At 73.2% G+C, this 93,550-nt stretch carries 83 protein-coding genes (1 of these 83 only partly in view); 51 read left to right on the plus strand and 32 right to left on the minus strand.

All coding sequences use genetic code 11. The annotated features are described in order from the left end of the window. The 6 genes from Tsedi_RS05515 to Tsedi_RS05540 form a co-directional block, all read left to right on the plus strand. Positions 1-561, plus strand: partial view of a lysophospholipid acyltransferase family protein gene (locus Tsedi_RS05515; RefSeq protein ID WP_143894449.1) — the 3' portion only. 330 nt of this gene lie to the left of the window's left edge; 561 of the gene's 891 nt are visible here — the last part of the coding sequence; the start codon falls outside the window, past its left edge; its stop codon occupies positions 559-561. A gap of 24 nt (positions 562-585) precedes the next feature. Next, positions 586-1,275 (plus strand): Crp/Fnr family transcriptional regulator, encoded by a 690-nt coding sequence (locus Tsedi_RS05520; protein WP_143894451.1) that lies wholly within the window; start codon positions 586-588, stop codon positions 1,273-1,275. Positions 1,276-1,474: 199 nt separating this feature from the next. Next, on the plus strand, positions 1,475-3,136 hold the full coding sequence (locus Tsedi_RS05525) for a methyl-accepting chemotaxis protein (RefSeq protein ID WP_143894453.1): 1,662 nt from the start codon (positions 1,475-1,477) through the stop codon (positions 3,134-3,136). A 27-nt stretch (positions 3,137-3,163) separates the two neighbouring features. Next, complete coding sequence (locus tag Tsedi_RS05530) at positions 3,164-4,972, plus strand: putative bifunctional diguanylate cyclase/phosphodiesterase (protein WP_143894455.1); 1,809 nt, start codon at positions 3,164-3,166, stop codon at positions 4,970-4,972. Continuing rightward, on the plus strand, positions 4,969-8,490 hold the full coding sequence (locus tag Tsedi_RS05535) for a PAS domain-containing protein (protein ID WP_143894457.1): 3,522 nt from the start codon (positions 4,969-4,971) through the stop codon (positions 8,488-8,490). Before Tsedi_RS05530 ends, Tsedi_RS05535 begins: the two co-directional genes overlap by 4 nt. Further along, on the plus strand, positions 8,487-9,554 hold the full coding sequence (locus tag Tsedi_RS05540; protein WP_143894458.1) for an HD-GYP domain-containing protein: 1,068 nt from the start codon (positions 8,487-8,489) through the stop codon (positions 9,552-9,554). Before Tsedi_RS05535 ends, Tsedi_RS05540 begins: the two co-directional genes overlap by 4 nt. 21 nt (positions 9,555-9,575) lie before the next feature. On the opposite strand, the gene Tsedi_RS05545 is transcribed toward Tsedi_RS05540, so the two are convergent. Next, complete coding sequence (locus Tsedi_RS05545; protein WP_143894460.1) at positions 9,576-11,567, minus strand: sensor domain-containing diguanylate cyclase; 1,992 nt, start codon at positions 11,565-11,567, stop codon at positions 9,576-9,578. Between the two features lie 64 nt (positions 11,568-11,631). After that, positions 11,632-11,835 carry a YgaP family membrane protein gene (locus tag Tsedi_RS05550; protein WP_143894462.1) on the minus strand — a complete coding sequence of 68 codons (204 nt, stop codon included), beginning with the start codon at positions 11,833-11,835 and terminating at the stop codon, positions 11,632-11,634. A 185-nt stretch (positions 11,836-12,020) separates the two neighbouring features. Between Tsedi_RS05550 and Tsedi_RS05555 the strand changes: the two genes are divergently transcribed. The 6 genes from Tsedi_RS05555 (at position 12,021) to Tsedi_RS05580 (ending at position 18,085) form a co-directional block, all read left to right on the plus strand. Next, positions 12,021-12,644 carry a DUF3782 domain-containing protein gene (locus Tsedi_RS05555; protein WP_143894480.1) on the plus strand — a complete coding sequence of 208 codons (624 nt, stop codon included), beginning with the start codon at positions 12,021-12,023 and terminating at the stop codon, positions 12,642-12,644. A 119-nt stretch (positions 12,645-12,763) separates the two neighbouring features. Continuing rightward, the gene (mnmG, locus tag Tsedi_RS05560; RefSeq protein ID WP_143894482.1) at positions 12,764-14,761 is read left to right on the plus strand and encodes a tRNA uridine-5-carboxymethylaminomethyl(34) synthesis enzyme MnmG; all 1,998 of its coding nucleotides are present in this window, start codon (positions 12,764-12,766) and stop codon (positions 14,759-14,761) included. Next, entirely contained in the window at positions 14,758-15,438 is a 681-nt protein-coding gene (gene rsmG, locus Tsedi_RS05565; RefSeq protein WP_143894484.1) for a 16S rRNA (guanine(527)-N(7))-methyltransferase RsmG, read from the plus strand. Before mnmG ends, rsmG begins: the two co-directional genes overlap by 4 nt. Positions 15,439-15,473: 35 nt before the next feature. Beyond that, on the plus strand, positions 15,474-16,244 hold the full coding sequence (locus Tsedi_RS05570) for a ParA family protein (protein ID WP_143894485.1): 771 nt from the start codon (positions 15,474-15,476) through the stop codon (positions 16,242-16,244). A 5-nt stretch (positions 16,245-16,249) separates the two neighbouring features. Next, a complete protein-coding gene (locus Tsedi_RS05575) occupies positions 16,250-17,230 on the plus strand; it encodes a ParB/RepB/Spo0J family partition protein (protein ID WP_143894488.1) in 981 nt (326 codons plus the stop codon). Positions 17,231-17,239: 9 nt separating this feature from the next. Continuing rightward, complete coding sequence (locus Tsedi_RS05580) at positions 17,240-18,085, plus strand: class I SAM-dependent methyltransferase (protein ID WP_185970590.1); 846 nt, start codon at positions 17,240-17,242, stop codon at positions 18,083-18,085. On the opposite strand, the gene Tsedi_RS05585 is transcribed toward Tsedi_RS05580, so the two are convergent. The 4 genes from Tsedi_RS05585 to Tsedi_RS05600 form a co-directional block, all read right to left on the minus strand. Continuing rightward, on the minus strand, positions 17,992-21,255 hold the full coding sequence (locus Tsedi_RS05585; protein WP_143894490.1) for an EAL domain-containing protein: 3,264 nt from the start codon (positions 21,253-21,255) through the stop codon (positions 17,992-17,994). The two genes, Tsedi_RS05580 and Tsedi_RS05585, sit on opposite strands and share 94 nt — an antisense overlap. Before the next feature lie 19 nt (positions 21,256-21,274). Further along, positions 21,275-22,699, minus strand: a complete 1,425-nt coding sequence (locus Tsedi_RS05590; RefSeq protein ID WP_143894492.1) for an FAD-binding oxidoreductase — start codon at positions 22,697-22,699, stop codon at positions 21,275-21,277. 66 nt (positions 22,700-22,765) lie between these two features. Continuing rightward, positions 22,766-23,188, minus strand: coding sequence for a PIN domain-containing protein (locus Tsedi_RS05595; RefSeq protein ID WP_143894494.1), 423 nt, complete (start codon positions 23,186-23,188; stop codon positions 22,766-22,768). Continuing rightward, a complete protein-coding gene (locus tag Tsedi_RS05600; protein WP_185970089.1) occupies positions 23,185-23,436 on the minus strand; it encodes a FitA-like ribbon-helix-helix domain-containing protein in 252 nt (83 codons plus the stop codon). The genes Tsedi_RS05595 and Tsedi_RS05600 overlap by 4 nt, the downstream gene beginning before the upstream one ends. A 116-nt stretch (positions 23,437-23,552) precedes the next feature. Between Tsedi_RS05600 and Tsedi_RS05605 the strand changes: the two genes are divergently transcribed. The 17 genes from Tsedi_RS05605 to pcaF all read left to right on the plus strand — a co-directional run bounded on the left by Tsedi_RS05605 (position 23,553) and on the right by pcaF (position 40,747). Next, entirely contained in the window at positions 23,553-24,119 is a 567-nt protein-coding gene (locus Tsedi_RS05605) for a cob(I)yrinic acid a,c-diamide adenosyltransferase (RefSeq protein ID WP_143894496.1), read from the plus strand. A gap of 365 nt (positions 24,120-24,484) precedes the next feature. Beyond that, on the plus strand, positions 24,485-24,844 hold the full coding sequence (gene flhD / locus Tsedi_RS05610) for a flagellar transcriptional regulator FlhD (RefSeq protein ID WP_143894498.1): 360 nt from the start codon (positions 24,485-24,487) through the stop codon (positions 24,842-24,844). Positions 24,845-24,892: 48 nt separating this feature from the next. Then, entirely contained in the window at positions 24,893-25,465 is a 573-nt protein-coding gene (gene flhC, locus Tsedi_RS05615; protein ID WP_143894500.1) for a flagellar transcriptional regulator FlhC, read from the plus strand. A 37-nt stretch (positions 25,466-25,502) separates the two neighbouring features. Then, positions 25,503-26,495, plus strand: a complete 993-nt coding sequence (paaX, locus tag Tsedi_RS05620) for a phenylacetic acid degradation operon negative regulatory protein PaaX (protein WP_185970591.1) — start codon at positions 25,503-25,505, stop codon at positions 26,493-26,495. A 176-nt stretch (positions 26,496-26,671) separates the two neighbouring features. After that, entirely contained in the window at positions 26,672-27,154 is a 483-nt protein-coding gene (gene paaI / locus Tsedi_RS05625) for a hydroxyphenylacetyl-CoA thioesterase PaaI (protein WP_143894502.1), read from the plus strand. A 50-nt stretch (positions 27,155-27,204) separates the two neighbouring features. Beyond that, positions 27,205-28,530 (plus strand): phenylacetate--CoA ligase PaaK, encoded by a 1,326-nt coding sequence (gene paaK / locus Tsedi_RS05630; RefSeq protein ID WP_143894504.1) that lies wholly within the window; start codon positions 27,205-27,207, stop codon positions 28,528-28,530. Between the two features lie 19 nt (positions 28,531-28,549). Beyond that, the gene (paaA, locus tag Tsedi_RS05635) at positions 28,550-29,560 is read left to right on the plus strand and encodes a 1,2-phenylacetyl-CoA epoxidase subunit PaaA (protein WP_143894506.1); all 1,011 of its coding nucleotides are present in this window, start codon (positions 28,550-28,552) and stop codon (positions 29,558-29,560) included. A gap of 32 nt (positions 29,561-29,592) precedes the next feature. Next, positions 29,593-29,913: a 1,2-phenylacetyl-CoA epoxidase subunit PaaB gene (gene paaB, locus Tsedi_RS05640; RefSeq protein WP_143894508.1), complete on the plus strand. Its 321-nt coding sequence runs from the start codon at positions 29,593-29,595 to the stop codon at positions 29,911-29,913. Next, positions 29,913-30,716 carry a 1,2-phenylacetyl-CoA epoxidase subunit PaaC gene (paaC, locus tag Tsedi_RS12270; protein ID WP_143894510.1) on the plus strand — a complete coding sequence of 268 codons (804 nt, stop codon included), beginning with the start codon at positions 29,913-29,915 and terminating at the stop codon, positions 30,714-30,716. Before paaB ends, paaC begins: the two co-directional genes overlap by 1 nt. 23 nt (positions 30,717-30,739) lie before the next feature. Further along, positions 30,740-31,285, plus strand: coding sequence for a 1,2-phenylacetyl-CoA epoxidase subunit PaaD (paaD, locus tag Tsedi_RS12275; RefSeq protein WP_143894512.1), 546 nt, complete (start codon positions 30,740-30,742; stop codon positions 31,283-31,285). Between the two features lie 30 nt (positions 31,286-31,315). Next, positions 31,316-32,413 (plus strand): 1,2-phenylacetyl-CoA epoxidase subunit PaaE, encoded by a 1,098-nt coding sequence (gene paaE, locus Tsedi_RS05655; protein WP_143894515.1) that lies wholly within the window; start codon positions 31,316-31,318, stop codon positions 32,411-32,413. Positions 32,414-32,512: 99 nt separating this feature from the next. After that, positions 32,513-33,658, plus strand: coding sequence for an ABC transporter substrate-binding protein (locus tag Tsedi_RS05660; RefSeq protein WP_143894517.1), 1,146 nt, complete (start codon positions 32,513-32,515; stop codon positions 33,656-33,658). Between the two features lie 5 nt (positions 33,659-33,663). Then, a complete protein-coding gene (locus Tsedi_RS05665; protein ID WP_143894519.1) occupies positions 33,664-34,692 on the plus strand; it encodes a branched-chain amino acid ABC transporter permease in 1,029 nt (342 codons plus the stop codon). Continuing rightward, positions 34,689-36,566, plus strand: coding sequence for a branched-chain amino acid ABC transporter ATP-binding protein/permease (locus Tsedi_RS05670; protein WP_143894521.1), 1,878 nt, complete (start codon positions 34,689-34,691; stop codon positions 36,564-36,566). The genes Tsedi_RS05665 and Tsedi_RS05670 overlap by 4 nt, the downstream gene beginning before the upstream one ends. Next, complete coding sequence (locus Tsedi_RS05675) at positions 36,563-37,342, plus strand: ABC transporter ATP-binding protein (RefSeq protein WP_143894523.1); 780 nt, start codon at positions 36,563-36,565, stop codon at positions 37,340-37,342. The genes Tsedi_RS05670 and Tsedi_RS05675 overlap by 4 nt, the downstream gene beginning before the upstream one ends. Positions 37,343-37,416: 74 nt before the next feature. Further along, positions 37,417-39,465, plus strand: a complete 2,049-nt coding sequence (gene paaZ / locus Tsedi_RS05680; protein WP_143894525.1) for a phenylacetic acid degradation bifunctional protein PaaZ — start codon at positions 37,417-37,419, stop codon at positions 39,463-39,465. 79 nt (positions 39,466-39,544) lie between these two features. Then, positions 39,545-40,747 (plus strand): 3-oxoadipyl-CoA thiolase, encoded by a 1,203-nt coding sequence (gene pcaF / locus Tsedi_RS05685; protein ID WP_143894527.1) that lies wholly within the window; start codon positions 39,545-39,547, stop codon positions 40,745-40,747. 200 nt (positions 40,748-40,947) lie between these two features. Here pcaF and Tsedi_RS05690 read toward each other — a convergent pair whose 3' ends face one another. The 10 genes from Tsedi_RS05690 to argP form a co-directional block, all read right to left on the minus strand. Further along, positions 40,948-42,168, minus strand: a complete 1,221-nt coding sequence (locus Tsedi_RS05690; protein WP_143894529.1) for a THUMP domain-containing class I SAM-dependent RNA methyltransferase — start codon at positions 42,166-42,168, stop codon at positions 40,948-40,950. Between the two features lie 18 nt (positions 42,169-42,186). Beyond that, positions 42,187-43,758: an RNA polymerase factor sigma-54 gene (gene rpoN, locus Tsedi_RS05695; RefSeq protein WP_143894617.1), complete on the minus strand. Its 1,572-nt coding sequence runs from the start codon at positions 43,756-43,758 to the stop codon at positions 42,187-42,189. Positions 43,759-43,767: 9 nt separating this feature from the next. After that, positions 43,768-44,544, minus strand: coding sequence for an LPS export ABC transporter ATP-binding protein (gene lptB, locus Tsedi_RS05700; protein ID WP_143894531.1), 777 nt, complete (start codon positions 44,542-44,544; stop codon positions 43,768-43,770). Next, entirely contained in the window at positions 44,541-45,158 is a 618-nt protein-coding gene (gene lptA, locus Tsedi_RS05705; protein ID WP_246099188.1) for a lipopolysaccharide transport periplasmic protein LptA, read from the minus strand. Before lptA ends, lptB begins: the two co-directional genes overlap by 4 nt. Before the next feature lie 76 nt (positions 45,159-45,234). Continuing rightward, positions 45,235-45,864, minus strand: a complete 630-nt coding sequence (locus Tsedi_RS05710; protein ID WP_143894533.1) for a thiol:disulfide interchange protein DsbA/DsbL — start codon at positions 45,862-45,864, stop codon at positions 45,235-45,237. A 79-nt stretch (positions 45,865-45,943) separates the two neighbouring features. Then, positions 45,944-46,627 carry an SPOR domain-containing protein gene (locus Tsedi_RS05715; protein WP_246099189.1) on the minus strand — a complete coding sequence of 228 codons (684 nt, stop codon included), beginning with the start codon at positions 46,625-46,627 and terminating at the stop codon, positions 45,944-45,946. A 3-nt stretch (positions 46,628-46,630) separates the two neighbouring features. Beyond that, positions 46,631-48,304, minus strand: a complete 1,674-nt coding sequence (argS, locus tag Tsedi_RS05720) for an arginine--tRNA ligase (protein WP_143894535.1) — start codon at positions 48,302-48,304, stop codon at positions 46,631-46,633. Positions 48,305-48,356: 52 nt separating this feature from the next. Then, positions 48,357-49,343 (minus strand): agmatinase, encoded by a 987-nt coding sequence (gene speB, locus Tsedi_RS05725; protein ID WP_143894537.1) that lies wholly within the window; start codon positions 49,341-49,343, stop codon positions 48,357-48,359. 45 nt (positions 49,344-49,388) lie between these two features. After that, positions 49,389-49,775, minus strand: coding sequence for a DUF2237 family protein (locus tag Tsedi_RS05730; protein ID WP_143894539.1), 387 nt, complete (start codon positions 49,773-49,775; stop codon positions 49,389-49,391). A 163-nt stretch (positions 49,776-49,938) separates the two neighbouring features. After that, positions 49,939-50,844 carry an HTH-type transcriptional regulator ArgP gene (argP, locus tag Tsedi_RS05735; protein WP_143894541.1) on the minus strand — a complete coding sequence of 302 codons (906 nt, stop codon included), beginning with the start codon at positions 50,842-50,844 and terminating at the stop codon, positions 49,939-49,941. A gap of 154 nt (positions 50,845-50,998) precedes the next feature. Here argP and Tsedi_RS05740 point away from each other — a divergent pair, with 154 nt between their 5' ends. The 3 genes from Tsedi_RS05740 to Tsedi_RS05750 all read left to right on the plus strand — a co-directional run bounded on the left by Tsedi_RS05740 (position 50,999) and on the right by Tsedi_RS05750 (position 54,166). Beyond that, positions 50,999-51,673 carry a LysE/ArgO family amino acid transporter gene (locus tag Tsedi_RS05740; protein WP_143894543.1) on the plus strand — a complete coding sequence of 225 codons (675 nt, stop codon included), beginning with the start codon at positions 50,999-51,001 and terminating at the stop codon, positions 51,671-51,673. A 65-nt stretch (positions 51,674-51,738) separates the two neighbouring features. After that, positions 51,739-53,424: a flavin monoamine oxidase family protein gene (locus tag Tsedi_RS05745; protein ID WP_143894545.1), complete on the plus strand. Its 1,686-nt coding sequence runs from the start codon at positions 51,739-51,741 to the stop codon at positions 53,422-53,424. Between the two features lie 10 nt (positions 53,425-53,434). Next, the gene (locus tag Tsedi_RS05750; RefSeq protein ID WP_185970593.1) at positions 53,435-54,166 is read left to right on the plus strand and encodes a nitrilase-related carbon-nitrogen hydrolase; all 732 of its coding nucleotides are present in this window, start codon (positions 53,435-53,437) and stop codon (positions 54,164-54,166) included. Between the two features lie 22 nt (positions 54,167-54,188). Here the strand turns inward: Tsedi_RS05750 and Tsedi_RS05755 are convergent, their stop codons facing one another. Beyond that, positions 54,189-55,103 carry a LysR family transcriptional regulator gene (locus Tsedi_RS05755; protein ID WP_143894549.1) on the minus strand — a complete coding sequence of 305 codons (915 nt, stop codon included), beginning with the start codon at positions 55,101-55,103 and terminating at the stop codon, positions 54,189-54,191. Positions 55,104-55,267: 164 nt separating this feature from the next. Between Tsedi_RS05755 and Tsedi_RS05760 the strand changes: the two genes are divergently transcribed. The 6 genes from Tsedi_RS05760 to recQ all read left to right on the plus strand — a co-directional run bounded on the left by Tsedi_RS05760 (position 55,268) and on the right by recQ (position 62,613). After that, the gene (locus tag Tsedi_RS05760) at positions 55,268-57,499 is read left to right on the plus strand and encodes a malate synthase G (protein WP_143894550.1); all 2,232 of its coding nucleotides are present in this window, start codon (positions 55,268-55,270) and stop codon (positions 57,497-57,499) included. 69 nt (positions 57,500-57,568) lie between these two features. Then, positions 57,569-57,799, plus strand: coding sequence for a cysteine-rich CWC family protein (locus Tsedi_RS05765; protein WP_143894552.1), 231 nt, complete (start codon positions 57,569-57,571; stop codon positions 57,797-57,799). A gap of 30 nt (positions 57,800-57,829) precedes the next feature. Then, positions 57,830-59,200 (plus strand): diguanylate cyclase, encoded by a 1,371-nt coding sequence (locus tag Tsedi_RS05770; RefSeq protein WP_143894554.1) that lies wholly within the window; start codon positions 57,830-57,832, stop codon positions 59,198-59,200. 40 nt (positions 59,201-59,240) lie between these two features. Next, positions 59,241-60,269, plus strand: a complete 1,029-nt coding sequence (gene hemB, locus Tsedi_RS05775; RefSeq protein ID WP_143894556.1) for a porphobilinogen synthase — start codon at positions 59,241-59,243, stop codon at positions 60,267-60,269. A 14-nt stretch (positions 60,270-60,283) separates the two neighbouring features. Next, positions 60,284-60,694, plus strand: coding sequence for a rhodanese-like domain-containing protein (locus Tsedi_RS05780; RefSeq protein WP_143894558.1), 411 nt, complete (start codon positions 60,284-60,286; stop codon positions 60,692-60,694). After that, complete coding sequence (recQ, locus tag Tsedi_RS05785; protein WP_246099190.1) at positions 60,691-62,613, plus strand: DNA helicase RecQ; 1,923 nt, start codon at positions 60,691-60,693, stop codon at positions 62,611-62,613. The genes Tsedi_RS05780 and recQ overlap by 4 nt, the downstream gene beginning before the upstream one ends. Positions 62,614-62,629: 16 nt before the next feature. On the opposite strand, the gene Tsedi_RS05790 is transcribed toward recQ, so the two are convergent. Continuing rightward, a complete protein-coding gene (locus tag Tsedi_RS05790) occupies positions 62,630-63,529 on the minus strand; it encodes a ChaN family lipoprotein (RefSeq protein ID WP_143894560.1) in 900 nt (299 codons plus the stop codon). A gap of 81 nt (positions 63,530-63,610) precedes the next feature. On the opposite strand from Tsedi_RS05790, the gene Tsedi_RS05795 reads away from it, so the two are divergent. Both Tsedi_RS05795 and Tsedi_RS05800 read left to right on the plus strand, forming a co-directional pair. Further along, positions 63,611-64,126, plus strand: coding sequence for a Dps family protein (locus tag Tsedi_RS05795; RefSeq protein ID WP_143894562.1), 516 nt, complete (start codon positions 63,611-63,613; stop codon positions 64,124-64,126). Between the two features lie 175 nt (positions 64,127-64,301). Further along, positions 64,302-65,315, plus strand: a complete 1,014-nt coding sequence (locus Tsedi_RS05800; RefSeq protein ID WP_143894564.1) for a cytochrome-c peroxidase — start codon at positions 64,302-64,304, stop codon at positions 65,313-65,315. Between the two features lie 52 nt (positions 65,316-65,367). Here Tsedi_RS05800 and Tsedi_RS05805 read toward each other — a convergent pair whose 3' ends face one another. From Tsedi_RS05805 to Tsedi_RS05815, 3 genes are all read right to left on the minus strand, one after another. Next, on the minus strand, positions 65,368-65,658 hold the full coding sequence (locus Tsedi_RS05805) for a BTH_I0359 family protein (RefSeq protein ID WP_143894566.1): 291 nt from the start codon (positions 65,656-65,658) through the stop codon (positions 65,368-65,370). A 105-nt stretch (positions 65,659-65,763) separates the two neighbouring features. Then, the gene (locus tag Tsedi_RS05810; protein ID WP_143894567.1) at positions 65,764-66,888 is read right to left on the minus strand and encodes a DUF3108 domain-containing protein; all 1,125 of its coding nucleotides are present in this window, start codon (positions 66,886-66,888) and stop codon (positions 65,764-65,766) included. Next, positions 66,837-67,217 (minus strand): TraR/DksA family transcriptional regulator, encoded by a 381-nt coding sequence (locus Tsedi_RS05815; RefSeq protein WP_143894569.1) that lies wholly within the window; start codon positions 67,215-67,217, stop codon positions 66,837-66,839. Before Tsedi_RS05815 ends, Tsedi_RS05810 begins: the two co-directional genes overlap by 52 nt. 177 nt (positions 67,218-67,394) lie before the next feature. Between Tsedi_RS05815 and Tsedi_RS05820 the strand changes: the two genes are divergently transcribed. From Tsedi_RS05820 to ftsH, 5 genes are all read left to right on the plus strand, one after another. Continuing rightward, the gene (locus Tsedi_RS05820) at positions 67,395-67,994 is read left to right on the plus strand and encodes a PhaM family polyhydroxyalkanoate granule multifunctional regulatory protein (protein WP_143894571.1); all 600 of its coding nucleotides are present in this window, start codon (positions 67,395-67,397) and stop codon (positions 67,992-67,994) included. Beyond that, complete coding sequence (locus Tsedi_RS05825) at positions 67,991-69,256, plus strand: FIST signal transduction protein (RefSeq protein ID WP_143894573.1); 1,266 nt, start codon at positions 67,991-67,993, stop codon at positions 69,254-69,256. Before Tsedi_RS05820 ends, Tsedi_RS05825 begins: the two co-directional genes overlap by 4 nt. Positions 69,257-69,314: 58 nt before the next feature. Continuing rightward, positions 69,315-70,280 (plus strand): DnaJ C-terminal domain-containing protein, encoded by a 966-nt coding sequence (locus tag Tsedi_RS05830; protein ID WP_143894575.1) that lies wholly within the window; start codon positions 69,315-69,317, stop codon positions 70,278-70,280. Then, on the plus strand, positions 70,280-70,582 hold the full coding sequence (locus tag Tsedi_RS05835; RefSeq protein WP_143894577.1) for a MerR family transcriptional regulator: 303 nt from the start codon (positions 70,280-70,282) through the stop codon (positions 70,580-70,582). The genes Tsedi_RS05830 and Tsedi_RS05835 overlap by 1 nt, the downstream gene beginning before the upstream one ends. 97 nt (positions 70,583-70,679) lie before the next feature. Beyond that, positions 70,680-72,533: an ATP-dependent zinc metalloprotease FtsH gene (ftsH, locus tag Tsedi_RS05840; RefSeq protein WP_143894579.1), complete on the plus strand. Its 1,854-nt coding sequence runs from the start codon at positions 70,680-70,682 to the stop codon at positions 72,531-72,533. 13 nt (positions 72,534-72,546) lie between these two features. Here ftsH and tgt read toward each other — a convergent pair whose 3' ends face one another. Further along, the gene (tgt, locus tag Tsedi_RS05845; RefSeq protein WP_143894581.1) at positions 72,547-73,731 is read right to left on the minus strand and encodes a tRNA guanosine(34) transglycosylase Tgt; all 1,185 of its coding nucleotides are present in this window, start codon (positions 73,729-73,731) and stop codon (positions 72,547-72,549) included. Positions 73,732-73,803: 72 nt separating this feature from the next. Here tgt and Tsedi_RS05850 point away from each other — a divergent pair, with 72 nt between their 5' ends. Together Tsedi_RS05850 and Tsedi_RS05855 are read left to right on the plus strand one after the other, a co-directional pair. Then, a complete protein-coding gene (locus Tsedi_RS05850; protein ID WP_143894583.1) occupies positions 73,804-74,034 on the plus strand; it encodes an AbrB/MazE/SpoVT family DNA-binding domain-containing protein in 231 nt (76 codons plus the stop codon). Continuing rightward, complete coding sequence (locus Tsedi_RS05855) at positions 74,035-74,424, plus strand: type II toxin-antitoxin system VapC family toxin (protein WP_143894585.1); 390 nt, start codon at positions 74,035-74,037, stop codon at positions 74,422-74,424. A gap of 7 nt (positions 74,425-74,431) precedes the next feature. Here the strand turns inward: Tsedi_RS05855 and queA are convergent, their stop codons facing one another. Beyond that, positions 74,432-75,529 carry a tRNA preQ1(34) S-adenosylmethionine ribosyltransferase-isomerase QueA gene (gene queA, locus Tsedi_RS05860; RefSeq protein ID WP_143894587.1) on the minus strand — a complete coding sequence of 366 codons (1,098 nt, stop codon included), beginning with the start codon at positions 75,527-75,529 and terminating at the stop codon, positions 74,432-74,434. Positions 75,530-75,716: 187 nt separating this feature from the next. On the opposite strand from queA, the gene Tsedi_RS05865 reads away from it, so the two are divergent. From Tsedi_RS05865 to ubiA, 4 genes are read left to right on the plus strand one after another with little or no spacing between them, the layout of a single operon-like run. Further along, on the plus strand, positions 75,717-76,787 hold the full coding sequence (locus tag Tsedi_RS05865; RefSeq protein ID WP_143894589.1) for a GGDEF domain-containing protein: 1,071 nt from the start codon (positions 75,717-75,719) through the stop codon (positions 76,785-76,787). Between the two features lie 47 nt (positions 76,788-76,834). Next, positions 76,835-78,982, plus strand: coding sequence for an ATP-dependent DNA helicase RecG (gene recG, locus Tsedi_RS05870; protein WP_143894591.1), 2,148 nt, complete (start codon positions 76,835-76,837; stop codon positions 78,980-78,982). A 34-nt stretch (positions 78,983-79,016) separates the two neighbouring features. Then, positions 79,017-79,982, plus strand: a complete 966-nt coding sequence (locus Tsedi_RS05875; protein WP_143894593.1) for a hydrogen peroxide-inducible genes activator — start codon at positions 79,017-79,019, stop codon at positions 79,980-79,982. Positions 79,983-80,002: 20 nt separating this feature from the next. Beyond that, entirely contained in the window at positions 80,003-80,893 is an 891-nt protein-coding gene (gene ubiA, locus Tsedi_RS05880) for a 4-hydroxybenzoate octaprenyltransferase (protein WP_143894595.1), read from the plus strand. A 32-nt stretch (positions 80,894-80,925) separates the two neighbouring features. Here ubiA and proC read toward each other — a convergent pair whose 3' ends face one another. From proC to Tsedi_RS05925, 9 genes are all read right to left on the minus strand, one after another. After that, the gene (gene proC, locus Tsedi_RS05885; RefSeq protein ID WP_143894596.1) at positions 80,926-81,768 is read right to left on the minus strand and encodes a pyrroline-5-carboxylate reductase; all 843 of its coding nucleotides are present in this window, start codon (positions 81,766-81,768) and stop codon (positions 80,926-80,928) included. After that, positions 81,761-82,609 (minus strand): MurR/RpiR family transcriptional regulator, encoded by an 849-nt coding sequence (locus Tsedi_RS05890; RefSeq protein WP_143894598.1) that lies wholly within the window; start codon positions 82,607-82,609, stop codon positions 81,761-81,763. Before Tsedi_RS05890 ends, proC begins: the two co-directional genes overlap by 8 nt. Next, a complete protein-coding gene (locus Tsedi_RS05895; RefSeq protein ID WP_143894599.1) occupies positions 82,602-84,251 on the minus strand; it encodes an ATP-binding protein in 1,650 nt (549 codons plus the stop codon). Before Tsedi_RS05895 ends, Tsedi_RS05890 begins: the two co-directional genes overlap by 8 nt. A gap of 5 nt (positions 84,252-84,256) precedes the next feature. Then, positions 84,257-87,088, minus strand: a complete 2,832-nt coding sequence (gene ppc / locus Tsedi_RS05900; protein WP_143894601.1) for a phosphoenolpyruvate carboxylase — start codon at positions 87,086-87,088, stop codon at positions 84,257-84,259. A gap of 30 nt (positions 87,089-87,118) precedes the next feature. Continuing rightward, positions 87,119-88,747, minus strand: a complete 1,629-nt coding sequence (pgi, locus tag Tsedi_RS05905) for a glucose-6-phosphate isomerase (protein WP_185970595.1) — start codon at positions 88,745-88,747, stop codon at positions 87,119-87,121. A 42-nt stretch (positions 88,748-88,789) separates the two neighbouring features. Beyond that, positions 88,790-89,989, minus strand: coding sequence for a CaiB/BaiF CoA transferase family protein (locus Tsedi_RS05910; RefSeq protein ID WP_143894605.1), 1,200 nt, complete (start codon positions 89,987-89,989; stop codon positions 88,790-88,792). Then, on the minus strand, positions 89,986-90,498 hold the full coding sequence (locus Tsedi_RS05915; RefSeq protein ID WP_143894607.1) for a low molecular weight protein-tyrosine-phosphatase: 513 nt from the start codon (positions 90,496-90,498) through the stop codon (positions 89,986-89,988). Before Tsedi_RS05915 ends, Tsedi_RS05910 begins: the two co-directional genes overlap by 4 nt. 59 nt (positions 90,499-90,557) lie before the next feature. Beyond that, positions 90,558-91,184: a MarC family protein gene (locus Tsedi_RS05920; RefSeq protein WP_143894626.1), complete on the minus strand. Its 627-nt coding sequence runs from the start codon at positions 91,182-91,184 to the stop codon at positions 90,558-90,560. A gap of 8 nt (positions 91,185-91,192) precedes the next feature. Then, on the minus strand, positions 91,193-93,550 hold a 2,358-nt coding region (locus Tsedi_RS05925; protein WP_143894609.1), incomplete at its 5' end, for a putative bifunctional diguanylate cyclase/phosphodiesterase.

Genomic DNA, 93,550 nt, shown 5'->3' on the forward strand with positions numbered 1-93,550 from the left:
CCCGGCCCGGTGCTGGTGTTCGCCCCGCACTTCATGGGGCTGGATGCGGCGTGGACGCGGCTGACGCAGGCCATCGAGCGCCCCTGGGCCGGCATGTACGCGCCGCAGGTCAACGCGCGGCTGGACGCCTGGGTGCGCACCGGGCGCGAGCGCTTCGGCCGGCCGCTGACGGTGTCGCGCCGCGACGGCACGCGCGGGCTGGCGCGCGCGCTGCGCGCCGGGTACGCCGTCTACCTGTTGCCGGACATGGACTTGGGGCGCGAGGCGGCGGTGTTCGCGCCGTTCTTCGGCGTGCCGGCGGCCACGGTGACGTCGCTGGGCCGGCTGGCGGCGCTGGGCGGCGCGCCGGTGGTGCCGGTGATCGGCCGGCTGGACGCGCGCGGCTACACGGTGCAGGTGCTTCCGCCGCTGGCGGGTTTTCCGACCGGGGACGACGCGGCCGACGCCGCGCGCATGAACGCCGAGCTGCAACGCTGGATCGAGGCCGACCCGGGGCAGTACCATTGGCTGCACCGGCGCTTCAAGACCCGCCCGCCGGGAGAGGCGGACGTCTACCGCTAGCGCCGCCTGCCGAGGAGCCCGACGATGCCGCCCGCCTCGCCCTGCAACCGCTGCGCCACCCAGTCGGTCTGCGCGCTGCGGCCGCTGCTGCGCCAGCCGGGGCTGGACGAGGCCTACGTGCGCGAGCGCCGCCTGGCGCCCGACGAGACGCTGCTGGCGCAGGGCGTGCCGTCGCGCCACCTGCACGCGATCAAGGTGGGCGCGCTGCTGCTGCGGCGCAACCCGGGCGTTGGCGGCCCGCGCGCGGTGGCGGTGCTGGGCGCAGGCCACGCGCTGAGCCTGCGCGCGCTGGTGGCCGAAGGGCCGGGCGCGGACGCCGTGGCGGTGCTGCCGACGCGCGTGTGCGAGCTGCCGCTGGCGATGGTGCGCCCGGGCGTGCGCCAGTCGCCGGAAGTGGCCGGTTGGCTGGTGCGGCACCAGCTGCGCGTGACCGAGACGCTGGCGGACTGGGCCGCGGTGGCGCGCCTGCCCGATGCGCTGTCGCGCGTGGCGGCCACCGTGCAGCTGCTGGGGCGCGAGCAGGGCACGCGCGAGATCGGGTTGCCGCCGCGCGACGATCTGGCCGAGCTGTGCGGCTGCGCGCCGGAGACCACCTCGCGCATGCTGGCGCGGTTGGAGCGCGACGGGCTGGTGCTTCGCCTGGGTCGCCGGCGGCTGCAATGGTTCGGGCCCGGCCCGGACCTTGGGAAAACCGGGGGGGGGGGGATGGGCTGATCGCCCATCAAGATTCATGGTGACCTCACGTACACCGCGAAGCTTCCGTTTTGGTGGCTTGAGACGCCGCGAACCGCATCGGGAGTGACTTTCGTCACTTTGGAGTCAGTATTGGTTTGACTTTTAGCACATTGTTGCACATTGGCCGACGAAGGAAGGCCATACTGGGCGGTCCCGGCGCAGTTTTCAGGAGGGGGCCATGCGCATCAACCAGCCCGTCACCCAGCGTGAGTTCCCGTTCGACGGTCGCCAGACGCTGCTGTCGACCACCGACCCCAAGGGCCGCATCACCTACGCCAACTCGGCCTTCATCGCCGTCAGCGGCTTCGACGTCGCCGAGCTGACCGGCCAGCCGCACAACATCGTGCGCCATCCGGACATGCCGCCGGAGGCCTTCGCCGACATGTGGGCCACGATCAAGGGCGGCGAGTCGTGGACGGCGCTGGTGAAGAACCGGCGCAAGGACGGCGACCACTACTGGGTGCGCGCCAACGCCACGCCGATGGTGCGCGACGGTCAGCTGGCCGGCTACCTGTCGGTGCGCACCGCGCCGACGCGCGCCGAGATCGAGGCCGCCGAGGCGCTGTACCGGCGCTTTCGCGAGGGGCGCGCGCAGGGGCTGGCGTTCCACAAGGGCCTGATCGTGCGCACCGGCTGGCAGGCCTGGCGCAGCCTGCCGCAGCGGCTGTCCACCGCGGCGCGCATCCGCCTGGCGGTGTGGGGCACGGCGCTGCTGCCGGTGCTGGTGGGCGCGGTGATGGCGATGCTCGGCGGCTCGTGGGCGGCCGAGGGCGTGGTGGCCGCCGCCGCCGTGCTGGCCGCGCTGCTCGCGGACGTGTTCCTGATGCGCCAGATCGTCGTGCCGCTGCGCGCCATCCGCCGCCAGGCGCAGGCCGTGGCCAGCGGCTCGCCGGGCGAGAACCTCAACCTCAACCGGGTGGACGACATCGGCATGGTGCTGCGCGCGATCAACCAGTCGGGGCTGAACCTGCGCGCGCTGGTGGACGACGTGGCGCAGCAGGTCGGGGGCCTGGGCACCGTGGCCGAGCAGATCGCGCAGGGCAACGAGGACCTGTCGGCGCGCACCGAGAGCAACGCCGCGAGCCTGGAGCAGACCGCCGCCTCGATGGAGCAGCTCACCGCCACCGTCAGGCACAACGCCGACAGCGCGCAGCAGGCCAGTCAGCTCGCCACCAGCGCCAGCAGCGTGGCCGCCGCCGGCGGCGAGGTGGTGCAGGACGTGGTGCGCACGATGGAGCGCATCACCGCCAGCTCCCAGCGCATCGAGCAGATCGTCGCCGTCATCGACAGCATCGCCTTCCAGACCAACATCCTGGCGCTCAACGCCGCGGTGGAGGCGGCGCGTGCGGGCGAAGCCGGCCGCGGCTTTGCGGTGGTGGCCGGCGAGGTGCGGCAGCTGGCGCAGCGCAGCGCCGACGCCGCCAAGGAGATCAAGGCGCTGATCCAGGGCAGCGTGGCCGAGGTGCGCGGCGGCGCCGAGCTGGTGGCGCAGGCCGGCGCGCGCATGGGCGAGATCGTCGAGCAGGTGCGCCAGGTCACGCAGCTGGTCAACGAGATCTCCGCCGCCAGCGCCGAGCAGTCCAGCGGCGTGGCGCAGGTCGGCGAGGCGGTGGCGCAGCTGGACCAGAACACCCAGAGCAACGCCGCGCTGGTGGAGGAGATGGCCGCCGCGGCGCGCAGCCTGCACCAGCAGGCCGAGCGGTTGGGCGAGGCGGTGGCGGTGTGGCGCGGCGGCGCGGCGGCCGTCCGTGCCGCCGCCGTGCCGGCCAGGTGGGACGATACCGCCGTCAACCGGCCGCTGCCGCGCGAGGCCCATGCCGCCGCGCGCAAGGCGGCCTGAGCCCGGCGCCGCTGGGGAGGGCTGGCGATGGGCTCGCTGCACGGGGAGCGGGACGCCGCGGCGGTGGTGGTGCACGAGCGGCTGCGCGAGGCGCTGGCCAGCGCCGAGTTCGGCGAGGGCTGCGCCGAGCTGGGCGAGGCGATCGTGGCCGCCGCGCCCGATGCCGTGCTGCTGGTGGACGCGCAGGGCACGATCGTGCTGGCCAACGCGGCGGTGCAGGGGCTGACCGGCCACCCGCCGCAGGCGCTGGTGGGCTGCCCGCTGGACGAACTGCTGCCGTTCGGGCTGGCCGGGCGCCACCGCCAGTGGGTGCAGCAGTTTTTTCGCCATCCGCACAGCCGGCCGATGGGGCGGGTGCCGAACCTGCGGCTGCGCCACCGCGACGGCCACGAGGTGCCGGTGGACATCGCGCTCGGGGTGTGCGAGGTGGCCGGCGCGCGCTGCGCGGTGGTCTTCATGCGCGACGTCACCGAGGCGCGCCGCATGGCCGAGGCGCTGCGCCACCAGGCCACGCACGATGCGCTGACCGGCCTGGTCAACCGCGCCCAGCTGCACGAGCTGCTGCGGTTGTCGGTGCTGCAGACGCAGCGCGGCGGCCGCCGCGGCGCGGTGCTGCTGGTGGACCTGGACGACTTCAAGGGCATCAACGACGGTTACGGACACGTGGCCGGCGACCGCGTGCTCATCGAGGTGGCGCGCCGGCTGCGCGCCAGCGTGCGCGGCGCCGACGTGGTGGCGCGCCTGGGCGGCGACGAGTTCGTCGTGCTGCTGTCGGAGGTGACCGACGGCGCGGCGGCCGAGCGCGTGGCGGCCAAGCTGCTGCAGGCGCTGGCGCAGCCGTTCGCGCTCGACCATGCCGAGGTGGGCCTGGGCGCCTCGGTCGGCGTGGCGCTGTTTCCGGACGACGCCGCCGATGCCGAGGCGCTGCTGCGCTGCGCCGACCTGGCGATGTACGCCGCCAAGGAGGCCGGCCGCCGCGGCGTGGCGCGCTACGCGCCGGCGATGGCCGCCGCGCTGGACGAGCGCGTGCGCGTGCACGAGCGGCTGCAGCACGCGCTGCGCCACGGCGGCCTGCAGCTGCACTACCAGCCGCAGCTGGACCTGTCCGACGGCCGCGTGCGCACGGTGGAGGCGCTGCTGCGCTGGCACGACCCCGTGCTGGGGGCCGTGCCGCCGGCGCGCTGCATCGCGGTGGCGGAGAGCAGCGGCCTGATCGTGCCGCTGGGCGACTGGGTGCTGGAGCAGGCGTGCCGGCAGGCGCGCGGCTGGCGCGCGCAGGGCGCGGAGGTGCGCGTCGCGGTCAACCTCTCGCCGCAGCAGTTCCGGCTGGGCGATCTGCCGCAGCGCGTGCAGGGCGCGCTGCAGCGCCATGGCCTGCCGGGCGCGGCGCTGGAGCTGGAGATCACCGAATCGCAGGCCATGGCCGATCCGGTGCAGGCGCGCGCCACGCTGCAGCAGCTCATGGCGCAGGGGGTGCAGCTGGCGCTGGACGATTTCGGCACCGGGCACTCGTCGCTGGCGCAGCTCAAGCGCCTGCCGCTGCACCGCATCAAGATCGACCGCGAGTTCGTGCGTGGCATTCCGCATGACGCCACCGACGGTGCGGTGGTGCGCGGCGTGGCGCGGCTGGCGCGGCTGCTGCGCCTGCAGACCGTGGCCGAGGGGGTCGAGACGCAGGCCCAGCGTTGGCACCTGCGGCGCCACGGGGTCGACGCCATCCAAGGCTGGCTGCTGGCCCCAGCGCTGCCGGCGCACGAGGTGGCGCGCTGGTTCGGTCCGGCACTGCCTTGGTATGAGGCCGGCCCGCAGGCGGTTCCGGCAACAATCGCCGCATGATCGCGCGGCAGTGGCGTCTGAACGACACCGTCGGCCTGCAGGCCGGCACGGTGCAGTGGTGCGTGCCCGACGGGGCGGCGGCGCGGCAGGCGCGCGAGGCGCTGCAGGCCGACGGCTGGACCGTGGCGGAAGTGACCGCACCGCAGCCGCTGCCGGCCGCGGCCGGGGTGCTGAACGCGCGCGTGGTGGCGTGGGACGCGCTGGCCGATGCGGGCGAACTGGCGCGCTGGTGCGCCGATCCGGGCGTGCCGTGCGTGGTGCTGGCGGCCCGGCACGACCTGCCGGCCTACGTGGCGGCGGTGCGCGCCGGCGCGGCGTGCTGCGTGGATTTCGAGCGTGCGGCCAGCGAGCTGCCCGATGCGCTGGCGACGTTGCTGCCGTGCCTGGGGCGCAGCGACTGGCGCGTGCTGGTGGTCGACGATGACGAGGCCAGCCGGATCCTCCATGCCGAGCTGCTGCGCCGGGCCGGCATGCAGGTGCGCACGCTGAGCGCGCCGGCGCGCCTGTTCGAGGCGCTGGAGGCGTTCGACCCCGACGTGCTGCTGCTGGATCTGCACATGCCGGACTTCGACGGCGTCGAGCTGGCCGCGGCGCTGCGTCAGCGGCCGGACGCGGCCCGGTTGCCGGTGCTGTTCCTGTCGGCGGAGCAGGACCCTGAGCGCCAGCGCGCGGCGCTGGCGGCCGGCGCGGACGACTTCCTGGTCAAGCTGGTGGATGGAGCCCAGCTCGTGGCCACCGTGCAGGCGCGCGCGCTGCGCTGCTGCCGCGAGCGCCAGCGCGCGCGGCGGCTGGAGGCGCTGCAGCGCCAGCGCCAGCACATCCTGCAGGCGCTGGATGCCCACGCCATCGTCAGCATCACCGACGCGGCCGGCCGCATCACCTACGTCAACGAGCGCTTCTGCGCCGTCAGCGGCTACGCGCGCGAGGAGCTGCTCGGCGCCAACCACCGCATCGTCAAGTCAGGCGCGCATCCGCCGGCGTTCTACGCCGACCTGTGGGCGACGATCCGCGCCGGGCGCATCTGGCAGGGCGAGATCTGCAACCGGCGCAAGGACGGCCGCCCGTACTGGGTCGTCAGCACCATCGCGCCGGTGCCGGGTGTCGACGGCACGCCGGTGCAGTACGTCTCGATCCGCACCGACGTGACGCCGCTGAAGGAGGCGCTGGGGGCGCTGGAGGTGCACAAGGAGCGGCTGCGGCGCGGGCAGATCTACGCCAACATCGGCACCTGGGACTGGAACATCCAGACCGGCGAGCTGTACTGGAGCGAGCGCATCGCGTCGCTGTTCGGCTACCCCGAGGGCGAGCTGGAGACGAGCTACGAGAATTTTCTCAAGGCCGTGCACCCGGACGACCGCCAGGCCGTCATCGACGCCGTCAACGCCTGCGTCGAGCGCGACGTGCCGTATGAGATCGAGCATCGCGTGGTGTGGCCCGACGGCACGGTGCGCTGGCTGCTGGAGCGCGGCGCGGTGCAGCGCGACGCGCAGGGCCGTCCGCTGCACATGCTGGGCGTGGTGCAGGACATCCACGCGCGCAAGATGGCCGAGCTGGCGCTGGCCGAGCGCACGCGCGAGCTGCTGCAGGCGCAGGAGCTGGCGCGCCTGGGCAACTGGTCGGCCGACCTGCGCACCGGCGAGCTGGTGTGGTCCGCCGAGATCTACCGCATCTTCGGCTACGAGCCGGGATCCATCACCCCCAGCATCGAGCTGTTCCGCGCCGCGGTGCACCCGGAGGACCGCGCGCTGGTGCTGGCGCGCGAGGACGAGGCGCGCACGACCGGGCGCTACGATGTGGTGCACCGCATCGTGCGGCCGGACGGCACGGTGCGCCACGTCCACGAGCTGGGGCAGCCGGAACTGGACGAGCAGGGACGGCTGGTGCGGCTGGTCGGCACGGTGCAGGACGTCACCGACCGCGTCGAGGCCGAGCGGCGCATCCACGAGACCGAGCAGCGCTTCGCCATCGCGGTGGAAGGCGCCGGCGACGGCGTGTGGGATTGGGACATCTCGAGCGGCCGCATGGAGATGTCGGGCCACTACGAGGCGATGCTCGGCTACGCGCGCGGCGAACTGGAGCCCACCATCGCGCAGTGGCGCGGCTCGGTGCACCCCGACGACCTGCCGCGCGTGGCACGGGTGCTGGAGGATTACCTGGCCGGCCGGCGCGAGCAGTATGCGGTCGAATTGCGCCTGCGCTGCAAGGACGGCGGCTACAAGTGGATCCTGTGCCGCGGCAGCGTGGTCGAGCGCGACGCCGCCGGCCAGCCGCGGCGCATGATCGGCATCCACGTCGACATCAGCGCCCGCAAGGCGGTGGAGGAGGAGCTGGTGCGCGCGCGCGAGGAGGCCGAGCGCGCCAACCAGGCCAAGTCGGAGTTCCTCTCCAGCATGAGCCACGAGCTGCGCACGCCGATGAACGCGATCCTCGGCTTCGCGCAGCTGCTGCGGGCCGACCCGGCGCTGCCGCCGGAAGCGCGCGCCGACGTCGACGAGATCCTCAAGGCCGGCCAGCACCTGCTGGAGCTGATCAACGAGGTGCTGGACCTGTCGCGCATCGAGGCCGGGCGGGTGGACCTGTCGCTGGAGCCGGTGGAGCTGCGCGCGCTCACCGCCGAGGCGGTGACGCTGGTGCTGCCGCTGGCGCAGGCACGCAGTATTACGCTGGAGGCGGTGCCGGCGGTCGAGGAGGTGGTGGTGCGTGCCGACCGCACGCGCCTGAAGCAGGTCATCCTGAACCTGCTGTCCAACGCGATCAAGTACAACCGCCCGCAGGGGCGCGTGCAGTTGATGCTGGAGCCGGGCCGGGAGCGCGTGCGGCTGCTGGTCAGCGACACCGGCCCCGGCATCGCGCCCGAGCGGCTCGGCGAGCTGTTCCAGCCGTTCAACCGGCTGGGGGCGGAGACCACCGAGATCGAGGGCACCGGTATCGGCCTGGTGATCTCGCGCCGGCTGGTGGAGATGATGGGTGGCGCCATCGGCGTCGAAAGCGTCGTCGGCGAAGGCAGCACGTTCTGGATCGAGCTGCCGCGCGCCGACGCGGCGGCGGCCGCGGCCTCGTGGGCCGAACGCGGGATGCCGGCGGCGCCGGCGGCGCCGGCCGATGCGGCCGCACCGCGCCACACCGTGCTCTACATCGAGGACAATCCCGCCAACCTGCGCCTGATGGCGCAGGTTCTGGCGCGCCGCCCGGGCATCGCGCTGTTGACCGCGCACACGGCCTCGCTCGGCCTGGAGCTGGCGCGTACGCACCGCCCCGACCTGATCCTGCTGGACATCTCGATGCCGGGGCTCAACGGCTACCAGGTGCTGGCCATCCTGCGCGAGGATGCGGCCACGCGCGCCATCCCGGTGGTGGCGCTGACCGCCAACGCCCTGCCCGGCGACGTGCAGCGCGGCCGCGCCGCCGGCTTCGACGACTATCTGACCAAACCGTTCGACGTGCCGCGGCTGTTGCAGCGCATCGACGAGCTGCTGCAGCAGCGGCGCCCGCCGCAGGGCGGAGGATCGACCGCATGAGCCTGATGATGCAACACGCCCGCCTGATGCTGGTGGATGACGAGCCGGCCAACCTGCGCCTGCTGCAGCGCATGCTGGCCAGCCACGGCTACACCAACGTCGAGGCGATCCAGGACCCGCGCGAGGTGCTGCCGCGCTACCGCGCGCAGCGCCCGGATCTGATCCTGCTCGACCTCAACATGCCGCACCTGAGCGGCTTCGAGGTGATGGCGCAGCTGCGCGCGCTGGCCGACCCGCTGCTGCCGCCGATCGTCGTGCTGACCGCGCAGCCCGGGCGGGACTTCCTGCTGCGGGCGCTCGACGCCGGTGCGCGCGACTACCTGACCAAGCCGTTCGACCTCAACGAGCTGGCGATGCGCGTGCGCAACCTGCTGCAGGCGCACCTGGCGCACCGGCTGCTGCATGACCAGGCGGCGACGCTGGAGGCGCTGGTGCGGGAGCGCACCGAGGAGGTGCGGCGCACGCGGCTGCAGGTGGTGCAACGGCTCGGCCGTGCAGCCGAATACCGCGACGAGGAGACCGGCCACCACATCCTGCGCATGAGCCACATGGCCGCGCACCTGGCGCGCACGGTCGGCTGGGACGACGCGGCCGTGGAGCTGATGCTGCACGCCGCGCCGATGCACGACATCGGCAAGATCGGCATCCCCGACGCGGTGCTGCTCAAGCCGGGGCGCTTCGAGCCGCACGAGTGGGAGATCATGAAGACCCACGCCACCATCGGCGCGCAACTGCTCGACGGCGACGATTCGGACCTGCTGCGCATGGCGCGCGACATCGCCTGGACGCACCATGAGAAGTGGGACGGCAGCGGTTACCCGCGCGGCCTGGCCGGCGAGGACATTCCGGAGGCCGGGCGCATCGTCGCGCTGGCGGACGTGTTCGATGCGCTGACCTCGGCGCGGCCGTACAAGCGCGCCTGGCCGGTGGAGGAGGCGGTGGCGCTGCTGCGCGAGCAGCGCGGGCGGCACTTCGAGCCGCGCCTGGTGGATGCCTTTCTCGATGAGCTGCCGGCGATGCTGGCGATCCGCGCGCGCTGGGCCGAGCCGGCGCCGGCGGCCTGAACGGTCCAGCCGCTGCGGGCCTCACGACGGGGGAGGGGTGTCGGGCGCGCCGTGCACGTGCACGCGGTTGCGTCCGGTCTGCTTGGCCTGGTACATCGCCTGGTCGGCTTGGCGCAGCAGCTGGTCCGGATCGTGCGCGCCGCTGGTGGGCAGGAACGCCACGCCGATGCTGGCCGTGACCTGCAGGCGCTGGCCGCCGTACTCCACCGGCTCAGCCAGCGCCGCCAGGAGACGTCGCAGCAGCGGTTCGGCCTGCCGTGGATCCTGCAGGTCGGCGATCAGCACGACGAATTCGTCACCGCCCAGGCGCGCCACCGTGTCGACACTGCGCACCAGGCTGCGCATGCGCTCGGCCATCACGCGCAGCAGCTGGTCGCCGACGGCATGGCCATGCGTGTCATTGATGGCCTTGAAGCCGTCCAGATCGAGGTAAGCCAGCGCCAGCGTGCCGCCGTGGCGCTGGGCGCGTGCGATGGCCTGCTGCAGGCGGTCGCGCAGCAGCAGGCGGTTGCCCAGCCCCGTCAGCGCGTCGTGAAACGCTTCGTGCTCCAGCCGCTGTTCGCGCAGCTTCTGGTCCGTGATGTCGAAAAACAGCCCGACGTAGTGCCGCACTTCGCCGGTACCGTCGCGCACGGCGCTGATGGCCATCAGCTCCACCAGGTCCCGGCCATCCTTGCGCCGGTTCCAGATTTCGCCGATCCAGAACCCGTGGCGCTGCAGTTCGTCCCACATGGCGCGGTAGAAGGCCTCGTCGTGGCGGCCGGAGCGCAGCAGCGCCGGGGTCTGGCCGAGCACCTCCTCGCGCGTGTAGCCGGTCAGGCTGCAGAAGGCGTCGTTGACGCGCACGATGCGGGTGCGTTCGTCGGTGATCAGGATGCCTTCCTGCGCATGCGTGAACACGCTTGCGGCCAGCGCCAGCTCGTCCTCGGCCCGCTTGCGCTCGGTGATGTCGAAGGACACGCCGGCCATGCGCCGCACTCGGCCGACCTCGTCGCGCTCGACCACCTTGCCGCGCTCCAGGATCCACACCCAATGACCGTCGCGGTGGCGCAGCCGCAGCTCGGCTTCGTACAGCGGCGCATCCCCCTCCTGGTGACGTTGCAGCGCTGCCTCGTGGCGTTGCAGGTCGGCCGGATGCAGCAGATCGCGCCAGGTCGCGCGGGTCAGCGGCTCCAGCTGTGCACGGCGGTAGCCCAGCATGGCGGCCCAGCGCTCGTTGACCTGCAGCGCGTCGCTGGTCAGATCCCATTCCCACGTCGCCAGGTCGGTGCCCCAGATCAGGTTCTCGAGCCGCTGGCGCGCGGCCAGCTCCTCACGCAGCCTGGCTTCGCCGGCGCGCAGCGCCGCAGCCGTGTGCGCCTCCGCATCGCGTGCCGCCTCGGCCTCGCGCTGCAGCTGCCGGCTGCGCCACAGCCATGCCGCCAGGCCGGCGATCAGCAGCAGCTGCAGCACGCCGGCGGCAGCGCCCAGCAGCAGGCGCTGCCGGTGCAGCCGCTCGATGTCCTGCACGCTCCGGCGCACGGCCTCTTCGAGCTGGACCTGGTAGCGCCAGCGCTCGTGGTCGCTGACGCGCTGTGCCGACAGGTCGTGCACCATCGACAGCAACAGCCGCTGCCCCTGCACCTCGAACGGCACCGAGTAGACCTCGACCGGGCGCACCTCACCGCTGGCCAGGCGGTGCGGAAAGAGGAAGTAGTTGCGCTCCTCACGCGCGGCCAGCGCGCGCTCGGCGGCCACCTGCTCGGCGGTGAGCTGGTTGATGTCCTGGATGCGCATCGTGCGCAGGGTCGCCTGCGCGTACCCGTAGAAGGCCGCCGCGGCGGCGTTGGCATCCAGGATGCGTCCGCTGGCCGGCTCGATCAGCAGCATCGGCACCGTGTGCCGGGCGAATACCTCGCCAAACGAAAGTGCCGCGGCCTCGGCCGCCACGCCGGCCGCGGCCGCCCTTGGCGGAGACGCGGCCATCAGCAGGGCGGCCAGCACGAGCGCAAGGCGCGGCCGGCTCAGCGGCATGGTCGCGGTCGACAGCCCCCGGACAGGCCGGTGGTCCCCCGGTCGGCTGCCCTCATGGCGCCGGTCAGTCCTGCTTGCCGGCGTCGGTCTTGCAGGTGTTGATGCCGAAGATCGCGTAGGGCGGGCACCAGCCGATCAGGCCGGTGGCCAGCGGGACGATGCCGATCCAGCCCCAGACGCCGATGGTGCCGCTGACGGCGCCGAGGATCAGGGCGATGCCGATGACGATGCGCAGGATGCGGTCGATGCCGCCGACGTTGCGGGTCATGTGCGGGTCTCCGATGAAGGGTGACGGAAGCGCCAACGATACCCTGCACTGTACGACGTCCGATTGACGCAAGGCAAGCCCTCGCGGGGCGCGGGAGCCATCGGCTCGGAGCGGTCGAGCCGGTTTCACGTGAAACGCGCCGCGCCGGCGTCGTCGGCTCGACGGTGCTAGACTGCAACGACGTCGTGACCGCCACCCCGACCGTGCCGATGACCGCCGCCACCGAACTGTCCTGGGATGACCTCAAGGCGATGATCGCGGCCCTGGCCGAGCAGGGACGCCAGACCGCGCTGCGTCTGCAGGAGACCGACCATCTGATCCGCGAGCTGCGCGAGGAAGGGCGCGAGACCGACCGTCAGCTGCGCGAACTCAAGCGCCAGATCGGCGGGCTGGGCGACAAGTTCGGCTATTTTGCCGAGGGCATGGCGCTGCCGACGATGGAGCGGCTGCTGCGGCGGCGCTTTCACATGGAAATCGTCAATCCGCGCAGCCGCATCCGCAAGGATGGCCGCGAGCGCGAATACGACGTGCTGGCCTGGGCCAACGGCAAGGTCAACACGGTGGTGGTGGTGGAGGTCAAGAGCCGCGTCAAGCGCGAGGCGATCGGGCGGCTGATCGAGCGGCTGGAGACGCTGTTCGACTGCCTGCCGGAACTCAAGGGCAAGGCGCGCGTGGGGATCCTGGCCGGCATCGACTGGGACGCCGGGGTGGAGGAAGAGGCGCAGGCCGCGGGTCTCTACACCGCGCGCATCCGCGACGACATGTTCGAGCTCACGACGCCCAAGGGCTTCCGGCCGCGGCGCTGGTGAGCCACCGGTGGTCGACCCGGGTGCGGGGTCGGGCCGATCGTGGGACAATGCGTCCCCTGTCATGCAAGGGGCCGGGCCCGTCGGGGGCTGCGGCCCGTCGTCGCTGGAGCGCTCGGTCGATGCTGTATCCCGAAGAGTTCGACGTCATCGTCGTCGGTGGCGGCCACGCCGGCACCGAGGCGGCGCTGGCCGCGGCCCGCATGGGCTGCCGCACGTTGCTGCTGACGCACAACCTCGAGACGCTGGGTCAGATGAGCTGCAATCCGTCGATTGGCGGCATCGGCAAGGGTCATCTGGTCAAGGAGATCGACGCGCTGGGCGGTGCGATGGCGCTGGCCACCGACGAGGCCGGCATCCAGTTCCGCATCCTCAACGCCAGCAAGGGGCCGGCGGTGCGCGCCACGCGCGCGCAGGCCGACCGCAAGCTCTACAAGGCCGCGATCCGGCGCCGGCTGGAGAACCAGCCCAACCTGTGGCTGTTTCAGCAGGCGGTGGACGATCTGGTCGTCGAGGGCGACCGGGTGGCGGGCGTGGTGACGCAGATCGGCGTGCGCTTCCGTGCGCGCGCGGTGGTGCTGACCACCGGCACCTTCCTCGACGGCAAAATCCACGTCGGCCTGCAGCATTACAGCGGCGGGCGCGCCGGCGATCCGCCGGCGGTGGCGCTGTCGGCGCGGCTCAAGGAGCTGAGGCTGCCGCAGGGGCGGCTCAAGACCGGCACGCCCCCGCGCCTGGACGGCCGCACGATCGACTGGAGCCGCTGCACCGAGCAGCCGGGCGACGGCATGCCGGGCTCGGAAACCGAGGGTCGCCCGGTGCCGGTGTTCAGCTTCATGGGGCGCCCGGAGATGCACCCGCGCCAGCTGCCGTGCTGGATCACGCACACCAATCCGCGCACGCACGAGATCATCCGCTCCGGCTTCGATCGCAGCCCGATGTTCACCGGCAAGATCGAGGGCGTCGGGCCGCGCTACTGCCCCAGCGTCGAGGACAAGGTCAACCGCTTCGCCGACAAGGACAGTCACCAGGTGTTCCTGGAGCCGGAGGGGCTGGACACGCACGAGGTGTACCCCAACGGCATCTCCACCAGCCTGCCGTTCGACGTGCAGCTGGCGCTGGTGCGCTCGATCGCCGGGCTGGAGCAGGCCCACATCCTGCGCCCCGGCTACGCGATCGAGTACGACTATTTCGACCCGCGCGCGCTGCGCGCCACGTTCGAGACGAAGGCGATCCGCGGCCTGTTCTTCGCCGGCCAGATCAATGGCACCACCGGCTACGAGGAGGCGGCGGCGCAGGGCCTGCACGCCGGCCTCAACGCCGCGCTGCAGGTGCTGGGGCGCGAGCCCTGGGTGCCGACGCGCGACCAGGCCTATCTCGGCGTGCTGATCGACGACCTGATCACCAAGGGCGTCACCGAGCCGTACCGCATGTTCACCAGCCGCGCCGAGTACCGGCTGCAGCTGCGCGAGGACAACGCCGACCTGCGCCTGACCGAGATCGGGCGCCGCCTGGGCCTGGTGGACGACGCGCGCTGGGCGTCGTTCTGCCGCAAGCGCGATGCCATCGAGCGCGAGACGGCGCGCCTGAAGGCGACGTGGGCGCACCCGCGCAACGTCTCGGCGGCGGAAGCCGAGCGGGTGCTCGGCCAGGCGCTGACGCACGAGCACAGTCTGTTCGACCTGCTGCGGCGCCCCGGGGTCTCGTACGAAGGGCTGATGTCGCTGGAGGGCGGCCGCTTCGCGCCGCCCGCGGACGGTGTTTCACGTGAAACGCTGGGCGAGCTGTACGAGCCGGTGACGGAGCAGGTCGAGATCGGCGCCAAGTACGCTGGCTACATCGAGCGCCAGCGCGACGAGGTGCAGCGTGCCGCCGCCTACGAGCACCTGCGCCTGCCGGAAGACCTGGACTACATGCAGGTCAAGGCGCTCAGCATCGAGGTGCGGCAGAAGCTGCAGCAGCACCGCCCCGAGACGCTCGGCCAGGCGGCGCGCATCTCCGGCGTGACGCCGGCGGCGATCTCGCTGCTGCTGATCCACCTGAAGCGGGGGCGCTTCAAGGGCTTCGCCGAGGCGGCCGCGGCCGAAGCGGAAGGCGCGGCGGCGCCTCAGGCGGCATGAGCGTGCCGGCGACGGACCTGCCGGCGGCGCTGGCCGCCGGGCTGCGCGCGCTCGGGCTGACGCTGGACGAGGCGGCGCAGCGGCGCCTGCTGGACTATCTGGCGCTGCTGCAGCGCTGGAACGCGGCGATCAACCTGACTGCGCTGCGCGACCCGGCGCAGATGCTGACGCACCACCTGCTCGACAGTCTGGCGGTGCTGGCGCCGCTGCGGCGCGAGCTGGTGGCGCGCGGGCGCGACGGCGCAGCGCGCATCCTGGACGTCGGCTCCGGCGCCGGACTGCCGGGGGTGGTGCTGGCGATCGCCGAGCCGCGCTGGCAGGTCACCTGCGTCGACGCGGTGGCGAAGAAGGCCGCGTTCGTCACGCAGGTGGCGGCCACGCTGGCGCTGCCGAACCTGCGCGCCGTGCACGCGCGCGTGCAGGGCGTGGACGGGCCGTTCGACGTCGTCACCGCGCGGGCGTTCGCGGCGCTGGCGGACTTCGTCACCTGGTCGCGCCGCGCGCTGGCGCCCGGCGGCGTCTGGATGGCGATGAAAGGCCGCGTGCCGCACGACGAGATCGCCGCGCTGCCGCCCTGGGCGGAGGTGTTTCACGTGGAACCACTGACCGTGCCGGGGCTGGACGCCGAGCGCTGCCTGGTCTGGCTGCGTCGCCGGGACGGCGACAAAACCCCGTAAACTCGGCGCCCACATGTCAGCCGCAGGGTGAGCGCATGGCGCGCGTGTTTTGCATCGCCAACCAGAAAGGCGGGGTCGGCAAGACGACCACCGCGGTGAACCTGGCCGCCGGGCTGGCGCAGGTGGGGCAGCGCGTGCTGCTCGTGGACCTCGACCCGCAGGGCAACGCGACGATGGGCTCCGGGGTGGACAAGCGCACGCTGGCGCCCACCGTGTACGAGGTGCTGCTGGGCGCGGCCGGGGTGGCCGAGGCGGCGCGGCGGCCCGAGCGCATCGGTTACGCCGTGCTCGGCGCCAACCGCGAGCTGGCCGGCGCCGAGGTGGAGCTGGTCGGGCTGGAGCGGCGCGAGCACCGCCTGCGCACGGCGCTGCAGCCGGTGCAGGGCGAGTACGACTTCGTGCTGATCGACTGTCCGCCCAGCCTGAGCCTGCTCACGCTCAACGGCCTGTGCGCGGCGCACGGCGTCATCGTGCCGATGCAGTGCGAATACTTCGCGCTGGAGGGGCTGGCCGACCTCGTCAACAGCATCAAGCAGGTGCACGCCAACCTCAACCGCGACCTGCGCCTGATCGGTCTGCTGCGCGTGATGTTCGACGCCCGCATCACGCTGCAGCAGCAGGTCAGCGACCAGCTCAAGGCGCACTTCGGCGACAAGGTGTTCGACACCGTCATCCCGCGCAACGTGCGGCTGGCCGAGGCCCCGAGCTACGGCCTGCCGGGGGTGGTGTTCGACCCGTCGGCGCGCGGTTCGAAGGCGTTCGTGGAGTTCGCGCGCGAGATGGTGGCGCGCATCGAACGGATGTGATACCGATGACCCTGAACAAGAAGCCCAAGGGCCTGGGCCGTGGTCTGGACGCGCTGCTCGGGCCCAGCGTCGACGCCGCCGGGCCCGAGGCGCCGCGCGAGCTGCCGCTGTCGGACCTGGTGCCCGGCCAGTACCAGCCGCGCACCCGCATGGACGAAGGGGCGCTGTACGAGCTGGCCGAAAGCATCCGCGCGCAGGGCGTGATGCAGCCGGTGCTGGTGCGGCGCCTGCCGGAGGAGGTGGGCGAGGAGCGCCTGCGCGCCTGGCACGCCAGCGTGGCCGGCCAGCCGTTCGCGCCGGCGGCGCCGCGTGGCGCGCGTCCGGTGTACGAGATCATCGCTGGCGAGCGGCGCTTCCGCGCCGCCCGGCTGGCGGGTTTGGAGGTGGTGCCGGTGCTGGTGCGCGACGTCTCCGACGAAGCCGCCGCCGCCATGGCGCTGATCGAGAACATCCAGCGCGAGGACCTCAATCCGCTGGAGCAGGCGCAGGGCCTGCAGCGCCTGATCCGCGACTTCGGGCTGACGCATGAGCAGGCGGCGCAGGCCATCGGCCGTTCGCGCAGCGCCGCCACCAATCTGCTGCGCCTGCTGCAGCTGGCCGAGCCGGTGCAGACCATGCTGCTGGCCGGCGACCTCGACATGGGGCACGCGCGCGCGCTGCTGACCCTGGACAAGGCCACGCAGATCACCGCGGCGCAGACCATCGCCGCCAAGGGCCTGTCGGTGCGCGAGGCCGAGGCGCTGGCGCGCCGTCTGGGCGAGACGTTTGCGCTCAAGCCCCCGCGCCCCAAGCGCGAGAAGTCGCGCGACGTGCGCCGGCTGGAGGAGGAATTGTCGGACCTGCTGGCGGCGCAGGTGGAAGTGCGGGTAAAGAAGCGCGTCAAGCGTGGCGCCCGCGTCGACGAGCAGGGGGAGCTGGCGATTGCGTTTGCCTCGCTGGACGAGCTCGACGGGCTGCTGGAGCGCCTGCGCGCGCTGGCTGGCTGAGCGGGCGACGTGAAGCCGCCGCGCCCCGACCCCCGCGCGGGCCGCGCCGACCGCTGGCCGCTGCCGGCGCTGCTGCTGTGGCTGGCGGCGTGGGCCGGCTACGTGGCGCTGCGCGTCGGGCTGCGGCGGCCGGTGCCGGAGGCGTTCGGGATCGTCGCGCTGCTGGCCTGCCTGTGGGCCGTGCGGCGCGGCGGCACGCCGGCGCGGCGTGTCATCATGGCGCTGGGGTTTCCGCTGTCGTGGGTGCTGGCCGCGGGGTTGCTGCCGATGCCGCCGGCGTGGGCCTGGGCGCTGCTGGCGCTGGCGGCCTTGGCCCTCTACCCGTGGCGGGCGTGGCGCGACGCGCCGCTGTACCCGACCCCGCCCGGCGCGCTCGACGGCCTGCGCGAGGCGGTGTGGCTGCCGCCGCGCGCGCGCGTGCTGGATGCCGGCTGCGGTGCCGGCGACGGCCTGCGCGCGCTGGAGCGCGCCTATCCCGACGCCGAGCTGCACGGCGTGGAGCGCGCCTGGCCGCTGGTGCTGCTGGCGCGGTGGCGTGCGCCGGCCGGCGCGCACGTGCGCCGCGGCGACTTCTGGACCGAGGACTGGTCGCGCTACGACCTCGTGTACCTGTTCCAGCGTCCCGAGACGATGCCGCGCGCGGCGGCCAAGGCCGCCGCCGAGATGCGCCCCGGCACGTGGCTGGTCAGTCTGGAGTTCGCGCTGCCGCAGACCGAGCCGACCTTCGTCTGGCACTGTCCGGACGGCCGTCCGGTGTGGGCCTACCGCGTGGCGCCGCCCGGCGCGCCGGCGCCGTCGTCCCACGGCCAGGCGGCCAGCACCTCGTCGGCCGGCGCCGGGCGGCCCCAGCGGTAGCCCTGCTGCAGCACGTGCGGCCAGCGCGCAAAGAACGCCGCCTGCGCGTCGGTCTCCACCCCCTCGGCCACCACCCGCAGGCCGAGCCGTTCGGCCACCGCGATGATGGCCTCCACCAGCGCGGCGTCGCTCGGGTCGTCGGGCGCGTCGCGCACGAAGGCGCGGTCGATCTTCAGCTCATGGATCGGCAGCCGCTTCAGGTAGGCCAGCGACGAGTAGCCGGTGCCGAAGTCGTCCAGTGAAAAGCGCACGCCCAGCGCGGTCAGCGCCTGCATGCGCTGCACCACCGCCTCCACGCCCTGTACGACGACGCCCTCGGTGACCTCCAGCACCAGGTCGGTGCCGGCGGCGCCGTGATCCTGCAGCGCCGCGCGCACCGCGTCGACGAAGCCGGGATGGTGGAACTGGCGCGGGCTGACGTTGACCGCCAGCGTGACACGGCGGCCCTGCCGCGCCAGCCGGCCGAGCACGGCGCAGGCGGCGCGCAGCACCCACTCCCCCATGGGCTCGATCAGCTCGCAGCCCTCGGCCACCGGCACGAACTCCGCCGGCGGCACCAGCCCGCGCTGCGGGTGCTGCCAGCGCACCAGCGCCTCGGCGGCACGCCAGCGGCCCTGCGCGTCGGCCTGCGGCTGCAGGAACAGGCGCAGCTCGTCGTGCGCCAGCGCGCGGCGCAGCTCCTGCTCGATCGTGAAGCGCTGCGCGATCGAGGCCCCCAGCGCCGCGTCGAAGAAGTCGCAGCGGTGGCCGCCGGCCTCCTTGGCGCGGCGCAACGCGGTGTCGGCGCGGCGCAGCACCTCCAGTGCGGTGTCGTCCTCGCCGTGCGGCAGCAGGGCGATGCCGATGCTGAGGGTGACGTGCACTGGGCGGCCATCCAACTCGAAGCCGGTCTCCACCGCCTGCTGCAGCGCGTGCGCCAGCGACTGCGCGCGGTGCGAGGCGCCCAGCACCGCGGCGGTGCCGCAGCGCAGCAGCAGTGCGAACTCGTCGCCGCCCAGGCGCGCCGGCAGCGTGTCCTCGCCCAGCGCCTGCAGGCGCTGCGCCAGCTGGCGCAGCAGGGCGTCGCCGGCGGCGTGGCCGAGCGCCTCGTTGAGCGTCTTGAAGCGGTCGACGTTGAGCAGCAGCAGCGCGTGCAGCTGGCCGTGACGGCGCGCGTGCGCCAACGCATCGTCCAGCGCGCGCAGCAGCCGCGCACGGTTCGGCAGCCCGGTCAGCGGGTCGAACCACGCCAGCCGGTCGGCGCGCTGCTCGGCGTCGCGCTGCGCCGAGATGTCCAGCTGCACCGAGACGAAGTGCGTGATGCGGCCGCGCTCGTCGTGCACCGGCGCCAGCGTGACCGCCTGCAGGTAGGTGCTGCCGTCCGGGCGGCGGTTGACGATCTCGCCCGTCCAGGGCTGGCCGGCGCGCAACGCGCGCCAGACCTCGCGCCAGGTTTCCGGGGGCACCTGGCCGGCGCCGAGCATGCGCGGGTTGCGGCCGAGCACCTCCTCGGCACGGTAGCCGCTGATGCGCTCGAAGGCCGGGTTGACGTACTCGATGCGGCCGTCGGCATCGGTGATCAGCACCGCCGCGGGGCTCTGCTCGACGACGCGTGACAGCCGGCGAACGTGCGCCTCGGCCTCGCGCCGGGCGGTGACGTCGCGCGTGATGCCCTGCAGCTGCAGCGGCCGGCCGTGGCCGTCGACGATCACCGTGGAGACGGTCTCGGTCAGCACCAGGCGGCCGTCGGCGTGGAGCAGCGCCAGCTCGGTGGTCTCGATGCGGGCTTCGGCGCGCCCGGTGGCCAGCTCCGCCAGCCGCTGCGGCAGGCGGGTGCGCACGTGCTGCCGCGCCTGGTCCGTCAGCACGTCGTCCAGCGGGCGGCCCAGCAGCTCGTGCGGCTCGCGGCCGATCAGCCGCTGCACCGCCGGGCTGACGTACAGGAAGCGCTCCTGCACCAGGTCGTACAGCCAGACGACGTCGGCCGACTGCTCGGCCAGCAGGCGGTAGCGCGCCTCGCTGTCGGCCAGGCGGTCGCGCATCGCCTGCAGCTCGGCCGCGTGCGCCTCGCTGCGCAGCAGGCGCGCGCGCTGGTCGAACAGCCGCACGCCGACCACGGTGGCAAACAGCGCCAGCAACGCCGCGATCAACAGCGGCTGGCCGTCGTGCAGGGTCTGCTGGCGGATCCAGCTGGCGTCGAGCTGCACCACCAGCCGCAGCGGCGCGTCCGGCAGCGGTGCCACGGTCTCGGTCAGCACGGCGTCGGCCGCCGCCTGGCGCGGCGGGCCGCCGGGGCCCCACCAGACCGAAGCGGTGGCGGCCGACGGCAGCATCAGCGCCAGCCGCCACGGCAGGGCCGGGTTGCCGATCGCGGCGTCGCGCAGCAGTTCGCGCGGCTCGTCGGCCAGCAGCACCAGCACGCCCGGGCGCTCGACGCCACCTTCCAGCGGCGCCGCCCAGGCCCAGCGCAGCGTTCCATCGGCCTCGGCCCACACCTCGCGGACCAGCGCGCCGGCGGCGGCGCGCGGCGCCAGGGCCGCCAGCGCGGTGGTGGCGTCCTGCGGCGCGGCGCCAGCCCACACGCCCCGGCCGTCGGCGTCCAGCAGCGCGGCGGCGCGGTGGCGGCCGTCGCGCAGCAGCCGCGCCAGCCTGGCCTCCAGGGCCTGGCGGGCGGCGCCGGGGTTGGCGGCGTCGCCCAACGCCGCCCAGTCCTGCGCCAGCGAGCGCCAGCCGGCGATCTGCGCCGCGTCCGCGCGGCGCTCGGCGTCCCAGTGCGCCAGCAGCGTCGCGTAACCCCGCAGCGTCAGCTGCAGCTGCTGGCGAGCCTGCGCCAGGTTGCGTTGGTGGCGCTCCAGCAGCAGCACCACCGTCACCCCGACGATGGTGAGGGCCAGCACGCCCACCGCCCAGCGCGGCACCACGCGCGGCGTACCGGTGGCGTCGGCCGTGGCGGTGGCCGCCGGGGCGGACCAGCGGTACAGCAGCACGTACAGCAGCACCGAGGTGACGGCGACGAACGCCCAGCCCTTGACCATGCCCAGGCGTGCCAGCGTCGGGGCGTCGTCCACCCACCAGCCCAGCACCGTGTCCGACAGCAGGATCCACAGTGCCGCGAAGCTGGCGTACAGCGTCACGATGCCCAGCGCCAGGCGGGCGCGCGGCGGCGGGGGCGGAGCGCTGGAGGTCGGCACGGCGTGCGGGGGACGGGGATCAGCCCGCCACGATCTTGCCCGGATTGAGGATGTCGTGCGGGTCCAGCGCCCGCTTGATCGCGCGCATCAGCGCCAGCGCCTCCTCGCCGGCCTCGGCGCGCAGGAAGCCCATCTTGTGCAGGCCGACGCCGTGCTCGCCGGTGCAGGTGCCGCCGCCGGCGATCGCCCGCTGCACCAGCGCGGCGTTGAGCGCCTCGGCGCGCGCGCGCTCACCGGCGTCGTCCGGGTCGATCAGGTAGCCCATGTGGAAGTTGCCGTCGCCGACGTGGCCGACGAGGAAGTAGGGCAGTCCGGCGGCGTCGGCTTCGGCCACCGCGGCGGTGACGTGGTCGGCCAGCTGGCTGATCGGCACGCACACGTCGGTGGTGATGCAGCGGCAGCCCGGGCGGCTCTGCACCGCGGCGAAGTAGGCGTGGTGGCGCGCCGTCCACAGCCGCGTGCGCTCCTCCGGCGTGCTGGCCCACTCGAACGCCTGGCCGCCGTGCTCGGCGGCCAGCGCCTGCACGGTCTCGGCCTGCTCGCGCACGCCGCCGGGCGAGCCGTGGAACTCCATCAGCAGCATCGGCTCCTCGCGCAGCGCCAGGCCGCTGTGGCGGTTGACCGCGCGCACCGTGCGCGCATCCAGCAGCTCGCAGCGCGCGATCGGCACGCCCATCTGGATGATGGCCATGGTCGTGCGCACGGCGGCCTCCACGCTCGGAAACGAGCACACCGCCGCCGAGACCGCCTCCGGCAGCGGGTACAGCCGCAGCGTGATCTCGGTGAAGATGCCCAGCGTGCCTTCGCTGCCGACGAACAGGCGCGTCAGGTCGTAGCCGGCGCTGCTCTTGCGCGCGCGCGTGCCGGTGCGCACCACCGCCCCGCTGGCGGTGACGACCTCCAGCGCCAGCACGTTGTCGCGCATCGTGCCGTAGCGCACCGCGTTGGTGCCGCTGGCGCGCGTGGCGGTCATGCCGCCCAGCGTCGCATCCGCCCCCGGGTCGATCGGGAAGAACAGCCCCAGGTGCCGCAGCGCCTCGTTGAGCTGCTGGCGCGTCACGCCCGGCTGCACGGTGGCGGTCAGGTCCTCCGCGTGCACCGCCAGCACCCGGTTCATGCGGCTGAGGTCCAGACTGATGCCGCCCTGCACCGCCAGCAGGTGCCCCTCCAGCGACGAGCCGATCCCGTACGGGATGACGGGCACGCGCCACTGCGCCGCCAGGCGCACGGCGTCGGCCACGTCCTGCGTCGATTCGGCAAACACCACCGCCGCCGGTGGCGGCACGTGCGTGAAGGCGGACTCGTCGCGGCCGTGCTGCTCGCGCACGGCCTGGGCGGCGGAGAACTGCGCGCCGAAGCGCGCCTGCAGCGCGGCCAGCGCCTCGGGCGGCACGGGGCGCGGCTGCACGTCGGGCAGGAGGGGGGCGGTCAGGGGGGCGTTCATCGAGAGGCCTTCCGGTGGACTGTGCGGGCTTGGACGCCGGGGTGGGGCTTGCGGTATCGGGATGGGTCAGTCGGCCGCCCAAGGGTCGACCACGTCGACCTCCAAGTCGGCGAAATGGCGCCGGTTGCGGGTGACGATGGTGGCACGGTGCGCCAGTGCGATGCCGGCGATCAGCGTGTCGCGCAGATCGACCGGGCGACCCTGGCGCCGCCGGCGGGCCGCCAGTTCGGCCGCCAGTGTCGCCGCCCGCGCGTCCAGCGGCAGCACGCGCCAGCGCAGGTCATCCTCCAGCAGCGCCTCCAGCGCCGCCAGCAACGCCTGCCGGCGCCGGCCCTCGCTCAGCAGGGCCAGCCCGCAACGCGCCTCGAACACCGTGATCGTGGTCGTCCATACCGTCTCAGGCTCCTGAGCGTCGAGCCACGCCACCACGCGCGCGTCCGGTTCGCGCCGCATCAGGGCCGACAGCACGTTGGTGTCCAGCAGCTTCACTGCGGCGGCTCCATCGGCTGCGCCTCGTGCCCGTGCCACGTCGGCCATTCGTCGTCGAGGCCCAGTCCGGCGAAGCGCGCCGCGATGCGCGAACCCAGCCCCGGCGCCGCCGCCGCGGGCTCCTCCTGCACCGCGCGGCGCAGGATGCGGCGCACCTCCTCTTCCATGCTGCAGCCGTGGCGCGCCGCGCGCGCCTTCAGTGCCTGCTTGACGCCTTCCTCCAGACGTCGCACCACCACCTGCGCCATCGGTCGTCTCCACGCGTGCCAACCATTCGATCGGACGGATGCTATCACGCTAGCAGCACCGTGGCCGTCACCACGCTGGATAATGTCGCGGTCGCATCGCCGAGGAACCTCGTACCATGGGCCACCGCCTGACCCAGATCGCCACCCGCACCGGCGACGCCGGCACCACGGGCCTGGGCAACAACCAGCGCGTCAGCAAGAACAGCCTGCGCATCCATGCGCTGGGCGACGTCGACGAGCTCAACTCCTTCATCGGGCTGCTGCTGACCGAGCCGCTGCCCGACGACGTGCGCGCGCTGCTGGTGGCGATCCAGCACGAGCTGTTCAACCTCGGCGGCGAACTGAGCATGCCCGGCCACCAGCTGCTCCAGCCCGAGGCGGTGCTGACGCTGGACCAGGCGCTGCAGGACTACAACGAGCGCCTGCCGCGCCTGCAGGAGTTCATCCTGCCGGGCGGCACGCGCGCGGCGGCGCTGGCGCACGTCTGCCGCACGGTGGCGCGCCGCGCCGAGCGCCACGTCGTCGCACTGGGGCAGGAGGAGGCCATCCATGACGCCCCGCGTCAGTACCTCAACCGCCTGAGCGACCTGCTGTTCGTGCTGGCGCGCGTGCTCAACCGCCACGGCGGTGGTGACGACGTCTACTGGAACAGCGAGCGGCTGCGCCGCGGCGGCGCGGCGTGACGGTCCGTGCTCAGGCCAGCACCACGATCTGGTTGAGCACGCGCGGCACCTGCCCGAACAGGGCGTCGTCGCGCCGCCCCAGAGGGTGCGGGCGGGCGGCGCGCACCCGCCAGTCGAACGCTTGGGCTGGTCCAATCCTTGCGGCAGGTTGCCATCGGGCGTCAAGCGCCGCGTGACGGGCGGCCGACGTCGGCTGTCAGATTTTTTCCGACACGCGGTCGGCCGCCGGCCGACGTCGCGAACAGACACCTTCGGATTCAAGTGAAGCAGGGCGGTTTTCACAATCCTTTTCAACGCAACACCGCTTGCCGCCCCGTGCTAGCAACCCCGGCCGGACGGCAAGGCAGCCGAGAAGGAGCACCGCCATGACCGCCACCCTGCCGCACGACGACGAGCGCGACCAGCTGCTGGCCGAGATCCGCGAGGCCAACCTGACCTACCTGATGCTGGCGCAGCGCCTGATCCGCGCCGACAAGGCCGAGGCGACGTTCCGTCTCGGCCTGACCGAGGAGGCCGCCGACCTGATCGCCGCGTTGTCGCCGGCGCAGGTGCTCAAGCTGGCCAGCACCAACACGCTGCTGTGCCGCTTCCAGGCCGACGACGAGATGGTGTTTGCGCTGCTGGCCAGCCGCCATGCGCCGCAGCGCTCGGTCGGCGAAGCCGCCCAGCGCCTGCACGGCAGCATCCTGATGGCCAGCCGCCTGGCGCAGGCTGCCGCCGCCTGACCCGTCCTCCCCTCGCACCGCCATCCGACCGATCCGAGGAGCCCCGCCATGACCACCGCCACCGCCGCCACCCCGCGCAAGACCGCCGGCCGCAGCCTGCTGGCCGAAAGCCGCGACGTCGAACGCGCCGTGCAGCTGATCCAGCTCGGCGCGCGGCTGCAGGTGCTGGAAAGCGAGACCAGCCTGTCGTACGAGCGGCTGCTCAAGCTCTACAAGGAGGTCACCGGGCGCTCGCCGAGCAAGGGGCAGCTGCCGTTTTCCACCGACTACTTCCTGCAGTGGCAGCCCAACATCCATGCCTCGCTGTTCGAGAACATCCGCCAGTCGCTGCTGAAGGCGGTGGCGATCGACGACATCGACGCCGTGATGAAGGCCTACCGCCTGTACGAGGAGCAGATGCGCGCCTGCGGGCTGGAGCCGCTGCTGTCGTTCACGCGCGCCTGGCGGCTGAGCCGCTTCATGGACGCCGGCATGCTGACGCGCGCGCGCTGCACGCAGTGCGGCGGCCACTTCGTCGCCGATCCCTACGTCAACCATCGCCACTACGTCTGCGGCCTGTGCAAGCCGCCGGCGCGCGCCGGCAAGGGACGCGCCCAGGGCGCGCTGCGCGCCGACGACTGACCGGCGCGCCGGCCCGCGGCGGCGCTACCATCACGGCATGGTCTCCGCCGCCGCGGATGGCGCCAGCGCCGCGCTGGCGCTGCTCAACGAACGCATCGCCGCCCACGCGCGCCAGGAGCGCGTGCAGGCCGGCTCGCTGATCGTGACGGTGTTCGGCGACGCGGTGCTGCCGCGCGGCGCGCGCCTGTGGCTCGGCAGCCTGATCGAGCTGCTGGCGCCGTTGGGGGTCAACGAGCGGCTGGTGCGCACCGCGGTCTACCGCCTGGTGCAGGATGGCTGGCTGACCACCCGGGCGCACGGCCGGCGCACCGACTACCTGCTGACCGAGGCGGGGCTGGCGCGCGTCGACGAGGCCGCGCGCCAGATCTACGCCGCGCGTGCGCCGAGCTGGGACCTGCACTGGCGGTTGCTGGTCGTCACCGAGGCGCTGCCGGCGCGCGTGCGCGAGCGCCTGCGCCGCTCGCTGTTCTGGCAGGGCTGGGGCGAGCTGCCCGGCGGACTCTACGTGCACCCCAGCGCCGAACCCGGCGCGACGCTGGAGGCGCTGGGCGCCGACGGGCTGGGCGCCTGGGTCGGCGCGCTGCTGCCGCTGCGCGCGCAACGCCTGCCGCTGCGCGGCGTGGCGCCCAATCGCACGCTGGTGCAGCAGGCGTGGAACCTGACCGCGCTGGCGCAGCACTACGCGGCGTTCGTCGCGTGTTACGCGCCCATCGAGGCGGCGCTGCGCGGCCATGCGGTGCCGCCGGCCACGGCTTTCCTCGGCCGCACGCTGCTGATCCACGATTGGCGCCGGCTGCTGCTGCGCGACCCGCAGCTGCCCGCCGAGCTGCTGCCGCGCGAGTGGCCGGGCGAGCGCGCGCGCCAGGTGTGCCGCCGCCTTTACCGTCAGCTGCTGGCACCGGCCGAAGCGCACCTCGACGCGCGGCTGCAACTGGCCGACGGCCACCGGCCGCCCGCGGCGCCGTGGGTGTGGCAGCGCTTCGAGCCGGCCGACGACGAGTGCTCGCTGGGCGCGCCGCCCGGCGTCTGACCGCCTCCGCCTCCCCCGGTGACATGGGCTGCGGCCGTCCCGCGGGCGGCTGCGGCGCGTGCCGTTCGTCGGCTCGTGCGCCGTGCGTCGGCCGCGTGCGGGAAAACCCCTATGGCCGCCGTCGCGCCCGCGTTTGATACTGAAAGCAAAGGTTTCATCATGGTTTCTGTATCACGATGAGCGCCACCCCGCCCACCCCCACCGACCCCCAGGCGCTGGCCGAGGCCGCCGCCGCCGCGATGTGGTCGCGCGACCGCGCCTGCCAGGCGCTGGGCATGCGGCTGGAGGCCATCGGCCCCGGGCGCGCGGTGATGTCGATGCCGGTGCGCGCCGACATGGTCAATGGCCACGCGATGTGCCACGGCGGGCTGATCTTCACGCTGGCCGACAGCGCGTTCGCCTACGCCTGCAACAGCCACAACCACAACACCGTGGCCTCGGCGTGCCAGATCGATTTCCTGAGCCCGGCGCGCGAGGGCGAGGTGCTGGAGGCCGAGGCGGTGGAGCGCGCGCTGGCCGGCCGCAGCGGCGTCTACGACATCACGGTGCGCGTGCGCGGCGGGCGCGTGGTGGCGCTATTCCGCGGCAAGAGCCATCGCATCGGTGGTGAGGTGATCGCCGGCCTGCAGCAGGCCGACGGCCGTGCCGGCGCCGCCTGAGACCACCGAGCCGACGAGACACGACCTGGCAGGACAGAGGAGACCCGACGATGCCCGTCAAAGCCCCGCGCCCCGGCGACCTGGAGCCGATCGAGACCGCCAGCCGCGACGAGATCGCGGCGCTGCAGCTCGAGCGCCTGAAGTGGAGCGTGCGCCACGCCTACGAGAACGTGCCGCACTACCGCGCCAAGTTCGACGCCGCCGGCGTCCATCCGGACGACCTCAAGACGCTGGCGGACCTGGCCAAGTTTCCGTTCACCACCAAGGCGGATCTGCGCGACAACTACCCGTTCGGCATGTTCGCCGTGCCACGCGAGCGCGTGGTGCGCATCCATGCCTCCTCCGGCACCACCGGCAAGCCCACCGTCGTCGGCTACACCCAGCGCGACATCGACACCTGGGCGCATCTGGTGGCGCGCTCCATCCGCGCCGCCGGCGGCCGCCCCGGCGACATCGTGCACGTGGCCTACGGCTACGGCCTGTTCACCGGCGGGCTGGGCGCGCATTACGGCGCCGAGCGGCTGGGCTGCACCGTCATTCCGATGTCGGGCGGGCAGACCGAGCGCCAGGTGCAGCTGATCATGGACTTCAAGCCCGACATCATCATGGTGACGCCGTCGTACTCGCTGGTGATCGCCGAGGAGTTCGAGCGGCTGGGCATCCCGCCGGAGCAGATCCCGCTCAAGGTCGGCATCTTCGGCGCCGAGCCTTGGGGCGAGGGCATGCGCGCCGAGATCGAGCGCAAGCTGGGGCTGGACGCGGTGGACATCTACGGCCTGTCCGAGGTGATGGGGCCGGGCGTGGCCAACGAGTGCATCGAAAGCAAGGACGGCCCGGTGATCTGGGAGGATCACTTCTACCCCGAGATCATCGACCCCGACACCGGCGAGGTGCTGCCCGACGGCGAGGAGGGCGAACTCGTCTTCACCTCGCTGACCAAGGAGGCGATGCCCATCATCCGCTACCGCACGCGCGACCGCACGCGGCTGCTGCCGCCCACGTCGCGGTCTTTCCGCCGCATGGGCCGCATCACCGGCCGCACCGACGACATGATCATCCTGCGCGGCGTCAACGTCTTTCCGACGCAGATCGAGGAGCAGATCCTGCGCGACGCGCAGCTGTCGGGCAACTACCTGCTGGTGCTGACGCGCGAGGGGCATCTGGACCAGCTGGAGGTGCGCTGCGAGCTGCAGCGCCACCTGAGCGGGCGCCTCACGGATGCCGAGCGCGCCACCATCGCGCGCGAGCTGCAGCACCGCATCAAGACCTTCATCGGCGTCAGCACCCGCGTGACGGTGCTGGACGCCGACACGCTGCCGCGCACCCAGACCGGCAAGGCCAGGCGCGTGCAGGACGAGCGGCCGCGGCCGCTGTGACCCCACGAGGAGATCCGCCATGTACACCCAAGCGCTGAGCATCCCCGACCCGGCCTCGGCCAAGGTTCAGCCCATCCAGCCCGACGAGCCGGCCGACAAGCTGGCGGCCTTCCAGGCGCGCATCGACGCCGACGGCCGCATCGAGCCGCAGGACTGGATGCCCGAGGCCTACCGCCGCACGCTGATCCGCCAGATCAGCCAGCACGCCCACAGCGAGGTGGTGGGCATGCTGCCGGAGGGCAACTGGATCACGCGCGCGCCCAGCCTCAAGCGCAAGGCCATCCTGCTGGCCAAGGTGCAGGACGAAGGCGGCCACGGTCTCTACCTCTACTCGGCGGCCGAGACGCTGGGGGTCAGCCGCGCCGAGCTGATCGAGCAGCTGCTGTCGGGCCGCGCCAAGTACAGCTCGATCTTCAACTACCCGACCCTGACCTGGGCCGACGTCGGCGTCATCGGCTGGCTGGTGGACGGGGCGGCGATCATGAACCAGATCCCGCTGTGCCGCTGCAGCTACGGGCCGTATGCGCGCGCGATGATCCGCATCTGCAAGGAGGAGAGCTTCCACCAGCGCCAGGGCTACGAGCTGCTGCTGACGATGATGCGCGGCACCGAGGAGCAGCGCCGCATGGTGCAGGACGCGGTCAACCGCTGGTGGTGGAAGTGCCTGGCGATGTTCGGCCCGCCCGACAGCGCCAGCGTGCACAGCGAGCAGAGCATGCGCTGGGGCATCAAGCGCATCAGCAACGACGAGCTGCGCCAGAAGTTCGTCGACGCCACCGTGCCGCAGGCCGAGGTGCTGGGCGTGACGCTGCCCGATCCGAAGCTGAAGTGGAACCCCGAGCGCGGCCACTACGACTTCGGCGAGATCGACTGGGACGAATTCTGGCGCACCGTCAACGGCCACGGCCCCTGCAACAAGGAGCGGCTGGGCACGCGCATCAAGGCGCACCGCGACGGCGCCTGGGTGCGCGAGGCGGCGCTGGCGCACGCGCGCAAGCGCCAGGCGCGCGCCGCACGGGCCGCGGCCTGACGAGGCACCCCCGACGAGAGGAGAGCGAGACGATGAGCGAGACCACCCCCTCCGGCACCGCCACCCCGGCGCTGAAGGACTGGCCCCTGTGGGAAGTCTTCGTGCGCAGCAAGCAGGGTCTGGAGCACAAGCACTGCGGCAGCCTGCACGCGGCCGATGCCACGCACGCGCTGCAGATGGCGCGCGACATCTACACCCGGCGCCAGGAGGGCGTCAGCATCTGGGTCGTGCCCTCGGCGGCGATCGTCGCCAGCCGGCCCGACGACAAGGGCGAGTTCTTCGAGCCGGCGGCCGACAAGATCTACCGCCACCCGACCTTCTACGACATCCCCGAAGAAGTGGGGCACATGTGATGGACGCCGTGGCCACCGAGACGACCGTGCTGGTCGACTACCTGCTGCACCTGGGCGACAACGCACTGGTGCTGGCGCAGCGCAACTGCCAGTGGTGCGGCGTCGGCCCGGTGCTGGAGGAGGACCTGGCGCTGGCCAACCAGAGCCTGGACCTGATCGGGCAGGCGCGCCTGCTGTACCAGGAGGTGGCGCGGCTGGAAGGCGGCGACGCCACCGAGGACACCTACGCCTACTGGCGCGACGCGCACCAGTTCCGCAACTACGTGCTGCTGGAGCTGCCGGCCAGCCTGCCGCGCGTCGGCTACGCCCAGGGCGACATGGACTGGGGCGTGACGCTGGCGCGCAACTTCCTCTACAGCGCGCTGATGGTGCCGCTGTGGGACGCGCTGCAGGCCAGCCGCCACGAGCCGCTGGCGGCGATCGCCGCCAAGTCGCTGAAGGAGGCGCGCTACCACCTGCGCCACGCCAGCGAATGGGTGGTGCGCCTGGGCGACGGCACCGACGAGTCGCACGCGCGCATGCAGGCCGCCTTCGACCACCTGATGCCGTACACGCAGGAGTTCTGGGCGCCGAGCGACTTCGAGCGCGCGGCGGTGCAGGCCGGCGTCGGCGTCGACGTGGCGGGTCTGCGCGACGTCTGGCGCGCCACCGTGGCGGCGACGCTGGAAGACGCCACGCTGCGCCTGCCGAGCGACGAGGGCTACGTGCCGCAGGGCAAGACCGGGCTGCACTCCGAGCACCTGAGCTACCTGCTGGCGGAGATGCAGTCGGTGGCGCGCGCCCACCCCGGCGCGCAGTGGTGAGCCACCCCGCCGGAGCCCCCGCCATGACCGCCGCCCTGCCCACCGTCGACGAGGCGCTGCTGGCGCGCGTGCGCGCCGCGCTGGAGGCGCTCACCGATCCGGAGATCCCGGTGGTGACGCTGGCCGACATGGGCATCCTGCGCGACGTGCGCGCCGCCGCCGACGATCCGGCGCTGGTGGAGGTGGTCATCACGCCCACCTACAGCGGCTGCCCGGCGATGGCGCAGATCGAGGACGACGTGCGCGCGACGCTCGAGCGCCTGGGCGTGCCGGCGCGGGTGGTCACGCAGCTGGCCCCCGCCTGGACCACCGACTGGATGAGCGAGGCGGCGCGCGCCAAGCTGCGCGCCTACGGCATCGCGCCGCCGGGCCGCTGCGCCGGGCCGACGCCGGCCGGCGAGCGCGTGCTGCGCTTCGTGCCGCGCGCCGCCGGCGACGAGGCGGTGGCCTGCCCGCGCTGCGGCTCCACGCACACGCGCGAGGTGTCGCGCTTCGGCTCCACCGCCTGCAAGGCGCTGTGGCAGTGCCTGGACTGCCGCGAGCCGTTCGACCACTTCAAACCCCATTGACCCCCCAAGAAAGAACAGCGAGGCGCCCCGATGAGCGTGCCGCGATTCCATCCCCTGATGATCAAGCGCGTCAGCCCCGAGGCGGGCGGCGCGGTGGCGGTCACCTTCGCCGTGCCCGAGGAGCTGCGCGAGACCTTCCGCTTCGAGCCCGGGCAGTACCTGACGCTGCGCGCGCGGCTCGATGGCGAGGAGCTGCGGCGCAATTATTCGATCTGCAGTCCGCGCTCGCGCTACGAGCGCTGGGGTGAGCTGGAGATCGGCATCAAGCCGGTGGCCGGCGGGCGCTTCTCCAACTGGGCGGTGCAGTCGCTGCACCCCGGCCAGGTGATGGAGGTGATGCCGCCGCAGGGCCGCTTCACCGTGCAGCGGCCGCGCGCGCTGCACCGGGTGGGCTTTGCCGCCGGCTCGGGCATCACGCCGATCCTGTCGATCGTGGCCAGCACGCTGGAGGAGCAGCCGCACAGCAAGTTCACGCTGGTCTACGGCAACCGCCGCACCGCCAGCATCATGTTCAACGAGGCGCTGCAGGACCTCAAGGACCGCTACCCGGATCGCTTCACGATGATCCACGTGCTGTCGCGCCAGGCGCAGGAGGTCGACCTGCTGCAGGGACGGCTGGACGAGGCCAAGGTGCGCGCGATCATGGACGCGCTGCTGCCGCCGGCCAGCATGGACGAGGTCTTCATCTGCGGGCCGGAGGCGATGATCCAGGCCACCGAGCGTGCGCTGCTGGCCGCGGGCGTGCCGGCGCAGCGCATCCACAGCGAGCGCTTCACCACCGACCCCGCCCAGGCCGCCAAGGTGCAGGCCGACGTCGACGCGGCCGAGGCACGCCGCGCCGCGCACGCCGCCGCCCAGGCCATCGTCGTGCTGGACGGCAAGCAGCACGAGGTGCCGATCGGCTCCGGCGAAGCGGTGCTGGACGCGGCGCTGGAGGCGGGGCTGGACCTGCCGTACTCGTGCAAGGGCGGCGTCTGCAGCACCTGTCGTGCCAAGGTGCTGGAGGGCCGCGTGACGATGGAGCGCAACTTCGGCCTGACCGAGGCCGAGGTGGCGGCCGGGTTTGTGCTGACTTGCCAGGCCCGGGCCTGCACGCCGAAACTGGTGCTGAGTTTCGACGAGCGCTAGGCATGCACGATAATGCATGCTGCGGCGCATGACCTGGTGCGGGCGAGGTGGGACATGCACCATCCTGCCCGCGCGTTGACCACCCTCGAGGAGACCACGATGAAACTGCGCAAGACCCTGCTCGCCCTGGCCGCCGTCGCCGGGCTGAGCACCGCCTGGGCCGACATCAACGTCGGCGTCACGCTGTCGACCACCGGGCCGGCCGCGTCGCTGGGCATCCCGGAAAAGAACACCGTCGCGTTGATGCCCAAGACCATCGCCGGCGAGAAGGTCAACTACATCGTGCTGGACGACGCCAGCGACACCACCGCCGCCGTCACCAACGCGCGCAAGCTGATCAGCGAAAACAAGGTCGACGTCATCGTCGGCTCCACCACCACGCCCAACTCGCTGGCGATGATCGACGCGGTGGCCGAGGCGCGCGTGCCGATGATCTCGCTGGCGGCCTCGGCGCGCATCGTCGAACCGGTGGACGACAAGAAGCGCTGGGTGTTCAAGACGCCGCAGAACGACATCCTGATGGCGATGGCCATTGCCACCCACATGGCCGACAACGGCGTGCGCAACGTGGCCTTCATCGGTTTTGCCGACGCCTACGGCGAGGGCTGGTACCAGGAGTTCGCCAAGGCGGCCGGGCTGAAGAAGCTCAACATCGTCGCCAACGAGCGCTACAACCGCACCGACACCTCCGTCACCGGCCAGGTGCTCAAAATCATCGCGGCGCGGCCTGACGCGGTGCTGATCGCCGGCTCGGGCACGCCGGCGGCGCTGCCGCAGAAGACGCTGAAGGAGCGCGGCTACGCCGGCAAGATCTACCAGACCCACGGCGTGGCCAACAACGACTTCCTGCGCGTCTGCGGCAAGGACTGCGAGGGCACGCTGCTGCCCGCCGGCCCGATGCTGGTGGCCGACCAGCTCCCCAACGACCATCCGGTCAAGAAGTCGGCCCAGGCCTACGTCAAGGCCTACGAGGACGCCTACGGCAAGGGCAGCGTGACCACCTTCGGCGGCCATGCCTGGGACGCCGGGCTGCTGCTGCAGGCCGCGGTGCCCGAGGCGCTCAAGAAGGCCAAGCCCGGCACGGCCGAATTCCGGGCGGCGCTGCGCGACGCGCTGGAAAACGTCAAGAACGTGGCTGGCGCGCACGGCATCTTCAACATGTCGCCGACCGACCACAACGGGCTGGATCAGCGCGCGCGCGTGATGGTGCGCGTCGACAACGGCACCTGGAAGTACGCGCCCTGAGCTGAATGGACCTGCAGATCGCCCTCTTCCTGGCGCAGGACGGCATCGTCAACGGCGCCGTCTACGCGCTGATGGCGCTGGCCTTGGTGCTGGTGTTCTCGGTCACGCGCGTGATCTTCGTGCCGCAAGGCGAGCTGGTGGCGTACGCGGCGCTGGCGATGGCGGCGCTGCAGGCCGGCGCCACGCCCGGCATCCTGTGGCTGCTGCTGGCCATGGCCGCCGCGGTGCTGGCGCTGGAGCTGTGGCGCCAGCACCGCGGCGCCACCGTGGACTGGTGGTCCACGCTGCTGTGGTGCGTGGTGCTGCCGGCGCTGGCGGTGCTGGCGCTGCTGGTCTGGCGCCCCGCCACCCCGCTGGCGCAGGCGCTGGCGGTGCTGCTGCTGGTCACGCCGCTGGGGCCGCTGACGTACCGGCTGGCGTTCCGGCCGCTGGCGCACGCCACGGTGCTGGTGCTGCTGATCGTGGCGGTGGCGCTGCACGGCGTGCTGATGGGGCTGGGCCTGTGGTTCTTCGGCGCCGAGGGCTCGCGCACGCCGCCGTTTTCCGAGGCCCGGCTGGAGCTGGGCGGCATTCCGGTCAGCGGTCAGGCGCTGGTGGTGGTGGGCGTGACGGTGGTGCTGGTGCTGGCGATGTTCGCCTTCTTCGAGCGCACGCTGCTGGGCAAGGCGCTGCGCGCCACCGCGATCAACCGCGTCGGCGCGCGCCTGATGGGCATCCCGACCGAGCTGTCGGGTGACCTGAGCTTCGCGCTGGCGGCGGCCATCGGGGCGGTCTCGGGTCTGCTGATCGCGCCGATCACGACGATCTATTACGACACCGGCTTCCTGGTCGGGCTGAAGGGGTTCGTGGCCGCGATCATCGGCGGGCTGGCCAGTTACCCGCTGGCGCTGCTGGGCGCGGTGCTGGTGGGACAGCTGGAGGCGTTCGCGTCGTTCTGGGCCAGCGCGTTCAAGGAGGTGCTGGTGTTCACGCTGATCATCCCGGTGCTGCTGTGGCGCTCGCTGCGCAGCCACCACGTGGAGGACGAGGAATGAGCGCGCCGGCCACCCCGACCTCCGCGGCGGCGCCACTGGCCGGCGCGCCCGGCTGGCTGACGACGCGGACGCTCGTGCTGCTGGCGGTGGCGGCGCTGGCCGCCGCGTGGGGCTGGCTGCCGCCGTTCACGGTGACGCTGCTCAACTACATCGGGCTGCACGCGCTGGTGGCGCTGGGTCTGGTGATGCTGACCGGCGTGGGCGGCATGACCTCGTTCGGCCAGGCCGCCTTCGTCGGGCTGGGCGCGTACGCCACGGCCTGGGTGTGCACCGCGCCGGCGGTGGCCGAGGCGCTGGCGGGCGTGCCGCCGGCGCTGCTGCCGTGGCTCGGGCTGGCGCTGGGCCTGGCGCTGACGGCGCTGGTGGCCGGCGTGCTGGGCGCGGTGACGCTGCGCCTGGGCGGGCACTACCTGCCGCTGGCCACCATCGCCTGGGGGCTGTCGCTCTACTTCCTGTTCGGCAACCTCGGCTTTCTCGGCGGCCACACCGGCATCACCGGCATCATGCCGCTGGAGCTGGGGGGGCTGTCGCTGGCCGATCCGCGCCAGCTGGGCGTGCTGATCTGGGCGGTGGTGCTGCTGGCGCTGTGGGCGCTGCACAACCTGCTGGATTCGCGCACCGGCCGCGCCATCCGCGCGCTCAAGAGCGGGCGCGTGATGGCCGAGTCGATGGGCGTGGACACCGGGCGGCTGCGCGCGCAGGTGTTCCTGCTGGCGGCGCTGCTGGCGGCGCTGTCGGGCTGGCTGTACGCGCACCTGCAGCGCTTCGTCAACCCGACGCCGTTCAACATCAACATCGGCATCGAATACCTGTTCATGGCGGTGGTCGGCGGCAGCGGTCACCTGTGGGGCGCGGTCTTGGGCGCCACGCTGATCGCGCTGCTGAAGGAGCAGCTGCAGGACTGGCTGCCGCGGCTGCTGGGCACCAGCGGCAACTTCGAGATCATCGTCTTCGGCCTGCTGATGATGGTGGTGCTGCAGCGCTACGCCGACGGCCTGTGGCCGACGCTGGCGCGCTGGGCGCACCGCCTGGGGGTGCGGCCGGCGCCGCCGCGGCTGCCGGCGGCCGCACCGCTGCCGCGCCGGGCGCTGCCGCCGCCCGGCACCGTGCTGATCGAGGCGCGCGACGTCACCAAGCGCTTCGGCGGCCTGGTGGCCAACAGCCAGGTGTCGCTGGACGTGCGCGCCGGCGAGGTGCACGCGCTGATCGGCCCCAACGGCGCCGGCAAGAGCACGTTCTTCAACATGATCTCGGGCGTCGACGACCCGACCGAGGGCGAGGTGCGGCTGCTGGGCGAGCCGATGACCGGCCAGCCGTCGCGGGCGTTCGCGCGCCGCGGGCTGGCGCGCACCTTCCAGCATGTGCGGCTGCTGGGCCAGCGCAGCGTGCTGGACAACGTCGCGCTGGGCGCGCACCTGCGCGGGCGGCGCGGCTGGCTGGCCAGCATGCTGCGGCTCGACCGCCACGAGGAGGCGGCGCTGCTGGCGGAGGCGATGCGCCAGATCGAGCGCTGCGGGCTGGCCGAGCACGCGCACGCGCCCGCCGGGTCGCTGGCCCTGGGGCAGCAGCGCATCGTCGAGATCGCCCGGGCGCTGGCGGCCCAGCCGGCGGTGCTGCTGCTGGACGAACCCGCCGCCGGCCTGCGCCACCTGGAGAAGCAGGCGCTGGCGCGGCTGCTGGATCAGCTGCGCCGCGAGGGGCTGGGCATCCTGATCGTGGAGCACGACATGGAATTCGTGATGAACCTGGCCGACCGCATCACGGTGCTCGACTTCGGCACCGTGATCGCGCGCGGCACCCCGGCCGAGGTGCAGCGCGACCCGCGCGTGCTGGCGGCCTACCTGGGCGACGACGGGCTGGGGAGCGTGGCATGAGCCAGGCCGGCCGTCCCCCGCTGCTGCGCCTGCGCAGCTTTTCCGTCTCCTACGGGCCGGTGGAGGCGCTGCACCAGGTCGACCTCGACGTGCACGAGGGCGAGATCGTCACCGTCATCGGCCCCAACGGCGCCGGCAAGACCACGCTGCTCAACGCCGCCATGGGCCTGCTGCCCTCGCGCGGCGAGCTGGCCGTGGCCGGTGAGGTGGTGCCGCGTCCGAGCGTGGAGCGCATGGTGGCGCGCCAGGTGGCGCTGGTGCCCGAGAAGCGCGAGCTGTTCGGTGAGATGTCGGTGGAGGACAACCTGCTGCTGGGCGGCTTTGCGCGCTGGCGCCGCGGGGACCGCACGCAGCGCGAGCGAATGGAGGAGGTGTTCGCGATCTTTCCGCGCCTGCGCGAGCGCCGGGCCCAGATGGCCGCGACGCTGTCCGGCGGCGAGCGCCAGATGCTGGCGATCGGCCGCGCGCTGATGGCCAAGCCGCGCCTGCTGATGCTGGACGAGCCGTCGCTGGGCCTGGCGCCGCTGATCGTGCGCGAGGTGCTGCAGACCGTGGCGCGGCTGCGCGAGGTCGGCGTGTCGGTGCTGCTGATCGAGCAGAACGCCCGCGCCGCGCTGCAGATCGCCGACCGCGGCTACGTGCTGGAGATGGGCGCGATCGTCCTGCACGGTCCGGCCGAGAACCTGCTGCACGACCGCCGCATCGTCGAGACCTACCTGGGCCTGGGCGGCCACCGGGCCGTCGAACCGGCCGCCCCATCCCCCGCCGCGGCCTGATGTCCATCCCGTCGCCGCGCCCGGGCCGGCGCGGCGCTCCCATGCCGTATCGACCGACCGAGAACCTGATCCCGATGAACGACACCCCCGTCCTGCAGAGCTACATCGCCGGCCGCTGGCTCGGCCACACCCCCGCGCAGACGCTGCGCAGCGCCGTCAACGGCCGAGCGGTGGCGGCCACGCACGCCGAGCCGATCGACTTCGCCGAGGCGCTGGCGCACGCGCGCCGGGCGCAGGCGGCGCTGCTGCGGCTGGACTTCCAGCAGCGCGCCGCGCGCCTGAAGGCGCTGGCCAAGTTTCTGATCGAGCGCAAGGAGGCGCTGTACGCGGTATCGGCCCACACCGGCGCGACGCGCCAGGACGGCTGGATCGACATCGAGGGCGGCATCGGCACGCTGTTCGCGTACGCCAGCCTGGGCAGCAATGAGCTGCCGAGCGGCAACCTGCTGCACGAAGGACCGCCGGTGCCGCTGGGCAAGCAGGGGCACTTCGCCGGCACGCACATCCTGGTGCCGCGCGCGGGCGTGGCGGTGCACATCAACGCCTTCAACTTTCCCGTCTGGGGGCTGCTGGAGAAGTTCGCGCCGACGTTCCTCGCGGGCATGCCGTGCATCGGCAAGCCCGCCACCGCCACCAGCTACCTGACCGAGGCGCTGGTGCGCCTGATCGTGGAAAGCGGCCTGCTGCCCGAGGGCAGCCTGCAGCTCGTCATCGGCGGCACCGGCGACCTGCTGGACCGGCTGGAGGGGCAGGACGTGGTCACCTTCACCGGCAGCGCCGACACCGCGGCGCGGCTGCGCGCGCACCCCAACCTGGTGCGCGAGTCGATCCCGTTCAACGCCGAGGCCGACTCGCTCAACAGTGCGATCCTGGCCCCCGACGTCACCCCGGACGACGAGGAGTTCGACCTCTACGTCAAGGAGGTGGTGCGCGAGATGACCGTCAAGGCCGGGCAGAAGTGCACCGCGATCCGCCGCGCGCTGGTGCCGCGCCGCCACCTCGACGCCGTGGCCGAGCGGCTGCGCGCGCGGCTGGCCAAGGTGGTGGTGGGCGACCCGGCGCTGGAGGGCGTGCGCATGGGGGCGCTGGCCTCGCGCGCGCAGCAGCGCGACGTGGCCGAGCGCGTGGCGCAGCTGCGCGCCGGTGCCGAGGTGGTGTGGGACGGCGGACCGGACTTCGCGCCGCTGGGCGAAGGTACGGCCGACGGCGCCTTCTTCCCCCCGACGCTGCTGCTGGCGCGCGACCCGCACGGCCACGCCGCGGTGCACGAGGTCGAGGCGTTCGGGCCGGTCAGCACGCTGCTGCCGTACGACGACCTGGACGAGGCGCTGGCCCTGGCCGCGCGCGGGCGCGGCAGCCTGGTGGCCACGCTGGTGACGCGCGACCCGCAGGTGGCCGCGCGCGCGATCCCGGTGGCGGCGGCGTGGCACGGCCGGCTGCTGGTGCTGGATCGCGAGGCGGCGGCCGAATCCACCGGCCACGGCTCGCCGCTGCCGCCGCTGAAGCACGGCGGGCCGGGCCGCGCCGGCGGCGGCGAGGAGCTGGGCGGCCTGCGCGCCGTCAAGCACTACCTGCAGCGCGCCGCGGTGCAGGGCTCGCCGACCATGCTGACCGCCGTCACCGGCGAGTACGTGCGCGGCGGCGCGCGCCTCGAGACCGAGGTGCACCCGTTCCGCCGCCACTTCGAGGACCTGCGCATCGGCGAGAGCCTGCTGACGCACCGCCGCACCGTCTCCGAGGCCGACATCGTCGCCTTCGGCGGCATCTCCGGCGACTACTTCTACATGCACTTCGACGAGATCGCCGCCAAGGATTCGCCGTTCGGCCGGCGCATCGCGCATGGCTACTTCGTGCTGTCGGCGGCGGCGGGCCTGTTCGTCTCGCCGGCGCCGGGGCCGGTGCTGGCCAACTACGGGTTGGAGACGCTGCGCTTCGTCAAGCCGGTGGCCATCGGCGACACCATCCAGGCGCGCCTGACCTGCAAGCGCAAGATCGACCGCGCCAAGACCGACGCCCAGGGCCGCGGCCAGGGCGTGGTGGCGTGGGACGTGGAGGTCACCAACCAGCACGGCGAGCTGGTGGCCAGCTACGAGATCCTGACGCTGGTGGCCAAGCGCGCCTGAGCCTCGCATCGGGTGAGAGGTCGCGTCGTGAGGCGCCTCCCGCCGGTTTCCCTCTTCGATCCCCTTCCGACTGCCTGCCATGACCCACGCCTTCATCTGCGATGCGATCCGCACCCCCATCGGCCGCTACGGCGGCGCCTTGTCCGGCGTGCGCACCGACGACCTGGCCGCCAAGCCCATCGAGGCGCTGATGGCGCGCAACCCGCGCGTCGACTGGGGCGCGCTGGACGACGTGATCCTGGGCTGCGCCAACCAGGCCGGCGAGGACAACCGCAACGTCGCGCGCATGGCCGCGCTGCTGGCGGGCCTGCCGGTGGAGGTGCCGGGCGCCACCGTCAACCGGCTGTGCGGTTCCGGGCTGGATGCCGTGGGCAGCGCCGCGCGCGCCATCCGCGCCGGCGAGGCCGAGCTGATGATCGCCGGCGGCGTGGAGAGCATGAGCCGCGCGCCGTTCGTGATGCCCAAGGCCGAAACCGCCTTCGCCCGCACCAACGCGGTCTACGACACGACGATCGGCTGGCGCTTCGTCAACCCGCGCATGCAGGCGCTGCACGGCACCGACTCGATGCCGGAGACGGCCGAGAACGTCGCCGCCGAGTTCGGCATCGCGCGCGAGGATCAGGACCGCTTCGCGCTGGCGTCGCAGCGCAAGGCGCTGGCGGCGCAGCAGGCCGGCGTGCTGGCGCAGGAGATCGTGCCGGTGACCATCCCTTCGCGCAAGGGCGAGCCGACCGTGGTGGCGCACGACGAGCACCCGCGCGAGACGACGCTGGAGGCGTTGGCCAAGCTGAAGGGCGTGGTGCGGCCCGACGGCACCGTCACCGCGGGCAACGCCAGCGGCGTCAACGACGGTGCCTGCGCGCTGATCGTGGCCAGCGAAGCCGCCGCGGCGCGCCACGGCCTGACGCCGCGCGCGCGCGTGGTCGGCATGGCGGTGGCGGGCGTGCCGCCGCGCATCATGGGCATCGGCCCGGCGCCGGCCACGCGCAAGGTGCTGGCGCGCACGGGCCTCAAGCTCGAGCAGATGGACGTGATCGAATTGAACGAGGCGTTCGCCGCCCAGGCGCTGGCGGTGCTGCGGCTGCTGGGCCTGCCGGACGACGACGCGCGCGTCAACCCCAACGGCGGCGCGATTGCGCTGGGCCATCCGCTGGGCGCCAGCGGCGCGCGGCTGGTGACGACCGCCGTCAATCAGCTGCACCGCACGGGCGGGCGCTACGCGCTGTGCACGATGTGTATCGGCGTCGGGCAGGGCATCGCGCTGGTGCTGGAGCGCGTCTGAGCGCGGCCGGCCCGCCCGATGGCCGGCGCAAAAAAAGACCCCCGGCCAGTTGCCGGGGGGTCAAGCCTTTTGCTGTCACACACAAAGGCACCCGCTCAGGGAGGAAAAGCGGGGGGTCGCGTAGGACCCGACGAGAACTTTACCACAAGCTGACGCCGGCTGCTGGACGTGAACGCGTGCAGTTGCAAAAAAGCGACCCTTCAGCCGCGTTCACGGTCGTGTCCATTGTCAGCTGTGTCATTTCTGCCCTCGAGCGCGAAGCGCAGCAGGCGGCACTCGATCGGCCCGTTGAACAGCGGCACGCGCCGCGTGGCCTTCAGGCGCAGGCGGCGCGGCAGCTGCGCGTCGGGCGACAGGATCCACGCGGTCCAGCCCCCCCAGCAGGTCTTCCAGTGTGCGGCCAGCCGTTGCCAGAACTCGTCGGCGCCCAGTGCGCCGGCCACCCCGGCCGCGCCGATGCGCTCGCCGTACGGAGGGTTGAGCACCAGGACGCCGGGGCCGGGTACCGGCGGGCGGCGCTGCAGCGCATCGCCGCCGCGCAGCTCCAGCACCGCCAGCACGCCGGCGCGCGCGGCGTTGCGGCGCGCGAAGTCGACCATGCGGAAGGCCACGTCGCTGCCGAACACGCGCGCCCCGCGGCCTGCCGGCCACGGCCGCTCGGCGGCGCGCGCCTGCTCGCGCAGCGCCGCCCAGTGCGCCGCATCGTGCGGGCGCAGCGCCTCGAACGCGAAGCGCCGCGCGCGCCCCGGCGCCATCCGCAGCAGGCGCTGCGCCGCCTCGATGACGAGCGTGCCGCTGCCGCAGAACGGGTCCACCAGCGGCAGCGGATCCTCGGCCTCGGCGTCCCAGCCGGTGGCGGCCAGCACCGCCGCGGCCAGCGTCTCCTTCAGCGGCGCGTCGCCCTTGTCCTCGCGCCAGCCGCGCTTGAACAGCGGCTCGCCGCTGGTGTCCAGCAGCAGCGCCAGCTGCCGCGCCTGCAGGTGCAGGTGCAGCCGCACGTCGGGGCGCGCGGTGTCGACGCTGGGCCGCGCGCCGCAGCGCGCGCGCAGCCGGTCGCACACGGCGTCCTTGACGCGCAGCGCCGCGAACTGCACGCTGCGCAGCGGGCTGCCCTGCGCGGTGACCTCGACCTTGATCGTCTGCTGCGGGCCGAACCAGTCCTCCCACGCCACCGCGGCCGCGGCCGCATGGACATCGTCTTCGTGCCGATAGGGCCCTTCCCAGAGCTGCAGCAGCACGCGCTGCGCGATGCGGCTGTGCAGGTTCAGGCGCAGCACCGCGTCCCAGCCGGCGCGCAAGGCGACGCCGCTGCGCTGCACCGCCAGCCGCTCGCGCGGGCAGGCCAGCAGCGCCGCGATCTCGTCGGCCAGCAGCCCGGCGGCGCCGCCCGGCGCCGGAAGGTAAAGGTCGAAGTCATCCATTCGGTGGGCAGGATCGTGTCAGCGCGCGCGGCGCAGGGTGGCGGTGGGGATGCGCAGCGCCTCGCGGTACTTGGCCACGGTGCGCCGCGCGCATTCGATGCCCTGCTCCCTGAGCCGCTCGGCGATCTGCGCATCGCTGAGCGGCTGGCGCGGATCCTCCTCGGCGATCATCTGGCGGATCAGCGCGCGCACCGCGGTGCTGGAGGCGTTGCCCCCGCCGTCGGTGCCCAGTGCCGAGCCGAAGAAGTACTTCAGCTCGTAGGTGCCCAGCGGCGTGGCCATGTACTTGGCGGTGGTGACGCGGCTGATCGTCGATTCGTGCAGGCCCAGCTCCTCGGCGATGTCGCGCAGCACCAGCGGGCGCATGCCGACCTCGCCGTGCAGGAAGAAGCTGCGCTGGTGCTGGACGATGGCGCGCGCCACGCGCAGCAGCGTCTCGCCGCGCTGCTGCAGGTTGCGGATGAACCAGCGCGCCTCCTGCAGCCGTTGCTGCAGGTCGCCGCCGCGGTGCTGGCGCAGCGCGCGCGCGTAGGCGTCGCAGATGCGCAGCCGCGGCTGCGTCGCCGGGTTGAGCTGGACGTCGAAGCGGGTGCCGCGCACGGTGACCAGGACGTCGGGCACGACGACGAGCCGCTCGGCCTGGGCGAAGCGCCGGCCGGGCTTGGGCTCCAGCCGCGTCAGCAGCGCCAGCCCGGCGCGCAGCTGGTCCTCCGGCAGCCCGGTGGCCGCGCTCAAGCGGCGCAGATCGCGCCGCGCGATCCACTCCAGCGGCTGGGCGCACAGTGCCAGCGCGGCGCGCGCCGCGGGCGAGTCGCGCTGCTCCAGCACCTGCAGGCGCAGGCACTCGGCCAGGTCGCGCGCGCCCACGCCGGCGGGCTCCATCGCCTGCAGCCAGCCCAAGGCGCGGCGCAGCAAGGCCAGCAGCTCCTCGGCGCGCTCGGGGTCGGCGTCTTCGGCGTCGCGCGCCAGCAGCGCCTGCGCCAGCGCCTCCAGCGGCTCAGCCAGGTAGCCGTCGTCGTCCAGCGACTCGATCAGGAAGTGCAGCGCGGCGCGTTCCTCCGCGGTCAGGTGCAGCGCCAGCGCCTGCGCGTGCAGGTGGTCCTGCAGCCGTTCCGGCCGGCTGGCCAGGTCGGCGGCGCTGGCCGGCTCGTCGTCGTCCTGCCAGCGGCCGTCCCGATCCAGCCCGGGGCCTTCCCACTGCCAGTCCGGGCCGAGCGCGGCGTCGGGGTCGTCGTCACGCCAACCGCCGGCGTCCTCGTCCAGCTGGGCGCCCCACTCCTCCTGCGCCAGCGGCGCGGCGGCCTCCATCACGCTGACGGTGTCGGGCGGTGCCTCCTCGGCCACCGGCGAGCGGGCGGTGGTCTCGTCGCCGCCGGGCTCGGAGGGCTGCGCGGCGTCGGGCGCATCGACGTCGGTCGGCTCCTCGGCGCCGGTGTCCTCGGCGCGCTCGAGGAAGGGGTTGTCGGCGAGCATCTGCTCGACCTCCTGCGCCAGCTCCAGCGCCGACAGCTGCAGCAGGCGCAGCGACTGCTGCAGCTGCGGCGTCAGCGTCAGCTGCTGGGTCAGGCGCAGGCCGAGACCGGTCTTCAGCCCCATGGCCTACAGGCGGAAGTGCTCGCCGAGGTAGACGCGGCGCACCTCGGCGTCGTCGACGATCTCGGCCGGCGTGCCGTGCGCCAGCACCCGCCCCTCGCTGATGATGTAGGCGTGGTCGCAGATGCCCAGCGTCTCGCGCACGTTGTGGTCGGTGATCAGCACGCCGATGCCGCGGCTCTTCAGGAAGCCGATGATGCGCTGGATGTCGATCACGGCGATCGGATCGACGCCGGCGAACGGCTCGTCCAGCAGGATGAAGCGCGGGCGCGCCGCCAGCGCGCGCGCGATCTCGACGCGGCGGCGCTCGCCGCCCGACAGCGCCGGTGCCGGCGCGTCGCGCAGGTGGTCGACGTGCAGCTCGGCCAGCAGCTCGTCGAGCCGCGCGCGCAGCTCGCCCTCCGGCAGCGGGCGGCCCCGCGCGTCGCGCTGCAGCTCCAGCACCGCGCGCACGTTCTGTTCCACCGTCAGCTTGCGAAAGATCGACGCCTCCTGCGGCAGGTAGCCCAGCCCCATGCGCGCGCGCCGGTGCACCGGCAGGTGGCCGATCGGCTGCCCGTCGATCCACAGCTCGCCGGCGTCGGCGCGCACCAGCCCGACGATCATGTAGAACGAGGTGGTCTTGCCGGCCCCGTTGGGCCCGAGCAGCCCGACCACCTCGCCGCCGCGCACCTGCAGCGAGACGTCGTGCACCACGGTGCGCGTGCGGTAGCGCTTGTGCAGCCCCTGCGCGCGCAGGCAGCCCGGCGCATCGGCGGGGCAGGCGGGCGGCGGCGTGCTCACGGTCGGCGCTCCGGACGCAGGCTGGGTTGCAGCGCCGGCGGCGGCACGTCCGGTGCCGGCTGCTGCGCGCCTGGGTCGGCGGCGCGCGGCGTCAGCGTCGCACGCACCCGTCCGCCGCCGCCGGTGCCCGCGGCGGGCGCACCGTCCACGGTGAAGGTCTGCGCGCGGTTGTCGTAGACGATGACGGCGCCGGTGCTGCGGTCGGCCAGCACCGTGCCGCGCAGCCGGCGCAGCTCGGCGTCGCCGCGCAGCGTGACGCGGTCGGCCTGGCCGTCGTACTCGATGCGCTGGGCCTCGCCCTCGATCCACTCGTCCAGGCCCTCGCGCTTCTGGCGGTAGAAGGCGCGCTGGCCCGGCGCGCCCAGCGCGGTGCCGAACTGGTGGCCCTGTTCGTCCTGGCGCACCTCGACCTGCTGGGCGCGGATGCGGATCGTGCCCTTGCTGATCTGCACGTTGCCGCTGAACAGGCTGGTGCGCCGCGCCTCGTCGTAGCGCAGCGCGTCGGCCTCGACGTGCATCGGCGCCTGCCGGTCGGCCAGTTCGGCGCGGGCGGCCAGCGCCGCGCCCAGCGCGAGCAGCACGGGCCAGAGGCGGGGCGGGGGCAGGGCGGGCACGGTTCTTGCTCCAATCGGTCGGTCGCCGACCGATTGTGCCACGCCGGCGCCCTTGGCGCGGGCGCGGGAGGCGGCGTCAGGCCTGGCGCACGCGCGCGATCAGCGCGTCGGCCACCACCAGCGTGCGCTCGGCCTGTCCGGGTATGAGGAAGCGCCCGGCGATGCCCAGCGACGGCGTCGCGTCGACCTCGTAGGCGTCCTGCAGCTGGATCGCGCGCTTGACCTTGCCGCTGACGCCGAACGACTGCCAGGTCTGGGTGAAGGCGTTGCGGTCCACGCCCTGTCTGGCGGCCCAGGCGGCGGCAGCCTCCAGGCCGTTGAAGCGCTCGCGTTCCTCGTGCACGGCCTTGAAGGCGCGCTCGTGCAGGTCGCCGAGCCGCCCCAGCGCCTCCAGCGTGTAGTACAGCCGCTGCAGCGGTTCGAACGCCGCGCTGAAGCCCACCGGCACGCGGCGCACGACGATCTCCTTGGGCTGGCGCCGCATCCAGGCGGTCATCAGCGGCTCGAAGCGGTAGCAGTGGATGCAGCTGTACGAGAAGAATTCCAGCACCTCGATCTGGCCGGGGCCGGTGTCCACCGGCGCGGGCCTGGCCAGACGGCGGTAGTCGGTGCCCTCGCGCAGCGCGGGCTGCGCCGGCAGCCGCGGGGACAGGGCGGCCAGCGTGGCGCCGGCCAGGGTGAGGCGATGGAAGTCGCGTCGCTGCATGATCGTTCCGTAGGGTTGCGTCGGCGCCGAGTTGGAGGCCGTGCAGGCCGCGGCGGTTCCGGCAGGGGCCGTCGTGCCCCTAGCGCTGCACGCGCACCAGGGCGGTGTCGAACTGCCTGGCGCGCAGGCGCTCCTGCATCAGCTCGGCGTCGACCTTGCCGTTGAACGGGCCCAGCCGCACGCGCCAGATGCGCTGGCCGCCCTGCTCGCGCTCGCTGACCTTGGCGTCGAAGCCCTGCAGCGCCAGCCGTGCGCGCTGGGCTTCGGCCTCCTCGGCACTGCGGAACGCGCCGACCTGCACGTAGTAGACGAACGGGTCGGCGGCGGGTGTGTCGGCCGCCGCGGCGCCGCTGCGCTGCTGGATCAGCTCGGCGATCGGGTCGCGCCCGGCCTCGGCCTTGGGTTGGTCGGTCGCGGTCCTGGCGTCGCCACCCGCGGCGGCGGCGTCACTGGCGGCGGGGGCGGCCGCGGCGTCGGTGCCGGCCGCCGGCGCCGGCACCTTGGCGTTGCTCAGGCCGGCGTTGGGGTTCCAGCCCTTGAGCCGTTCGGCCTCGGTGTCGGGCTGGATCGGCTTGCGCTGCACGCCGCGGTCCACCAGCGGGATCGGCACCTTGGTGACGTAGACCGCCACCGCCAGCGCCGCCCCGACGCCGACCAGCAGGCCGATGAAGAAGCCGAGCAGCGTGCCGCCGCGCGCGCGGCCGGCGGCGGGGGCGGGGCGGGAGGCGGCGGCTCGCATCGCGTCGAATCCTTGGGCGGCCATCGTTCACATCTTGTCGGGGGCGCTGACGCCCAGCAGCGCCAGGCCGCTGCGCAGCACGCGCGCGGTGGCCGCCACCAGCGCCAGACGCGCCAGGCGCACCCGCTCGTCGTCGACGAGGATGCGCTCGGCGTCGTAGTAGCGATGGTACGCCGCGGCCAGTTCACGCAGGTAGAACGCCACGTCGTGCGGCGCGAAGTCGGCGGCGGCGGCCTCCATCACCTGCGGCCAGCGCGCCAGCTCCAGCATCAGCGCCAGCGCCGCCTCACCGTCCAGCGGGGCGAGGTCGGCCTGCGCCAGCGCCGCCTCCTCGCCGCCCCACTGCGCCAGCACCGAGCGGATGCGCGCGTGCGCGTACTGCACGTAATACACCGGGTTGTCGTTGTTCTGCTGGATCGCCAGGTCGACGTCGAAGGTGTACTCGGTGTCGGGCTTGCGGCTCAGCAGGAAGAAGCGCACCGCGTCCTTGCTGGTCCACTCGATCAGGTCGCGCAGCGTGACGTAGCTGCCGGCGCGCTTGCTGATCTTGACCTCCTGCCCGCCGCGCACCACGCGCACCATGGTGTGCAGCACGTAGTCCGGGTAGCCGGGCGGGATGCCGATGCCCAGCGCCTGCAGCCCGGCGCGCACGCGCGCGATCGTGCCGTGGTGGTCGGTGCCCTGGATGTTGATCGCCTTCGTGAAGCCGCGCTCCCACTTCGTCACGTGGTAGGCCACGTCCGGCACGAAGTAGGTGAAGCTGCCGTCGGACTTGCGCATCACGCGGTCCTTGTCGTCGCCCCACCGCGTGGTGCGCAGCCACAGCGCGCCGTCGGCCTCGTAGGTGTGGCCGGCCTCGATCAGGCGGCGCACCGTCTCGGTGACGCGTCCGCTGCCGTACAGGCTGGACTCCAGATAGTACTGGTCGAAGCGCACCTCGAACGCCTTCAAGTCCAGGTCCTGCTCGCGGCGCAGGTAGGCCACGGCGAAGTCGCGGATGCCGTTCCAGTCCTCGACGTCGCCGCTGGCGGTGACGCTGCGGTCGGCGGCCTGCACCGTCTTGCGCGCCAGGAAGTCGTCGGCGATGTCCTGGATGTAGTCCCCGTTGTAGGCGTCGGCCGGCCAGCCGGGGTCGCCGGGCTTGAGGCCGCGCGCGCGCGCCTGCACCGAGCGCGTCAGGTTCTCGATCTGCGCGCCGGCGTCGTTGTAGTAGAACTCGCGGTGCACCTGCCAGCCCTGCGTCTCCAGCAGGTTGCAGATGGCATCGCCCAGCGCCGCCTGCCGCCCGTGGCCGACATGCAGCGGCCCGGTGGGGTTGGCGGAGACGAACTCGACGATGACGCGCTGGCCGGTGGGGGGCTTGCGGCCCCAGCGCTCGCCCTCGCTCAGGATCTCGCGCACGGTCTGCTGCTTGGCGGCGGGTTTGAGCCGCAGGTTGATGAAGCCCGGGCCGGCGATCTCCAGCGCCGCCACCCAGCGCGCGAACGCCTCGGTGGCCTGCAGCCGCTCCGCGAGCGTCTGCGCCAGCGCGCGAGGGTTGGTGGCCAGCGGCTTGGCCAGCTGCAGCGCGGCGGTGATGGCCAGGTCGCCGTGCGCGGCGACCTTCGGTTTTTCGAAGGCGGCGCGCTCGCCCGCGCCGGGGTGCAGGGCCTCCAGCGCGGCGGCCAGCGCCGCCCGCAGTTCACGATGGACTTGCAGCATGGGGCGGGATTGTAGGCCGCCGCCCTGCGCGGGAACCGCCGCCGCGGCGTCTTCAGCGTCGGCCCGCCCCGCGCTGCGCCGCCAGCACGCACAGCAGGTCGCAGGCCACGTGCGCGGCGGCCAGCGCCGTGATGTCGGCGTGGTCGTATGGGGGGCTGACCTCCACCACGTCCATGCCGACGAGGTTCAGCGGCACCAGTCCCCGCACGATCTGCAGCGCCTGCGCGCTGGTGAGCCCTCCGGCCACCGGGGTGCCGGTGCCGGGCGCGAAGGCCGGGTCCAGGCAGTCGATGTCGAACGTCACGTAGGCCGGCCGCGGTCCGACGATGGCCAGGATCTGCCGCAGCGCCCAGTCGGCGCCGCGCGCGTGCACCGTCGGCGCGTCCAGGACGTTGAAGCCCATGAAGTCGTCGTTCCAGGTGCGGATGCCGACCTGCACCGAGTGCGCCGGGTCGATCAACCCTTCGCGCACCGCCTTGTGGAACATCGTGCCGTGGTTGAGCGAGTCCGGCGCGTCGTCCGGCCAGGTGTCGCAGTGGGCGTCGAAGTGGATGAGCGCCAGCGGCGCGCCGAAGCGCTCGGCGTGCGCCTGCAGCAGCGGGTAGGTGACGTAATGGTCGCCGCCGAAGGTCAGCATGCGCGCGCCGCTGGCCAGGATGCGCCGCGCGTGGTCGCGGATCGCGCCGGGGATGGTGTGCGGCCGGTGCACGTCCAGCCAGCAGTCGCCGGCGTCGATCACCGCCAGCGTCTCGAATGGATCGAACCCCCACGGGAAGGGCTTGAGCTCCGCGAGCTGCACGCTGGCGGCGCGGATCGCCGCCGGCCCGAGCCGCGCGCCGGGCCGGTAGGTGGTGGCAAGATCGAGCGGGATGCCGCTGACGACGACGTCGGCGCCCTCCAGCGCCCTCGTGTAGGTGCGGCGCATGAAGCTGAGCACGCCGGCGTAGGTCATCTCCGGCCAGGAGCCGAGCAGGCCCGGGCGGCGGATGGCGCCGTCGCCGGCCGGCGGCGCCTCGGGCGGGGTGGGGCGGGTGTCCATCGGCGCGATGCTACCGCGCCGCCGGCCGCCCCGATGGGGCCACCGTCAGGTGCCGGCCGGGTGCCAGGCGTGCGCCTGCAGGTCCGCCAGGCTCACCACCTGCAGCGCCGCCTCGTGCGTGGCCTCCAGGATCACCGGCGGGGCCACGCCCGCCTCCAGCGCCTCCTTCCAGCGCAGCGCGCACAGGCACCAGCGCTCGCCGGGCTTCAGGCCGGCGAAGCGCCACTCGGGCCGCGGCGTGACCAGGTCGTTGCCGCGCTGCAGCGAAAACGCCAGGAACTCCGCCGTCACCTTGGCGCAGACGACGTGGCGGCCGACGTCGTGCGGGCCGGTGTGGCAGCAGCCGTCGCGGAAATGGCCGGTCAGCGGATCGTACGAGCAGGCCCGCAGCGGGCCACCGAGGACGTTGCGGGCGAACGCGGGATCGGTCATGGGCACGGTGGGTCGGGTGGGTCGCCGGGCGCGGGTACGGCGGGGAAGACTCGCCGTGGATTGTGCGGCCGGCGGCAAACCCGCGTCGGCGGTGGTCGCTTCGCGGGGGGGCGCCCAGGGCTTGGCGCACGGCCGGCGCACGCGGCGGGCGCCGGTGCCGCCGCTACCCCGGCATCGGCCGCAGCGCCGCGCGCGCCGCGTCGCGGATCGCGCGCGTCAGCCGCTGCGCGGTGGGCGGCTCGCGCTCCCAGTGCTGCCAGTACAGCGCCACGTCCACCACCGCGCCGGGCAGCACCTCGGCCAGCTCCGGCCGGCCGGCGCGCGCCTGCAGGTGCATCTCCGGCACCATGCCCCAGCCCAGCCCCAGCTCGATGGCGCGCTCGAAGGCGTCCACCGCCGGCATGAAGTGGCGCGGGTAGCGCGCCCCGCGCAGCCCGAAGTGCTGCGCCAGCCAGACGTCCTGCAGCGCGTCCTTGCGGTTGAAGATCACCGCCGGCAGCGCCAGCAGCCGGTGCGGCGTCACGCGCCCCTGCGGCGTGCGCGCGCGCGCCGCCAGCGCCGGCGTGGCCACGCAGCGGTAGCGCATCACGCCCAGCGGCTCGGCCACGCAGCCGCGCATGGCGTCGGCGCGCGTGGTCACGCAGCCGATCACGCTGCCGCTCTTCAGCAGTTCGTGCGTGTGGTCCTGGTCGTCGATGGTCAGGTCCAGCAGCAGCCGCTGGCGCGCCAGCAGCGGCGCCACGCCGGGCAGAAACCACGCCGCCGCCGAGTCGGCGTTGATCGCCACCGGCACGCTCTGCCAGCGCTGCCCGGCCCCGCCGGCCAGCCGCTCCAGCAGGTCGGCCTCCATCAGCTGCACCTGCTTGACGTGCGCCAGCAGTGCCTGTCCGGCCGGCGTGGCGCGCACCGTCTTGCCGCGCACCACCAGCCGCTGGCCGAGCTGCGCCTCCAGCGCCTTGACGCGCAGCGACACCGCGGCCACCGTCAGCGCCAGCGCCTGCGCGGCGGCGGTGAAGCTGCCGTGCTCGACCACGGCGGCCAGGGCCTCGAGCTGACGGGCGTCCAGCATGGCTGACAGTTTAGCCAAACTTGATGCACTCGATTTATCGTCAAAACCATTTAAACCGCGAGCGGCTGCGGCGACACTGCGCGCAAGCCAGGCAGGCCGCGCGGCGCCGGCCCGCCGCCACGAACCTCGACGACGACCCTCGGGAGCACGCACGATGACCACCTTCACCGCCACCCTGCCGGGGCTGGCCGCCCCGGGCTTCACCGCCGGTCTGGTGATGAGCCTGTCGCTCATCATGGCCATCGGCCCGCAGAACGCGCATGTCATCCGCACCGGCCTGCAGCGCCAGCACCTGTGGCTGACGGTGCTGACCTGCGCGCTTGCGGACATCGTGCTGATCACGCTGGGCGTGGCGGGGCTGGCCCGGCTCGGCGGGCTGTCGGACAAGCTGCACGGCGCGCTGATCGGCGCCGGCGTGCTGTTCCTGCTGGTGTACGGCTGGCAGGCGGCGCGGCGCTTCTGGCGGCCGCCGGCCGCCGCGCCGGTGGCGGACGGGGGCGCGACACCGGTGCAGGCGGGCGCCCCGGCTCCGGTGACGCGCCGCCAGGCCGTGCTGCAGGCGCTGGCGTTCTCGTGGCTCAACCCGCACGCGTGGCTGGACACGGCGGTGCTGATCGGCACCGCGTCGCTGGCCTGGGGGCCGCAGCAGCCGGTGTTCGGGCTGGGCGCGGCGGCCGGCTCGGTGCTGTGGTTTGTGCTGCTGGGCGGCGCGGCGTTCTGGCTCGGGCGGCGGCTCAACTCGCTGCGCGTCTGGCGCGCGCTGGACGGCCTGGTGGCCCTGCTGATGTGGGGCACCGCGGCGGCGCTGGTCGCCAGCCTGCTGCGCTGAGCGGCTGCCCGCCCTCACCGCGTTGCCGTCCTTCCCCACATTACCCTGAAGAGGAGACCTCACCGATGGCCGTGACGTTGAAGCCCCCCGCGCGCCGCGCCGCCGATGCGCCGATCACCATGTTCGGGCCCGACTTTCCGTTCGCCTACGACGAGTGGCTGGCGCATCCGGCGGGGCTCGGCACGCTGCCCGCCAGCCGCCTCGGCACCGAGGTGGCCATCGTCGGCGCCGGCATGGCCGGGCTGACGGCGGCCTACGAGCTGATGAAGCTGGGCCTGAAGCCCGTGGTCTATGAGGCCTCGCGCATGGGCGGGCGGCTGCGCTCGCAGCCGTTCGAGGGCGGCAGCGGCGCGATCGCGGAGCTGGGCGGCATGCGCTTTCCGCTGTCGTCCACGGGCTTTTACCACTACGTCCGCATGCTGGGCCTGCGCAGCCGCCCGTTCCCCAACCCGCTGACGCCGGCGGCCAACTGCACCGTCATCGATCTGGAGGGGCAGACCCACTGGGCGCGCACGCTGGAGGATCTGCCGCCGCTGTTCCGCGAGGTGGCGCAGGCCTGGAGCGACGCGCTGGAGGAGGGCGCGGGCTTCACCGAGCTGCAGACGGCCATGCGCCAGCGCGACGTCGAGCGCGTCAAGACGCTGTGGAACGCGCTGGTGCCGCGCTGGGACGACCGCACGTTCTACGACTTCGTCGCGCAATCGAGCGCCTTCCAGCGCCTGAGCTTCCACCACCGCGAGGTGTTCGGCCAGGTGGGCTTTGGCACCGGCGGGTGGGATTCGGATTTTCCGAACTCGATGCTGGAAATCCTGCGCGTGGTGCTGACCGGCTGCGACGAGAACCAGCACCTGATCGTCGGCGGCGTGCAGCAGGTGCCGCTGGGCCTGTGGCACCACGCGCCCCAGCGTCTGGTCCACTGGCCGCAGGGCACGACGCTGGCCAAGCTGCACCACGGCGCCCCCAGGCCCGCGGTCAAGGCCATCCAGCGCGCTGGCAACGGTCAGCTGGAGGTCACTGACGCCTGGGGCCACACGCGCCGCTACGACGCGGTGCTGGTCACCTGCCAGAGCTGGCTGCTGACGACGCAGATCGCGTGCGAGGAGTCGCTGTTTTCGCAAAAGCTGTGGATGGCGCTGGACCGCACGCGCTACATGCAGTCGTCCAAGACCTTCGTCATGGTCGATCGCCCGTTCTGGAACGACCTGCGCGAGAGCGGCTGGCCGGTGATGGGCATGACGCTGACCGATCGCCTCACGCGCGGCACCTACCTGTTCGACAACGGGCCGGACCAGCCCGGGGTGATCTGCCTGTCCTACGCTTGGATGAGCGACGCGCTGAAAATGCTGCCCTACGACAGCGCCAAGCGCGTGCAGCTGGCGCTGGAAGCGCTGCGCAAGATCTACCCCGACGTGGACATCGCCAGCCACATCATCGGCGACCCGATCACCATCTCGTGGGAGGCGGATCCCTACTTCCTCGGCGCCTTCAAGGGCGCGCTGCCGGGCCACTACCGCTACAACCACCGCATGGTCGGCCACTTCATGCAGGATGCGCTGCCCGAGCGCGAGCGCGGCATCTTCCTCGCCGGCGACGACATCTCCTTCACCCCCGCGTGGGTGGAAGGCGCGGTGCAGACGGCGCTGAATGCCGTCTGGGGCATCGTGCGCCACCTGGGCGGTGCGAGCCACCCGGACAACCCCGGCCCCGGCGACTGGTATCCGCACATCGGCCCGGTGGCGCTGCCGGATTGAGGATCACCCGATGCGCATCGCCCTCTGGCAAACCCCGCACCCGGCCGCCGGCGACGTGGCCGCGGCGCTGCGCCGGCTGGAGGCGGCGGCCGCGCGCGCGGCGGCGCAGGGCGCGCAGTGGCTGGTGACGCCCGAGATGGCGCTGACCGGCTACCTGATCGCCCCTGAGCAACTGGCCGCGCTGGCCGAACCCGCCGACGGGCCGCTGGCGCGGGCGGTGGCCGCCATCGCGCAGCGCCAAGGCCTCGGCATCGCCTACGGCTGGCCCGAGCGCCACCCCGACGGCGCCAGGCCCTGGAACGCCGTGCAGGCCATCGGCCCCGACGGCCAGCGGTTCGCCGTGCACCGCAAGGTGCACCTGTTCGGCGCGGCGGATCGGGCGCGCTTCACGGCGGGCGAGGCCCCGGCCGCGCCGTTCGAGTGGGGCGGCTGGCGCATCGGCCTGCTGATCTGCTTCGACGTCGAGCAGCCGGCGGCGGTGCGGGCGCTGGCGCGGCAAGGGGCGCAGTTGATCCTCGCTCCCACCGCCAACATGCTGCCGTACGACGACGCGCCGTGCCTGACGCTGCCGCGCCTGGCCGCCGAGTCGCGCGTGGCCATCGCCTACGCCAACGCCTGCGGCGCGGAAGGCGACATGCGCTACGGCGGGCTGAGCCGCCTGGTGGGGGCGGATGGGCGGGTGGTGGCCGCGGCGGGGCGGGACGAAGGGCTGCTCATGGCTGAGCTGCCGGGGTGCTTTTGATGGAAATGCCGTGAGGATGGGGTCAAGCCGTCGCGTCGGCCCGAAACGCCTCCTTCAGAAACTCCACCCACGCCCGCACGCGCCGCGGCAGGTGGCGGGCGCTCGGGAAGACCGCGTAGACGCCGTTGGGCGGGGCGGCGTAGTCGTCCAGCACGCTGACGAGGCGCCCGGCGTCGAGGTCGGCCTGCACCTCCCAGGTGCTGCGCCAGGCCAGGCCGAGGCCCGCGAGGCACCATTCGTAGAGCACCTGGCCGTCGGTGCAGTCCAGCGGGCCGCGCGGGCGCACGTGCATCACGCGGCGGCGGCCATCCTCGCCCGGCACGGTGAACGCCCAGCCGCGCGTCTGCGACGCCTCCGACGACAGGATCAGGCAGTCGTGCTGCAGCAGCTCGTGCGGCGTGCGCGGCGTGCCGCGGCGGCGCAAATAGTCCGGCGCGGCCACGACGCGGCGGCGGTTGTCGGCCAGCCGCACGCTCACCAGCGACGAGTCCGGCAGGTCGCCGACGCGCACGGCACAGTCGTAGCCTTCGGCCACCAGGTCGACCAGCCGGTCGCTCAGGTTGAGCGACACCGTCACGTCCGGATGGAGTTGGCGGAAGCGCGGCACCAGCGGCGCGATGCGCCGCCGCCCGAAGCCGGCCGGCGCGGTGACGCGCAGGTGGCCGCGCACCGCGCTGCCGCCGGCGCTGACGTTGGCCTCGGCCTGCGCCAGCTCGGCCAGCAGGCGCTGGCAATCCTCCAGGAAGGCGCTGCCCTCGGGGGTCAGCGTCAGGCGCCGCGTGGTGCGCACCAGCAGCTTGACGCCGAGGTGCTCTTCCAGCGCGTCGAGCCGCCGCCCGATGATGGCCGGCACCACGCCCTCGGCGCGGGCAGCGGCGGCCAGGCTGCCGCGCTGCGCCACGGCGACGAAGGTCTCCAGCGCCTTGAGCTTGTCCATCGAGGCCGATTATGCAACTTCCGGTCATGGCTGAGGCCGTCGCCACCCTCTCGATCCGGGGGCTCGTGGTTGTTAGAGTCACGGGTCAAGCCGTGGGGCCTTGGCGAGCCGGTGCGTTGCACCGCCGGCGCCTCCCACGGGTCCGTTTTCCGGAGATAGTCCCCATGTCCACGACCCGCGTCACCCGCGGCCGCCTGCAGGTGGCCGAAAACCTGTTCCGTTTCATCGAAGACCAGGTGCTGCCCGGCACCGGCATCACGAGCGAGCGCTTCTGGAGCGGCTTCGACGCCATCGTCGCCGACCTGGCGCCGAAGAACCGCGCGCTGCTGGCGGAGCGCGACCGCCTGCAGGCCGAGCTCGACAAATGGCACGCCGCCAACCCCGGCCCGATCAAGAATCCGGTCGCCTACCGCCAGTTCCTGGAGACGATCGGCTACCTGGTGCCGCCGCCGGGCGACGTGCGCGTGACCACCGCCAACGTCGACGCCGAGCTGGCCACGCAGGCCGGCCCGCAGCTGGTGGTGCCGATCCTCAACGCCCGCTACGCGCTCAACGCGGCCAATGCGCGCTGGGGCAGCCTGTACGACGCGCTCTACGGCACCGACGTCATCCCCGAGGACGACGGCTGCGCCAAGGGCCCCGGCTACAACGAGAAGCGTGGCGAGAAGGTGATCGCCTGGGCGCGCCGCGTGCTGGACGAGACGGCGCCGCTCGTGCAGGGCTCGCACGCCGACGCCACGGCCTACGCGGTGGTGGACGGCGCGCTGCGCGTGACGCTGCGCGGCGGCGCGGTGACGGGCCTGAAGGAGCCGGCGCAGTTCGTCGGCTACCAAGGCGAGGCGGCGGCGCCGTCGTCGGTGCTGCTGCGCCACCACGGGCTGCATCTGGACATCCGCATCGACCGCACGCACCCGATCGGCGCCACCGACGCCGCCGGCGTCTGCGACGTGGTGCTGGAGGCGGCGCTGTCCACCATCCTGGACCTGGAGGATTCGGTCGCCGCGGTGGACGCCGACGACAAGGTGCTGGGCTACCGCAACTGGCTCGGCATGATGCAGGGCTGGCTGACCGAAAGCTTCGACAAGGGCGGCCGGACGCTGACGCGCGGCCTGCACGGTGACCGCCGCTACACTGCGCCGGACGGCCGCGGCGAGGTGGTGCTGCCAGGCCGCTCGCTGCTGTTCATCCGCAACGTCGGCCACCTGATGACCAACCCGGCCATCCTCTACACCGACGCCGACGGCACGGTGCGCGAGATCCCCGAAGGCATCATGGATGCGGTCATCACGACGACGATCGCGCTGCACGACCTGCAGGGCCGAGGCCGCCTGCCCAGCGGCGAGCCGATCCGCAACAGCCGCGCCGGCTCGATCTACATCGTCAAGCCCAAGATGCACGGGCCGAAGGAGGTGGCCTTCGCCAACGAGCTGTTCGCCCGCGTGGAAAGCATGCTGGGGCTGCCGGACAGCACGGTCAAGCTCGGCATCATGGACGAGGAGCGCCGCACCAGCGTCAACCTCAAGGCCTGCATCGCCGCGGCGGCCAGCCGCGTGGCGTTCATCAACACCGGCTTCCTGGACCGCACGGGGGATGAGATCCACACCGCCATGCTGGCCGGGCCGATGATCCGCAAGAACGACATGAAGAGCAGCGCCTGGATCCAGGCCTACGAGCGCAACAACGTGCTGGTGGGCCTGAAGTGCGGGCTGCGCGGCCGCGCCCAGATCGGCAAGGGCATGTGGGCGATGCCGGACATGATGAAGGCCATGCTGGAGCAGAAGATCGCGCACCCGAAGGCGGGCGCCAACACCGCCTGGGTGCCCAGCCCCACCGCCGCGACGCTGCACGCGCTGCACTACCACCAGGTGGACGTGGCCGCGGTCCAGCAGGAGCTGGAGAGAATCGACGCCGACGCCGAGCGCGACACGCTGCTCGCGGGCCTGCTGACGGTGCCGGTGGCGGCCAACCCGAACTGGAGCGAGGCCGACAAGCAGGCCGAGCTGGACAACAACATCCAGGGCATCCTCGGCTACGTGGTGCGCTGGGTCGATCAAGGGATCGGCTGCTCCAAGGTGCCCGACATCCACGACGTCGGCCTGATGGAAGACCGCGCCACGCTGCGCATCAGCAGTCAGCACGTGGCCAACTGGCTGCACCACGGCGTGGTGACCGAGGCGCAGGTGCGCGCCACCTTCGAGCGCATGGCGCGCAAGGTGGACCAGCAAAACGCCGGCGACCCCAACTACCGCCCGATGGCGCCGAACTTCGAGGCCAGCATGGCGTTCCAGGCGGCGTTGGACCTGGTGTTCAAGGGCAAGGAGCAGCCCAGCGGCTACACCGAGCCGCTGCTGCACGCCTGGCGGCAGAAGGTCAAGGCCGCCGCGGCGGCGCGCTGACAGCGCCGATCGGGCCGGCGCGGCGGTCGTGCCGCCCGCCGGCCGGCTCCGCTCGCCCAGGGTGGACGCATGACGACCGCCGAGCGCGCCCCTGACCCGAGCCGCTGCCCGCTGTGCGGCGGTGACAACGCCTGCGCCATGGAGGCGCAGCGCCGCAGCGGCCAGCCGCAGCCGCCGTGCTGGTGCACGCGGGTGACGTTTGCGCCCGGGCTGCTGGCGCGCGTGCCGCCGGCGGCGCGCGGCCGCGCCTGCCTCTGCGCGCGCTGCGCCGCCCAGGGGGGGCAGCCGGGCGCGTGCTAGCATGAACGTCAAAGCCTCGTCCAGCGCCCGATGGTCGAAATCACCGCTCCCGCCTCGTCGCCCGCGCCCGTGCGCGTCGCGCTGATCGACGCCAACGTCGCGGCGCGCGCGGTGGTGCAGGGGCTGCTGCAGGCCGAGGGGGCGGAGGTGCACGTCTTCGGCCACGGCGAGGAGGCGCTGCAGGCGCTGGCCGGCGGCCTGCACGTCGACCTCGTGCTGGTCTCGCGCCATCTGCCCGACATGGGGGCGCTGGAGCTGCTGCGCCGCCTGCGCCAGGTCCCCTGCTGCGCGGTGCTCCCTGTCGTGCTGATCACCGGCGACGACGCCGAGCCGTTGCGCCTGGGCGCGCTGGAAGGCGGTTTCACCGAGGTGCTGGTGCGCGCCGCGCCAGATCAATTGGCGCCGCACCTGCGCGCGCTGCTGCGCCGCCAGGCCGACCTGCAGCGCGCGCGCATCCTGCTGGTGGAGGATTCGCCCGCCATGGCCGCGGCCACCGCCGAGGTGCTGGCGCCGCTGGGCATGGAGGTCGAGCACGTGCTGCAGGCGCAGCAGGCGCTGGAGCGGCTGGAGCAGCAGCCGTTCGATCTCGTCATCGTCGACGTCGTGCTGCCGGGGCCGCTGACCGGGCTGGGTCTGCTGTCGGCCATCCGCAGCCGGCGCGACGACCTCGCCGAGCTGCCGGTGCTGGCCTACACCGGCTTCGACGAGCGCGTGCGCCGTGTCGAGATGCTGCGCCGCGGCGCCAACGACTACGTCACCAAGCCGATCGACGCCGAGGAGCTGCGTGCGCGCGTCAGCAACCTCGTGCGCTACTGGCGGCTGCTGCAGCAGGTGCGCCATCAGCACGCGCTGCTGGCGCGCCAGGCCGTCACCGATGCCCTGACCGGCCTGCACAACCGCTACCTGCTCGACGAGCTGGGTCCGCGCCACGTGCGCCGCGCCTGGCGCGGCGGCGAGCCGCTGACGGCGATGATGCTGGACCTGGACCACTTCAAGGATGTCAACGACCAGCACGGCCACGACCGCGGCGACCAGGTGCTGCAGGAGCTGGCGCAGCGGCTGCGCGAGCACGTTCGCCCCGAGGACGTGCTGGTGCGTTACGGCGGCGAGGAATTCGCGCTGCTGTTGCCCCGGCTGGGCGCCGCCGCGGCCCAGGCGCATGCCGAGCGGCTGCGCCAGGCGGTGGCGCGGCAGCCGCTGGCCGGGCTGGCGCTGACGGCCAGCATCGGCGTGTGCGTGTGGCAGCCGGCGCCCACGCCCGGGGCCGCGGCCAGCGCCGAGGAGGCGGCCGCGGCGCTGCGTGGCCTGCTGGTGTGCGCCGACCGTTGCCTCTACCGCGCCAAGGGCGCCGGACGCGACCGCTGCGTGGTCGACGTCGTGCAGGCCGTGCCGCGAGCCTGAGGCGGGGGCGCGGCGCGCAGTGGCGTCACAATACGGGGCCATGAACGTGCCCAGTCCTTCCGCCGGCCACCCGGCCCCGTACCCGCTGTCGCGGCCCCGCCGCCTGCGCCGCGACGTCTTCACGCGCAACCTCGTGCGCGAGCACCATCTGACGGTGCACGACCTGATCTACCCGGTGTTCGTGCTCGACGGCCATGGCCGGCGCGAGCCGGTGGCCTCGATGCCCGGGGTGGAGCGCCTCAGTCTGGACCAGCTGCTGCCGGTGGCGCGCGAGTGCGCCGACCTCGGCATTCCGGTGCTGGCGCTGTTTCCGGTCATCGACCCGGCGCTCAAGACCCCCGACGGGCGCGAGGCGTGGAACCCCGATGGACTGATCCCGCGCGTGGTGGCCGAGCTCAAGGCCCGCGTGCCCGATCTGGGCGTCATGACCGACGTGGCGCTGGACCCCTACACCAGCCACGGGCAGGACGGGCTGCTGGACGAGACCGGCTACATCGTCAACGACGCGACGGTGGAGGTGCTGGTCAAGCAGGCGCTGGTGCAGGCCGCCGCTGGGGTGGACATCGTCGCGCCCAGCGACATGATGGACGGCCGCATCGGCGCCATCCGCCAGGCGCTGGAGGCGCGCGGCCATGTGCACACGCGCATCATGGCCTACAGCGCCAAGTACGCCAGCAGCTTCTACGGGCCGTTCCGGGACGCGGTCGGCAGCGCGGCCAACCTCGGCAAGGCCGACAAGAAGGTCTACCAGATGGACCCGGCCAATTCCGACGAGGCGCTGCGCGAGGTGGCGCTGGACCTGGCCGAAGGCGCCGACATGGTGATGGTCAAGCCCGGCATGCCGTACCTGGACGTGGTGCGCCGCGTCAAGGACGAGTTCAAGGTGCCCACCTTCGCCTACCAGGTCAGCGGCGAGTACGCGATGCTGAAGGCCGCCGCCGCCCAGGGCTGGCTGGACCACGACGCGGTGATGATGGAGAGCCTGCTGGCCTTCAAGCGCGCCGGCGCCGACGGGGTGCTGACCTACTTCGCGCTGGAGGCGGCGCGCAAGCTGGCGGCGCAGGGCTGAGGGTGGGGTGCGCGATGCGGCATCTGCAACCCAAGGAAGCGTGGGCCTGGCTGCAGGCGCAGCGCGGCCGGCCGCCGGAGGACCAGCCGCTGTTCGTCGACGTGCGCATGGAGATCGAGTCGCTCTACGTCGGCCGTCCGCCGGGCGTGGTCAACATCCCGTGGTACGAGTACCCGGACCTGACGCCGGACCCGCAAGCCTTCGCGCGCAAGGTGCTGCAGGAGGCCGGCCGGCTGGACCGCCCGGTGCTGCTGATCTGCCGCAGCGGCAAGCGCACGCTGGAGGCCGGCGCGGCGCTGGAGGCCGCGGGCTTCACCGACGTGGCCCACGTGGTGCACGGCTTCGAGGGCGAGCTGGACGAGCACTTTCACCGCTCCAGCCGCAACGGCTGGCGCTTCGAGGGGCTGCCCTGGGAACAGATGTGACGCTGACGCCCGCGCAGGCGCTCGCCGAAGGCCGCCGCGTGCTGGCCGAGGTGTTCGGCTACGCGGACTTCCGCGGCCAGCAGGCCGACATCGTCGCGCACGTGGCCGCCGGCGGCGACGCGCTGGTGCTGATGCCCACCGGCGGCGGCAAGTCGCTGTGCTACCAGATCCCGGCCATCGTGCGCCAGCGCGCGGGGCTGGGGGTGACGCTGGTGGTCTCGCCGCTGATCGCGCTGATGCACGACCAGGTCGGCGCGCTGCGCGAGGCCGGCGTCGAGGCGGCCTTTCTCAACTCCACCCTCGCGCCCGAGGAGGCCGCGGCGGTGGAGCAGCGGCTGATGCGCGGGGAACTGACGCTGCTGTACGCGGCGCCGGAGCGCATCGTCACGCCGCGCTTTCTGGCCCGGCTGCAGGCGCTGCATGCCGCCGGGCGGCTGGCGCTGCTGGCCATCGACGAGGCGCACTGCGTCAGCCAGTGGGGGCACGACTTTCGCCCGGAGTACCGGGAGCTCGCGGTGCTGGCCGAGCGCTGCCCGGGCGTGCCGCGCATCGCGCTGACCGCCACCGCCGACGCGCTGACGCGCGAGGACATCGTCACCCACCTGCGGCTGCAGGGCGCGCGCACGTTCGTGGCGAGCTTCGACCGCCCCAACATCCGCTACACCATCGTCGAGAAGGACCACGCGCTGCGCCAGCTGCTGCGCTTCGTGGCCGACGAGCACACGCTGCCGGACGGGCGGCACGAGGCCGGCATCGTCTACTGCGCCTCGCGCCGCAAGGTGGAGGAGGTGGCCGCGCGGCTGCAGGCCGCTGGGCTGCGCGCGCTCCCCTATCACGCCGGGCTGGACGCCGCCACGCGCCAGCGCCACCAGGACCGCTTCCTGCGCGAGGAGGGCCTCGTGATGGTGGCCACCATCGCCTTCGGCATGGGCATCGACAAGCCGGATGTGCGTTTCGTGGCGCACCTGGACCTGCCGAAGAACATCGAGGGCTACTACCAGGAGACCGGCCGCGCCGGCCGCGACGGCGAGCCGGCCAACGCCTGGATGGCCTACGGGCTGCAGGACGTGGTGCAGCAGCGCCGCCTGATCGACGACAGCGGCGCCGACGAGGCGTTCAAGCGCGTGCTGCGCGCCAAGCTGGAGGCGCTGCTGGCGCTGGCCGAATCCACCGGCTGCCGCCGCCAGCAGCTGCTGGCCTACTTCGGCGAGGCAAGTCCCCCGTGCGGCAACTGCGACAACTGCCTGCAGCCCCCGCAGACGTGGGACGCCACCGAGGCGGCCCGCAAGCTGCTGTCGTGCATCTACCGCCTGCAGCAAAGCGGCGCGGCCTTCGGCGCCGGGCATGTGATCGACGTGCTGCGCGGCCAGGCCACCGACAAGGTGCGCGCGCACGGGCACGAGCGGCTGTCCACCTGGGCCATCGGGCGCGAGCTGGACGAGGCGACCTGGCGGCGCGTGCTGCGGCAACTCGTGGCGCGCGGCGCGGTGCAGGTGGCCGGGGAGTTCCACACGTTGCACCTGACGCCGGCGGCGCGGCCGATCCTGCGCGGCGAGCAGCCGCTGCACCTGCGCGTGGTCGCCGAAGGCCGCCGCGCCGAGCGGGCGGCGCGGCCGGCGCGCGCGCTGGCCAGCGTCGAGCGGCTGCCGCTGCGCCAGCGCGAGGTGCTGGCGGCGCTGAAGCGCTGGCGCGCCGAGGTGGCGCGCGCGCACGACCTGCCGGCCTACGTGATCTTCCACGACGCGACCCTCGTGGCGCTGGCGCAGCGCCTGCCACAGTGCGACGACGACCTGGCCGGCATCCCGGGCCTGGGCGAGAAGAAGCGCGCCGCCTACGGCGCCGAGGTGCTGCGCGTCGTCGCGCAGGCGCTGCAGGCTGCCGGACCGGCGTCGCCCGAGCCGCTGGCGGCGTGGGCCTGACCGGGCGGTGCGGGCGTCAGCCGCGGCCGCGCAGCCCGGCGCAGTGATCGATCGGCGGGATGGCCGGCGTCAGCCACAGCGCATCGAACGCCGGGTCGGGTTCGGCCTGCGCGGCGTCGGTGGCGCGCAGCTCCACGCTGACGCAGGCGCGCGCGGCGGCGGCCCCGCCAAGACGAGCCAGGTGGTGCGGCACGCCGCGGTCGCGCCGCGCGTGCTGCGCGCCGGTCACCAGCAGCACCGTGCGGCCCGGGCTGCGCCGCTCCAGCAGCGTGGCGGCCATCGCGTCGTCGCGCGCCAGCTGGATGCGCGCCATCGCCGGCAGCTGCGCCGCCGGCAGCAGGCCGCAGTGGCCCTCGTCCAGCGCGCGGTGCAGCGCGGCGCGCTGCTCGGCGTCGGTCAGCGTGTCGTCCCAGGCGGCGTCGCGCATCACCTCGGCGTGCCGGCGCCGCGGCAGGTTGCCGCCGGCCACCGGCACGCCGGCGCGCACCGCCGCCATCACCACCGGGCCGTAGCGCCGCCACGGCCAGCCGGCCTCGTGCCAGGCCAGCGCCGCACGCGCCGCGGCCTCGTCGGCGTCGGGGGCCAGCGCCGCGGTGTCCGTGCCGCGCTCGGCCATCTCCAGCACCAGCGCGGCCAGCCGCCCCTGCCGCGCCAGCACTTGCACCGCGGCGGCCTGCAGCCACTGGTGGGCGTCGGCGTCGTGCTGCTCGCCCAGCAGCAGCCAGTCGGCCGCGCCCGGCAGCGCCGCCAGGCGCGCGCGTACCCAGGCCAGCCGCGCCTGCTCGTCGGCCACCACGGCGCGCGCGTCGTCGCCCTGCACGGGGCGGGTGGCCGCGCCCGCCCACGGGGCCAGCGCCGCCAGCGTGGCGACAGCCCCGTGGCGCAGCCAGCGCCGGCGTACCGGGTCGATCGTCATGCGCCCATTATCGGCGCGGCGCCGCTAAGATGGGCGTGACACCGGTTCCATACCCCAACTCTATCGAGGAGCTTGACGACCATGGCCAAGAAGAACGCCACCAAGACCACCAGCCGCGCCGCCACCCCGGTGGACATCGGCATCGCGCCGGCCCAGCGCGCCGCCATCGCGCAGGGGCTGGAGCGGCTGCTGGCCGACACCTTCACGCTGTACCTGACGACGCACAACTTCCACTGGAACGTCACCGGCCCGATGTTCAACAGCCTGCACGACATGTTCATGCAGCAGTACACCGAGCTGTGGAACGCCATCGACCCGATCGCCGAGCGCATCCGCGCGCTCGGGCACGTGGCGCCGGCCTCCTACGGGCAGTACGCGCGCCTGAGCTCGCTGCCGGATGCGCCGGCCGAGCCGCCGAAGGCGATGGAGATGGTGCGCATCCTGGCGCTGGGCCACGAGGCGGTGGCGCGCACCGCGCGCGGCCTGTTCCCGCTGGTGGACGAGGCGCACGACGAGCCGACCGCCGACCTGCTGACGCAGCGCCTGTCGGTGCACGAGCAGACGGCGTGGATGCTGCGCAGCCTGCTGGAGGAGTGAGCGAGGTGGGCGCGCCCGATAGGTACGAGCAATGATCGTAATTGTCGTTTTATATCGGGTGCGGGCGACTTTTTGACCGGGGTCAAGCGCGCCCAAAGACCATGAGTCCAGAATGGTCTTCGCCATTGCCGGATGGGCACCGGCTGGCGATCCGAAGACCAAGAAAGGACTCATCATGAACTCCCGCAAACGTCGTCTCGCCCGCGTGACCCTGGTGGCCGGCGCGGTGGCCGCCGCCGCGCTGGCCGTGGTGGCGCAGGAGCGCTCGTTCGACCACCTCTACGCCCCGATCCAGCCGCCCAAGTCGGTCGACCTCGGCAAGGTCGAGCTGGGCAAGAAGCTGTTCTTCGACCCGCGCCTGTCCAAGTCGGGCTTCATCTCGTGCAACTCGTGCCACAACCTGAGCATGGGCGGCTCGGACAACCTGAGCACCTCCATCGGGCACAAGTGGCAGAAAGGGCCGATCAACGCGCCGACGGTGCTGAACTCGGCGCTGAACCTGGCGCAGTTCTGGGACGGCCGTGCCGCCGACCTGAAGGAGCAGGCCGGCGGGCCGATCGCCAACCCCGGCGAGATGGCGTTCCAGCACACGCTGGCGGTGGACGTGCTGCAGTCGATCCCGGCCTACGCGCGCGAGTTCAAGCTGATCTACGGCAAGGACAAGATCGACATCGACATGGTGACGGACGCCATCGCCGAGTTCGAGAAGACGCTGGTGACGCCCAACTCGCGCTTCGACCAGTACCTGCTGGGCAAGAAGGACGCCCTGACCAAGGACGAGCTGGCCGGCTACAAGCTGTTCAACGAGAGCGGCTGCGTGGCCTGCCACAACGGCCCGAACCTCGGCGGCAACTCGTTCCAGAAGATGGGCATCGTCGAGCCGTACAAGGGCGCCGGCGACGGTCGCGCCGCGGTCACCGGCAAGGACGCCGACCGCTTCAGCTACAAGGTGCCGACGCTGCGCAACGTCGAGCTGACCTACCCGTACTTCCACGACGGCGCGGTCTGGACGCTGGCCGAGGCGGTGGACATCATGGGCCGGCTGCAGCTCGGCCGCAAGTTCACCGAGCAGGAAAACGCGCAGATCGTGGCGTTCCTGAAGACGCTCACCGGTGAGCAGCCGGTGTTCCAGCTGCCGATCCTGCCGCCGTCCACCGAGGCGACGCTGCGGCCGCGGCCGTTCGACTGAAACCTGGCGTGCCGCCGGCGCCCGGCCACCGTGGCCGGGCGTGCGGGCGGCGTCAGTGCACCACCACCGGCGTCTGCGCCAGCGTGGCGTAGCGCTCCAGCGCCTCCTCGACCTCTTCCTGCGTCGGGTGCTCGCGCTGCCAGGCCTCGATCTGGCGCTGGAACAGCTCGGCCCACGAACCGTCGAGGTAGACCTCCTTGCCGGAGCGCTTGTCCACGATCTCGAAGCCGTGGCGCGGCAGCACCGGCCCCGGGGTTTCGCCGCTGGCAGCGCTGGCCACCTCCTGCGCGTTGGCCAGGATGTGGACCACCGCAAAGCTGTCGGAGTTGTAGAGCATCTGCATGGCGTCACTGTCCTCGCATCGCGCTGGCCGCGCCAGCCGGCTGTCGCATGACCCTGCCGGCGGCCAGCCTTCCTTGGCCCGGATATCGGGCCGCGGGTGTCTTTTTCAAGGGGCCGGTTCCAGCCGGCCCTCCCGCAGCGTTTGATCGACCAGCTGGTCGTCGGTTTCGCGCAGGCGCACGCGCACCGGCAGCGGCCCCCAGCTGGCCGCAGCGTACCAGAGGGTGACGTCGGGGCCGCCGCCATGGCCGAGGCGGCGCAGCCGCACCGCCGTCACAGGCCCGGGCCCCATCGCCAGCGTCTCGTCACCCTCCACCTCGAAGGTCCACGGCTGCACACCGCCGAAACCTGCCACCGGCAGCGTCCAGCGCTGGCCTGGCTGGGCGCCGTCGCGCATCAGCAGGGCGCCCAGCTGCGCGAACAGGCTGAGCCGGTCCTGCGTGCCGGCTGCCACGGGCAGGGCGGGCTCGTCACCGTCGCGCCGCGCCTGGCCGCCGTCGTCCGACCACGTGAAGGTGAGCACGCGCTCGCGCCGCCCGCGGTCGGCGAAGCGCTGCGGGCGCAGGCCGGTGGCCAGGAGCTCGCCGCTGCTGTGCTGCGCGCGCTGCAGCCACAGGGCGCGCAGCGTCAGCTCGGTCTCGTAGCGTGCGGCGCTGGCGTGCCAGCGCAGCGTCGCCTCGGCGCGGTAGCCCACACCGCGCGCGCGTCCTTCGACGTCGTAGCGCAATTCGGCCAGCCGCGGCCAGACGAGCGCCCCGGGAGCAGCCGCGTCGCCGGCTCGGTCGTCCGCGGCGGCCTCGGCGGCGGCTGGCGCGGCCGGGGGGGCGGCGCGGGCCGCGAGGGCGAGCGGCTCATCCGCTTGGCCGCTTTCCCCTTGGTCCGGGGGAGTGGGGGGCGTGGTGGCGGCCTCGGCGGCGGCTGCCGCCGGCTCGGGCTCCACGGGAAGGGGGCCGGGTTCGGGGGCCACCGCGTGGGTCGGGGTGGCCGCCGCCGGGCGGCTGGCCGCCCCCCGGGGGCGCGGCGCCGGGACGGCGGATGCCGGCTGCACCGCCGGCGCGGCGGGCGCGACCGTGACCCAGCCGGGCAGCGGCCGGCTGCCCGCGGGGGACAGCGCGGAGGGGGGCGCGATGGCCAGCCAGGCCAGCACGGCCGCGTGCGCACCGGCCACCGCCAGCGCGATCACAACGACGGTGCGGCGGCGGGATGCTGGCGCTCGTAGCGTTGCTGGCATGCCAGGCAGCGCAGCGTCGTCGGCGCGGCGTGCAGGCGCGCGGCCGGGATCTCGGCGCCGCAGTCCACGCACAGACCGAAGGTGCCGTCGGCGATGCGGCGCAGCGCGGCGTCGATGTCGCGCAGCGCGGCGGTCTCGCGTTCGTCCAGCGCCTGCTCCAGGTCGCGCTCGCCGTCGAACTGGTTCCAGTCGCCGCTTTGCACTTCGTGCGGATCGGTGGCCGCCTCGGCGCGGCCGATCTTGCCGCCGCGGCGGGCGCGGATCTGGGCGATCAGCTCGCTGCGCATCTGCTGCAGCTGCTGGGCGTAGGTGTCGGAGATGTCGGTCATGGTCGCGCCATCCGGAAGGAAGAAAAACGAACGGTGGTCAGTGCGCGATTGTGCGGCCGAACGCGGCGCCTTCCAAGGCAGCCGGCGCGGCCGCCGGAGTCGGGCTTGATCCGGGTCAACGCCGACTGTGGCATGCTACGGGCGACGCCGATCCGGCGCCGTGCAGGAGAGACGCGGATGACCTCCTCCCCCGATTTCAGTGCCTGGCAGCAGGCGTGGGCGCCGTACGCGCGCTACCTTCCCGGCTTTGCCTACCTGCAGGGGCTGGCGGGCGGGGCGGCCCCATCCGGCGCGACCGGCGCCGCGCCGCCGTGGGCACAGTGGGTGGCGCCGGTGCTGGACATCGACGAGCTCGACCGCCGCATCCGCGACCTGCAGGCGGTGCATTTCTGGCTCGAGCAGAACGCGCGCGCGCTGCAGGCCACGATCCAGGCGCTGCAGGTGCAGCGCATGACGCTGGCGGCGCTGCGTTCGATGAACGTCGGGCTGCAGGAGATGGGGCAGGCGATGGCCGCCGGCCGCGCCGATGCGGCCGCCGACCCGCAGGCGGCCGCGGCGCCGGCGCCGGAGGAGGCGGCTGCGGCACCTCAGCCGGCGGTCGATCCGGTGCGCTGGTGGCGTGCCGTGACCGAGCAGTTCCAGACGATTGCGGCGCAGACGATGCAGGAGCTGGCGCAGGCCACCCCGCCCGCGGCGGCCGCCCCGGCCCCGGCGCAGACGCCCGCGCCCCCCGCCGGGGCGCCGACCAGGCCTGCGGCACGACGGACGCGGCGATGAGACGCTTCCTGCACGCGCACGCCGGCCATGCGGCCTGGGATCAGGCTGCCCGGCAGGTGCTGGCGCAGCTGCAGGCCCAGATGGCGCGGCAACCGGGTCGTGACTGGCCGCTGGGCCTGCTGTACGCGACCGACCACCATGCCGCCCATCTCCCCGAGCTGCTGGAACGGCTGGCCGGCGCACTGCCGCAGGTGACGGACTGGGCCGGTGCGGTCGGGGTGGCCATCGGCGCCGGCGCCACCGAATACTTCGACGAGCCGGGCCTGGCGGTGATGCTGTGCGACTTGGCGCCGCAGCGCTACCGGGTCTTCAATGGCGTGGCGCCGCTGCCGCCGGCGCAGGGGCCGGAGGGTTTCGTCGCCCAGACCGCGCTGGTGCATGCCGACCCCTCGGTGCCGGATCTGCCCGAGCTGATCGAGGAGCTGGCCGGGCGCACGCTGGGCCACTACGTGTTCGGCGGCCTGGTGGCCAGCCGGGCGGGTTCGCTGCAGATCGCGCGCAGCAGCCGTGGCGGCCTGGCGGGCCAGGGGCGGACGGCGGCGGAGGGGATCTTCCACGGCGGGCTCAGTGGCGTGGCCTTTGCACCCGACGTCGGTATCGTGGCGCGCGTCACGCAGGGGGTGCGGGCGGTCACGCCGCTGCGGCGCGTCACCGCCGCGCAGGGCCACCGCGTGGAGGCGCTGGACGGCCGGCCGGCGCTGGACGTGGTGCTGGAGGATCTGGGCCTGGCGGGGCGCGATCTGGCGGCGGTGGTGGCGCGGCTGCGCACGGTGCTGGTGGGCTGGGTGGTGCCCAGCCCCGCGCCGCCGCCGGCGGCGGCCGCGCCGGGGCGTGTGCCGCTGCGGCTGGGCGAAGATGTGCTGGTGCGTCATCTGGTGGGGCTGGATCCGGCGCAGCGCGCGCTGGTGGTGGCCGAGCCGCTGCCGGTGGGGGCCGGCTGGACGCTGTGCGAGCGCCATGCCCAGGCCGCGCGTGCCGACCTGCTGCGCATCGGTGCCGAGATCCGCGAGGCGCTGGCCGGCGAGGCCGACGAGCCGCTCGATCCGGCCAGTCGCGTCGCCGGGGCGATCTACATCAGCTGCAACGGCCGCGGCGGGCCGCACTTCGGCGCGCCGAGCGCGGAGTGGCAGCTGCTTCGCCAGGCGCTGGGGGACGTGCCAGCGATCGGATTTTTTGCAGCGGGCGAGATTGCGCACCACCGCCTTTATGGCTACACCGGCGTGCTGACGGTGTTCGTATCCGACGGGGCCGGATCGGGTTGAAAGGGCGCCCGCCGGGCCCCATTTGCACAGGCGGTGTCATTGGCAGGAAAGGACCGCGGTGGAGTTCAAGGACTATTACGCGGTGCTGGGCGTGGCGCGCGACGCCAGCGCCGACGAGATCAAGAAGGCGTACCGCAAGCTGGCGCGCAAGTACCACCCGGACGTCAGCAAGGAGCCGGATGCGGCGCAGCGCATGAGCGAGGTCAACGAGGCCTACGCGGTGCTGTCCGATCCCGACAAGCGCGCCGCCTACGACCGGCTGGCGCAGGGGCGTCGGGCCGGGCAGGCGTTCACGCCGCCGCCGGATTGGGATGCCGGCTTCGAGTTCCACGGCGCGCCGGAGGGGATGGACGCGGCCGAGTTCAGCGATTTCTTCAGTGAGCTGTTCGGCCGCATGGCCGGCGCCCGTGCCGCCGCGCGCGGCCCGCGCCGCGGCGCGCCGCTGCGCGGCGAAGATCACCACGCCAAGGTGGTGCTGGATCTGGAGGACGCCTGGCGCGGCGGCACGAAGACGCTGTCGCTGCAGGTGCCGCAGCTCGACGAGCGCGGGCACCTGGCGCTGCGCACGCGCACGCTGGAGGTCAGGATCCCGGCCGGGGTGCGCGCCGGGCAGATGATCCGCCTAGCCGGCCAGGGCGGCCCCGGCGAGCCGCCCGGTGACCTCTATCTGGAGGTGGTGATCCGGCCGCACCCGCGCTTCCGGCTGGAGGGCAAGACGCTGATCGCCGAGCTGCCGCTGGCGCCCTGGGAGGCGGCCCTGGGCGCGGTGGTGCCGGTGGAGCTGCCGGACGGCGGCACGCTGAAGGTGCGCGTGCCGGCCGGCAGCCAGAGCGGGCAAACCCTGACCGTGCGCGGCAAGGGGCTGCCGGCGCGCGAGCCGGGTGACCTGGAGCTGCAGCTGCGCGTGATCCTGCCCAGCGCCTACGACCCGCGCGCCAAGGCGCTGTACGAGCGCATGGCCGCCGAACTGACCGACTTCGACGCGCGCAAGGTGGCCGCCGCCGAGGCTGAAAGGAGCCGCTGATGGAGCTGGAAGTGGTGCGGGTGGAAGTGAGCCTGGAGACCCCGGGACTGGATGCGGCGGCGCTGTGCCGGGCCGCCGGCGTGGCACCGCAGTGGTGGCAGCGTGCGCGGCAGGAGGGGCGCATCACCGCCGAGGGTGACGATTTCGACGCCACCGTGCTGCGGCGGGTGCGCAGGCTGGCGTGGCTGCAGCGCCATTTCGACGCCGACCCGGAGCTGGCCGCCCTGGTGGTCGATCTGGAGGAAGAGATCGAGCGGCTGCGCGCGCGCCTGCGCCGGCTGGGTGAGCCGTCGTGCGGCTGACGCCGCCGCGGCGATGCAGGTGGCGGGCCAGCCGGTCCGCCGGGACGAAGGGTCGACGATGGCGCGCCCGCGCGCGGCGCGCGAGGAGGAACGGGCGATGAAGCCGGACGCAAGGACGTCGTGGAACGTCGGCTACTGGATGCTGGCGCTGCTGTTGCTGCTGTGGATGCAGAACCTGTGGCAGACCGCGCGCACGGTGGAGCCGGTGCCGTACAGCGCCTTCGAGCAGGCGCTGGCCGACGGCAAGGTGGCCGAGGTGATCGTCGGCGAGACGACCCTGACCGGCCGGCTGAAGAACCCGGAGCCGGGCGGCAAGACGGTGATCGTGGCCAACCGCGTCGAGCCGGATCTGGCCGAGCGGCTCGGTCGCTACGAGGTGCCCTACACGCGCGTGGTGGAGAACACCTGGCTGCGCGACATCCTGTCGTGGGTCGTGCCGGCGCTGGTGTTCTTCGCGCTGTGGTTCTTCGTCGTGCGCAAGGCGCTGGAGCGCCAGGGCATGGGCGGCTTCATGAGCATCGGCAAGAGCCGCGCCAAGATCTACGTCGAGCAGGACACCGGCGTGACGTTCGCCGACGTGGCCGGCGTCGACGAGGCCAAGGCCGAGCTGCAGGAGATCGTCGCCTTCCTGAAGGATCCGCAGGGCTACGGGCGGCTGGGCGCGCGCGCGCCCAAGGGCGTGCTGCTGGTGGGGCCGCCCGGCACCGGCAAGACGCTGCTGGCCAAGGCGGTGGCCGGCGAGGCCGGCGTGCCGTTCTTCAGCATCAGCGGCAGCGAATTCGTCGAGATGTTCGTCGGTGTCGGCGCGGCGCGCGTGCGTGACCTCTTCGAGCAGGCGCGCGCCAAGGCGCCGGCCATCATCTTCATCGACGAGCTCGACGCGCTGGGCCGCGCGCGCGGCGCCGGCGGCCCCATCGGCGGCCACGACGAGCGCGAGCAGACCCTCAACCAGCTGCTGGTGGAGCTGGACGGCTTCGACAGCGGCACCGGGCTGGTGCTGCTGGCGGCCACCAACCGGCCCGAGATCCTCGACCCGGCGCTGCTGCGCGCCGGCCGCTTCGACCGCCAGGTGCTGGTCGACCGTCCGGACAAGGCCGGGCGCGTGCAGATCCTGCGCGTGCACGCGCGCAAGATCAAACTGGCCGCCGACGTCGATCTGGAGCAGATCGCGGCGCTGACGCCGGGCTTTTCGGGCGCGGATCTGGCCAACCTGTGCAACGAGGCGGCGCTGGCGGCCACGCGCCGCGGGGCCGAGGCGGTGGCGCTGCAGGACTTCACCGCCGCCATCGAGCGCATCGTCGCCGGGCTGGAGAAGAAAAACCGGCTGCTCAACCCGCGCGAGCGCGAGATCGTCGCCTACCACGAGATGGGGCACGCGCTGGTGGCGCTGGCGCTGCCGGGCAGCGACCCGGTGCACAAGGTCTCGATCATCCCGCGCGGCATCGGGGCGCTGGGCTACACCATCCAGCGCCCCACCGAAGACCGCTACCTGATGACGCGCGAGGAGCTGGAGCGCAAGATCATGGTGCTGCTGGGCGGGCGCGCGGCGGAAAAGCTCGTCTTCGGGCACCTGTCCACCGGCGCGGCGGACGACATCGCCAAGGTCACCGACATCGCGCGCGACATGGTGATGCGCTACGGCATGGAGGAGTCGCTCGGCTACATCGCCTACGAGGCGCAGCGCCCGACGTTCCTCGACGTGCCGGGGCTGGCCGCCGGCGGCTGCCCGCGCAGCCCCGAGACGCAGGCGCGCATCGACGAGGCGGTGCGCCGCATCGTGATGGAGGCGTTCGAGCGCGCCACGGCGATCCTGCAGCGCCACCGCGCGGTGCTGGAGCGCTGCGCGCAGGCGCTGCTGCAGCGCGAGACGCTGGACGAGGCGCAGCTGGCGGAGTTGACCGCCGAGGTGCGCGCCGAGGCGCAGGCTGCCGCCGCAGCGGCGCCGGCGTGACGCGCGGCCGGGCTCACACCCCCGCGGCGCGCTCGGCGGCGAAGCGCTGGCGGAAGGCCGCGAACGTGCCGGCCTCCAGCGCCGCGCGGATCTCGCGCATCAGGTTCAGGTAGTAGTGCAGGTTGTGGATCGTGGCCAGCATCGGCCCGAGCATCTCGCCGCAGCGGTCCAGGTGGTGCAGGTAGGCGCGCGCGAAGCCCTCGCGACCGCCGTCGTTCCAGCTCACGCCGCTGGTGCCCGCGCAGGCGTAGCAGGTGCAGCTCGGGTCGATCGGGCGCGGGTCGGTCTTGTGGCGCGCGTTGCGGATCTTGAGGTCGCCATAGCGCGTGAAGCAGGTGCCGTTGCGCGCGTTGCGCGTCGGCATCACGCAGTCGAACATGTCCACGCCGCAGGCCACGCCCTCCACCAGATCCTCCGGCGTGCCCACGCCCATCAGGTAGCGCGGCTTGTGCGCCGGCAGGCGGTGCGGCGTGTGCGCCAGGATGCGGCGCATGTCCTCCTTCGGCTCGCCGACGCTCACCCCCCCGACGGCGTAGCCGGGCAGGTCCAGCTCCACCAGCGCCTCCAGCGACTCCTGCCGCAGGTGTTCGAACATGCCGCCCTGCACGATGCCGAACAGCGCGTTGCGGTTGCCCAGCCGCTCGAACTCGGCCTTGCTGCGCCGCGCCCAGCGCAGGCTCAGCTCCATGCTGGCGCGCGCCTCGGCCTCGGTGGTGACGTGGCCGCTTTGCTGGTCGCCCTGCCAGTAGGGCGTGCACTCGTCCAGCTGCATCACGATGTCGCTGTCGAGCGCCGTCTGGATCTGGATGCTGACCTCGGGCGAGAGAAACAGCCTGTCGCCGTTGACCGGCGAGGCGAAGTGCACGCCCTCTTCGGTGATCTTGCGCATCGCGCCCAGCGACCAGACCTGAAAGCCGCCGGAGTCGGTCAGGATCGGCCGCGGCCACTGCTCGAAGCGGTGCAGCCCGCCGAAGGCGCGGATCACCTCCAGCCCCGGCCGCAGCCACAGGTGGAAGGTGTTGCCGAGGATGATCTGCGCGCCCATCTCCAGCAGGCTGCGCGGCGTGACCCCCTTGACCGTGCCGTAGGTGCCCACCGGCATGAAGATCGGTGTCTCCACCACGCCGTGCGTCAGCGTCAGGCGGCCGCGGCGGGCGTGGCTGGTCGGGTCGGTGGCCAGCAGTTCGAAGCTCAGCATGGACGCCATTGTACGGGGGCGGATGCTTTACCATAGAATTCGCTTTACATCGTCATCGGTAAAGGAGTCGCCATGGAAGTCGTCGAGGCCGTCGTGTCCAGCAAGGGGCAGGTCACGCTGCCCGCCGCGATGCGGGCCAAGCTCGGCATCCGGCCTGGCTCCTACATCCGGTTCGAGCTGCGCGGCCAGGAGCTCGTGATCCGGCCCGAGACGCCGATGAGCGCCTACTACGGCATGCTCAAGGGCTACGACCTCGGCGATGACCTGGAGCCGCCGAAGGAGCCCGACCGGGAGTTCGACTGAATGAACGTCGTCGACTCCTCCGGCTGGATCGAGTTCTTTCGTGCCGGTCCCAACGGGCCCGTGTTCAAGCCGGTCATCGAGGACCGCCGTCACCTGCTGGTCCCGTGCATCGCGCTGTACGAGGTGCACCGCGTGCTGGCGCGGCACCTGCCGCAGGAGCTGGTGGCGCGCTGCCTGGACGTGATGCGGCTGGGCCGCGTGCTGGACCTGACCGATGCGCGCGCGGTGGCGGCCGCGCGCGTGGCGCAGCGGCACCGGCTGGCGATGGCCGACGCCATCATGCTGGCGATGGCGCAGGAGTTCGGCGCCACGCTGTGGACGCAGGGCGCCGACTACGCCGGCCTGCCCGGCGTGCGCTATTTGCCCAGGCCGGGCGCGGCGGCGGGCTGAAGCCGCCTCAGGCGGCCGGCGTGCCGCAACAGCCCGCGCGCGCCAGCAGCATCGCGTCGCCGTAGCTGAAGAAGCGGTAGCGCCGCTCGACCGCGTGGCGGTACAGCGCCATGACATGCTCGTAGCCGGCGAACGCCGACACCAGCATCAGCAGCGTGCTGCGCGGCAGGTGGAAGTTGGTGACCATCAGGTCCACCACGCGGAAGTCGAAGCCCGGCGTGATGAAGAGGTCGGTGTCGCCCTCGGTGGCACCGCTGCGCGCCCAGCTCTCCAGCGTGCGCACGGTGGTGGTGCCCACCGCCAGCACGCGCCCGCCGGCGCGGCGCGTGCGCTCCAGCGCCGCCAGCGTCTCAGGCGGGATCCGATACCACTCGCGGTGCATGCGGTGGGCGCGGATGTCCTCGCCCTTGACGGGCTGGAAGGTGCCGGCCCCCACGTGCAGCGTGACGCTGGCGCGCCGCACGCCGCGCGCCTCCAGCGCCGCCAGCACCGCCTCGTCGAAGTGCAGTGCCGCGGTCGGCGCGGCCACCGCACCGGGATTTCGGGCAAAGACCGTCTGGTAGCGCTGCTCGTCCTCGGCGGTGTCGGGGTGCTCGATGTAGGGCGGCAGCGGCACGTGGCCGTGGCGCTCCATCAGGGCGTAGGGGTCGTCGGAAAAGCGCAGCCGGAACAGCGGCCCGTCGGCCTCGGGCCAGCGGCCCAGCAGCGTGGCGGTGAAGGCGGGCTGCCCGTCGGCCTGCGGCGCCATGCGCAGCACGGTGCCGGGGGCGGGCTTCTTGCTCACCTTCATGTGCGCCACCACCTCGCCGTCGGCCAGCACCCGCTCCACCAGCAGCTCCAGCCGCCCGCCGGTGGGCTTCTCGCCGTACAGGCGCGCCTTGATCACCCGCGTGTCGTTGAAGACCAGCAGGTCGCCCGGCTCGAGCAACCCCGGCAGCTCGCGGAAGATGCGGTCCGCCGGCGGCCAGCCGCGGCCGTCGAGCAGGCGCGCGGCGCTGCGCTCGGGCGCCGGGTGCTGGGCGATCAGCTCCGGCGGGAGGTGGAAGTCGAAGTCGCTGGTGGTCCAGGTGCGCCCCGGTGCGGCGGCGGGGGGAGGGGTCGTCATGTCGCTCGAGGGCCGGACGGGCCCGTGCCAAGTCAGCAAGGACGTGATTGTCGCAGGTGCGCCGATGGCGCCGCGCCCAGGCCGCGCCTTTCTAGGGTTTTCCCGCGGCCATCGGGTCAAGGCAGGGCAAGGCCGCGCGCACTGGGCTACGATCACCGAGAACGAACGTTCGTCAGGGAGCTGACCGATGCACCACCCGCTGCGACCTCCACCCACCCCCCACGCCGCCCCGGCCGCGAACGCGAACGCCACCGGCTGGGCGGCGCTGTGGGGGCGCGTGCGCGCCGACTACACGCTCGGGGTGCTGGTGCTGGGCGTGCTGGTGGCGGTGGTGTGGCTGCTGCCGTTTGCGGTCTACCGCGCCTGGCAGGGCAACTGGGTGGCGATGGCCAACGACCTGGTGCTGTCGGTGCTGCTCAGCGCGGCGGCCGGCTACGCTTGGCGCACCGGCGACACGCGCGCCCCGGGCTGGGTGGTGGCGCTGGCCATCGTCGGGGGTATCTGGGCCATTGGCGTAGCGGCGCGCTTCGCGGCGCTGTTCTGGACCTACCCCGGCGTGCTGATGCTGTTTTTCCTGGTGCCGCCGCGCGCCGCCATGCTGCTCGGCGCGCTGGCGGTGGCCGGCGCGGCCGGGCTGTCGTGGAGCGAGCTGGGCGGCAGCGAGGGCCTGCCGTTCTTCGTCTTCACCGCGCTGCTGACGGCGCTGCTGGGCTACGTGGTGGCGCAACAGGCGCAGCGCCACATCGCCGCCTGGCGCACGCTGAGCCTGCTGGATGCGCTGACGGGCGTGGGCAACCGCCGGCTGCTGGAACTGGAGCTGGCGCAGGCTGCCCGCGGCGCCAGCGTGGGCGCACTGGTGGTGGTCGATCTGGACCATTTCAAGGCGATCAACGACCGCCTCGGCCACGATGGCGGCGATGCGGTGCTGCGCCAGTTCGCCAGCGTGGCGCAGGCGGTGCTGCGCAAGACCGACCGGCTCTACCGGCTCGGTGGCGAGGAGTTCGTGCTGTGGCTGCCGCACGGCGAGCGGGGGGCGGTGCAGGCGCTGCTGGAGCGGCTGCGCGTCGCGGTGACCGAGCGCGTGCGCGCCGGCGAGGTGCCGGTGACGTTTTCGGCCGGGGTGGCGCTGCACGTCGCCGGCGAGCCGTGGGCGGCGTGCCTGGCGCGGGCCGACGCGGCGCTGTACCGCGCCAAGCGCGCCGGACGCGACCGCATCGAGTGGCCGGCGGCCGACGCGGGCGTGCCGGCGCGCACCTGAGGCCGGGCGCGCCCCCGGGGCCGACCCCTGGGTGCTAGCATCGCCGCATGCCGCGCCGCGCCGCCACCGCCGAGTCCGACCGCCCGCGTGACGAAGCCGGGGCAGCCGCCAGCGGGCCGCAGCGGGCGCTGCGCCGGCTCGGCTTGGTGCGGCCGGAGGATCTGGCGCTGCATCTGCCGCTGCGCTACGAGGACTTCACGCACGTGACGCCGCTGGCGCAGGCACGCGATGGCCAGGAGGCGCTGGTGGAGGGTACGGTGCTGACCTGCGAGGTGCAGCCCGGCCCGCGCCGCCAGCTGGTGGCGCGCCTCGTCAGCGCCGAGGGCGTCCACGTCACGCTGCGCTACTTCACCTTCTACCCGGCGCAGCGGCAGATGCTGGCACCCGGCGCGCGCGTGCGCGCGTACGGCGAGCTGCGCGGCGGCTGGGCGGGCTGGACGATGGTGCATCCGCGGCTGCTGAAGGCGGATGCGCCGCTGCCGCAGGGCCTCACGCCGGTCTATCCGACCACCGCCGGTCTGCCGCAGGCCTATCTGCGCGCGGTGATCGCGCGCGCGCTGCCACGCGTGCGCTGGGACGAAACGGTGCCGGCCGAGGCGCTGGCCGAGCTGCCTGGCGCGGCCGGGCGCGTGTGGACGCTGCGCGAGGCGCTGCACTTCCTGCACCAGCCGCCGGCCGGCACGCCGCCTGCGGCCCTGCAGGACCGGCGCCACCCGGCGTGGCTGCGGTTGAAGGCCGAGGAGCTGCTGGCGCAGCAGCTGGCGCAGTGGCAGGCGCGCCAGGCGCGCGCGCGGCTGCGCGCGCCGGTGCTGCAGGCCGCGGCGGGTGGTCTGCCGGCGCAGCTCGAGGCCGCGCTGCCGTTTGCGCTTACCGCCGCGCAGCAGCGCGTGGTGGCCGAGATCGTGGCCGATCTGCGGCGTGCGCAGCCGATGCATCGCCTGCTGCAGGGCGACGTCGGCAGCGGCAAGACGGTGGTGGCGGCGCTGGCGGCGGCGCACGCGATCGAGGCCGGCTGGCAGTGCGCGCTGATGGCGCCCACCGAGATCCTCGCCGAGCAGCACTTCGGCAAGCTGGTGCAGTGGCTGCAGCCGCTGCTGGCGCCGCGCGGCCTGCAGGTGGCGTGGCTGACCGGCGCGCAGCCGCGCGCGGCGCGCCGCGCGGCGCTGCAGGCCATCGAGGCCGGGCAGGCGGCGCTGGTGGTGGGCACGCACGCCGTCATCCAGCAGCAGGTGACGTTTGCGCGCCTGGGGCTGGCCATCGTCGACGAGCAGCACCGCTTCGGGGTGGCGCAGCGGCTGGCGCTGCGCGCCAAGACCGGCGCCGAAGCCGCGGGGCTGGAGCCGCACCTGCTGATGATGAGCGCCACGCCGATCCCGCGCACGCTGGCGATGGCCGCCTTCGGCGACGTGGACGTCTCCACGATCGATGAGCTGCCACCCGGGCGCACGCCGGTGGTCACCAAGCTGGTGGCCGCGGCACGCCGCGCCGAGGTGATCGAGCGCATCCGCGCGCAGGTGGCGCAGGGGCGGCAGGTCTACTGGGTCTGCCCGCTGGTGGAGGACAGCGAGGCGCTGGACCTGCGCGCCGCCACCGCCACCCACGCCGAGCTGACCGCGGCGCTGCAGGATGTGCGCGACGCCGCCGGCCAGCCGGTGTGCGTCGGGCTGCTGCACGCACGCCTGCCGGCGGCGCAGAAGAAGGCGGTGATGGAGGCGTTTGCCGCCGGGCAGGTGGCCGTGCTGGTGGCCACCACCGTCATCGAGGTCGGCGTGGACGTGCCCAACGCCTCGCTGATGGTCATCGAGCACGCCGAGCGCTTCGGCCTGAGCCAGCTGCACCAGCTGCGCGGCCGCGTCGGCCGGGGCGCGCTGGCTTCGGTGTGCGTGCTGCTCTACAGCCCCGGCGAGGACGGGCGCCTGAGCGAAACGGCGCGCGAGCGGCTGCGCGCGATGGCCCAGACCACCGATGGCTTCGAGATCGCGCGGCGCGACCTGGCGATCCGTGGCCCCGGCGAGTTCCTCGGCGCGCGCCAGTCCGGCATGCCGATGCTGCGCTTCGCGGATCTGGAGCAGGACGAGCCGATCCTGGAATGGGCGCGGCGCTGGGCGCCGCGAGTGTGGCGGCAGGAGCCGGCGCGGGCGCAGGCGCACGTGCAGCGCTGGCTGGGGGCGTGCATGGACTATCTGAAGGCTTGAACCGATAATCGCCGCCTGTGCGAGAGAGTCGCCGATGACCCTGACGGAACTGAAGTACATCGTCGCCGTGGCGCGTGAACGCCATTTCGGCCGCGCGGCCGAGGCCTGTTTCGTCTCGCAGCCGACGCTGTCGGTGGCGGTCAAGAAGCTGGAGGAGGAGCTGGAGGTCAAGATCTTCGAGCGCAGCGCAGCCGAGGTGACGGTCACGCCGCTGGGCGAGGAGATCGTGCGCCAGGCGCAGGTGGTGCTGGAGCAGGCCGCTGCGATCAAGGAGATCGCCAAGCGCGGCAAGGATCCGCTGGCCGGTCCGCTGCGGCTGGGGTTGATCTACACCATCGCGCCGTACCTGCTGCCCGACCTGGTGCGGCAGGTGATCGAGCGCGCGCGCCAGATGCCGCTGATCCTGCAGGAGAACTTCACCGCCAAGCTGCTGGAGCAGCTGCGCTTGGGCGAGATCGACGCGGCGATCCTGGCCGAGCCGTTTCCGGACGCCAACCTGGCGGTGGCGCCGCTGTACGACGAGCCGTTCGTCGCCGTGGTGCCGCGCGACCACCCGCTGGCCGCGCGCGCCGAGGTCACGGTGGAGGAGCTCAAGCGCGAAACCATGCTGCTGCTCGGCAACGGGCACTGCTTCCGCGACCACGTGCTGCAAGTCTGCCCGGAGTTTGCGCGCTTCTCCGACAGCGCCGAAGGCATCCAGAAGAGCTTCGAGGGCTCGTCGCTGGAGACGATCAAGCACATGGTGGCCGCCGGCATGGGCGTGACGCTGGTGCCGCGCCTGTCGGTGCCCAAGGGGGCGCTGCCCGGCGAGGGCGGCCCGAGCGTCGCCCCACCCGACGGCGTGCAGGCCTACGTGCGTTACGTTCCGCTGGCCGGCGAGCCGCCGTCGCGGCGGGTGGTGCTGGTGTGGCGGCGCAGCTTCACGCGCTACGAGGCGATCGCGGCGCTGCGCAACGCAGTCTACGCCTGCGAGCTGCGCGGGTGCCGGCGCCTGACCTGACGCATCGAGGAGGAGAACCGATGAGCGGCTCGCTGCCCGCCCCGCTGCCGTGGCGCGCGCGCCTGGCGCTGTACCTGGACCTGATCCGCTGGGACCGCCCGGCAGGCTGGCTGCTGCTGTTGTGGCCGACGCTGTCGGCCCTGTGGCTGGCCGCCGGTGGCTGGCCCGGCTGGCACCTGCTGCTGGTGTTCGTCGCCGGCACCATCCTGATGCGCAGCGCCGGCTGCTGCGTCAACGACGTGGCCGACCGCGAGTTCGACCGCCACGTCAAGCGCACCGCCCAGCGCCCCGTGACCAGCGGCCGCCTCAGCGCGCGCGAGGCGCTGGCGGTCGGCGCGGCGCTGGCGCTGGTGGCCTTCGCGCTGGTGCTGACCACCAGCGCCGCGGCGGTGGCGTGGTCGTTCGCGGCGCTGGCGGTGGCGGTGTTCTACCCGTACACCAAGCGCTTCTTCGCCATGCCGCAGGCGGTGCTGGGCGTGGCGTTCAGCTTCGGCATCCCGATGGCATTCGCGGCGGTGCGCGGCGAGGTGCCGGCGCTGGCCTGGGGGCTGCTCGTGGCCAACCTGTTCTGGGTACTGGCCTACGACACCGAGTACGCGATGGTGGACCGCGACGACGACCTGCGCATCGGCATCCAGACCTCGGCGATCACGCTCGGCCGCTGGGACGTGGCGGCAGTGCTGGCGTTCTACGCGCTGCACCTGGTGCTGTGGACGGCGCTGGTGTGGCCGCACGCCGGCGGGCCGTGGTTCGCCGCCGGCGTGGCCGCCGCCGCGGCGCAGGTGCCGTGGCACGCCCGGCTGATCCGCGACCGCACGCGCGAGGGGTGTTTCGCCGCCTTCCGGCTCAACCATTGGTTGGGGGCGGCGCTGTTCGCGGGCCTGGCGCTGCAGCTGGCGCTGGGGGGCTGAGCCGCCGCGCGGCCCCGGCGGTGCGGATGCCGTCAGTCGCTGCGGCCGAACTCGTCGGCCAGCTCGGCGGCGCGCCGCCGCGCCGCCTGCAGCGCCGCGACGAAGGCGCCGTGCACGTCGCGCGCCTGCAGCACCTCCAGCGCCGCGGCGGTGGTGCCGCCCTTGGAAGTGACGCGCGCGCGCAGCGTCTCCGGCGGCTCGCCGGCCTGGCGCGCCAGCTCGGCCGCGCCGGCGAACGTCTCGATGGCCAGCGTCAGCGCCTGTTCGGGCGTCAGGCCCATCGCCGTGCCGGCTTCGCGCATCGCCTCCAGCAGGTAGAACACGTAAGCGGGGCCGGAGCCGGACAGCGCGGTGACCGCATCCAGCAACGCCTCGTCCTCGACCCACAGCAGCGCGCCGGTGAGGCCCATCACCGCCTCGGCCAGCGCGCGGTCGGCCGCCGTGGCCTGTGCGGTGGCGTAAAGCCCGGTCATGCCGCGACCCACCAGCGCCGGCGTGTTGGGCATGCTGCGCACGATGCGCGCCGCGCCGGTCCAGGCGGCGATGCTGGCGCAGCGGATGCCGGCTGCGACGCTGAGCTGCAGCGCGCCGCCGACGAACGGGGCGGCGGCCACCGCGGCCTCGCGGAACTGCTGCGGCTTGACCGCCCACACCACCAGACCAGCGGCCTGCAGCCGCGCGTCGGGCGTCGGCAGGGTGGTCACGCCCCAGTCGCGCTGCAGGCGCGTGCGCGCCGCCTCGCCGGGGTCGACGACCAGCACGCGTGCGGCGGGCTGGCCGCTGCGCACCAGCGCGCCGATCAGGGCGGTGGCCATGTTGCCGCCACCGATGAAGGCCAGGGTAAGGTCGGGAGGGAGGCTGGGAATCTCAGGCATAGCGCTTGCTGCTGATCTGGGCCTTGACCGCCTTGAGCAGCGGCTGCACCTGGGCCGCGCCCATGCGCAGCGCCAGGCTGGTGACGAGGACGTCGACCAGCACCAAGTGGACCAGGCGCGACAGCATCGGCATGTCCTGGTCATAGCGCTCGGCGTGGTCGGCGGCGAGATGGATGTCGGCGGTCAGCGCCAGCGGGCTGCGCGTGCGCGTCACCGCGATTGTGGTGGCGCCATTCTTGCGCGCCACGTCGGTGGCGTCGATGAGGTCGCGCGTGCGCCCGGAGTTGGAGAACACCAGGGCGACGTCACCGGGCTTGAGCAGCGCGGCACTCATCACCTGCAGGTGACCGTCGGCGAACGCCCGGCAGTTGACGCCGAGGCGGAACAGCTTGTGCTGCGCGTCCAGCGCCACCACGCCGGAATTGCCGACGCCGTACAGCTCGATGCGGTGGCGGCCGCGCCAGGCCTGCTCCAGCGCTTGCACGGCCTGGCGCAGCGCCGCAGGTGACAGCTCGTTGCGGAACTTCAGCAACGCCGCCACGGTGTTGTCGATGACCTTGACCGCGACCTCCGGCACGTCGTCGCCCTCGTCGACGCTGCGGTGGATGTAGGGCACGCCTTCGCTGACCGTGCCGGCCAGTTTGAGCTTGAAATCAGTCAGCCCCTCATAGCCGAGGCTGCGGCAGAAGCGCAGCACGGTGGGCTTGCTGACCCCGGCCAGCGCGGCCAGTTCACCCACGGGCAGTTGCGCGAAGCGTCGCGGATCCTCCAGCACCAGCCGCGCCACGCGCTGCTCGGCCGCGGGCAGGGACGGAAGACAGGCCTGGATGCGTTCAAGCATGGTCGTTCTCCTTGACGCCGGGCGTGCGCGCCACCTCCCACCCCACGATCTGGCGCTTGGCACGGCTGAACTCGACGCCCAGCTCGATCACTTCCGTGATGCCCGGCGCGCCGCGGTGCTTGGCCGCGTAGTCGCGGGCCTTGAGCTGGCGCATGGCCTCGCCGGTGGGCTCCTCGCCGTCGACCACCTTGAACTCGATCGCCCAGGCGCGGCCGGCGTGACGGATGACGAGGTCGCACTGGCCCGGGTTGGAGACCTCCTCCGGCACGATGTCCAGGCCGAGGCTGGCCAAGTGGCTGTAGAAGACGCTGGCGTAGTAGCCCTCGTACCGGGCGATGGGGTTGGCGCGCACCCAGTCGTGCGGGATGCTGGCGTAGAGGCGCTGGAAGTGCGCGCGCAGCGCGTCGGTGTCGGCCTGCAGCAACGCATGGTAGAGCGTGCGCGGCTGCAGCAACTGGCGCTGCTCGGCCGGGTACCAGCCGAAGTAGAGCAGCGCGCGGTTGAGCGCGCCGCGCACCTCGCGATTGGGCACGCCCAGCTCATAGCTCAGCAGCCCGCCGCAGTCCTCCACGCGCCGGATCGTCAGGTAGCCGGTCTGCCACAGCATCGCCTCCACGGCGATGTCGTCCACATCGAAGGCCGACAGCAAATCCTCTTCCGCGAGCATGCGCTCCAGCCGCGGCGTGAAGAACCCCTTGCCGCGCAGCCAGTGCACCAGAAACGTCGGCGTGCCGGTCTCGAACCAGTGCGCGCGGAACTGCCGCTCGGCCAGCAGCAGCAGCACGTCGAACGGGTTGTAGACGCTCACCGGGCCCCAGCGGTAGCCGTTGTACCAGCGGCGGATCTCCTCGCGGTCCAGCGGCTGGCCCTCGGCTGCGGCGGCCTCGAGCTCCGGCGCAAACACCGTGTCGATATCGTCGTCGGTGTAGCCGCAGAGCGTGCCGTACTCGGGCGAAAGGGTAATGTCGCGCAGGTTGTTCAGGCCCGAAAAGATGGAAACCTTGCTGAACTTGGACACGCCGGTCAGCAGCACGAAGCGCAGGTCGGCGTCTCTGCCCTTGATGACGCTGTAGAGGTTGCGCAGGCCCTCGCGCATGGCGCGGGCGACCTCCGGCGTCTCGAGGTTGTCGAGGATGGGCTTGTCGTATTCGTCGACCAGCACCACGGCCTGGCTGCCGTGGGCTTCGGCGGTGCGGGTGATGAGGTCGGCAAAGCTGCCGGGGATGTCCTCGGGGTCTTCCAACGCCACGCCCAAGCGCTGCGCCTGCTCGCGCAGCTGGCGGCGGATGTGGCGCTCGAGTTCCTCGCGCTTCTCCAGCCGGCCTTCGGCAAAGCTCAGGCGAATCACCGGGTGCGGCCTGGCCCAGTCCCAGTGGTCGGCAAGGAACAGTTTCTCGCGCGGGGCGCTGCCGTCGGCGCCGTCGTGCGCGTCGAAGAGCTCACGGCGGCCTTCGAAGGCGCAGGCGATCGTGTCCAGCAGCAGGCTCTTGCCGAAGCGGCGCGGGCGCGAGAGGAAGTAGGCGCCGCCCTGCTCGGCCAGACGCGCGATCAGCGGCGTCTTGTCGACGTAGTAATGCCCCTCGCGCCGGATCTTGGCGAAGGTCTGGATGCCGATGGGCAGCTTGCGGCGGGGCGTCGTCATGGGGATCAGCCGGTGTTGCGCAGGCCGGCGGCGATGCCGTTGATCGACAGGTGGATGCCGCGCTTGACCTTTTCCTCGTGGTTGCCGGCGCGGTAGCGGCGGATCAGCTCGACCTGCAGGTGGTGCAGCGGGTCGATGTAAGGGAAACGGTGCGCGATCGAGCGCGCCAGCGCCGGGTTGGCGGCCAGCCGCTGCGCGTGGCCGGTGATGGCTTCCAGCGCCGCGTGCGTGCGCTGCCATTCGGCCTCGATGGCGCCGAAGACGCGCCGGCGCAGCGCGCGGTCTTCCACCAGCTGCGCGTACAGGGCGCCCAGTGCCAGGTCGCTCTTGGCCAGCACCATGTCGATGTTGCTCAGCAGCGTGGCGAAGAACGGCCAGCGCTGGTGCATTTCGCGCAGCAGCGCCAGCGCCGCCTCCTTGCCCATGTCGCGTTGCAGCGCCTCCACCCCGCTGCCCAGGCCGTACCAGCCCGGCAGCGTCAGGCGGCACTGGCCCCAGCTGAAACCCCAGGGGATCGCGCGCAGGTCCTCGATGCGCTGCGTGCCGGTGCGCGAAGCCGGGCGCGAGCCGATGTTGAGCTCGGCGATCTCGCGGATCGGCGTGGCGGCGAAGAAGTAGTCGGCAAAGCCCGGTGTGCCGTAGACCAGCTCACGGTAGGCCGCCATGCTGGCGCGCGAAAGCGCCTCGGCGGCCTGCAGGTAGCGGCGCGGCACCGGCTGGCGTGGCGGCAGCAGCGTGGCCTCCAGCGTCGCGGCCACCAGCGTCTCGAGGTTGCGCCGACCGATGTCCGGGTGGCCGTACTTGGAGGCGATCACCTCGCCCTGCTCGGTCAGGCGCAGCTGACCGCGCACGGTGCCGGCCGGCTGCGCCAGGATCGCCTCGTAACTCGGTCCGCCGCCGCGGCCCACCGTGCCGCCGCGGCCGTGGAACAGGCGCATGCGCACCGGCCGCGGCAGCGTGGTGGCCAGGCGGTCGAACAGCGCCGCCAGCGCCACCTCGGCCTGGTACAGGCACCAGTTGCTGGTGACGATGCCGCCGTCCTTGTTGCTGTCGGAGTAGCCGAGCATGATGTCCTGCTCGCCGTACTCCAGCGGCCCGCCGTGCGCCACCAGCTGCGCCACCGCCGGGATGGCGTAGTAGTCGGCCATGATGGTGGCGGCCTGGTGCAGGTCCTCGATGGTCTCGAACAGCGGCACGACGATCAGCTCGGCGCGCGCGTCGTGCCCCCAGGCGCCGTGCAGCAGGCCGGCCTCCTTCTGCAGCAGCAGCACCTCCAGCAGGTCGCTGACCGCCTCGGTGTGGCTGATGATGGCGTGGCGGATCGCGGCGGCACCGAAGCGCCGGCGCGCGCGCCGCGCGGCGGCGAACACCGCCAGCTCCCGCTCGGTGACCGGCGAGTAGGCCCGCTCCGGGATGCGCAGGGGTCGCGGGTCCGCCAGCGCCGCCAGCAACGCCTGGCGCTTGGCCTCCTCCGGCAGCGCGCGATAGTTGGGCTCCAGCCCCGCGGCGGCCAGCAGCTCGGCCACCGCCAGTTCGTGCTGGTCGCTGCTCTGGCGCAGGTCCAGCGTCGCCAGGTGAAAGCCGAACACCTCCGCCGCGCGCAGCAGCGGGCGCAGGCGCGGCTCGGCCAGCGCCGCGCAGCCCTGCGCCACCAGCGCCTCGTCCAGCACGCGCAGGTCGGCGACGAACGCCTCCGCCGACGGGTAAGGGTCGGACGGCGCCACCGCATGGCGCGCGGCCTCGCCGCCGGTGAGCTCGCGCAGGGTGGCGGCCAGCCGGGCGTAAAGGCCGATCAGGGCGCGGCGATAGGGCTCATCCTCGCGGTGCGCGTTGCGGTCTGGTGAGGCCGCCGCCAGCGCCTGCAGCGCCGGCGGGGGCGGCAGCAGCATCGCCGACAGCGACAGCTCCGCGCCCAGCGCGTGCACCTCGCGCAGGTAGTGGCGCAGGATCAGGTCGGCCTGGCGCTGCAGCGCCAGCTCCAGCGTGCCGGCGTCGACGTTGGGGTTGCCGTCGCGGTCGCCGCCGGTCCACTGTCCCAGGCGCAGGAACGGCGGCACGCGTTCGCCGAGCGCCGCTTCCAGCTCGCCGTACAGGCGGGGCAGCTCGCCGATGAACGTGCGCTCGAAGTAGGCCAGCGCGTTGCTGATCTCGTCGGCCACCGTCAGGCGCGTGAAGCGCAGCAGCCGCGTGTGCCACAGCTGCGTGATGCGCGCGCGCAGCGCGGCTTCGTTGGCTGCCAGGCTGCGCGCCAGCACGCGGTCACCGCGGCGGTTGCCGGCCGCGGTGGCCTGTGCGCGGATGGCGTCGCGCTCGCGCAGCAGCTCGGCAATCGCCGCCTCGGCGTCGCGGATGCTCTTGCGCTGCACCTCGGTCGGGTGCGCGGTCAGCACCGGCGACAGGTAGGCGTGCCGCAGCGCCTGCGCCACCTGCGCGCTGGCCACGCCGCGGCGTTGCAGCCGCTTCCAGGTGTGCGCCAGGCTGCCGGGCTGCACATGGCCGGCGCGTTCGTGCACCTCGCGGCGGCGCACGTGGTGGCGGTCCTCGGCCAGGTTGGCCAGGTGGCTGAAGTAGGTGAAGGCGCGGATGACGCTGACCGCCTGCGCGTCGCTCAGGCCCTGCAGCAGCGCCTTGAGCTGCCGGTCGGCACGCTGGTCGGCATGGCGCCGGTAGGCCACCGACAGCTGCCGGATGCGCTCGATCAGTTCGAACGTCGCTTCGCCTTCGTGCTCGCGGATCACGTCGCCGAGGATGCGGCCCAGCAGTCGGATGTCGTCCACCAGTGGCTGGTCCTTCGGGGGGACGCGGGAGCGGGCGGCGGAATCGGCGGGCTGGGGCATGGCGCGGCGTCGACGGCGGTGGGCTCGATGTTACGGGCAGGCGCTATTGTCCACCGTCCGCGCCAGCGTCTTGCCCAGCTCCACGCCCCACTGGTCGAACGGGTGGATGCCCCAGATCGCGGCCTGGTAGAACACCTTGTGCTCGTAGGCGGCCACCAGCGCCCCGAGGTGGAACGGGTCGAGCCGCGGCAGCCACAGCAGGTTGCTCGGCGTGCCACCGGGGTAGGTGCGGTGCGGGGTCAGCCGGCGCACTTCGGTCTCGTCCAGTCTCTCGGCGCGCAGTGCCTCGGCGGTGGCCTGCGGGTCGCGACCGATGGCCAGCGCGCGCGCCTGCGCACGCAGGTTGGCGTGCACCAGCCGCCGGTGCTCGTCGGCGGCCGGCAGCGGTGTGTCATCCTGGCAGACGCCGATGAAGTCCACCGCCACCCGGTGCGTGCCCTGGTGCAGCAGCTGGAAGTAGGCGTGCTGCGCGTCCAGCCCCTGGCCGCCCCAGACGATCGGACCGGTGTCGACCGCCACCGGACTGCCGTCCACGTGCACGCGCTTGCCGTTGGACTCCATGTCGAGCTGCTGCACGTGGCGCGCGAATTCGCCCAGGCGCCAGGCGTAGATCGCCAGCAGGTGCGTCGGGCAGCCGCGGAAATTGCGGTTCCAGATTCCCAGCAGCGCCAGCGCCAGCGGCAGGTTGCGTTCGGGCGGCGCTTCCCAGGCGTGCCGATCCAGCGCGTGCGCGCCGGCCAGCAGCTGCTCGAAGCCCGCGCGGCCGATCGCCACCGCCAGCGGCAAGCCGATCGCGCTCCACAGCGAGTAGCGCCCGCCGACCCAGTCCCAAAAGACGAAGGTCTGCGTGCGCGGCACGCCCCAGGCCACCGCGCGGTCGGGGTGCGCGGTGACGGCGATCCAGTGCGGCGCCTGCCGCTCGGGGGCCACGCCGGCGTCGGTCAGCCAGCGCCGGCAGCTGTCGGCCAGGCGCTGCGTCTCCACCGTCGTGAACGACTTGCTCTGCACGATGAACAGCGTGCGCCCCGGGTCGAGCCGGCGCAGCGTGTCGTGCAGCGCCCAAGCGTCGGGGTTGGAGACGAAGTGCACGCGCACGTGCGGGTGCGCGTGGGCCGCCAGCGCCTGCACCGCCATGCGCGGCCCCAGATCCGAGCCGCCGATGCCGAGGTTGACGACATCGGTGATCGGCGCGCCGCCGGTGCCCGGCCAGGCGCCGGCGCGCAGCCGCTCGGCGGCCTCCAGCATGCGATCCAGTTCCTGCCGCACGGCGCGGTTGATCGTCTCGCCCCACGGGGCGTCGGCCCAGTGGCTGCCGCGCAGCGCCACGTGCAGCGCGGCGCGGCCTTCGGTGGCGTTGACCGGCGCGCCGCGGCGCAGCGCCTCGGCCTGCTCGGCGACGCGCGACTCGGCCGCCAGCGCCAGCAGCGCCTCCCACTCCGTCAGGCCCAGCGCCTGGTGCGTGGCGTCCAGCGTCAGCCCGGCGGCCTCGAACGTCAGCGCGCGGGTGCGCGCCTGGTCCTGCGCGGCCAGCCGCTGCCACAGGTGCGGCTGCGGGGCGGCGGCCAGCGCCTGCAGCCGGCGCCAGGCGGCGCGCCGCGGCGGCGGCACGAACGCGGCGGCGGTGGCGGACACCGCGTGGTCGGCGGTGGCGTCGATCATCGGTCGGTCCTCCCTGGTCATGTCGGGCTCGCTGGCGGTGGCTCAGGCCGCGCCCCAGCCGGCGCGCGCCACCGCGTCGCCGTGCTCGCCCAGCCGTGGCGCCGGCGTGCGCAGCGCGCCGGGGGTGGCGCTGAGCTTGGGGGTGATGCCCGGCACCTTGAGCGGCCGGCCCTCGCGGTCGGTGGCCTGTACCACCATGCCGCGCGCGGCGTAGTGCGGGTCGTGCGCGATGTCGGCGGCGGTGTAGATGCGGCCCACCGGCACGTCGGCGGCCTCCAGCGCGGCGATCACCTCGTCCACGGTGCGCTGGCGCGTCCAGGCTTCGATGGCGGCGTCGAGCTCGGCGGCGCGGCGCGCGCGCCCGTCGTTGTGCGCCAGCTCCGGGTCGTCGGCCAGGTCCGGGCGGCCGATCGCCTGCATCAGGCGGCGAAAGATGCCGTCGCCATTGCCGCCGATCAGCACGTAGGGTTCGGCCTCGTCGCCGTCGGCGCGGCAGCGGTAGGCGTTGGACGGCGCGATCCCGGGCAGTGCGCTGCCGCTGCGCTGGCGCACCACGCCAAAGGCGTCGTACTCCGGCAGCAGGCTTTCCATCAGATTGAAGACGCTCTCATACAGCGCCACGTCCACCATCTGGCCCTGGCCGCCGTGCGCGTCGCGGTGGTACAGCGCCAGCAGCACGCCAATGACGCCGTGCAGCGCGGCGATCGAGTCGCCGATCGAGACACCGCAGCGCACCGGCACCCGCCCCGGCTCGCCGGTGAGGTGGCGCAGGCCGCCCATCGCCTCGCCCAGGATCGCAAAGCCCGGCTTGTGCGCGTAGGGGCCGGTCTGTCCGTAGCCGGAGACGCGCAGCATGATCAGCCGCGGGTTGAGCGCGTGCAGCTGCTCCCAGCCCAGGCCCCAGCCCTCCAGCGTGCCGGGCTTGAAGTTTTCGATCACCACGTCGGCCTCGGCCGCCAGCCGCCGCACGAGCGCCTGCCCCTCGGGCGTGCGCAGGTCGGCGCAGACCGAGCGCTTGTTGCGCGACTGCACCTCCCACCACACCGAGGTGCCGTCACGCAGCAGGCGCCACTTGCGCAGCGGGTCGCCCTGGCCGGGCGGCTCGATCTTGATCACGTCGGCGCCGAAGTCGGCCAGCACGCGCGCGGCAAACGGCCCGGCGATCAGCTGACCGAGCTCCAGCACGCGCACGCCGGCCAGCGGGCCGGGGTGAGGGAGCGCAGCGGCGGTGTCGTTCGTCATGGCGTGGGGATGGGAGGCTGCGGATGAGGGGTCAGCACGTGATCGAGCCATCCTTCGACGGCGTCCTCGACGAGGTCGAGCACGCGCTCGAAGCCCTCCGGCCCGCCGTAGTAGGGGTCGGGTACCTCGTGCACCGCGTGACGGCGGGCGAAGCGCGCCAGCCGGTGGATCTTGTGCTGGTGCGGCGGCGGGCAAAGCGAGCGCACCACGGCCTCGTTGGCCGCGTCCATCACCAGCAGCCAGTCGTGCCGCTCGCAATCCTGCACGGTCAGGCGCCGCGCGCGCAGGTCCGACAGGTCGTACCCGCGTGCGCGCGCGTGCGCCTGGGCGCGCGGGTCGGGTGGCTGGCCGACGTGGTAGCCGTGCGTGCCGGCCGAATCGACCACGATGTGCGCCTGCAGCCCGCGCCGGCGCAGGCGCTCGCGCAGCACGCCGTGCGCGGTGGGGCTGCGGCAGATGTTGCCCATGCAGATCATCAGCACGTGCAGGGGGCGGGCGGTGTGCGGCATGCACGCGATGGTAACGAAACCCCGTGACCGCGCCTGCATGCCGGTCCCGGGGCCGTGCCTCACCCCGCAGCGCCGAGCGCCGGAAACAGCCGCAGCAGCCCGGCGGCCATCACCTCCACCGCCAGCGCGGCCAGGATCAGGCCCATCAGGCGCGTCATGACGTTGATGCCGGTCTTGCCCAGCACGCGCGCGATCGGTTCCGCCAGCGCGAAGCACGCCGCGGTGGCCAGCGCCACCACCACGCCGTAGCCGACCAGCGCCGCGTGCTGCCAGAAAGTCTGCGCGCGCTCGGCGTAGATGACGACGGTGGACATGGTGGCCGGGCCGGTCAGCAGCGGGATCGTCAGCGGCACCACCGCGATCGAGGTGCGGCTGGCCGCATCGGCCACCTCCTCCTGCGTGGCCTTGGCTTCGGCCGGCTGGGCGTTGAGCATGGCCATCGCCGACATCAGCAGCAGCATGCCGCCGCCGACCTGAAAGCTGGCCAGCGAGATGCCGAAGAAGTCCAGGATCTGCAGCCCGGCGACGGCGCTGGCGGCGATGACGGCGAACGCCGTGCAGGACGACACCAGCACCGTGCGGCGGCGCTGCGCGCGGCTCATGCCCTGCGTGTAGTGGATGAAGAACGGCACGACGGCCAGCGGATTGACGATGGCCAGCAGGGTGACGAGGGGCTTGAGGTCCATCGCGGTGCTCATGCGGTCGTGGCACGGGCATGACGGGCCAGCCAGTGCGGCACCTCGTCAGCCGCCAGCGCCCGTGCGTACAGCCAGCCCTGCAGCGCGGCGCAGCCGTGCGCGCGCAGGAAGTCGCGCTGCGCCGGCGTCTCCACGCCCTCGGCCACCACCTCCAGCCCGAGGTCGTGTGCCATCGACAGCGTGGCGCGCACGATGGCCACGCTGTCCGGGTCGGCCGGGATGCCCTCGACGAAGCCGCGGTCGATCTTGAGCGTGCCGATCGGCAGCCGCTTCAGGTACCCGAGGCTCGAGTAGCCAGTGCCGAAGTCATCCAGACTCAGCCGCACCCCCAGCGTCTGCAGCGCCTGCAGCCGCTCGATGACGTCGGTGCGCCCCTGCACGAGCAGGCTCTCGGTGATCTCCAGCTCGAGTGCCTGCGCCGGCAGGCCGGCCCCGTCCAGCGCCTGCCGCACCTGCGCGACGAAGTCGGCGTGGGCGAACTCGTGCGCCGAGACATTGACGGCGACGCGCACCGCCGCAAAGCCCGCCGGGTCGTCGGCGCGCCAGCGCGCCAGCTGCGCCAGCGCCTGCCGCAGCACCCAGTGACCCAGGCGGTCGACGATGCCGGCCTCCTCGGCCACGCGCACGAATTCGGCCGGTGGCACCGTGCCCAGCACCGGATGCTGCCAGCGCAGCAGCGCCTCCAGTCCCACCAGGCGGCCGTCGCGCGCCGCCACCTGCGGCTGGAAGGCCAGCCGCAGCCCGCTGCCGGACGGATCGGCCAGCGCCTCGCGCAGCGCCGACTCCAGCTGCAGCCGGCGCGAGACGTGCGTCTGCATCGACGGCTCGAAGAAGCGCCACTGGTTGCGCCCGGCGGCCTTGGCGGCGTACATCGCCGTGTCGGCGTGGCGCAGCAGCGTGTCGAGGTCGGCGCCGTCGTCCGGAAACAGCGCCACGCCCAAGCTGGCGCCGATGCGCACGCGCGCGCCGTCGAGCTCGATGGAGGCGTCCAGCACGCGCGCGATCTTGCGCGCCACCACCGCGGCGCCTTCGCGGCCTTTCACCCACGGCAGCAGCACGACGAACTCGTCGCCGCCGAAGCGCGCCGCCACGTCGCGGCCGCGCAGGCAGCCCTGCAGCCGCTGCGCCACCGCCTGCAGCAGCCGGTCGCCCTGCGCGTGGCCGAGGCTGTCGTTGACGTGCTTGAAGCGGTCCAGGTCCAGGTAGATGATGGCCACCTGGCGCCCCTCGCGCTGCGCGCTGTCCAGCACCGCGCGCGCCAGCTCGGACCAGCGGTTGCGGTTGACCAGGCCGGTCAGCGTGTCGTAATGCGCCAGCTGCTGCAGCTGGGCGTGGCTGCGGGCCAGCTCCAGCGTGCGCTCGCGCACCAGTTGCTCGACGCGGCGACGCTGTCCGGTGGTCACGAGCAGGAACGCCGTCAGCAGCCCGACGGCGACGAAGCCGGTGCTGGCGGTCAGGTGCAGCCGGGCGTCGGTGGCGGCCTGGCGCCAGAAGACCTCGGTGGCGTCCAGCCGCAGCTGCCAGTGGCGCTGCGCGAAGCGCACCGGCCAGGCATGGCGCGCCGGCAGCGGCGCGGGCGGCTCGGCCAGCTCGCAGCCCTCGGCGCCCGCCAGCCGCCGGTTGCCCGGACTGGCGTCCAGGTCGATCAGGCACAGCGCCAGGCCGGGCAGCGGCAGCGCCTCCAGCGCGGCGCGCGTCACGTCGCCCATGCGGAACGCGCTGGAGACGATGCCCAGCAGCGCGTGCGGCGGCTGAGCCGCGTGCACCGCGTGGTAGACGACGATGCCGCGCTGCGCGCCCTGCTCCTGCACCAGCCGGAACGGCTCGGTGGCGTGCGGCCGGCCGCTGGCGATGGCCTGGCGCACGGCGCGGCGCAGCGGCTCGTAACTCAGCACGTCCAGCCCGCGTGCGGCCTCGTTGCCGGCCAGCGGGGCCAGGCGCGTGATCACCATGTGCTCGTCGGCATCCGCGGCCGGAAAGCGCCGCCCGGCCGCGTCCCGTCCCAGGATCGGCCAGCCCGGTTCACAGCACTCGTAGCGCGCGCGCTGGCTGCGCGGGACGTGCCAGTTGAAGGTGAAATTCTGCGTGCCCGGGTAGCGGCGCAACCACATCCCGGCGGCCTGCTCGAAGGCTTCCTGGCCGATGGCCGGGTCGCGCGCCAGCAGCTGTCCCATCGCCTCCAGCGCGTCGAGCTGCGCATCCAGCCGCCGCTGCAGCGCCTGCGCGGCCTGCTCGCCGGCCTGCTCGGCGCGCAGGCGCAGCTGCGCCGTCTGCGCGTCGGCCAGCAGGTGCACCACCGCCCCGCCCAGCACCAGTCCCGACGCCAGCGGCAGCCCCACCCCCCAGCGCCGCCC

The organism is Tepidimonas sediminis (assembly GCF_007556605.1).
Lineage (GTDB): Bacteria > Pseudomonadota > Gammaproteobacteria > Burkholderiales > Burkholderiaceae_C > Tepidimonas > Tepidimonas sediminis.

Excerpts from the sequence above, each read along its gene's own strand:
- Tsedi_RS05520 (WP_143894451.1), top strand. The coding sequence starts at position 586 with ATGCCGCCCGCCTCGCCCTGCAACCGCTGCGCCACCCAGTCGGTCTGC.
- Tsedi_RS05525 (WP_143894453.1), top strand. The coding sequence starts at position 1,475 with ATGCGCATCAACCAGCCCGTCACCCAGCGTGAGTTCCCGTTCGACGGT.
- Tsedi_RS05530 (WP_143894455.1), top strand. The coding sequence starts at position 3,164 with ATGGGCTCGCTGCACGGGGAGCGGGACGCCGCGGCGGTGGTGGTGCAC.
- Tsedi_RS05535 (WP_143894457.1), top strand. The coding sequence starts at position 4,969 with ATGATCGCGCGGCAGTGGCGTCTGAACGACACCGTCGGCCTGCAGGCC.
- Tsedi_RS05540 (WP_143894458.1), top strand. The coding sequence starts at position 8,487 with ATGAGCCTGATGATGCAACACGCCCGCCTGATGCTGGTGGATGACGAG.
- Tsedi_RS05545 (WP_143894460.1), bottom strand. The coding sequence starts at position 11,567 with ATGCCGCTGAGCCGGCCGCGCCTTGCGCTCGTGCTGGCCGCCCTGCTG.
- Tsedi_RS05550 (WP_143894462.1), bottom strand. The coding sequence starts at position 11,835 with ATGACCCGCAACGTCGGCGGCATCGACCGCATCCTGCGCATCGTCATC.
- mnmG (WP_143894482.1), top strand. The coding sequence starts at position 12,764 with ATGCTGTATCCCGAAGAGTTCGACGTCATCGTCGTCGGTGGCGGCCAC.
- rsmG (WP_143894484.1), top strand. The coding sequence starts at position 14,758 with ATGAGCGTGCCGGCGACGGACCTGCCGGCGGCGCTGGCCGCCGGGCTG.
- Tsedi_RS05570 (WP_143894485.1), top strand. The coding sequence starts at position 15,474 with ATGGCGCGCGTGTTTTGCATCGCCAACCAGAAAGGCGGGGTCGGCAAG.
- Tsedi_RS05575 (WP_143894488.1), top strand. The coding sequence starts at position 16,250 with ATGACCCTGAACAAGAAGCCCAAGGGCCTGGGCCGTGGTCTGGACGCG.
- Tsedi_RS05590 (WP_143894492.1), bottom strand. The coding sequence starts at position 22,699 with ATGAACGCCCCCCTGACCGCCCCCCTCCTGCCCGACGTGCAGCCGCGC.
- Tsedi_RS05600 (WP_185970089.1), bottom strand. The coding sequence starts at position 23,436 with ATGGCGCAGGTGGTGGTGCGACGTCTGGAGGAAGGCGTCAAGCAGGCA.
- Tsedi_RS05605 (WP_143894496.1), top strand. The coding sequence starts at position 23,553 with ATGGGCCACCGCCTGACCCAGATCGCCACCCGCACCGGCGACGCCGGC.
- flhD (WP_143894498.1), top strand. The coding sequence starts at position 24,485 with ATGACCGCCACCCTGCCGCACGACGACGAGCGCGACCAGCTGCTGGCC.
- flhC (WP_143894500.1), top strand. The coding sequence starts at position 24,893 with ATGACCACCGCCACCGCCGCCACCCCGCGCAAGACCGCCGGCCGCAGC.
- paaX (WP_185970591.1), top strand. The coding sequence starts at position 25,503 with ATGGTCTCCGCCGCCGCGGATGGCGCCAGCGCCGCGCTGGCGCTGCTC.
- paaI (WP_143894502.1), top strand. The coding sequence starts at position 26,672 with ATGAGCGCCACCCCGCCCACCCCCACCGACCCCCAGGCGCTGGCCGAG.
- paaK (WP_143894504.1), top strand. The coding sequence starts at position 27,205 with ATGCCCGTCAAAGCCCCGCGCCCCGGCGACCTGGAGCCGATCGAGACC.
- paaA (WP_143894506.1), top strand. The coding sequence starts at position 28,550 with ATGTACACCCAAGCGCTGAGCATCCCCGACCCGGCCTCGGCCAAGGTT.
- paaB (WP_143894508.1), top strand. The coding sequence starts at position 29,593 with ATGAGCGAGACCACCCCCTCCGGCACCGCCACCCCGGCGCTGAAGGAC.
- paaC (WP_143894510.1), top strand. The coding sequence starts at position 29,913 with ATGGACGCCGTGGCCACCGAGACGACCGTGCTGGTCGACTACCTGCTG.
- paaD (WP_143894512.1), top strand. The coding sequence starts at position 30,740 with ATGACCGCCGCCCTGCCCACCGTCGACGAGGCGCTGCTGGCGCGCGTG.
- paaE (WP_143894515.1), top strand. The coding sequence starts at position 31,316 with ATGAGCGTGCCGCGATTCCATCCCCTGATGATCAAGCGCGTCAGCCCC.
- Tsedi_RS05660 (WP_143894517.1), top strand. The coding sequence starts at position 32,513 with ATGAAACTGCGCAAGACCCTGCTCGCCCTGGCCGCCGTCGCCGGGCTG.
- Tsedi_RS05665 (WP_143894519.1), top strand. The coding sequence starts at position 33,664 with ATGGACCTGCAGATCGCCCTCTTCCTGGCGCAGGACGGCATCGTCAAC.
- Tsedi_RS05670 (WP_143894521.1), top strand. The coding sequence starts at position 34,689 with ATGAGCGCGCCGGCCACCCCGACCTCCGCGGCGGCGCCACTGGCCGGC.
- Tsedi_RS05675 (WP_143894523.1), top strand. The coding sequence starts at position 36,563 with ATGAGCCAGGCCGGCCGTCCCCCGCTGCTGCGCCTGCGCAGCTTTTCC.
- paaZ (WP_143894525.1), top strand. The coding sequence starts at position 37,417 with ATGAACGACACCCCCGTCCTGCAGAGCTACATCGCCGGCCGCTGGCTC.
- pcaF (WP_143894527.1), top strand. The coding sequence starts at position 39,545 with ATGACCCACGCCTTCATCTGCGATGCGATCCGCACCCCCATCGGCCGC.
- Tsedi_RS05690 (WP_143894529.1), bottom strand. The coding sequence starts at position 42,168 with ATGGATGACTTCGACCTTTACCTTCCGGCGCCGGGCGGCGCCGCCGGG.
- Tsedi_RS05710 (WP_143894533.1), bottom strand. The coding sequence starts at position 45,864 with ATGCAGCGACGCGACTTCCATCGCCTCACCCTGGCCGGCGCCACGCTG.
- Tsedi_RS05715 (WP_246099189.1), bottom strand. The coding sequence starts at position 46,627 with ATGGCCGCCCAAGGATTCGACGCGATGCGAGCCGCCGCCTCCCGCCCC.
- argS (WP_143894535.1), bottom strand. The coding sequence starts at position 48,304 with ATGCTGCAAGTCCATCGTGAACTGCGGGCGGCGCTGGCCGCCGCGCTG.
- speB (WP_143894537.1), bottom strand. The coding sequence starts at position 49,343 with ATGGACACCCGCCCCACCCCGCCCGAGGCGCCGCCGGCCGGCGACGGC.
- Tsedi_RS05730 (WP_143894539.1), bottom strand. The coding sequence starts at position 49,775 with ATGACCGATCCCGCGTTCGCCCGCAACGTCCTCGGTGGCCCGCTGCGG.
- argP (WP_143894541.1), bottom strand. The coding sequence starts at position 50,844 with ATGCTGGACGCCCGTCAGCTCGAGGCCCTGGCCGCCGTGGTCGAGCAC.
- Tsedi_RS05740 (WP_143894543.1), top strand. The coding sequence starts at position 50,999 with ATGACCACCTTCACCGCCACCCTGCCGGGGCTGGCCGCCCCGGGCTTC.
- Tsedi_RS05745 (WP_143894545.1), top strand. The coding sequence starts at position 51,739 with ATGGCCGTGACGTTGAAGCCCCCCGCGCGCCGCGCCGCCGATGCGCCG.
- Tsedi_RS05750 (WP_185970593.1), top strand. The coding sequence starts at position 53,435 with ATGCGCATCGCCCTCTGGCAAACCCCGCACCCGGCCGCCGGCGACGTG.
- Tsedi_RS05755 (WP_143894549.1), bottom strand. The coding sequence starts at position 55,103 with ATGGACAAGCTCAAGGCGCTGGAGACCTTCGTCGCCGTGGCGCAGCGC.
- Tsedi_RS05760 (WP_143894550.1), top strand. The coding sequence starts at position 55,268 with ATGTCCACGACCCGCGTCACCCGCGGCCGCCTGCAGGTGGCCGAAAAC.
- Tsedi_RS05765 (WP_143894552.1), top strand. The coding sequence starts at position 57,569 with ATGACGACCGCCGAGCGCGCCCCTGACCCGAGCCGCTGCCCGCTGTGC.
- Tsedi_RS05770 (WP_143894554.1), top strand. The coding sequence starts at position 57,830 with ATGGTCGAAATCACCGCTCCCGCCTCGTCGCCCGCGCCCGTGCGCGTC.
- hemB (WP_143894556.1), top strand. The coding sequence starts at position 59,241 with ATGAACGTGCCCAGTCCTTCCGCCGGCCACCCGGCCCCGTACCCGCTG.
- Tsedi_RS05780 (WP_143894558.1), top strand. The coding sequence starts at position 60,284 with ATGCGGCATCTGCAACCCAAGGAAGCGTGGGCCTGGCTGCAGGCGCAG.
- Tsedi_RS05790 (WP_143894560.1), bottom strand. The coding sequence starts at position 63,529 with ATGACGATCGACCCGGTACGCCGGCGCTGGCTGCGCCACGGGGCTGTC.
- Tsedi_RS05795 (WP_143894562.1), top strand. The coding sequence starts at position 63,611 with ATGGCCAAGAAGAACGCCACCAAGACCACCAGCCGCGCCGCCACCCCG.
- Tsedi_RS05800 (WP_143894564.1), top strand. The coding sequence starts at position 64,302 with ATGAACTCCCGCAAACGTCGTCTCGCCCGCGTGACCCTGGTGGCCGGC.
- Tsedi_RS05805 (WP_143894566.1), bottom strand. The coding sequence starts at position 65,658 with ATGCAGATGCTCTACAACTCCGACAGCTTTGCGGTGGTCCACATCCTG.
- Tsedi_RS05810 (WP_143894567.1), bottom strand. The coding sequence starts at position 66,888 with ATGCCAGCAACGCTACGAGCGCCAGCATCCCGCCGCCGCACCGTCGTT.
- Tsedi_RS05815 (WP_143894569.1), bottom strand. The coding sequence starts at position 67,217 with ATGACCGACATCTCCGACACCTACGCCCAGCAGCTGCAGCAGATGCGC.
- Tsedi_RS05820 (WP_143894571.1), top strand. The coding sequence starts at position 67,395 with ATGACCTCCTCCCCCGATTTCAGTGCCTGGCAGCAGGCGTGGGCGCCG.
- Tsedi_RS05825 (WP_143894573.1), top strand. The coding sequence starts at position 67,991 with ATGAGACGCTTCCTGCACGCGCACGCCGGCCATGCGGCCTGGGATCAG.
- Tsedi_RS05835 (WP_143894577.1), top strand. The coding sequence starts at position 70,280 with ATGGAGCTGGAAGTGGTGCGGGTGGAAGTGAGCCTGGAGACCCCGGGA.
- ftsH (WP_143894579.1), top strand. The coding sequence starts at position 70,680 with ATGAAGCCGGACGCAAGGACGTCGTGGAACGTCGGCTACTGGATGCTG.
- tgt (WP_143894581.1), bottom strand. The coding sequence starts at position 73,731 with ATGCTGAGCTTCGAACTGCTGGCCACCGACCCGACCAGCCACGCCCGC.
- Tsedi_RS05850 (WP_143894583.1), top strand. The coding sequence starts at position 73,804 with ATGGAAGTCGTCGAGGCCGTCGTGTCCAGCAAGGGGCAGGTCACGCTG.
- Tsedi_RS05855 (WP_143894585.1), top strand. The coding sequence starts at position 74,035 with ATGAACGTCGTCGACTCCTCCGGCTGGATCGAGTTCTTTCGTGCCGGT.
- queA (WP_143894587.1), bottom strand. The coding sequence starts at position 75,529 with ATGACGACCCCTCCCCCCGCCGCCGCACCGGGGCGCACCTGGACCACC.
- Tsedi_RS05865 (WP_143894589.1), top strand. The coding sequence starts at position 75,717 with ATGCACCACCCGCTGCGACCTCCACCCACCCCCCACGCCGCCCCGGCC.
- recG (WP_143894591.1), top strand. The coding sequence starts at position 76,835 with ATGCCGCGCCGCGCCGCCACCGCCGAGTCCGACCGCCCGCGTGACGAA.
- Tsedi_RS05875 (WP_143894593.1), top strand. The coding sequence starts at position 79,017 with ATGACCCTGACGGAACTGAAGTACATCGTCGCCGTGGCGCGTGAACGC.
- ubiA (WP_143894595.1), top strand. The coding sequence starts at position 80,003 with ATGAGCGGCTCGCTGCCCGCCCCGCTGCCGTGGCGCGCGCGCCTGGCG.
- proC (WP_143894596.1), bottom strand. The coding sequence starts at position 81,768 with ATGCCTGAGATTCCCAGCCTCCCTCCCGACCTTACCCTGGCCTTCATC.
- Tsedi_RS05890 (WP_143894598.1), bottom strand. The coding sequence starts at position 82,609 with ATGCTTGAACGCATCCAGGCCTGTCTTCCGTCCCTGCCCGCGGCCGAG.
- Tsedi_RS05895 (WP_143894599.1), bottom strand. The coding sequence starts at position 84,251 with ATGACGACGCCCCGCCGCAAGCTGCCCATCGGCATCCAGACCTTCGCC.
- ppc (WP_143894601.1), bottom strand. The coding sequence starts at position 87,088 with ATGCCCCAGCCCGCCGATTCCGCCGCCCGCTCCCGCGTCCCCCCGAAG.
- pgi (WP_185970595.1), bottom strand. The coding sequence starts at position 88,747 with ATGATCGACGCCACCGCCGACCACGCGGTGTCCGCCACCGCCGCCGCG.
- Tsedi_RS05910 (WP_143894605.1), bottom strand. The coding sequence starts at position 89,989 with ATGACGAACGACACCGCCGCTGCGCTCCCTCACCCCGGCCCGCTGGCC.
- Tsedi_RS05915 (WP_143894607.1), bottom strand. The coding sequence starts at position 90,498 with ATGCCGCACACCGCCCGCCCCCTGCACGTGCTGATGATCTGCATGGGC.
- Tsedi_RS05920 (WP_143894626.1), bottom strand. The coding sequence starts at position 91,184 with ATGGACCTCAAGCCCCTCGTCACCCTGCTGGCCATCGTCAATCCGCTG.